We start from the raw sequence: 112,416 nt of genomic DNA, 5'->3' as shown, positions 1-112,416 counted from the left end.
GCGATTAAGCTGGAAGAAAACGCAGGAGTGATACAGATACAGGTGAGCACTTCTTGTGGCGCTCATAATATTGCGGATTGCAGAATTTATGCCTTGCTTTCCACTGAGACCGTTCTGAATACTGAATAAGGCAACATCGTGGCGAGGATATTATTTTTATAGCAAGCGAAAACTTGCAGTGTGTTAGGAATCCTGTCTGGTGCTGCAATGTGGATCGTGTGAGAGGCCACAGGCAGGGCAATGATCCTCTTCCTCTGCTGCCTTCCGCGACCGGCCCAACCCCCTTTGCCCAAGGCTATCCAAAGAAAGAGCGCCTTCTCGGGTGGCGCTCTAGGAGGGCCGCTTTCGCGACCGAGAGGGAGGACCGTGCCAGTCAGGCACCCATGAAGGCTGCGCCTGAAAAGTAAATCGTTGGTTACGATAGGGAAGGTTATTCGCCAAGTTTCCCGAATTGTCTGCTGTGACGGCATCTCACGTGGATTCGCACCCTCGATCGAAGCCTGCCCGCCCTTTGGCGTTCAGTGCCTCCGGCAGACAATGGAACAGCCGGTCAGCGCCGCTCGCGCCGATGTTGCCATAGCGCTCAACTCCGAGCAGGTCTGGGTAACAGGGCTGCTCGATTTGCAGCAGCCGATTGAGCTGACTCTGGCGTCGCGAGGGGACGTCATGGGACCGCCCCAGAGCATCGGACCCAAAAGTGGACCTGCACTTCGGGATCCGTCCGACGCTCAATCCATAACTTGCGCATCGTCAGGATCGGAAAACCGGATCCGCTTTTCCGCGAGATGCGCTAATGCAGCACAAGCAGCCAACTCACCAGAGCCAGGGGAGCGATGATGCCAAGGACGAATGAAACAGCACCATGAGCCATGAAAGCCTCCTGCCGATTGCTGACAAGGTAAGCTAAGACCCTTCAGGCGGCAGTGCGCTGCAACACGTTCAGGAACCGCGCTGTGGACGCGTTCAGGGGCTTCCGTCGAGGGACTGGTCCGTTGGGTGTGAGCTGGCGTCCGCCTGGGCCGGCGAAGCCGCCGCATTGCTGCGCGCCTTGCGCTTCCGGCCAAGCCATTTGTACATCATCCAACCCAGACCGGAGCTGATGGCGGCAATCACGACCAGACCAGAACTCGGGTAATCCCGAAAGTTGATGCGGCTTGAGGTGTCAAGCTCGTCCAATTCTTCGTCGTGCTGCTGGTCGGTCTCGGGCATGGATGCGCCTCGTCAGGAATGCTCCACATATAGGCCGTGCAGGCTGCCTGTCCAATGATGGCAGGACGTGATGTTGCGAGGGAAGGCTCGAGGCCATCCTGGGAAGCGGGCAGGAATGGCCCCAAGACCTGTCGTCCCGGTGCCATTCCATGCTCGATCGTCATCCTAGGTCGGGCAGGGATGTTCTCATCCCTGCCCGTGGCAGGAAGACATGGGAGGTTATCGCCTGACAGCGCCTTGCCGCGTCGCTTTCTCGGCGAGCTTTACGGCCAGGTCAGCCAGGCGGAAGCTGTTCTGCAGCGTCATTTCAAGATTGTCCTGCATGAGCGAAACCTGGGTCTTGGTGAGATCCTGAAGCGACCGGCATTGGGCGAGCTTGGTCCATCCATCCAAGTTCGTCTGAAGTCGCTTCTGGCTCATGCGCAGGTATTCTTGCGAGAGATCCTGAACACCAGACGCTACGGTCTGCGCGCTGTCTGTGCTCATGCGAACCACATCGTCGACGCCCTCCAAGCTGCTCCGGACCGCGGTGCTCATGTCAGCGGGTACGCGGGTCTCGGCTTGCTTCATGTCATTGATGTTCGCTAACTCATCTTCGACCTGGCTTGCGACCGCTTGAGCCTCCTCATCGCTGAGCACCTCGAGAACGGCCGGGAGAAGCTGCTTCCGGTCATCCCGGATATGCCGCTGGAAGGCCTTCCTGAGCTCGGCGACCTTGCCGAGAAACTCGCCGCTGCTCTTTTGCATGCGTTCAAGTTCTCCCAGCAATGAGGCCGTCTCTTCATTGTCGCTGATGGAGGCGGTGAGCAGTTCCTGCTTTCCATGCCTTTGCAGGATAGGGAAGAGATGCTGCTCCTGCAGACTGGCGAGAAGCTCCAATTCGTCCTTCAGGTCTGCGAAGAGGCGTTCACGTGTTTTGGTCGCGCTATCGGAGGTCGCAAGGATCTTGTCAAAAAGGTCGTTGGCCTTATCGGGCGGTGTCTGGCTGAAATGTTTTGCAGGCATTGTCTTTCCTCATTGTTGTATGAATGGATAAACTCAAACGCGCTCGGCTCATGCGTCACAGCCGGAATCATCCAGCGTCACGTTCATTTTTTGGGGCTGCGGACGCAGCCTTCCATCAATCGGCTCTGTGCGCAGAGACCTCATCAGCAAACCATGACCTGAATACGACAGGACCCATGATAATACTGCAACTCCTGCAGAACTGCGGCTGATAAAACGCATTCGGTGCAGAAAGCCGGTGAGTCCGCCGAGAAACGGCGGTCGTGTGCACCGCATATGGGTGGACTCAAGGAATCGATAAAGGCCGAATGCAACCTCATCATCCAAAATGAGGTTGCACTCGGCCTCTTCACCTGTCTCCGACGACAGGCAGAACAGGACGTCTCAGCAGAACGGCGAGCCTCGTTCTCTTCGTCTCGCGATCAACGATGATAGCGGCCGTACTCAGCGCGCAGCCGTCATTCCGGCGGCTTCCGGAACAGGGCTCTTGGTGAGGGTGATCTTGTTGGCGCTCCGATCGCACGTAACGGTCACGAAACCGTCCGAGGCGTGGATGCGAGCTGTCACGACATCGCTGGTGTTGACGAGCTTGACAGGCTCCTCGTCCATCTCCTGTGCGGCCTCGCCGATGATGGACAGGCATTCTCCGAACGGCATCGACGCAATCCGGGTGTCGGAGGACTGAGCTTGAGCGGCGCCGAGAACTGCCGAGCAGAAAGTGCCAACCAGGATTGCCGTCAAAAGGGAGCGCATCAACCTATTCTCCAACACTCGGAAGATCATCACATCCGAGGTTTGCCCGCTGTGCTCTATCGCACAGGGAGGGAACGTGCCGCGGCATGGGCCGTTCCTCGCTGTCAATGTCGCAGGGCGTGTCCGCCAGTTGCTGCGAATCCTATAATGCCGCGGTTAGCAGAGTTTGAATCCCGGTCCTGGAAAGCTGAGCCGCTTCCTCGTCGGCAATGCTTCAGCCGCTCGATTCCTTCTGATTTCCAAGGATTTGGCGTCCGCGCCGCTCCGCCTGCTCTAGGGCCTCGGCGAGGAGACGCCGACCCTGCACAAGGGCCTGCTCGTCAGGCATGCTCAGGCTCAAGGCAGAGAGAATCTTGTCCGCTTCTGTTTCGTGGCGAGTGTCTGGCATGGGGCATTCTCTTTACAAGCTCTGCCGGTGGAACTGCCGAACTTCCTCTCAGGTTCCAGGTCCATTCCAAATGACGCTTCTCCAGGTCGAATACCTAGCCCAAGTCGAATACCCTGGCCTCAAAAGGGCCTACCTTGACCCTTAGGCCCGGTGAAATGCACGGGACGATGCTTGCCAGCCTTCAGGGATTGTAAGACACCTGCATCCATCACAGCAGGGATCTCATGATGGCTGATGCACGGGCTTCATTCCGGGGCTGTGACAAGGATTGTTTGCGTATGCCGCCGCCTGCCAGGACGGTTCGCGGTTGGCCTATCCGATTGATGTTCATCCTATTGCGCGTTCAGACATGATTCATCGCGACATTGGCAGTCATGGTTCCATGACAGGCAGCAACCCAGATCCCTTGAAGGATGCTCTCGATCTCCAGAGCCGGGTGAGGGCTTTGAGGGCCTTGCTCGAGTTGCAGCGCTGGCAGATCGAAGTGCTCAACGACAGGCTCTATTCGTCCGATCCGGGCGGAGTCGCCGCCAAGCGGTTGCTGGCCCTCAAGCGGAGTGAGACAGAGAGCCTCCAGGCGCCCAAGGCCGTCAACGATCCCTGATGCAGCTGCCGCCAAAGGAGAACACGAAAGGCCCGGTGCTGCCACCGGGCCTTTCGTGTTTCGACGATTCTCTGGCGGTTAGTTGAACTTGTAGTTCACGCCCGCACGCAGCACGCCGAACTCCGCATCGCGGTTGATATTGACGCGACCGCCGCGGTCGAAATTGTCTTTGGTGTCGATATCCACATAGAGACCTTCGACCTTGGCGGTGAAGCTGTTGGTGATCGCGTATTCGACGCCACCACCGATGGTCCAGCCCCAGTTGACTTCATCGCCGGAGTGATGGCCGAGGAGCGGATCGCGGCTGTTGTTCCCGCCGATATCGCCATAGGCAAAGCCGCCTGTGCCGTAGACCAGAGCGCGGTCGAAGGCCACGCCGGCGCGGGCCCGGATGGTGCCGAAGAAGCCATCCGAATCGCCCGGATAGTAGGTCGTCCCGTAGGAGGCTCCCTTGTTGCCGACGGCGGCATATTGGAGATCCGTTTCTGCGCCCGCCACGAACATGCCGAACTGATAATTATAGCCGGCTTGGGCGCCGCCCACGAAACCGCCGTGCCGCCGGCCGGGAACGCTGCCGAAGGCCGGATCGTAGAAGCGGCTGTCACCCATGTTCCAGCCATAGCCCGCGTTCAAGCCCGCATAGAAGCCCGTCCATGTGAAGACAGGGAGCGCATTGTAGGCGGGGGCAGGGGAATAGCGGGACGGAAGATCGGCCGCATGGGCGTTCGAAACCGCAAGGCCGAGAGCCGATGTGGCAGCGAGCAGTCCAAGAGCGGATTTACGCATGATTGTATTCCGTACGTGTGAGCTAGGTATCGCTAGGCATGAATTGCCTGTCGCTGAGTTCATAAAGGGATGTGAGAGAATGTTGCAATATGATTGGATGTAACCGCTCTAAACATGATTGACGCTTTATGAAGATTTACTGTTCATCAACCATGATGCGGAGGTGCGGGTTGAGATCGGCTGTCGATTATGTGCAAATCGGAACGTGACGTCAGGCCTTCCAGCCTCAAGTTAAGAGACAACAACTTTGGCCTCATCCGCACAGGGATGAGGCCTTTTTCTTAAGGCGGGACGGCGTTGGTTCGAGGGTCGGAAAACGGTCAGGTTGGATTCGACGCGAGAGCCTGCGCACGCCGGGCGATCACGTCCACATCGGCGCTCATGGCGATCCTGTCGGGGTGAAGGTCGGCAACTGGAAACCAGTCGGCCTCGAGCGCATCGTCGGCCGCGGCAGGCTCTCCGGAGATCCACCGGCACCGGACGGCGATCAATACGTAATGCTGGTGAACCGCGCCGGAAGGATTCGGCACTAGGATGTCGAGCGTGGTGATGACGTCCTGGGCTTCCGCATGGATTCCTGTCTCTTCCAGGAGTTCCCGGGTGGCCGCCGCCTTGACCGTCTCGCCGAACTCTATCTTCCCGCCGGGAAAGCCCCACAGGCCCGCGTCGGGCGGATTGGCCCGGCGAACCAGCAAGGTCCGGTCTTCATGGATGACGACGGCGATGACGGCTGGAATGGGTGATGAAGACATGAAAAAGGCTCGGCCGATGAGGCCGAGCCTTAGCGCATGATCAAACGGTCGGGTAGCGCGATTAGCGCCCCGGCCGGTGAAATGCCGAGTGCAGGGGCTCCAGGCTCTTGGTGAGCCAGAGCGCCGTGGAATCCGCGATGTCCTTCCACTGGGCGGAAGCCGCCTCGTAGGCCAGGCGCGTCGCTTGGCTTTGCGCCTTGAGAGCCTCGGGGAGGGGAGCGGGGCTGATTGCCGAGCGCCAGAGGTCGAGAGCCGCGCTGCTCTGAACGTTCAGGGCATCGATGATCTTGCCGTTGACCTCGAGAGCACCTCTTGCCGATGCCGTCACAGCCTCGCCGACGGCTTGGCGGAAGGCATCGCTCTGCTTCTTCGCCGAGGAGAGGAGAGCCTCGGCTGCGACGGGCTTCGGCTCGGCGGCCTTGGGCTGCGTCGCAGTCTTGGCGGCCGTGACCTCTTCCAGGGCCGCAGCCGCCGGAGAAGCCGCCAACTCGATGAGATCGACTCTCGGCTCAGGACTGGTGGCCTTCGGTGCTCTCTTGGCTCTTGGCTTCTTCGCTACCGCCATCGTGAGGTCCTCGCGGGCTGTTGGAGAGTGTTTTACTTCTTGGAGCCCGGCTGCTTCATGGCCGACTGCGCCATGGAGCCGAATTCCTTCATCTGGGACTGCATCGCCTCGAACTGGCTGCGCACGAACTCGGCCTGGATCTGCATCGCTTCCTGCATGTCCTTGGCGCGAACCATCCTCTGAGCGAGGTCGAAGGCCGCGTTCAGGTTCTGCTCGGTGTAAGTGAAGGTCTTGCGGGCTGCATCGCGGGCGCTGGCCTGGACCGTGGTGGCCGAGCCTTCGAAGGTGTCGGCAGTCTTCTGAGCGGCGGTCATGAAGCCATCGATCGCCTTGCGGGCCTGCTCGACGCTCTTCTCAGCGAAGTCGCGCATCTCCGGGGGAATCTCATAACCTTGGGGCTGGTTCGTCGCCATAACATGCTCCTTGTTGAAGGCATTTGTGCAGTGCAATATCACATTGTGCGTTGCAAAATCAACTGCTTTGTGCCTCGCCTTATTAAGGTTACCTGAAAGTAAACGGAATCAAGTGTTCCGCCTTGCATGCTTGACCGCAGATATTAGTCTAGAAGCTCAGCCAGAAGAGTTTCTGCGATATCAGTGGCAAGGACCGTTGATGACGGGTGGCCCCAATCCCTTCGAACACTTGATCGAGCGGCTCGCCGCCGAGCCTGGCCTTGGCCTGCTCGCCGAGCCGGGGACGGTGGTGTTCATCTGGGACCGGACCGGGGAGCGGCTGCTCTGGACATCACCGGAGGCTGAAATTTCGGGGAGTGCCCCAGCCGAAGCCTCAGGGCGGGTGGCTCGCGAGTTCCGGACCCGCGAGCGCATCAAGGCGCTCGCCAGCGGCCTTGCGCCCCACGAGGGCGCCCGGGTGGAGCGTCTGAGGCTGGATCCAACTCGCCCCTGGCTACCCGTCCCCTGTGCCTGCCGCATGGCTGCCCTGGAGAATGGCGAAGCCGTGCTGGTGACCGCGTTCACCCGATCGGCACGCAGAACCGAGCGTCCACGCGCTTTTCACACCGCCAGCGTCAATTCGACGGCTCAAGCGCAGTCGCCTGAGGCCTCAGACGATCCCGATCCTCAACCACGCCAGCCCCGCGGCACGATCCGGTTTGTCTGGCAGGCGGATGCGCAGACCCGTTTCACGGAGGTCTCAGGGGAGCTGGCCCAGGCTGTCGGGCCCGTCGCGGCCAGTATCGTCGGCCAGACTTGGCAGGAGGTGTCCCGTTCGGTCGTGGAAGATCCGGATGGCGCCGTCGCGGCCCTGTTTGCACGCCTGGATACCTGGAGCGGGCGAACCGTCTTCTGGAAGATCGACAACACTCCTTTGAAGGTGCCCGTCGATTGGGCCGGCATGCCTGTCTTCAGCGCCGACCGGCAGCTGACCGGCTTCCGGGGCTTCGGCCTTCTGCGCATGGATGCGGCGCGCGAGCGGAACGACGTCGACCAGCTTCCAGCCCATGCGGAGGGCAGCCGGGACGATCTGATCGCCCAGAGCCTCGTCCCTGACGACACCTTCCCGTTCCGCCCACCGGAGGAGAAGCCTTCGCAGGAGCCGGAAGCCGAAGCGCCAGACGAGGAAAGCTGGTTCACCAATCTGCGGGAGCAGGTCGCGGAGGCTCTCTCCAGCACAGCTCCGCCGGAGCCAGCTCCGCAGCGCAAGCCCGTGGACAGGCAGCCCCCGGGATCGACTCTTTCCCACGCCGAGCGAAACGCCTTTCGGGAAATTGCGCGGGCGCTGGGAGCCCGCTTGGAGGATGTACCCTCTCAGGAAAAGGCCCCGGATCAGCCGGAGGGTTCTGAAGAGACCTCACCGGAGGTCGAGAAGAACGCTGCTCCCTCCAAGACAGCCGCTCCTCCGGCCAGCGGCGACCGTATCCTCGACCGGCTGCCGATCGGCATCCTGATCCATCGTGGGGAGCGCGTTCTCTTCGCCAATCGCTTCCTGCTCGATCTCACCAGTTATGAGACTGTGGAGCAGATCCGGGCCGATGGCGGCCTCGTGCACCTGTTCCGCGGCTCTCCTGCCCTGACAGGTGCAAGTGAGGATTCAGCCCTCGCTTTGACGACGCGCGGCAGCGAGAACATCGCCGTCACGGTACGCGCCTCGTCGGCCGAGTGGGACGGGGAGGAGGCGGACCTTCTGGTGATCCGCAGGGCCTCCAAGGTCGATGCACCGCCGAATCCGCCGCAGGACCGCCGGGTCCATGAGTTGGAGGCAATCCTCGATACGGCGACCGACGGCGTGATCGTGCTCAACGAGACGGGGCGCATTCTCTCCCTCAACCGCTCGGCGGAGGCGCTGTTCGGCTATGACGAGCGGGCGGTGGCAGGCGATGCCATCACGGTGCTGCTCGCGCCCGAGAGCCACATGGTTGCCCTCGATTATCTCGAACGCCTGCGCTTGCCTGGCGTCGGCAGTCTGCTCAACGACGGACGAGAGGTGCTCGGCCGGGAGCGCCAGGGCGGGTCCATCCCGCTCTTCATGACCATGGGCCGCCTCGGCGACGGTCCGGAGCGCCGGTTCTGCGCGGTGCTGCGCGACATCACCACCTTCAAGAAGGCCGAAGGCGAGCTGATCGGCGCCAAGCACGCCGCCGAGGAAGCAAGCGCCCAGAAATCCGATCTTCTGGCCAGGATCAGTCATGAGATCCGCACGCCTTTGAATGCCATCCTGGGGTTCGCCGAAGTCATGCTCGAGGAGCGCTTCGGGCCGATCGGCAACGACCGCTACAAGGAATACCTCAAGGACGTCCACGCCTCCGGCTCCCATGTCATCAGCCTCGTGAACGATCTTCTGGATCTCGCCAAGATCGAAGCGGGCCGCCTGGAGCTCTCCTTCACCGGCGTGAGCCTGAACGACCTCGTGTCCACCTGTGTGTCCCTGCTTCAGCCGCAGGCTGCCCGCGAACGCATCGTCATGCGCATGAGTTTCGCACCCAAGCTGCCGCCGGTGGTGGCTGACGAGCGTTCGGTGCGCCAGATCGTGCTCAACCTCGTGTCCAATGCCATCAAGTTCACCGATGCGGGCGGACAGGTGATCGTCTCCACGGCCATGACGGACCGGGGCGAAGTAGCCTTCCGGGTGCGCGATACGGGGATCGGCATGACACCGGAAGAGGTCGAGGCCGCCCTCGAGCCCTTCCGTCAGCTCGCCACCTCGCGCAAGCGCGGCGGCACGGGTCTCGGCCTGCCCCTCACCAAGGCTCTGGTCGAGGCAAACCGGGGAGCACTGCAGATCTCAAGCCAGCCGAGCGAGGGAACCCTCGTGGAGGTGATCTTTCCGCCGACGCGGGTTTGGGCGGAATAGTGCGCAGCATCGTTCTTCGGCGCGCCGCCCGTGAAGACATGAAGGCAGTCGCACGGCTGCACCGCCACGTGCGCAAAACATGCCTCCCTTACCTGCCCGAGCTTCACACGCCGCAGGAGGATCTGGCGTTCTTCGAGGAGCAGGTCTTTCCAGCCTCTTCGATCCGGCTCGCGGAGCATGAGGGCCGGTTGATCGGATTTGCAGCCTCGACCAAGGATTGGCTCGATCATCTCTATGTGGACCCGGCCTGGCATCGTCACGGGGTGGGGCAGGGCCTTCTGACGGCTGTCCGGGAGGATGCGGAGGAGCTGAACCTTTGGACCTTCCAGGCGAACGTGCAGGCGCGCCGTTTCTATGAGCGCCACGGCTTCAGGCTGGTCGAGCTGACCGACGGCTCCGGCAACGAGGAGCGCACCCCGGATGCGCATTATCGGTGGACGCGTACCCACCCCGGGGAGGGCAATGGCCGTCCCGTTCACGAGGCTGACACTCGCTCGTGATCCTGTGCGATAGATCAAAGCCGCCCGAGTGACTTGCGCTTACAGCCGGCCGCAATAGGTTCTGGTGGGCTGCTCCGCCCGGAATGTCCACGAGACGAAGGATCCCGATGTCCACCTATCGCCTCGACAAGATGCTCGCCCCCCGGTCCATCGCGGTCGTCGGCGCAAGCCCGCGTCCCGGCTCACTCGGGCTGACATTCCTGCGCAACCTCATCGCCGGTGGGTTCGAGGGAGACATCGTGTCCGTCAATCCCCACCATGTAGAGATCGAGGGAAGGCCGTGCTTCCCGTCCCTGGCCGAGCTACCGGAGGTGCCCGATCTCATCGTCGTCGCTGTGCCCCCGGAGAGGGTGCTCGGGGTGATCGAGGAGGCCGGGCGGGTCGGCGTCAGCGTCGCCATCATAGCGACGGCCGGGCTGGGCTATGGCAATGGCTCCCTGAGCGAGCAGGTTCGGCTCGCGGCGCGCGCCCACGGGCTGCGCGTCGTCGGACCCAACTGCATCGGCGTGCTCGCCCCCCGGGCCAAGATGAATGCGAGCTTTGCGGCCCACAGCGCCAAGCCGGGCGATCTGGCGCTTGTCTCCCAATCGGGCGCCATCGCGGCGGGCCTCGTCGAATGGGCCGCGCAGAGGAATGTGGGCTTCTCGGCCATCGTATCGCTTGGCGACAAGGTCGACGTCGACTTCAGCGACTGCCTCGATTTCTTTTCCGCCGACAGCGGCACGCGTGCGATCCTTCTCTACATCGAGTCCATCGACAACGCGAAGAAGTTCATGTCCGCGGCCCGCGCCGCGGCGCGCGTGAAGCCGGTGGTGGTGATCAAGGCCGGACGGCATGCGCAGGGAGCGAAGGCAGCCGCAACGCATACGGGTGCGCTGGCAGGCTCCGATGCGGTCTACGACGCGGCCTTCCGCCGGGCCGGCCTGTTGCGCGTGCTCGACCTCGACCAGCTCTTTGCGGCGGCGGAGACACTGGGACGCCAGAAGCCTTTCCCGGGCAATCGCCTCGCCCTTCTTACCAATGGCGGCGGGGTTGGCGTGCTGGCGGTGGACCGTCTTATCGATCTCGGCGGAACGCTGGCCGCCATCTCGGAGACAACCCGCAATGCGCTCGATGCCATCCTGCCCCCGACTTGGTCGAAGGCAAACCCGATCGACATCATCGGCGACGCGAAGCCGGAGCGTTATGCAGGAGCACTGGAGGCGCTGCTAACTGACCCGGAAAACGATGCCATTCTCATCCTCAACGTGCCGACAGCCGTGGCCGGAGCCTCGGAGGTGGCATCTTCCGTCGTGAATGTCGTAAGGAAGGACCGGGCGAAGGGCTATCGCCAGAAGCCTGTCTTCGCCGCCTGGATCGGCGAGGATCCGGACTCTGCCCGCATATTCGAGGAGGCCCGCATTCCGCATTTCGCCACGGAGGCCGATGCGGTGCGCGGTTTCATGCAGCTCGTGCGCTACCGCGACGCGCAGAACCAGCTGATGGAAACGCCCGACGACCTTCCGCACGATTTCAAGCCGGATACGGAAGCTGCCCGCGCCATCGTGGATCATGTGGTGGCTCAGAACCGCCGATGGCTCGATCCGCTCGAGGTGAATGCGCTACTCAAGGCCTACGACATTCCCACCGCGCCGGTCGTGCTCGCGACGACGCCGGAAGAGGCGGCGGAAGCGGCACGCCCGATCATCGCCGAGGAGGGAACGGTTGCGGTCAAAATTCTCTCGCCGGACATCGTGCATAAATCAGACATCGGTGGGGTGAAGCTCGATCTCACCACTGAGGAGGCGGTGCGAAGAGCGGCCACAGACATCTTCGAGCGCGCGGCTCGCTTGAAGCCGGAGGCGCATGTCACCGGCGTCACCGTGCAGCCGATGGTGCGCAGAACCAAGGCCCGCGAGCTGATCATGGGCATTGCCGACGATCCGTCCTTCGGCCCGGTCGTGCTGTTCGGGCGCGGTGGCACGGCCGTGGAGGTGATCAACGACAAGGCGCTGGCTCTGCCGCCCCTCGACCTGAAGCTCGCCCACGATCTCATTGCACGCACCCGCGTGTCGCGCCGTCTCAAGGCTTACCGCGATGTTCCGGCGGCCGATGAGGGAGCGATCGCCCTGACCCTCGTGAAGCTTGCCCAGATGGCCGCCGACCTGCCGGAAATCCGGGAGCTCGACATCAACCCGCTCCTCGCCGACGAGACCGGCGTAATCGCCGTCGACGCCCGTGTGGCGGTTGCGCCCGAGACCCGCAAGGGCAGCGGGCATCCGCGCTTTGCCGTTCGGCCGTATCCGAAGGAATGGGAACGCACCATCGGGTTGCGCAATGGCAAAAATACCTTCGTGCGGCCCGTGCGGCCGGAGGACGAGGATGAGTTCCGGCGCTTTTTCGAGAAGATCACCCCGGAGGACCTGCGCCTGCGCTTCTTCGCGCCCGTTCGCGATTTCAGCCACACCTTCCTGGCGCGCCTGACGCAGCTCGATTACGCCCGCGCCATCGCCTTTGTCGCCTTCGATGGTGAGACGGGCGAGATGATGGGAGCCGTCCGCCTCCATGCGGATGCGAACCATGAAACCGGGGAATACGGCATCCTGCTCCGCTCGGACCTGAAGGGCCTCGGCCTCGGATGGGAGCTGATGCGGCTGATGATCGAGTGGGCAAAGGCGGAAGGGCTGCGCGAGGTCGAGGGCCAGGTGCTACGCGAGAACTCCACCATGCTCGACATGTGCCGCAGCCTCGGCTTCTCGATCCGCATAGACCCGGATGATCCGGAACTGCGCCTCGTGACGCTTCCGATCGCTGCGATCGAGGAGCCAGGAAAGCTCGCGAAATCCACCTGACAAGCAAAAGGCCCGCCAGGGGCGGGCCTCATCCTGCATCGGAATGATACGAAGTCATCAGTGATCGTCGTCGAGCCCGCCGATATGCTTCTGGGCGTAGAGTTCGACGCCGATCTGCTCGATGAGGTTGAGCTGGGTTTCGAGGAAATCGATGTGGCCTTCCTCGTCCTTCATCAGCTCCTCGAACATGTTCTTTGAGACCCGGTCGCCGATGCTGTCGCAATAGGCGGCGGCCTCGCCGTAAAGGTTGCGGGCCTCGTATTCCGCCGCGAGGTCGGATTCGAGGATTTCCTGGATGTTCTGGCCGATGCGCAGGGGGTCGAGCACCTGCAGGTTGGCGAAACCCTCAAGGAAGATGATGCGTTCGATGAAGCGATCCGCGTGGTGCATCTCCTCGATGGATTCCTTGCGCCAGGTTTTCGCAAGTTCCTTGTAGCCCCAGTCGTCCAGGAGCCGGTAGTGCAGCCAGTACTGGTTGACCGCCGTCAGCTCGCTGCGCAGGCCGCGATTGAGATACTCGATTACCTTGGGATCACCCTTCATCCTAACCCTCTCATACAAACGGCGCCGATGCGCCGGACCATTCCTTAGAGGATTTATCAACTAGGGTGAAAGCCCCTTTTGTTCAAAGGGTGGGTTCGGCGGCGGCTTTTTCCAGTGTCGTCGGGCAGCAGCCGCGGTTGCAGGCGGCAATGCGCTCCACGCCCGCCGCGGTCAAGGCTTGGTCCATGATGGCACGGATCGTCCGGGCGCAGCGTCCGCAATTGGGGCTGCAGCCGAGACAGCGATAGACCTGCGCCGGGGTGCGGGGACAGTCCGGGCCCGGCTTGAGGCAGGCTTTGACGTCGCCATCAGAGAGGATGTTGCAGGAGCAGACGATCATGTGTTGTTCTAGTTTAGAATTACTAAAAACTACGTGGGAATTCAAATACTTAGATGAGAATGAGGCAGAGCGCCAGCACAATCGCCTGTGCCCAGATGTCACGGTGGAACCGTGATGCTCACCGCAGCCGCTTGAACAGTCCGGGATAGTCGAGCACGAAGCCGTCGTCGTCCACGGGCAGATCCGCAGTAAAGCCGTCCTCCAGGCTCTCGAAGCGATAGAGCGAGCCTGCCTCAATCGCGGTATAGCGCTGGTTCGAGGCAAAGACTGTCAGATCCGGCACGGTGATGTAGCACAGGCGGATCTCCGTGCTCTCGCCGGTGTCGAGATCAAGGCGCCGGATGGGGAGGGTGTTCGTGATTGGGGTCGCCTGAATATCGATATCGATGCAGCCCTGGAGCGCCGGCTGATCCTTGCCGTTCTCCCGCCAATGTCCCCGGCCGTCGCTTTCAAGATGCAGCACATGGCCTGAGGTGGTTCTTAACTGGACCTCCTTCGTGTGCCACAGGGCATCCAGTTTGAGACGGTAGAAAAGGCTGAACTGGGTCTCATCCTCCTGGGCGATCACCACGCCGGAAATGTCGAGCCCGCCATCGGCGGGCCGAATGTCCACATGCTCCAGCCCTGCCTCGCAGCCGTCCCAGGCCGACCAGCGGATGGTGCGGAAGATCAGGGTCGGGATGGGCATGCGCGGCTCCAAGCTTTGCAGCTGTCTTGCCAAGGGATTATGGCTCAGGCGGGAGACTTGTCGACTGCGGCGCTTCTCAGTGGCTGGGCCAAGAACGGTCTGCGCGGCTGCCTCTCCCATGGAGAAGAGCTAGTGTCATTCCCGTCCGGAGCGTAGCGAAGGGGAAGGGAATCCATAGCGTAACACGTGAGAGTGGATCCCCTTCCCGCACTTCGTGCGCCGGGGATGACACCCCACCACGTCATGGCCGGCCTTGTGCCGGCCATCCCGCTTTGAAGAGCACTGCGCCTCACAGACCGGGATCACCGGCACAAGGCCGGTGATGACGAGGGAGGGTTGTCATGGTGCCGTCGTGCGGTATGCAGCAGTGCCGTTTGAGTTTTGACGTTACTCCCGCACCACCACCAGATGCAGCCGCCGTGGGCCGTGGGCGCCGAGCAGAAGCGTCTGCTCGATATCGCCGGAGCGGGACGGGCCGGTGATCCAGTTCACCGTGCGCGGCATCGAGCCCTTGCCATAGGCGAAGCGCACCCGATTCCAGACGGATTCGTAGTCGCTGGCGATGTCCTTGGCCGAGACCACGATGATGTGGTTGTCGGGCAGGAAGTTGAGCGTGGAGGGATTGTCCGCGCTGGAGACCATAGCCAGCGTGCCGGATTCGGCGATGCCTCCGAAGGCATGGCTCACCGCGTTGAGGTCGCTGCCCTGGCTGGGGCCATGGGCGATTTCGAGAGTCGTGTCGGACCAGGGCATAGCCTTGAGGCGGGGATCGTCGCCCATGCGCAGGGTCGCGGGCAGGTTATGGTTGCGCAGGAACAGCGCAATGGATTGCGGCACGTCCGCCGTGGAGGCGACTTCCGTTACCGTCGCGAGAGAGGTCTCGACCATGGTCTTGAACAGGGCGATCCGCTCCTCGCCTGAGACCTGCCCGCGCTTGGGGATTACACCCTTGGGTGAGCGCTCCAGCCGGTCGGTCACAATCTGCTGCCGGATGGTCTCGCTGCCCTTCACGCCAAGCGAGCGGCGGATATTGCCGAAGATGTCGTCGCGGGCGCTCATGCGGAGGCTCCCTTGCGCTCGCGCTTCCAGCGCTGCTGGAACGTCTCGCCCTGCGGAGCCGGGAAGTCGCGGTACTTGGTCCAACCCTTCGCCATGGGCAGCCAGGCGAAGCGTCCGCGCTGACGACCGGCGAGGGCGAGAGCCCCCATCGCGGCGCGGGTGGCGAACCGGTAGAGGGCGGGGCGCTTGGCGAAGAAGCCCCAGAGCTGAAGGCCGGAGCGGACAGTCGCTGGCGTCAGGTGCCGCTCGAACTCCCGCTCGCGCCAATGGCGCATGAGCTTTGGCAAGGGAATGCGCACCGGGCACACACTCTCGCAGCGGCCGCAGAAGGTGGAGGCGTTGGGCAGGTGGCCTGCCTTGTCGACGCCGATCAGGGAGGGCGTGAGCACCGCGCCCATGGGGCCGGGATAGACCCAGCCATAAGCGTGTCCACCGACCGCGTGATAGACCGGGCAATGGTTCATGCACGCGCCGCAGCGGATGCAGCGCAGCATCTCCTCGAAGGCAGTGCCGAGCATGGAGGAGCGCCCGTTGTCGAGGATGACCACGTGGTAATTCTCCGGCCCGTCCGCATCCGTGCCGCGGCGGGGACCGGTGGAGAAGGTGGTGTAGACCGACAGCTCCTGGCCGGTGGCCGATCGGGCGAGCACCCGCAGCAGCTGACTCACATCCTCCAGGGTCGGCACGAGCTTCTCGATGGAGGCGAGCACGATGTGGGTCTTCGGCAGGATCTGGGTGAGATCGCCGTTGCCCTCGTTGGTGACGATGATCGAGGTGCCGGTTTCGGCCACCAGGAAGTTGGCGCCGGTGATGCCCACATCGGCTGCGAGGAACCGCTCGCGCAGCACGGCGCGGGCCTCAGTCAGCAACTGCACGGGCTCGGAGAGATCGCGTTTGGCATCGAGATGCGTATGAACGCGCCGGAAATCCTCTTCCACCTGGCTTGCGTTGAGGTGGACGGCGGGCGCGATGATGTGGCTCGGCAGCTCGTTGCGCAGCTGGATGATGTATTCGCCGAGATCGGTCTCGACGGGCGTGATGCCGTTCGCTTCGAGATGATGGTTGATCCCGATCTCCTCGGAGATCATGGACTTGCCCTTCGTCACCGTCTTCGCGCCCGTATCCCGGCAGATGCCGAGGATGATGTCGCGGGCTTCCTGCGCGTCGCGGGCGAAATGCACGTTCCCGCCGGACGCCTTCACCTTCTCCTCGTAGGCTTCGAGGTAGAGGTCGAGATGCTCCAGGGTGTGGTTCTTGATGTCGCGCGCCGAGTCCCGCAGCGCCTCGAATTCCGGCAGCTTGTCGGCGGCCATCTGACGTTTGTCGATGAAGCCCTGCTTCACGTTGCCGAGCGCCTTCTGCAGCTGATCGTCGTTCAGCGCCCGCGCGGCATTCTGCTTGAACTGAGGGGAGGTGGAATGAACGCTCATGAATAGCTTCTACTTGATTGCCGCGGCTTTTGCAGCACCGATCGGCGGCTCGTCGGTCATCCCGGCCAAAACCTCGGCAACATGACGCACTTGAATCGGCTTTCCGTCACGGCTGAGCTTGCCGGCCATGTTCATGAGGCAGCCGAGATCGCCCGCGAGCACGGTAGGGGCGTGAGCTTCCTCGATGTTCTTGGCCTTGGCATCGACGATGGCGCCGGAGATGTCGCTGTACTTGACCGCGAAGGTGCCACCGAAGCCGCAGCAGACGTCGCTGTCCTTCATCTCCACGAGGGTGAGGCCCTGAACGCTCGCCAGCAGCTTGCGCGGCTGGGTCTTCACCTTGAGTTCCCGGAGGCCCGAGCAGGAATCGTGGTAGGTCACGGCTCCATCGAACGAGACGTCAACCGACGTGACGCCGAGCACATCGACCAGGAAGCTCGTCAGTTCGTAGGTCTTCGCCGCCAGGGCATCGGCCTTGGCGCGCCAGTTCGGATCCTCCTCGAAGAGTTCCGGGTAATGCGCCTTGATCATGCCGGCGCAGGAGCCGGAGGGAACAACCACGTAGTCGTAGCCCTGGAATGCCTCGATCATCCGCATCGCCAGATCGCGGGTGGTGCCCCGGTCGCCCGAATTGTAGGCGGGCTGGCCACAGCAGGTCTGGACAGGAGCGTCCACCGCGCAGCCGGCATCCTCCAGGAGCTTGACTGCCGCGAAGCCCACGGAGGGGCGCATCAGGTCGACAAGGCAGGTGACGAAAAGGCCCACCCGTGGTTTCTGCGGGCGGGCGGTGGACGGCGTAGGATTCATTGGGTGGCCTTCTGGCCCTGAGCGTTGAACTGCTTCAGATAAGCCGTGAGGTCGTTGATGCGCTGCTCGTCCTTGAGGCCGGCATAGACCATCTTGGTGCCGGGGATCTTGGCGCGGGGATTCTGGATGTACTCCTTGAAGACCGCTTCGTCCCAGGTGATGCCCGAATTCTTGTTGGCCGGGGAATAGCTGTAGCCTTCCACCGTCCCGGCGGGGCGACCGAAGAGCCCATTCAGCACCGGGCCTACGGCGTTCTTGGCATTCTCACCGACTTGGTGGCAGGCACGGCATTGTGCGAACACCTTCTCGCCGGCGGCGACATCCTGGGCCTGGGCCTGACCGAGGCCTACGAAGACGAGGGCGGCGGATAGAACGAAGGAACGCATCAAAAACTCCTTTGCTGGACACCTGTCGCATCTTAGAGAGATTCTACATTATTAGAAAACGCCAGCCGCGAAAGCCGCCTTATTGTTAAGGTAGCCATGCCCCGGGCGCAGCCGGCGATTCCTTGAGGAGGCTTCCATGACCATTGCATTTCCCAAACCGGACCAGGCTGTTTTGGCGCGTCGAAGGGAAATCATCGAGGGGCTGGGGCGCCTTGTCGCGTCGGAGGCCCTGATCGTCTCGGAGGATGAGCGCCGGGCCTTCGAGACGGATGGCCTGACCGCCTATCGCCAGATGCCGCTCGCCGTCGTGCTGCCTTCCACGACGCAAGAGGTCTCGGCCATCATGCGCTTCTGCCACGATCATGGGGTCAAGGTCGTGCCGCGCGGAGCCGGAACTTCCCTCTGCGGCGGGGCCATCCCGCAGGAGGACGCCATCGTGCTCGGCGTCGCCAAGATGAACCGGGTGCTCGATGTCAGCTTCGAGGGGCGCACGGCGCGCGTGCAGGCCGGGATCACCAATCTCGGCATCAGCCAGGCCGTGGCCCATGAAGGCTTCTTCTACGCCCCCGATCCGTCGAGCCAGCTCGCCTGCACGATCGCCGGCAATATCGCCATGAATTCCGGTGGCGCCCATTGCCTGAGATATGGCGTGACCACCAACAACCTGCTCGGGGTCACCATGGTGCTCCTCGACGGGACGGTGGTGGAGATCGGCGGCGAGCATCTCGATGCCGCAGGCTACGACATTCTCGGCCTCGTCTGCGGCTCGGAAGGCCAGCTCGGCGTGGTCACGGAGGCCGTTGTTCGGATCCTGCGTGCGGCGGAAGGCGCACGGCCTGCGCTTTTCGGCTTCGAGAAAGCGGAGGATGCCGGCGCCTGCGTGGCGGCGATCATTGCTGCTGGAATCATTCCGGTGGCGCTCGAATACATGGACAGGCCAGCGATCCAGATCTGCGAGGCTTTCGCCCATGCAGGCTATCCCCTCGATGTGGAGGCCATGCTGATCGTCGAGGTCGAGGGCTCGGACCAGGAGATCGACGACATGCTCCGCCGCATCGTCGCCATCGCGGAGCCGTTCAAGCCGAAGACCATGAAGGTATCGCAATCGGAGGCCGAGAGCGCGGCGATCTGGAAGGGCCGCAAATCGGCCTTCGGGGCCACGGGCCGCGTCGCCGACTACATCTGCATGGACGGCACGATCCCGACAGGCCAGCTGCCCTTCGTGCTCAATCGCATCGACGAGATCGTGAAGTCCTACGGGCTCGGCGTTGCCAACGTCTTCCATGCGGGTGACGGTAACCTGCATCCGCTGGTCATGTTCAACACCAATGTGCCGGGCGAGATGGAGAAGGCCGAAAAGGCGGGGGAGGATATCCTCAAGCTCTGCGTCGAGGTCGGCGGCTGCCTCACCGGCGAGCATGGCGTCGGCATCGAGAAGCGCGACCTCATGACCTACCAGTTCAACCCCGTCGATCTGGAGCAGCAGATGCGCGTGCGCGGCGTGTTCGACCCGCGCTGGCTGCTCAACCCCGCAAAAGTGTTTCCGCTCGAAGGAAGATTCGCTGCTTGAGCTTCCCTCCCCCTGCGGGGAGGGGTGGTCGCGCAGCGACCGGGGTGGGGGTCGAAAAGTCAAAGCGCCAACATCATGAACCGAGGCACAAGGTTGATACCGGTGTTCAAAAAACAACATCTCTCACCCGGTCGTCCGACCCTCACCCCTTACCCCTCCCCGCAAGGGGGAGGGGAACGATGAGCGACATGTCAGTTCACACTCCCCGCGACGAGCAGGACGCTTCCGTCATCATCCGCGATGCCGCCGACAAGGGCACGCTTCTGAACGTCTCCGGCAACGGCACCAAGGCGCCCATGGGGCGGCCGAACCAGACCGATGCCTCGATTTCTTCCGCCGACATGGCGGGCATCACCCTCTACGAGCCGGCCGAACTCGTCATCTCCGCCCGCAGCGGAACGCCGGTCCTGGAGGTCCTGCGGGTCCTTGCTGCGAAGGGACAGGAATTGCCTTTCGAGCCGATGGACTATCGGTCGATCCTCGGCACCAGGGGGGATCCGACCATCGGGGCGATTGCGGCCATGAACATCTCCGGCCCGCGCCGGATCATGGCGGGGGCGGCCCGGGACAGCCTCATCGGCGTGCGCTTCGTCAACGGACGCGGCGAGGTGGTGAAGTCCGGCGGCCGCGTGATGAAGAACGTCACCGGCCTCGATCTCGTGAAGCTCATGGCAGGCTCCTGGGGCACCCTGGGTTTCCTCACCGAGGTCACCTTCAAGGTGCTCCCGAAGCCGGAGCGCATGGCGACTCTTGTCATACGGGGCCTCGACGACAAGCAGGCCATCGAGGCTCTGTCGATGGCCCTCGGCTCGCCCTTCGACGTGACGGGAGCGGCGCATCTTCCAGACCGGGACCGGCGCGGCGGCAGCACGCTGATCCGGCTCGAAGGATTCCGGGTCTCCGTCGATTATCGCATGAACGAGCTCAAGCGCCTTCTGAAGCGCTTCCGGTTCATGGATATTCTTGAAGGCGTGGGCGCCGAGGCGCTCTGGCAGTCGGTGCGGGACGCAACGATCCTGACCGATCAGGGGCAACGCGCGATCTGGCGCGTGTCCACCGCGCCGACGAAGGGCCCCGACCTCGTCGGCCAGGTTTCACAATCGCTCGATGCGCAGTGGTTCTACGACTGGGGTGGCGGGCTTCTCTGGATCTCGGCGGCGATCGACGGCGATGCGGGTGCCGCCGTCGTGCGCGAAGCCACCAGAACCTACGGCGGCCACGCTACCCTCGTGCGTGCGCCTGCCGAGGTGCGCTCGACCCTCGACGTGTTCGAGCCGCAATCCGAGTCGCTGATGGCTCTAACCCGCGGCATCAAGACCTCCTTCGATCCGGCCGGTATCCTCAATCCGGGCCGGATGTATGCGGGAATTTAATCAATGGGTGCCCGACCGTGTGCAAAGGGCGTAATCTGACAGCGGCACTTGGCAGAAAGTATTTTTGATCCGTCATGCAAACCAATTTCACGAACGATCAGTTGAAAGATCCCGCCATGGCGGCGTCGGAGAAGATTCTCCGCACCTGCGTCCATTGCGGATTCTGCACCGCCACCTGTCCGACCTACCTGCTCCTCGGGGATGAGCTCGACTCGCCACGCGGGCGCATCTACCTGATGAAGGACATGCTGGAGAGCGGAAAGCCCGCGTCTCCCGAGGTGGTCAAGCACATCGACCGCTGCCTCTCGTGCCTGTCCTGCATGACGACGTGTCCGTCCGGCGTGCATTACATGCATTTGGTCGATCATGCCCGCGCCTATATCGAGGCGACCTACACGCGGCCCTGGCACGACCGGCTCCTGCGGTGGGTTCTCGCCACCGTGCTGCCCTATCCGAACCGCTTCCGCTTCGCGCTGGGCGCCGCGATTCTGGCCAAGCCCCTCAAGGGCCTCATCGGTGCGCTGCCGCTGCTGGGCAACCGCCTGCAGGCCATGATCGAACTGGCGCCCGTGCGGGTGCCGCCCCGCGCACCTCTCGATCAGCCCGGCACCTACAAGGCCCATGGGGAGCGGCGGGGCCGGGTGGCCATCCTGTCCGGCTGCGCCCAGCCGGTGCTCAAGCCGGGCTTCAACGAGGCGGCCATCCGCCTTCTCAACCGCCATGGCGTCGACGTAGTCCAGCCGAAGGGGGAGGGGTGCTGCGGTGCGCTCGTCCACCACATGGGCCGGGACGAGCACAGCCATGCCTTCGCCAAGCGCAACATCGACGCCTGGATCGCCGAAATGGACGGAGAGGGGCTGGACGCCATCGTCATCACGGCTTCCGGCTGCGGCACCACGATCAAGGACTACGGCTTCATGTTCCGGGAAGACCCGGATTATGCCGAGAAGGCGGCCCGGGTCTCAGCCCTCGCCAAGGACGTCACCGAATATGTTACGTCCCTGACGCTCATGGAGCCGGTGCGGGAGTCGGATCTCGTGGTGGCCTACCACTCCGCCTGCTCCATGCAGCATGGACAGGCCATCCGCACCGAGCCGAAGACCCTGCTGAAGAAGGCGGGCTTTACCGTGAAGGATGTGCCCGAAGGGCATATCTGCTGCGGCTCGGCCGGCACCTACAACCTGCTCCAGCCGGAAATCGCCGCTCAGCTGCGTGCCCGCAAGGTCGCCAATATCGAGCGCACCAGGCCCGACCTCATCGCGACGGGCAATATCGGCTGTATGACCCAGATCGGGAAAGGCACCGAAATTCCTATCGTGCATACGGTCGAGCTTCTCGACTGGGCAACGGGAGGCCCGATGCCGGAAACCCTAGAGGCGGCAGGCTTCGGCAAGCGTTCCGGTCAGCCATTAACCATGGCGGCAGAGTGAGGCTGCTACACTCTTACGCAACGAAATTTTATTTCCAAACTGCACCCGTCTGGGTTAAAAGTTAGGAAAGTATGAATTTCAGGGCGCAAGGGCCGGCACCATGTCTTCGGGATGGACGTCTTTCAGAAACCGTTTCGGCAAGAAGCAGGACGAGGGCCATTCGGCTCACCTGCCTCAGGGTGAGGAGAGTGTTGAAACTCCCGCCGCCTCTCCAGCCGCTCCCCCGGCAAAGGGGGAGACCATCGTCGTTCGCCCAAACGGCTCGCTCGATTCGGTCGGGCAGAAGAACGAGCTGATCCGCGTCCGCTTCGCCAACATGATCGACCGGCTCGAGGAGATCCGCAGCCTCAAGGAGGATTTTGCCCTCCTGAACGAGCCGGTGACCGAACTCATCCGTAGCTATCCGCAGCTTCAGTCGCGGCTGCTCGAGACCGAGGCGGTGCTCAAGCAGGAAACCGAGACCGCTCAGAGCTTGCGCCGGGAGTTAGGGGATCTCGGCAGCCTCCATGCCCGCACGGTGGACGACCTGAATGCGGCGGTCTCCCAACTGCGGAAGGCGGAGTCCAAGCTCCGCGAGCAGGACAGCTTCATCGAGGACCTGCGCCTGAACGTGAAGGACAAGGAAGCCATCGTCGCCGACTTGGAGAACCAGCTCGCCATCGAGACTGAGCGGGCCCGCAACATCACGGAAGAGAACCAGGCCCTGCGCCTTGAAGCCCAGGAGGCCGACCAGACGGTCGCCCGCGCCGAACGGGAGCTCATCGAGACCCGCGAACGCAATGGCCTGCTTGACCAGAACACATCAAATTTGCGCTCGCAAATTGCGCGACTGGATGAGCGCAAATGCTTGCCGACCAACGGCACGGCATTCCCCAAAATAGTCATGCGAAACCGTGTTGATCGTCCGAGGTAGTCCTTTGACGAGGCCCACGCTTCCATTAGCTTGGCCCTCGCATAGACCTGTTTGCAAGTTACTTTGTTACTTTGGGGGCTAAATTGGCTAATATCACTGGTTCAGGGCAATTGCAGGGGACGAGCGGCGACGATCAAATTACTGGCTCTGCTGGGCGAGATACATTGATCGGCGGAGGCGGTATTGACACGTTGCGGGGTGGCGCGGGCGACGACACCTACCAAGTCCCGAACGGAAACTCCGTTATCATCGAGGAAGTGAACGGCGGCATCGACACCATCTCTATCAGTGAATACCTGCCGATTTTTGGCGAGACTGGCCCGGTAACGCCGCCCTCGAAAACCTACACGATCCCGGCCAATGTCGAGAATCTGAACGTCTACACAAATGCTTCCATGACGACCATCAACGGCAACGCCAGCGACAATACGGTCAGCGGAAACTATAGCGGCCCCAACGCGATCTATGGCTTTGGAGGTAACGATCAGTTGATGGGTTTCTCCGGTGAGGACTATCTCAACGGCGGCGACGGGAACGACACGCTGAATGGTGGAACCGGCGAGATAACCGACGTGGATGGGGTGCGGAACGACACCCTCGTCGGCGGAGCCGGTGACGACGTTTACATGAACGTTGTTTCGGCGGACGATGTGATCGAGGAAGAAAATGGGGGCACGGACACCATCGTCACGAGCGCCCATGAGTATAGCCTTGGGTCAAATATCGAGAACCTGCGGTACGATATGATCTCAGGCGAAAGCTTCGTTGGTATCGGCAATGGTCTCGATAACTCGATCACGGGCGGCTTTAAGAACGACACGCTAGTGGGTGCTGACGGTAACGACACGCTTAATGGCAATGGCGGCGCAGATAGCCTCGACGGTGGTGCCGGTAATGACCGCCTCATCGCTAATGGGGTTATGATGAATGGCACTTCCAGTGGGGACGGCTTCGTTGACACGCTGAATGGTGGGGCTGGCGACGACACGTATGTGGTTAGCGCTGGCGACATCATCATCGAAGGGATAGGGCAAGGCACGGATACGGTAGAAGTTCATGCATCCTTTACCCCGGACCAAGTGACGACGTATCAGCTATCTGAGAACGTGGAAAATCTGACATATGTTGGATACGGTGACTTCCATGCATTTGGGAACAGCCAAAACAATGTTTTGACTGTGACCACGGGGGCAGAGACCACGCTGGATGGCGGCGCGGGCGCGGATACTCTCATCGGAGGCACGGGCAGGGACACCTACATCGTTGATAACATCGGCGACAGGATCGTCGAAGCTAACGCAGACGATTACTGGAATTTAGATACGGTCAACACGTCTCTCAACGAATACACCCTCGGCGACAACGTCGAAGTGCTGGTCTACACCGGCCACGGAAACTTCTACGGCGTCGGAAACGGTGATCAGAATATGATCGTCGGCGGCGATGGCAGCGACACGCTTGTGGGTGGCCATGGCGAGTGGGACTTCGACATTCTCACGGGTGGCAAGGGTGACGACACCTATCGGGTCCGTCACACCAGTGGCGTCGACGAGCGGGAGAATGGCGGCAATGACACCATCATCCTGTTCGGTGAAGCCGAAGAAGGCATTGACCGCGTCTATGGAGGTTTGGACGAATATGGCTCAGGTAGTGGTCCGTACTCGTATTCATACGATCTCAAGTATGTCGAAAACCTCGTATACGACGGGCGCAGCAATTTCTCTGGATCGGGCAATGATCTCAACAACTTGATTCGTGGCAATGTCGGCAACGACACGCTATGGGGAGGCGCAGGCGCTGATACGCTCATTGGTGGTGCGGGCGACGACACATACATGATTGATGCCGGTGCGGTGGACGCCATCGTTGAACTGGCGGGCGAAGGCAGCGACACGGTCACCATCTACAGTGAGACCGGCGCGCGGATCGCTTACACTCTTGCCGACAATATCGAGAACCTGAACCATGGAGGCACTGGTGATTTTGTCGGGAATGGCAATGCTGCCGACAATGTGATCACAGGTAGTGTTGGCAACAACACAATCAACGGCGGGGCTGGAGTTGATACCGTCATCATCTTTGGTGATCGTGATAAATTCACTGCGACGAAGAATGCCGATGGATCAGCGCTGATCAAAAGCAACTGGATGCTTGCTTTGGTATCCAACGTTGAGAGCTTCAAATTTGACGATGGGACAGTCAGCTTTGATGACCTGTTCCACTCTGAACCGACCGATCCAGTGGTCACGCCTCCGGTGACACCTCCTGTTGTCACGCCACCACAAGTTAGTTTCACGGGCAGCAACGGCAGCAACACCATCAAGGCCAACGATGTCATCAACGTCATCAAGGGCCGGGGCGGCAACGATAAGCTCTATGGCTACGGCGGCAACGACAAGCTCTATGGCGATAGCGGCAACGACAAGCTCTATGGCGGGCTTGGTAACGACCAGCTTTGGGGTGGTTCCGGCAAGGACACATTTGTGCTCGACACCAAGGCGAATGCCCGCACCAACAAGGATGCCATCAAGGACTTCCGGGTCGTTGACGACACGATCTACTTGGAGAACAAATACTTCAAGGTGGGCTCCAACGGCACCTTGAAGTCTGGTGCCTTCTGGTCAAACAACACCGGCAAGGCCCACGACAAGGATGACCGGATCATCTACGACAAGAACAGCGGTGTTCTTTATTATGACGCTGACGGTTCAGGCAAAGGCGCTGGCGTGGCGTTCGCGACGATCTCGAAGAACCTGTCGCTGACCAACAAGGACTTCTACATTCTCTAAGGCGGAAGAGCCCCGGAGTGATCCGGGGCCTTTTCCTATATGGAGGCATGAGCAAGTTGCCCACGTGCTCTTCAGTGACGAAGGCGGCGACGGGGTGTTCTTGCTTATGAGCAACGGGGAGACTTGTTGCGACACAGGCCATCAATTGCGCGAATCCACGGGCGCAGACGTGCATGACCCCATGCGAAAATAAGGGTGTTCTCAGAAATCCCGTTTAACAGAAAAGTCGCACCGACAATTGCGACTATTACCCGCTAAATGAGCGACAGCTACACGGTCCTCTTCGGAGGGCTTTCCTTGACACCTATGGACTAGATACTTCCTCCTATTCCTGACTTATAAACCTCGCACGTCGAAAGGCGACATAAGGGGAAATAAATGGCGAGCATTAAGCCAGTGACGCTGGCGAACGGCGTTCTGACCTTCAACAACAGCGGCGACTACAGCTTTGAAACCCTTGCCAACGGCAGGGTTAAAATCTACTTCGCCGATGGGGCAACCACGGTCCTGACCAAAGACGAACGGGCGTCGGTCAAGACCTTCGACATCAAGGATGCCAACGCCAACGTGACGATGGCGGCCTCGTATCTCGACGGCAAATCCTATGCCTTCAAGGGCGCAGGCGACCTCGATGTGACTGGCGTCACGATCTCTGAGGCGGTACCGGGCACGGGCGTGAGCCAGAACGTCAACCTCGACGGAATCAACTTCGGCAGTGTGCTCGACACGGTCAATGGGTCGAAGGCCGACTACTTCAAGCTGATGTGGGACGCCTATGACGAAGTCTATTCGACCGGCTCCTACTACAACACGCAGATCAACGTCGCCTTCATCAAGCTTGGTGTCGAATATCTGGAGTACCTGAAGGCCGGTGGTGAGCCCCTGACGGAGTTCACCGGCAAATCGAACGCGACCCGTGATCAGTCGATTCACGACAACCTTCTCGGCAACTTCAATCCGGTTGATTTCGACAGCCGATTCCCTGTGGGCACACAGGAACGCGCGGACCTGCTCGCCCGCATCGAAGCCACGGGCAACAGCGACATCTTCCAGCGCGGCGTGTTCAGCGGCAACCAATCCGATGTCGGTGGCGCGGCGCACGATAAGGTGCGGGCGTACGACTACGATCAGGGTTGGGATCGCTCCGACTGGACCGACAGCTATTTCGGCATGGCCGACGAGCGGGCGCAGAAAGCTGGCACGGATGATCTGAAGATTGGCACCGCTAACAGCGCCGCCAAGATGGTGATCACTCGCCATGAAGGTGCAGGCGTGGAACTTGCCATTAAGGCCAAGGAGTTCGGCCCGAACGGCGGCGACACGCTGAATGCTCCGACCTTAGTTGACGGTGTGGCCCATTACGCCGTGAGCGCGGGCGCATCCCCGGACAACGCCAACCGCGCAGACTGGAGTGTTGATGTGGCGGCGACGATCCTTGCAGCAGGCGAGGACGATGCCTTCAACTTCAAGCTGCTGATCGACCTTGATGCCACCGCAGGCCGGAACATGGTTGAATACGCTACCCCGCTCGATGTGAACGGGCAGGCTTCGCTCAACTACGGCTTTGGCTTCATCAGGAACGCCATCGACATCGACCCGGTGACGGAAGGCGTTCAGGCTTACAGCTTCGGCGCAGGCCAGTTCGATTTCGAACTGCAAGCCTTCGACAAGGACACTGGCAGGTATCTTGCCAGCACCAAGATGGTCGTTGACGTGCTGGCCTAAAGCCAGTCAGGGGACAACAGACCATGAAGGCGGGCGTCACGGCCCGCCTTTTTTCTTCAACAGGCGATCCAGAGCGAGTCCTGCATCTCGCGGAGCTTGACCATCCGCTCGTCGATCTCCTGTTGGATGGACGCCATGCGATTATCGCGGGCGGCAATCGGCTCTTCCTTGCTGACCAACTGCCGCGACGCAGGTCGCTCACCTTCCCGAATCAACAGGCGCAGATCGGCTGACCTCATGCAGCCATAGGAAATCCTTTCGGGATTTTCTGTCTAACGGAAACGCCGCAACGGCCTTTGTGACCATGAAGTGAAGCGCCTGCAGAAGGTGGCCGAGGAACAAAACTACCGCCTCTCCAGCCTTGGCAACCGCTATGGCGAGCTGGAAACCCAGCTCGAATCCACGCGCCAGCGCGCCTCCGAGCTCGAGACCAAGCTCATGGCCGAGCAGGTGCTGCGCCAGCGTCTCGAAACGCAGATCGATTCCGAGCGCTCGGCCCACCAGACCGACCTCTCCTCGCTCGACATGAAGATCGAGGGCCTGACCTCGCGTCTTTCGGCCACCGACAAGATCCTGGCCCATACCCGCGACCAGCTGCGCGACAAGAACGAGGCCCTGCGCGGCGTCGAGCGTTCCCTGAAAGAGGCCACCATCGAGAAGAACACCCTCGACCGTCGCCTGGAGGCGACCCAGCAGGAGGTCGAGCGTCAGGTCGCCATGGTCAACGAGCTCCAGCGCTCGCGCATCGAGCTGCAGGAGCGGGTCGAGATGCTGGGCAAGGCCATTGCGGCCAAGGACTTCCAGATCGAAAGCTCCGACAACAAGGTGGCTAGCCTTTCCGAGCGGATCGACCAGATCACCAAGCGCTTCGAGCAGGATCGCAGCACCCTTGAGGCCGCCAACCGCCGCCTCACGGAAGAGTTGCAGAACGAGAAGGCCGAACGGTCCCTCATCCAGGGCGCCCTTGAGATCGCCCGCGAGAGCCGCACGAAGATTCAGAAGAAGTACGTGGCCCTGCGCAAGAAAACCCGCCTCGACACGCAGGAGGACGATCCCTCCCTCCTCGACGAGGAAGAGGTCGAGACCAACGTCCGGCCGCTCAAGTCGCCTGACGCTGAGTAACCAGCATACCTCCAAAGCCCCGCAGCAATGCGGGGCTTTTCTTTTTTCGCGGCCGCATGCCTCCTATGCGCGACGCGCCTTGGCGAATGGTCCCAGGTACCCCAGTTTGGGTCCGTCACGGAATCTCATCGGCTTCGAGGCCGAACCCAAGGATCGTAGCGATGGCCCAGCATCCAGCAATCACCCCCGGTCGCGTTGCCGTCATCACCGGAGCCGCCAGCGGCATCGGGCTTGCGGCTGCAAAGCGCTTCGCGAGTTTAGGAATGAGGATCTGTCTGGCGGATCTCGAAGGCGAGGCTCTTCGGCGAAGTGCCGAAGAGGTGGCAGGCGTTGCCGGCAATCCGGACAACGTTCTGGCCATCGCAGCCGACGTGAGCCGGCGCGAGGATGTCGAGCGCCTGAAGAGCACTGTCTATGCGGCTTTCGGCGAAGTCGGCGTGCTGATGAACAATGCCGGCACAGAGGGCGGCGGGCAGATCTTTGGTGATCCGCAGCGCTGGCGGGCCATTCTGGAAACGAACCTCTGGGGCGTGATCAACGGCGTTCAGGCTTTCGCTCATGCCATGATCGAGCAGGGGAGCCCTTGCGCCATTATCAACACCGGCTCGAAGCAGGGCATCACCACGCCGCCGGGCGATACGGCCTACAATATATCGAAGGCCGGCGTGAAGGTTATGACCGAGGCGCTGGCGCATGAGCTGCGCAACGCGCCCGATTGCCGGGTGACGGCGCACCTGCTCATCCCGGGCTTCGTCTATACGGGCTTCACCAAGGCCAGAGGCGTGACGGAGAAGCCCGCCGGTGCCTGGGCTCCCGAACAGGTCATCGATTTCCTGCTGTCGGCGTTGGAGCGGGGCGACTTCTATGTGCTGTGCCCGGACAACGAGACCACGCGGGAGATGGACGAGAAGCGCATCCGCTGGGCCGCCGAGGACATCATCGAGAATCGTCAGCCCCTGTCGCGCTGGCATCCCGATCACAAGGACGCCTTCGCCAAGCTCATGCAAGGTTAGTCGGCAGTGGTTGACTCGCCCCTGAGCTTCGATCCTGCCACCTTCCGAGTGCATATCGGGACGCTTCTGGATGGGCACGCAAGAGCCTTCGGCGTGCCTGAGGAAAGCCATGCTCTCCTGCGGCGGCAGATCGCGAGCGGCGATGACATCCATTCCCGCCGCACTTTTCCTGGCCATGTCACGACATCGGCCTTCATCCTTGATGGAACCGGAAGAAGGGTCCTGCTGATCCATCACCGCTCCCTTGGACGCTGGCTGCAGCCCGGCGGGCATTACGAGGCACCGGAAGATCTGGCGGTCTCGGCCCTGCGCGAGGCCGTGGAGGAGACTGGCATGGAGGGGCTCACGATCGATCCGTGGCATCGCGCATTCGGTCTTCCCGTCGACATCGACAGCCACCGCATTCCCGCCCGTTCGGAGCGAGGCGAGCCCGAGCATTGGCACCACGACATCCGCTATATGGTGAGAGCCGAGGATGGTGCTGCCATCCGGCCCGATCTGCGGGAGGTGCATGGGGCCGAGTGGCGCGACCTTCTGGAACTGGAAGCCATCGCGCCAGGGGCCCTGAGGAATATGCGCAGGATCGGCCTCGCGCACCCCTAACAAACCCGATGGCCATGCTTACATCTGTCTCCAACATTCCTTGCAGGAGGCTTGCCATGAACGATCAGGAACGCCAGGTCATCAGCGACATCTTCCGACGGCTCGAACAGGTGGCGAACCAGCCGCGTGATCCCGAGGCCGAGCGCCTCATCGCCGAGAAGCTGCGCGAGCAGCCTTACGCGCCCTACGCGATGGCCCAGGCGGTCTACGTACAGGAACAGGCGCTCGCCAATCTCCAAGCAGAAAACGAGCAATTGCGCGCCGAACTCGATCAGGCAAGCCGGCGGCCGCAGCAGGGCGGCTTTCTCTCCAGCATCTTCGGCGGTGGCTCCCGCCCGCCCGGACCAGCCTACAACACCCCGCCGGCCCGTCAGGCCTCGCCTTGGGGCCATACCCAGTCCCATCATCCCCACCAGCACCATGGCGGACATCACGGCAGCATGATGGGCGGCGCGCCCGGCCCGTGGGGCGGTGGCATGATGCAGCGCGGCGGCGGAGGCGGGTTCCTGGGAACGGCGCTCTCGACGGCGGCTGGCGTTGCCGGCGGCATGATGATCGCCAACGCCCTGACGAGCGCCTTCAGCGGCGACAACAATCCGGTGAGCGATGTGGCGTCTGCGGCCGGCCTCGGAGGCGCTGATCAGGCGACGGACGCCGGCAATGCGGGTATCACGGATTCGCTCTACCAGGATCAGGGCAGCCAGGATTCCGGTCAGGACTTCGCCGATTTCGGCGGCGATGGCGGTGACGCGGGCGATTGGGCTTAAAAGAGCTCCTCCGGTCGATCACAGCGCCCACCACATGGCGGGCGTTTTGCTTCAGTGATCGGCCCGGTTCGAGAACAGATCGATCATCAGCACGCCTGTTGGGTCCAGCGCCATCCCGGCGAGAGCGGTTGCATCCATGACCTGTCGGCAGAGCATCTGAAAAGAGAATGGCCGGGCTTGAGCCCGGCCATCGTAAGGAGCTGTGATCCCGCCTTTGTGCGATCAGATCACGATCACCTGCGTTCCGACCTTCACGCGGTTGTAGAGGTCGACCACGTCCTCGTTGAGCATGCGGATGCAGCCGGAGGAGACGGCCTGACCGATGGTGTGCGGCTCGTTGGTGCCGTGGATGCGGTAGAGCGAGGAGCCGAGATAAAGGGCGCGTGCGCCGAGCGGGTTGTCAGGGCCGCCTTCCATGAACCGGGGAAGGTCGGGGCGGCGGCGAATCATCTCTGCCGGCGGACGCCAGGACGGCCATTCGCGCTTCATGGAAACGGTCTGGCGTCCGCTCCACTCGAAGCCCTCGCGGCCGACACCGATGCCGTAGCGGATGGCGCGGCCGCCGTCCTGCACGAGGTAGAGGAACTTGTTGCTGGTATCGACCACGATCGTGCCCGGACGCTCGTTGCCCCGGTAGGACACGATCTGACGCTGGAATTCCGGAGAGATGGCATAATCGATGCTGTTGTCGTAGCCCGTGCCGTTCCCGTAGTCCTGCGGCAGGGAGGCGACGACGCTGCCGGTGGAGCGCACGTCATACGGATAGCCCGTGGTGCGCTCGCTGCGATAGACCTGGGACCTGGACGAAGGACGCGTGACGAGGGGATAATCCTCCACATATCCGTCCTGGGCCCGAGCGTAGGGGTAGTTGTCGTATTCCGAGGTGATGTAGGTGTTGCCGTAGAACTGTCCGGCGCGGCCCATCGGCTGGGCCGAGGCCGCAGCCGGCAGGAGGGCGGCCAAAAGCATTGCAGAGCAAGGGATCCAAGCACGCATTGAAGTGTCCTATAGCTGTGTTTTGCAGAGTAAACGGCAAGCGCGGCTTTTGTTTCCGCCAAGCTCGCATGAATTTAAGTGCGAGGCCCAGGATCGCTTTCCTGTCGATCTGATGAAAAGAAGGATGAAGCCTCAAGGAAAGTGCTGTAAGAGCCTTCGCTTCGACGGCGCTCATCCCGGACGCTGCTTTTCACATCGTCGTGACATCATGAAATTCGGTCCCGCCCTGCGGGCGGCCTCGGGCATCGCGGTTCTGTCCATCATGGATGCGGTCATCAAGGGAATGGCCGCCTTTTACCCGATCTTCCAGGTGGCTTTCCTGCGCTTCGCCTGCGGCTCTCTCATCGTGGCCGCTGTCGTCTCCGTCATGCGGCCCGGCTGGCCGAGCCGCGAGACGGTGATCGCCAACGCGTTCCGGTCCGTCATCGCCGTCGTCACGGCCGTCAGCTTCTTCTATGCGCTGGGCCAGCTGCCCTTGGCCGAGACCCTCGTCCTGTCCTTTCTCTCGCCTATGTTCATCGCCCTTTTCGGGCTCCTGATGCTGAAGGAGCGGGTGGATATCCGGATCATCGGGGCCATCGCCATCGGCTTCGCCGGAACGCTCATCGTCGTCTTAGGACAGACCGAGGAAGCGAATTCCGCACGGTCATGGACGGGTGTCGCCGCAGCGCTGACATCGGCGGTGACCTATGCGCTCAGCCTTGTCCTGCTGCGCCAGCGGGCCCAGCGCGACAAGTTCCTGCACATCGTGGTCTTTCAGAACATCGGTCCGGCGGTTCTGGTGGCACCCTTCGCGCTCTTCGTCTGGCAGCCGCTCGATTTCATGCACCTGGGCTGGTTCATGCTCATGGGGGCGCTGGGCTTCATGGGCCACATGCTCATGGTCACGGCCTATGCCAAGGCCGAGGCGGCGCGTCTGGCTCCGCTCGAATACACCGCTCTCATCTGGGCGGTGCTGATTGGCTACGGGGTATTCAGCGAAATTCCGACCTGGGCGACCCTTGGCGGCGGCCTGTTGATCGTTGCCGCAGCCATGCTGACATCCAAGCGCTAAGCAGCCTTGCTGGCCGCCGCGCTGAAGATCATGCAGGTCTCGGTGCCGTGGGCCAGAAGGCGGCCCTTGGCATCGAAGAGCTTGCCCTCCGAGGTGGCAAGTGTCCCTCCACGGTGAATCAGAACACCCTCGCAGGTAACCTTGCCGGTGCCCGGCAGGATCGGGCGCACGAAATTCAGCTTCATCTCGACCGTCGTATAGCCCTGGCCTGCCGCAAGGGTCGTGTGGACGGCGCAGGCCATGGCGCTGTCGAGAATGGCCGAGGTCCAGCCGCCATGAATGGTTCCGAGCGGGTTGAAGAAGCTTTCCGTCGGTTCACCCTCGAACGTGACGCGGCCTTCTTCCACATGGGTCATGTAGACGTTCGTCGAGCGCGAGAAGGGAGGTGCCGGATAGCGGCCCTCCAGCATCCCGCGCAGGAAGGCGAGGCCCGGCTCGCCCGTCAGAACATCCCGCGATACGATTCCATGAACCCGCTCAAGCATCGTGCTCTCCCATATGTGTAGATACACGGTATGGGAAGGAACAACATCCTGCAATGGCTTTTATGAGGAATGGGAGGCCTTTCTCAGGGCGCGCATGGCTTTGCGGGCTTCCTCTCCTTCAACATTCTCAAGCCGAGCCTCCACCTGGGACTGAGCCTGCTGCCAGAGGGGAATGGCGGCCTCCAGGATGGCCTCCCCTGCAGGGGTCAGCCTGTGCCGCAGGCCGCGTCCCTCACCGGGAACGGGCTCGATCCAGCCGTTCTGGATCAGAAGCTTCAGGTTGCGCACGAGGGTGGTGCGCTCCAGCCCCAACCGCTCGGCGAGCACGGTCTCGGATGCAGTGGTTCCGTGCCCGATGGCGCCCAGGATGCCGAATTGGGGCAGCTTGAGGCCCAAGGGGCGAAGAGCCGCCTCGTAGCAACGGCTCAGGAGACGCGCCGTCATGCGGGCGTGGAGGGCAAAGCAGCTCCTGCCAATGGCTTCAAGATCGGTCATGAAAAGATCATGACCTGCCTCTATAGGGCGTCAAGACCTCTTTCTGAGCCTTGCCTTGAGGCGGGCGTCTTGACTCCCTCTCGGCTTAAGCCTATCTCGCCGCCAGCGTTAGCACTCGTCAACGAACAGTGCTAACAGCCGAGAGACCAGGGTGCGGCCACAGGGGCTGCACCAACAGTCAAAGGGGAAGTTCCATGAAGTTCCGTCCGCTGCACGACCGCGTTGTCGTCCGCCGCATCGAAGCCGAAGAGAAGACGGCCGGCGGCATCATCATCCCGGACACCGCCAAGGAGAAGCCGCAAGAGGGCGAAGTGATCGCCGTCGGCCCCGGCGCCCGCGATGAGAACGGCAAGGTTGCTGCTCTCGATGTGAAGGCCGGCGACCGCGTCCTGTTCGGCAAGTGGTCCGGCACCGAGGTGCGTATCGACGGTCAGGATCTCCTGATCATGAAGGAATCCGACATCATGGGCATCGTCGGCTGATCAAGCCCACGGCCCATTACATATTTTCCAATTTAACTGGAGGCTAAGCCCATGGCTGCCAAAGACGTTAAGTTTTCTTCCGATGCTCGCGACAAGATGCTGCGCGGCGTCGACATCCTCGCCGACGCGGTGAAGGTCACGCTCGGTCCCAAGGGCCGCAACGTGGTGATCGAGAAGTCCTTCGGGGCTCCCCGCATCACCAAGGACGGCGTCACCGTCGCCAAGGAGATCGAGCTCGCCGACAAGTTCGAGAACATGGGCGCCCAGATGGTGCGCGAAGTGGCCTCGAAGACCAACGACATCGCCGGCGACGGCACCACGACGGCAACGGTTCTGGCCCAGTCCATCGTCCGCGAGGGCGCCAAGGCGGTTGCCGCCGGCATGAACCCCATGGACCTCAAGCGCGGCATCGATCTTGCCACCGCCGAGGCCGTGAAGGACATCCAGTCCCGCGCCAAGAAGGTGAAGTCCTCCGACGAGGTCGCCCAGGTCGGCACGATTTCCGCCAACGGCGACAAGGACATCGGCGAGATGATCGCCCATGCCATGCAGAAGGTCGGCAACGAGGGTGTCATCACCGTCGAGGAGGCCAAGACCGCCGAGACCGAGCTCGACGTTGTGGAAGGCATGCAGTTCGACCGCGGCTACCTCTCACCGTACTTCATCACCAACGCCGAGAAGATGGTGGCCGAGCTCGAGGATCCCTACATCCTCATCCACGAGAAGAAGCTCTCCTCGCTCCAGCCCATGCTGCCGATCCTCGAGGCTGTCGTTCAGACCGGCAAGCCGCTCCTCATCATCGCTGAGGACGTGGAAGGCGAGGCTCTGGCCACGCTGGTGGTCAACAAGCTGCGTGGCGGCCTCAAGATCGCGGCCGTCAAGGCGCCGGGCTTCGGCGACCGCCGCAAGGCCATGCTGGAGGACATCGCCGTCCTGACCGCCGGTCAGACGATTTCTGAGGACCTCGGCATCAAGCTCGAGACCGTGCAGCTCCCGATGCTCGGCCGCGCCAAGCGCGTCCGCATCGAGAAGGAGAACACCACGATCATCGACGGCGCCGGCCAGAAGGCCGACATCGAGGCTCGCGTTTCGCAGATCAAGGCGCAGATCGAGGAGACCACCTCGGACTACGACCGTGAAAAGCTGCAGGAGCGTCTCGCCAAGCTCGCAGGCGGCGTCGCGGTGATCCGCGTCGGCGGCGCGACCGAGGTCGAGGTGAAGGAGAAGAAGGACCGCGTCGACGACGCTCTGAACGCCACCCGCGCTGCGGTGGAAGAGGGCATCGTTCCCGGCGGCGGCACGGCTCTGCTGCGCGCCAAGGGTGCGGTTGCGAAGCTCAAGACCGACAACCCGGACGTCCAGGCCGGCATCAAGATCGTGCTGCGCGCCCTTGAGGCTCCGATCCGCCAGATCGCCGAGAACGCCGGCGTCGAAGGCTCCATCGTTGTCGGCAAGATCAACGACAACACCTCGTCGGACACCTTCGGCTTCAACGCTCAGACGGAAGAGTTCGTGGACATGCTCCAGGCCGGTATCGTCGATCCGGCGAAGGTGGTCCGCACCGCTCTGCAGGACGCGGCTTCGGTTGCCGGCCTGCTCGTGACGACCGAGGCCATGGTTGCCGAGGCTCCCAAGCGCGAAAGCGCCCCGGCGATGCCGGGCGGCGGCATGGGCGGCATGGGCGGCATGGACTTCTAAGTCCTCGCACAACCCGAAAAGAAGAAGCCCCGGATTTCTCCGGGGCTTTTTTGTTGTCTGCAGCAGCTTTAGATGAGGCTCACGCTGCCTTCTTCACCAAGCCCTCGGCCTCGAGCGCCTGCTGCACGGCCGGGCGGGAGGCGATGCGGGCCTGGAAGGCCTGCAGGTTCGGGAACGGCGAGATGTCGATGCCGTGGAAGTTGGTCCAGTTCACCACCGTGAAGAGATAGGCGTCAGCGATGGTGAACCTGTCACCTAGGAGGAAGGGTTGCTTGGCGAGCGCTTCGTCGAGATAGGCAAAGCGGCTGGCCAGACGCTCCTTCGTGGCGGCCTTCACGGCGTCCGGCGTGGCGGGATTCCACAGAGGGCCGAAGCCCTTGTGGATCTCGGTGCTGATGAAGCCGAGCCATTCCAGCAGGCGGTAACGGTCCATGCTGCCCGGGGCCGGGGCAAGGTTCTTCTCGGGCTGGCTGTCGGCCAGATACTGGATGATGGCGCTGGCCTCGGTGAGCACGGAATTGTCCTGCAGGCCGAGGGCCGGAACGTAGCCCTTCGGATTGACGGTGAGGAAATTCGCACCGGTTTCGGTGGTGCGGTTGGCAAGATCCACCTTCTCGAGCGCGATGGCGATGCCGGCCTCGCGGGCCACGATGTGAGGCGCGAGCGAGCAGGCGCCCGGATAGTAATAGAGCTTCATGGGTGTTCTCCAGGGTTGAAGAGGATCAGGCCGCAGCCTTGAGGGATGTGGTCGCGGGGGCGAGCGCCAGCGGACGAGAGGGCTTCAGGGCATAAGCCCCATCGCCGAGAAGGGCTTGTGCAACGGAGAGTACGATCAGGTAAAGCGGATATTCCCAGCCGCCGCCTTGGGCCGAGAAGACCCAGCCATTGCCGATATGGACCCAGGCTGCGCCGAACAGAACAGGCAGCAGTGCGAGCGCCACCCAGCGGCTTTGGACGCCGAGGACGAGCAGGATGCCGCCGATGAGCTCGGCCCAGAAGGTGGCATAGGCCAGGAAGGCCGGTAGGCCCAGAGACTCGAAGTACTGTGCCGTCCCGGCCAGAGTGAAAGTCATCCACTTCAGGATAAGGCTGTGGGCGATATACATGATCCCCAGAGAGACCCTGAGAAGCAACGCGGCATAGTCGGAATTGGTAGGCTGAGCGTGTGTCATTTGCAAATCTCCATGCAAGTGCATATATATCTGATGCAACTGCATAGACCTGTCAATCTCAATGCAGTTGCATTAAAAACAAGGAAGGTTTGCCGCGATGCAAGAATCACCCCCGGAGCCATCTGCTGCCGTCATCAAGGCCTGGGGACGTCTTATCCGGGCGGAGCGCACGGTGGTGGGGCGGATCGAGGCGGAGCTGAAGGCCGCCGGCTTCCCGTCCCTGCACTGGTACGATGTGCTGCTTGAACTCAAGCGAGGGCCGGAGGGACGGCTCACACCGCGCGAGATCGAGGAGGCTGGCCTTTTCGAGCAGTACAATCTGTCCAGGCTTCTCGACCGCATGGAGAACGAAGGTCTGGTGCGCCGCATCCCCTTTCCGGGCGACAAGCGGCGCCAGCTGATCGAGATCACCGAGGAGGGCAAGGCTCTTCAATGGCGGATGTGGAGTGTCTACGGCGCGGCGATCAACCGCTTCATCAGCGCGAAGCTCACCGATAAGGAAGCCGGACAATTATCCGCTCTGCTGCTCAAGCTCATCCAGGAATGACCTGGCTGCATGCCTCGACCAGCCCGCCCGTCGCAAAACGATCTGCCGCGCCGCGCGTTCATGTGTATACGGCTAAGCGATAGCTGGCTAAGCGAGGGCTGTGACGTGAGAGCAGGACAATCGATTCGTTTGAAGGGGCAGTGGAGCCTGCGGCAGGTTCTCCTTGCGGCACAGCTCATCATCACCTGCTTCGGCCTCTCGGCCGCGTCAGCGGCGGCGGCCGACACCGACCCTCGTCCGAGCTCGGCTTCGATCCGCACGCCAGATTTCGACGAGAGCGTCGGCTGGTACCAGGACAAGCTGGGTTTCAGGCTGCTCGGCAGCCAAAGCCTCGTGGCAGGACGCAAGGCGGTGCTGGAGCGCAGCGGCTTCCTTCTCGAGATTTCCGAGGCGGATCACATCCTCCAGCAGGAGCCCGAGGCGACGGCAGCGGTCCAGGCGACCAATGCGCCCGTCGTCAGCTTGCTCGTGCCGGATGTCGACCGCGAGGTGAGGCGCCTTGTCGAGGCCGACGTCGATATCATCCAGCCGCCGCAGGACGATCTGGACGGAACCTATCGGACGGCGCAGATCCGCGATAACGGACGCCACCGGATCGAACTGCGCGAACCCCTCGACGATCCGGCGCGGTTTCACCCCATGGGTCGATGAGATTGCGGACGAATCCGCAATCTTGCAGGAATAAGGAGCTCTGCTTCGTGTCCTAGAGGTTGTGGTCACACCTGACCTTGGAGGACACCCATGAGACACATTCTGCGCCCTGCCATCCTGGCCGGAGCCCTCGCTGCCGCATCCGTGGCTCTTGCCCAGACCAGCGCTCTCGCCCAGACCGCCGCTCCTGCGAAGATCGCAGACACGAGCAAGGGCAAGGCCCTCGTCGACGCCAAGGGCATGACCCTCTACACCTTCGATCGCGACACGGCCGGCAAGTCGGCCTGCAATGGACAATGCGCCCAGAACTGGCCCCCGCTCATGGCCGCGGGGAATGCATCCGCCTCCGGCGACTGGAGCGTGATAACCCGCGACGACGGAGCCAAGCAATGGGCCTACAAAGGCAAGCCGCTCTATCTCTGGGTGAAGGACACGAAGCCCGGAGAGGTCACGGGCGACGGAGTCAACAACGTCTGGCATGTTGCGATGCCTTGAGACTTGCCGAGATCGACGGTTCATCCTTGAATGATGCCCTAGCTTGAGAACCGACCTTGGACGAGATCGCCTCCCTTCTCGAACCGCAGATCCCAGCCCTGAGGCGTTATGCCTGGGCCCTGCTGCGCGATCACGAGGCTGCGGACGACCTCGTCCAGGACACCCTGGAGCGGGCAATCAGCCGGTGGAGCCAGCGCCGCCAGGAGGGCGACCTGAGAGCCTGGCTCTTCACCATCCAGCGCAACCTGTTCCTCAATGGCATCAGGAAGCGCAGGACGCGCGGAACTCAGGTGGGGGAGGAGGCTCTGAACGACGTTCAGGCGCCTGGGGCGAGCCCCGAGGGTCATGTGGGCCTGCGCGACGTTCTCACAGGGCTGGATGCGTTGTCCGAGGAGCAGCGTTCGCTTCTGCTGCTGGTGGGGGTCGAAGACCTGTCCTACGAGCAGGCCGCGAAGGTTCTAGGGATCCCGCTCGGAACGGTTATGTCGCGGTTGAGCCGGGCGCGGGCGCGACTAAGAGAATTCATGGAGAACGGGCGTAGCACCGCCTTAAGGAGAGTGAAGTGACGGGCGAGCGACCCATCGGAGAAGACGATCTGCAGGCTTTCGTGGACGGCAGGCTCGCCTCGTCGCGACGTGAGGCGATCAGAGCCTATCTGGAGGACCATCCCGCCCTGGCCGACCAGGTGAAGCACGAGATGGAATTGCGCGAGGCCATGCGGGCCCGATTGGCCTTCAAGGCCGCGGAGCCTATTCCCTCACGCCTTCGGATTGCCAATCTCATGGCCGCGCAATCGCGTCCGTCGCGAACCCGTCCTGCCGCCATTGCGGCCGCCATGGCTTGGCTCCTCATCGGCAGTGTCCTGGGAGCGGCGGGCGGGATCTGGTGGTCTTCTGGCCCAGGTCGCTTCGCGGGGACAAGCGTTGCGGGAAATGCCATGGCGGCCCACCGCATTTATGTGAGCGAGCGCCTGCACCCGGTCGAGGTGCCGGCGGACCAGGAGGCGCATCTGGTGCAATGGCTGTCGCGTCGCGTCGGCAAGCCTCTGGCCGCTCCAAACCTCACGGCCCAAGGCTATCGTCTCATCGGGGGGCGGCTTCTCCCGGACAACGGCGAGGCGGCCGCTCTCTTCATGTACGAGAATACGGGCGGCAACCGTCTCACGCTTTACGCGCGCTCCGGCGGGACCGAAGGGCAGACGTCATTCCGCTTCGAGTCCGAGGCCGAGGTGTCGGCGTTTTCCTGGATCGACAACGGCCTGTCCTATGTCGTCACGGCCAAGATAGACCGCGCGCAGCTTCTGCCGATCGCGGAAGCCATCTACAGGCAGTTCGATACGCCGGGCGACCCGGCGAAGAGCCGCCTGTAGCGCCTCTTCCTGTCGGTCAGGCGAACACCGCCGGGTCCGGACCGACGCGGCCTGATGGGCTGTCCAATCCTTCGATGGCGCGCATGTCGTCCGCATCGAGTTCGAAGTCGAACACGTCAATGTTCTCGCTGATGCGAGACGGCGTCACGGATTTCGGAATGACGATGAAGCCGTTGTCGAGATGCCAGCGCAGGATGACTTGGGCGGGTGTCTTGCCGTATTTGCGGCCGATGGCCGCGAAGGTTTCATCCGAAAGGATTTTGCCTTGGCCGAGCGGCCCCCAGCATTCCGTGGCAATGCCGTTCGCCTCGTGGAAGGCGCTCAGCGCCTTCTGCTGAAAGCGGGGATGCAGCTCGATCTGATTGACGGCAGGCGTCACGCCGGTCTCGTCGATCAGACGCTGGAGGTGCGGCACCATGAAGTTGGAGACGCCGATGGATTTTGCACGTCCATCCTGCTGCAGCTCGATCAGCGCGCGCCACGTATCGCGGTATGCCTCGCTTCCCACCAAAGGCCAGTGAATGAGGTAAAGGTCCACATAATCGAGCTTCAGGCGCGCCAGACTTTCATCGAATGCCCGAAGGGTGCTGTCATATCCCTGACGGTCGTTCCAGACCTTGGTCGTGATGAAGAGCTCTTCGCGCGCCACAGGGGTGGCGCGAATGGCTTCTCCCACACCCTCTTCGTTGCCGTAGATGGAAGCGGTATCGATCGAGCGGTAGCCTGCCTGGATGGCCCCTGCGACAGCGCTCTTGGCTTCCTCGTTGGTGACCCGCCAGACGCCGAAGCCTACTTGCGGCATCGCGCTTCCATCGTTCAGGCGGATCGTGGGTGTGGTCGACATCGGCTGCTCCGTTGATCGTGCGGCAGGGAGGTAGGGCTGAAAACCGATAAGCAAAGTGTGATGGCTCGAGTCGGGAGCCATTCCGGAACCGGCATGGATACCTTGTGTTCCAGGCTTGGCAACCACGCCGCCACGCAGGAGCTGCGCCTTGTCCACTCCAGAAGCACGGAAGGGCACGCCCGATCCGACCCTCGATGAAAGCGAGTTCCGCAGGAGATTTCTCGAGCAGTTTCAGGATCCAGCCTTCGAGCCCCTTTCGCCCGAATTGCAGCGGATCACCGATGCAGCCTGGGATGCCTACAGCCATCACCGCAAGAGCCCGAAGACCCGCAAGGCCGGCCCTGGCTTCGCCGATCCCGATTACGATCTCGCGGCCGACTGGATCGCCGCCAGGGGCGCCATCGACATGGCACAGAAGCGGCATGAGGACGCGAACGGTCCGTCTCGCTTCCTCCTGATCATAGCCTCCTCCCGCAGCGAACACACATGCCCGGGCGAGATGTCCAAGAGCTACCGTCTCGTGGACATCGCCCAACAGGTTCTTGCGAGCGCGGAGGACACCGAAGTCGAGGTGCTTGAACTCAGCCGGCTTACCTCGGAATACGGCCGCCACATTCACCCGTGCAAGGCCTGCTTCTCAACGGCGGCGGCTTTGTGCCATTGGCCGTGCTCCTGCTACCCCAATTACTCGCTGGGGCAGATCCATGACTGGATGAACGAGATCTATCCGAAATGGGTTGAGGCTCACGGGGTAATGATCGTCACGCCGGTCAACTGGTACCAGGTCTCCTCCCCTCTGAAGCTCATGATGGACCGGCTCGTCTGCGCCGATGGCGGCAATCCGGACCCGACCTCGACCCAGGGCAAGAAGACCGACATCGCCAAGGATATGGAGCTCAAGGGCTGGGACTATCCCAAGCACCTTGAGGGCCGGCTTTTCTCCGTCATCGTGCACGGCGACGCGGAGGGGGCCGGCGACGTTCGCCGCAGCCTGTCCGACTGGCTGCGCGCCATGGATCTCATACCGGCGGGAGGCGCAGCGGAACTCGACCGCTATATCGGCTACTGGAAGCCCTATGCCACGAGCCACGAGGAACTCGATCAGGATACGGCCGTACAGGACGAGGTGCGCAACGCCGCCTGGACGCTCCTCGAAGCCGTGAAGGCGAAAAGGGCAGGAAGCCTCGTGACGGCCGGGAAGAACCTGAAGGAGCCCAGGCAGAAGTGAAGCAGTAAGGACAATGGCCGGGCGAAAGGCCCGGCCTTGTTTTGAGACCTCATCCTTTCGATGCTATCTCGGCGCCGACTTGACCTCGGCGTCCCACTTCTTGAGCAGGCGCGTGCGCTCGGCCACCGAGCCGTATTTGGCCGTGTCGTAGTTGATCAGCTTCATCTCGGAGAGCTTCGGCGCGTCCGGCGATACGGGTGCGTTCTTGTTCGACGCGATGGAGTAGATCTTCATGTCGGCGCCAACGAGCTTCTGCGCCTCGGCCGAGAGCGCCCAGTCCACGAATTTCTGCGCCGTCTCCGTGTTCCTGCCGCCCTTCACGAGCGAGATGGAGCCGGTCTCGTAGCCCGTGCCTTCGCAGGGCGCGAGAGTTTTGACGGGAGCGCCGTCGGCGATCATCGTCACCATGTCATGCATGAAGGCGATGGCGATACCGGTCTCTCCCAAGGCCACGGCCTTCACGGGAGCGGCGCCCGACTTGGTGTATTGATTGACGTTCCTGTGCAGGCCTTTCATGTAGTCGAAGGCCTTGTCCTCACCCATGAGCTGCACGAGGGAGGCCAGAAAGACATAAGCCGTGCCCGAGGAATTCGGATCGGACACCTGCACCTCGTCGCGGTATTTGGGGTCGAGCAGGTCCGCCCAGCATTTCGGCTCCGGCAGACCGCGGCTTGCGAGCACCTTCGTGTTGTAGCCGATGCCGAGGGCGCCGAGATAGGTTCCCGTCGCGCGATACTTCGCCTGCTCTGCAAAGCGCTGGGCCCAGTCGTGCAGCTCGGAAATCTTCGGTGACTTGTACTCGACCGTCAGCCCTTCTTCCGCTGCCTGAATATGGGAATCGCCAGGTCCGCCCCACCACACGTCGGCGCGCGGGTTGGAGGCCTCGGCCCTGATCTGTGCCAGGGTCTCGCCGGTGCTCTTGCGCACCATCGTCGCCTTGGCGCCGGTCGCCTTCTCGAAGGCCGCAACGCCGACGCGGCATTGCTCCTCGAGAATGGAGCAGTAGATGGTGAGCGGTGCCTGAGCCTGCGCGGCACCGCTTGCCGCGCACAGCGCCGATGTGAACGCCAGGCCCATCAATGAAAGTCGCATGCGTTTCCTCCCGGGCACCGGCCATCCTGGACCGAGCCATTTTTGAAGACCATGCAGATGGGAAGCTTAGCCGACTTCTTTGTCAAGACGACGGTGCCTGGTCGTCAAAAACGAAAAGGCCGGGCCAATGGCCCGACCTTGTGGGAAGGCGTGAAGCGAATGGTGCTTACCAGGAAGTCAGAACCGAGCCCTTGAACTTCTCTTCGATGAACGCCTTCACCTCAGGGGTGTGATACGACTCGACCAGCGCCTTCACCCACGGCTTGGTCTTGTCCTCGCTGCGCACGGCGATGATGTTGACGTACGGACCCTTCGGGTTCTCACGGGCAATCGGATCCTTGACCGGGTCGAGCCCGCCTGAGGTCGCGTAGTTGGTGTTGATGACGGCGGCGTCCACATCGGCGAGCACCCGCGGACCCTGGGCGGCCTCGATCTCGACGAACTTCAGCTTCTTGGTGTTTTCCGTAATGTCGAGAGGCGTCGGCTTGTAGCCTGTGCCTTCCTTCAGCTTGATGAGGCCCTTGTCCTGCAGAAGGATGAGGGCTCGGCCGCCATTGGTCGGATCGTTCGGGATCGAGATCGTCGCGCCGTTCGGCAGGGTGTCGAGGCTCTTGTGCTTCTTCGAGTAGATGCCGATCGGGAAGTTCACGGTAAGCGCCACGCTCTCGATCTTGTAGCCGCGGTCGGCCACCTGGTTGTCGAGATAGGGCTGGTTCTGGAACGAGTTCGCCTCGATGTCGCCGCCGGCCAGAGCCGTGTTCGGCACCACGTAATCGGAGAACTCGACGATCTTGATGTCGATGCCCTTCTTGGCCGCGATCGGCTTCACGGCTTCCAGGATCTGCGCGTGCGGACCGGGTGTGGCGCCGATGCGCACGGTCTGCGTCTGCGCGAGAGCCGGCAGGGCAGCGAGAGAAAGGATGGCGGCAAGGCCGAGTTTCTTCAGAGGCATCTTTGGTACTCCTTGTGCGAACTTTTTGGAAGGTCAGGCGTGGCGGATGCGCTTGTTCAGGCGGCGGGCGAGGCGGTCGCCAATGCTCTGCACCGCTTGAACGAGGACGATGAGCACGACCACCACGGCGAGCATCATCTCGGGCATGAAGCGCTGGTAGCCGTAGCGGATGCCGAGATCGCCCAGGCCTCCGCCGCCGACCGCGCCCACCATGGCCGAGAATCCCAGCAGGGAGACGATGGCGAGCGTCAGGCCGAGCACGATGCCCGGAAGGGCCTCGGGGATCAGAACCTTCAGGACGATCTGCAGCGGAGACGCCCCGAAGGCGCGGGCTGCTTCGATGAGGCCTTGGTCCACCTCGCGGATCGCGCCCTCGATGAGGCGCGCGATGAACGGCGTTGCGGCAATGGTCAGCGGCACGATGGCGGCGTTGGTGCCGATGGACGTGCCGGCGATCAGGCGCGTGAAGGGAATGATCGCCACCACGAGAATGATGAAGGGCGTGGAGCGGGTGGCATTGACGATGACGCCGAGTACCCGGTTGACCCAAGGGGCCGCGAACAATTCGCCCTTGGCCGAAGTGGCGAGAAAGACGCCGAGCGGCAGTCCAAAGAGGGTCGCGATCAATGCTGAGACTGCAACCATGTAGAGGGTTTCGCCGGTGGAGGCGGCGATGAGGCGGATCATCTCAGGCGACATAACCGAGGACCTCCGTGTCGAGATCGTGTTTCTTCAGAAAGTCGAGGGTGGTGGAGACCGATGCTTCCGGCACGCCGACGACCAGGGTGCCGAAGGGGCGCCCTGCGATCTCGTCGACCGAGCCGGACAGGATGTTGGCTTCGATGTTGAGATCGCGGGCAAGTCGCGCGAGAACCGGATCGGTGGCATGGGGCCCGCGGAAGCCGATGCGGACCACCGCCTGGCTCCCGGGTGTCGCCTCAGCCCGCAGGCGGCTCGCCACATAGGGCGGAAGCGCGCGGCCGGACTCGTCGGCCAGGAAGGAGCGGGTGACTTCGTGCCGAGGCCGGGTGAAGACCTCGAACACGTCGCCCTGCTCGACGATGCGTCCGCCCTCGATCACCGCGACCTCGCGGGCGATGTTGCGGATTACCGCCATCTCATGCGTGATGAGCAGGATCGTCAGGCCGAGCTCGTCGTTGATGCGCGCGAGCAGGTCGAGGATCGATCGGGTCGTCTCCGGGTCGAGGGCCGAGGTCGCCTCGTCGGATAGGAGAACCTTGGGCTTGGTGGCCAGCGCGCGGGCGATGCCGACGCGCTGCTTCTGGCCGCCGGAGAGTTCGGACGGGTAGCGATTGCGCTTGTCGGTGAGGCCGACGAGGGCCAGAAGCTCCTCGACCCGCGTCCTGATCTCGGCCTTGTCGAAGCCTGCTACCTCAAGCGGTAAGGCGATGTTCTGGGCAGCGGTGCGCGAGGAGAGCAGGTTGAAGTGCTGGAAGATCATGCCGATGGAGCGGCGGGCATGGCGCAGAGCCGCCTCGGGCAGGGCCGCGATGTCGGCGCCGTCCACGATCACCTTGCCGGACGAGGGCTTCTCCAGGCCGTTTACCAGGCGGATGAGGGTCGACTTGCCGGCGCCGGAGCGACCGATCACGCCCAGGATGGAGCCCTGCGGCACCGCCAGGTCGGTCTCGCGCAGCGCCGTCACGGGTTGACCGTCCCGTCCGGGAAAAGTCTTCGAAACGTTTTCCAGGCGGACAATGGGCTGCGCCGGTATCAGGCGTTGGGTCGGCTTGTCGCCGATATAGCCGAGGGGAGCATTCATAAGCGCGTCTTCAGGATCTTTCGTCGCATGTTGATGTGACACATGGGACATCGTGTTCTCCATGTCAACGGTTTTGTTCTTTTAACAGGACAATCTGTTTTGAAGAACGATTCAGCGCTGTCGGGTACCCTGTCGTTCTTGTCACAAGGCTGCTATCGCTTGCCGCAAGAGGAAGTTCCTCCTTTCTTTCGCCACAAGCGCCATTGATCCGGCTGCCTTGAGTTTCTAAGAGCCGGGGCAGGGGTCCTGGCAGGAGATGCGTATGATCAAGGCGAGCCTCGTGCTGGCACTCATAGGGCTGGGCGTTTTCGCGGCTTCCGTGTCCGGAGCCGTCGCCGTACCGTTCTATCTGCCCCTCTCCACCCTGGCCTTGGCCGGGGTGATGTATGTCGGGCGCGATATCCCGAAATTCCTGCGCATCTTCCTCGTGATGCTCTCGGCCACGCATCTGGTGCTGGTCGCGCTGATCCTCGGCGCCCGGTCGGGTCTCATCACGGGCGACTACACAGGCTACGTGCCGCCCCCATCCGCGGCTCTCGGGGCAACGGCGTTCGGCGCCATCATCTACGGGCTCTCCTACATTCCCGTCGTCCGAACCATCTGCCGCATCACCGACCGGTACCTGGATTCCCAGGCCGACAGCATCATCCGCATCCCGTTCATCGGCCTCGTGCGGGCGCGGGAAGGCACCATCGGCACCTGGATGATCGGCTTCCTCATTGCGATCAACCTGGCCCAAGTCGCCCTCAACGTCCGCCTCAGCTTCTTCTCGCGCGACATGTTCAATGCGCTCGAGGCCAAGGATGCGGCGGCGTTCTGGTACCAGCTCTTCGTCATCTTCACGCCGCTCGCCGCCGTGTTCGTGGCTATCGCTCTCACCGAGGTGCTGCTGCAGAACGTGCTCACCATCCGCTGGCGTGCCTATCTCAACACCTATTACGTCGGCGAGTGGCTGGGCGACGGCGCCCACTACCGGATGCAGCTTCTCGGCCGCGGTGCGGACAACCCGGACCAGCGCATCTCGGAGGATCTGCGCAAGTTCGTCGAGAGCACCTATTCGCTCTCCGTGGGCCTCATGAACCAGGCCGCCACGCTGGTTTCCTTCGTGGCGATCCTCTGGACCATCTCGGCCGGCTTCACCTTCCCGGGCACGAGCGTGGAGGTGCCGGGCCTGCTGGTCTGGGTCTGCGCCGGCTACGCGATCCTCGGCACCTGGGTGACGCACCTGATCGGTCGGCCTCTCATTGGCCTCAACTTCGAGCAGGAGCGGGTGGAGGCGAACTACCGCTTCTCCCTGGCGCGCCTGCGCGAATACACCGAGCAGGTGGCGCTCCTGTCCGGCGAGCCGGCCGAGCGCGAAGGCATTGCCCGGCGCTTCGGCCAGATCGTCGACAACTACATGCGGATCGTGGTCCGCCTCATCAAGCTGAACACCTTCACCTCGGCCTATTTCCAGGCCAACGTGGTGGTGCCCTACATCCTCACGGCGCCTTATTATTTCGTCGGCAGGATCTCCCTGGGGCAGATGCAGCAGGTGGTCGGCGCCTTTTCGCGGGTGGAGTCCGCTCTCACCTATTTCATCACGATCTATACGACGCTTGCCGACTACAAGGCCGTGCTCGACCGTCTCACAACCTTCGAAGGCGCCATCGCGTCGGCCCAGCGGGTCGGGGGCGAGAGCAAGCTTGCGATCACCCAGGATTCCGGCCGCGAGCTGCGCCTGAAGGATCTGGACGTGCGCCTGCCTGACGGCAGCGCCCTCCTGCATGCGGACGGCCTCGCCTTCCGTCCGGGCGAACGCACACTGATGACCGGCCCGTCGGGCTCTGGCAAGTCCACCCTGTTCCGGGCCATTGCCGGAATCTGGCCCTTCGGCGAAGGCGAGGTTCTCGTGCCGGAGGGGCAGACCATGATGCTCCTGCCGCAGCGCCCCTACATTCCCATCGGTACCCTGCGCGATGCCGTGACCTATCCGGGCAAGGTCGACGCCTACACGGATGCCGAGATGGCTGAGGCGCTGCGGACAGCCAAACTGCCCCACATCGCGGAGCGCCTCGACGAGGAGCGTGCCTGGGCCCAGACCCTGTCGCTGGGCGAGCAGCAGCGCCTGGCGATCGCCCGTGCGCTCCTGACCAAGCCCGACTGGCTGTTCCTGGACGAGGCGACGGCTGCCCTCGACGAGCCCACGGAGGCGGAAGTCTATCGCATCATCCAGGAGAAGCTGCCGCAGACGACCGTCGTCTCCATCGGCCACCGCTCGACCCTGGCGGCCTACCACGACCGTCGGATCGACATGAAGAAAACCGAGAGCGGCCTGTCCACCCCCGTCGACCTGCGTCAGGCCGAGCCCGCGGAGTAATGGGGGTGCCGTTCCCAAACAAAAGGCCGGCGTAATGCCGGCCTTTTTCGTTCAAGCTTTAGTCAGCTTCAGAGAGAGCGTTCGAAGCGCAGCTCGCCGCCGTTCTGGGTGCGGATGATCAGATTGCGGCCGTCGATATCCCACTTGCCCGAGGAGCGGAGCGCCACCAGGAAGGACTGCTCGATCGCCATGGCGGTCTTGTCGCAGCTCTTCTTGGTCAGAGCGAAGGGGCCGACAGCCAAGACCTGCTCACGCAGCGGGTAGGCCGCCGTGGCATAGGTGTTGCAGCCGGAAAATCCGGTGGCGCGCATCTGGTCGTCGAGCCTGAAGCTCGGACGCTCGCCGGTGAAGGGCTTGCCGTTCAGGCTCACTGCCACCCAGGAAGAATTCAGCGGGAAGATCTTGCCCGTCTGGCCGGGCTGCGGGACCTTGGTGTCCACCTGACGGGTCGGGCCCACCGGGCGGCCAAGGGTTGCGGCTGCTGACTGGGCATGAGCTCCCGAGGCGGCGGTCAGAGCCACCAGGCATGTCGCAAGTCGAAGCGCGTTCATCGGAACCTCTACATCGGAAAAACGCCCGGACCATAAGGGTCCTTGGGCGCCGAGGCAACGCCCAAGGTGCTCCAGCGGCGATGTTGTCCTATCATCGCGTAAGGAAACGCACCTAGCCGATCCGCCGCAGCAGCCGCTCGGTGAGGGCGTTGGTGGGCCGGAACAGATAATCGAAGGCACGCACGGAGATGTCCTGGGCGCCGAGACCCTGCAGGGCCGTCACGATGTCGAACACGTTGGCGGTGCGGCAATGGAGCACGACCTCGCGCCCCAGGGCATTGCCGTAGGGAAGCGTTGCGCCATGCTCCTTCGCCAGCGGCGCCATTGCCGATGCTTTCGCCGGGTCGAGGCACGCCCGGACCTCGCGGCTGGTGCGCGCTTCCTCCTCGGCGGCGATGCGCGTCAGCACGGCCGTCGCGGCAGCCTTGGCCCGATCGGTCCAGGGCGCACGGGCGGAGGCGACGAGATTGGCCTCGGAGCGCAGCATCACGCCATCGTCGAGGATCTTCAGGGCATTGGCGGCAAGCGTGGCGCCGGTGGTGGTAATGTCCACGATCAGTTCCGCGGAACCCGCTCCCGGGGCGCCCTCGGTGGCACCCAGGCTCTCGACGATCCGGTAATCGGTCACGCCCTTATCGGCAAAGAAGTGCCGGGTGAGGTTCACGTATTTCGTTGCGACCCGCATCTTGGTGCCGTGCCGGGCGCGAAGATCCGCCGCCACCTCGTCGAGGTCGGCCATATTGCGCACGTCGATCCAGGCCTGCGGCACGGCGACCACCACGTTGGCGTGGCCGAAGCCGAGCGGGGTCAGCAACTCGACCGCCGTATCCGCATTTGGGATCTGCTCACGGATCAGGTCCTCGCCGGTGATGCCGAGATGGGCCGTGCCGGAGGCGAGCTGGCTGACGATCTCGGACGCCGACAGAAACGCGACCTCCACGTCGGGGACCCCCGCCAGTGTGCCGCGATAGTCGCGTGCTCCGCGGGACTGGGTGAACACGAGCCCGGCCCGGGCGAAGAAAGCGGCCGCGTTCTCCTGCAGGCGGCCCTTGGAAGGAACGGCCAGGATGAGAGGGGAATCGGTCATCAGGGCCTCCCCACGATGCGGTCGAGCCAGAAGGAGCAGCCGACCGCCGGGATTGGCGCCTCGGCGCCAAGGTGCTCCAGGAGCCGGTCGTAGCGTCCGCCGCCGACGACCGGCTTTCCGTCGCTGCGGCGCGGGTCCTGAACTTCGAAAATGAAGCCCGTGTAATAGTCGAGATTGCGGGCGAAGGTCGCGGCAAACGAGAAGCGGCCCACGTCGAGCCCCCGCACGGCCATGAAGCCGGTGCGCTCCTCGAACAAGGTCAGAGACGGGCCGATATCCAGGCCTGCGTCCCGGGCCAGGGCCCGGATCGCGTGGGCCGCCTGATCCGGATCGCCCGTGACGGCGAGGTAGCGTTCCAGTACCTGCCGCGCCTCGTCTGGCAGACCTGTGCGGTTGGCGGCGCGGGCCAGGAAGCGCTCGGCGATCTCGCCTGCGCTGCGCCCGCCGACCCGGGCGATGCCGGCGATCGACAGAATATCCTCGACGAAGGCCTTGGCGGCCTGCGGAGCCTGCCCCTCGATGGCGGCGAGCAGCCCGGCATGCTCCTGCTGGCCAGGACCGTCAGGCTCGACGAGGCTCGCCAAGCCTTTGCCCGACACGATGGCCCGGATCACGCGTCGCTTGGCGGCCGGTGCAATCCCGAGGGCGTCAATCAGGGCGTGGAGGAGGCCCATGTCGCCGAGTTTCACGATGGGCGAGGGGCCACCGATCCGGGCGAGACCCTCCAGGGCAAGGCTTAGGATCTCCGCATCGACGGCCGACACATCCGTCCTGCCGATGGATTCCAGCCCCGCCTGAAGGAACTCGCCGCTCTCCCCGGTGCGCATGCGGAAGACCGGTCCGCCATAGGAATAGCCGAGGGGCTCGGCGCCGCGCTGGGCGAGATGCTGGAGGCAGACCGGGATGGTGTATTCGGGCCGCAGGCACAGCTCCGTGCCGGCAGCGTCCTGCGTCACGAACATGCGGCGGCGGATATCCTCGCCCGACAGGTCGACGAACACGTCCGCGGGCTGGAGGACCGGCGGCTCGACACGCGCATAGCCCTCGCGCTCGAACAGCGCGATCAGCGCAACAATGGCATCCGTCTCCGTCACTGGCTTGGCTCAATCCCTTATGCTGGCATGCTCTCTAGCAATGCTCAGGCGTGAAGGCGATTGTTTTCCACCGGAAGGGTGAACGGGCCACATCGTTGGCATGCTTCATGAGCGCCATGCCGCTGGAATGACGCTTTCCGTTGATGGCATGTCTAACAGCCAGCGCCTTCGGGCCCGCAGCCTGAGCTGCGAGCCTGAAGGTTGATCGAGGGTGGCGCGTTGTGCAGCCCGGCTCGATGGTTGTGGTGGTAAGTGAGAGCCGAACTGCTCGTCACGCGCGGTTTGTTTCAGCGGACCTGGAGGCATGCCAGATCGGCCACCCGCGAGCACAGGCGTGCGAGACCTGCGGCAGGACCGCTCCCCGTCCCACTCTTGCGACGCCTCGCGAGCGCGCCCCTCGTCGGGCGAGGATGGGCAATGATATAGCTGAGCTTAGCAGAACTGTCAAGAACAAAGTGAGAACGTTACACCGCTCCCCTCTCTCCTCCGTCCTCATCCTGAGGAGGTCGCTTAAGCGACCGTCTCGAAGGATTGTCCAGAGAGCCCTGGAACCTCCTTCGAGACGCAGCCTCACGGCTGCTCCTCAGGATGAGGTCAGAGTGTGTGAAGACACAGATCCCCGGGACGCGCCCGGGGATGACAGGGCGGGAATACAGGGGTGGGCTCTTATGGTCTGACCGCCGGGGCTCCGGCGCTGGCCGCAGGCGGTTGGGCCGGAATGCCGGAATTGCCCATGCGGCGGCTGCGTTGTTCTTCCGCCTGCCGCTGGAGTTCCTCCTGGATCTTCTTCTGCTGCTCGGCGAGCGCCTGGGGATCGACCGGCGGCCCGTCGAAGGCCTTGCCGAAGCCCTCCGTGGGCACGGCGAAGGTCACCTCCTTGCCGGCCTGGTTCCGGGCGCTCAATGTCAGGGCCGATCCCTTCTTGAGGGCGGCGACGAAGTCGTCCTTCACGGCGGCCTCGGCAAAGCAGCCATGGGGGAGGCAGGTGGCGTAGCGGCCGGCCACGGGCTGGCTCTTGTCCGCCGCGATCCGGATGCCGGGCGGCACGAGCAGGCCGAGCGGCATCAGGATCCGCACGGTCTTCGGCGCGTTCTTGGCCTTCACGTCGTAGAGAGCCACGGCAACGATGCGCTGCCCCTTGTCGGTGACGAAATCGCGCGTGGTGTAGCAGGTCTCGACCTTCGCGCGCTCATCCTTGCCGCATACCTTTGTCCATTCCGGCTGGGATGGCGCCGCCTTGAGTTGGACCACCACGGGAGCGGCACCCGGAGGCTGGGCCTGCTGGGCTTTCGGCGCGGGCTGCGCCTTGGGTGCAGGCTGCTTCGGCTTCGGGGCCTGTCCTGAGGTCTGTGCCAGGCCCGGCAGGGGGCTGAGCGCCAGCATGGTGGCGATCAGGGTTCCGGGAAGGCGGGAAGTGATGGACATGTCGGGAGTTCTCCTCTCGTTGAAACGGATTGTCATCGGCCGGCTCTCCCAGGAGCCGCGTGGCCCTTGCCTGGGAACCCGCCTTGGGGATCGGCCGTCTATCAGGGAGGTTGATGTCATAATTTGGATGACGAGCCGCTAAGGCTCGTCGGCAGGAGCGTGCGCGGATGAACAAGGGATTTGGCGTGACCGTAACGGTGCCGCAGCCGGACGGCCAGGAACCCAAGATCGCCCCTTTGGTGGTTGTCGCCCGGGACGAGCGGGATGCCGAGCTGGTTGCCTCGCAGGCGGCGGGGCCGCATGCCTCCGCCGAGACCCTGCGCGAGCTCACGGACGAGGAGGTTGCGGCCTATGATCTCGATCTCCAGGCGCATGGCAGCGCGAAAGTGCTGCCCATCCTCAACCTGTAGCCCTGCTGGGACGAGGGCGAACGGCCGCAGCGACCGGAACCAACGGCTTATGTTCAAGTTCAGGCATTGCTGCTAGGGAGATTGCGAGTTCCCCTCAACCCCTCCCCAATGACCCTCCAGTGATCATCGCCGCTTCCCTGCCACCAGAATGGACACCCGTCGTCGCGGCTGGCTTGGGACAGGGCCAGGGCTTCCACACAAGCGACGGACAGGGCGCTCGCGACCCGATCGGGTCGCGAGGCGTCCGGCAGGAGAGCCGCCCCGACGGGGGAGATCATGTCACTGGTGAGCGCGATGCACGGTAAGCCCGAAGCTCCCATGCGTTCCCCAGGAGAGGTCCCGACTGACCGCCTGCAATTCTTCTTTCAGCAGGCGCCGGGGATGATCGCCATCCTCAGCGGGCCGGATCACGTGTTCGAGTTTGCCAACGCGGCCTATCTCGGTCTCGTCGGCAGGCAGGAGGTGACCGGCAAGCGGGTGCGCGACGTGCTGCCGGAACTGGAAGAGCAGGGCACCGTGGCGCTTCTCGACAAAGTGTATGCGACAGGGGAGCCGTTCATCGGGCGCAGGATGCCCGTCGCATTCCGACGACGGGCGGACGCTCCGGCGGAAACCCGGTACATGGACTTCGTCTATCAGCCGGTGGTGGACAGCCTGGGTCATGTGACAGGCATCTTCGCCCAGGGCTTCGATGTGACCCAGCAGGTTGAGACCGAAGCGGCCTTCAGCGAGAGCGAGGCCCGGTACCGGCTCTTCTCGGAGGAGACCCGGGAGGGCGTGGTTGTCCACAACGGCGAGGTCATTCTCGACTGCAACCCGGCCTATGCCCGCCTCTTCGGTTACGGCAGTGTCGCCGAGGTGATCGGGCTGCCCAGCACGGCTTTCGTGACGCCCAGGAGTGAAGCCCTCCTTCAGGAGAAGGGGGCCGTCGGCAATGAAGAGCCATACGAGATCGAGGCGATCCGCAAGGACGGGTCCATTTTTCCGGCCGAGTTCGTGGGCCGACCCAGCACGTGGCAGGGCCAGAAGGTGCGGATCGGACTGGCGCGCGATCTGACCGACCGCAAGCGGCGCGAGGCCGCGCTGCGGGACAGTGAAGCTCACTTCGCGGCGATCTTCCATCAATCGGCAGCTGGACTTTCGGAAGTCGATCTGACGGGGCGCTTTCTGCGCGTAAACGACCGCTTCTGCGAAATCTCCGGCTACACGCGAGAGAAGCTTCTGAGCGGCCGGCGCATGCAGGACATCACCCATCCTGACGACCTGCCCGAGAACATCCGCCTTTTCAAGCATGCCATCGCATCCGGCGAACCGTTCGAGATCGAAAAGCGCTACATCCGACCGGACGGCTCGGAGGTCTGGGTCAGCAACACCGTGACCTTGATCCACGACGTGGCGGGGCATCCGCAGACAATCGCATCGGTGAGCCTTGATCTCACGGCCCGCCGGGAGGCCGAGTCCGCCCTGCGCCAGAGCGAGTCCCGCCTTCGGCTGGCCCTCGATGCCGGCCGGATGGCCGTGTGGGAAAGCGATAACCGAACCGACACGGTCACGACCTCCCCGGAGCTCAACCGGCTTCTCGGCTTTCCCGAGGATGCGTCGCCGTCCATCGAGGAGATCAGGGCCCGCTATGCGCCGGGGGCTCAGGAGCGGCTTCGGGCAGCCGCTGCCGCTGCGCTCGGACGGGGTGAGCGCTATGCCGAGGAGGAGCTCGAGATCATCTGGCCGGACGGTTCCCGTCACTGGATGCTTCTCAGGGCGGACCTAGAGGTCACGCCGGGAGAGGAAGGGGCCGTTTACATCAAGGCGACGGGCGTGGCCTTCGAGATCACCGAACGCAAGCTGTGGGAGGAGCGCCAGCGCCTGCTGATCAACGAGCTGAACCACCGGGTCAAGAACACGCTCGCCACCGTCCAATCTCTGGCGGCTCAGAGTTTCCGCGATCTGGGGGGCACCAGCGGGCCGAACTTCACGGCCTTCCAGGAGCGCCTGTTCGCCCTGGCCCGCGCCCATGACATTCTCACCCGCGACAACTGGGAGGGGGCCGAGCTTCGCGACATCGTGGGCGAAGTGATCGAGCCCTATTGCCGCCAATCCAGCGGGCGCTGCGACATCGAGGGACCTCGTGTTCGATTGACGCCGAGCATGGCCCTGGCCCTGTCCATGGCCGTGCATGAGCTTGCGACCAATGCGGCGAAGTACGGGGCCCTGTCGGTCTCGACAGGGCAGGTTTCGATCTCGTGGTCGGTCATGCCCGGTGAGCCGAGACAGCTGACCCTGTGCTGGCAGGAGCGGGGAGGGCCGCCGGTCGCGCTGCCCGAGCGCAAGGGGTTCGGCACGAGGCTGATCGAACGGAGCCTGGCGCAGGAACTCGCCGGCGAGGTGAGCCTTGCCTACGTTCCCACGGGGGTTGTCTGCACGGTCAGGGCTCCGCTGCCTGACGGCATGGCTTAGCGCATCGCGCGGCGCTCCGGGTCGCGCCGAACGATGCGCTCGTGGAAGTCAGGATCGTGGCCTGGGGATCGGGGTTGAATGCCGTGGCTTGGGAGCCTCCACGAGCCGGAACCGTACAGGAGCCGATTTCCAGCTTGAAGGCAGTTGCAAGGAGACATCGCACGCCGTGAAGAGGCTTTGCCTCTCCGCGTTCCTCACCTCGAAGACGTAGCCGGGGCGCTCCAGCTGCGGGCAATCCTTCCACTGTTCGAAGTCAACCCACTCGCTCACGGCTCTCTCCCGTCAGAGATAAAAATCCGCCGACTTCAGTGACGGGACATCCGGAAGCCTGATCCGGAAATCAGCCAGTCTGTCGCCATCGACATCACCGGACAGCATACCGTCACGGAAGTTCAACTGCCTGGCCTCGCCCGTGAAGGCATTGCCGCCGATGAACGAAAACGCCTGGTTGCCCGACACCTTCGCATGGGCATCGATGTTCCGCAGATCGATCCTGTCCGTGCCGGATATGAAGTCCAGGATCGTGTCCGGTGCAGTCCTTGCGGTTTCGCCCGTAGACTTGAACACGAAGAGATCAGCCCCTGTTCCGCCGGTCAGGATGTCGCCCCCCGGGCCGCCATACAGGGTGTCGCGGCCGCTATGGCCGTAGAGCACATCGGCTCCAGAGCCGCCCTCGAGATGATCGTTGCCGCTGCCGCCTTCGAGCCGGTCGGCGCCGCCGCGTCCGTAGAGGGAATCCGACCCAGAGCCGCCGATGAGCACGTTTGCGGCGCCGTTGCCCTTCAGCACATCGGCATAGGCGCTCCCCGTCAGGTTCTCGATGCTCACATAGCGGTCCCCGGAGGCATCCCGCCTGTTCCCCGACGATCCCGCCAGGTCGGCCGCGACGCCAAGCCGGGCTGTGGCATAACTGGCCGTGTCCGTTCCTGCGCCGCCATCGAGAATGTCGCGACCCGCCCCGCCGATGAGGACGTCGTCGCCGTCCTGGGCGTAGATGGCGTCATTCCCGGCCAGGCCGTTGATCTGATCGTTTCCGGCCGCGCCATCGAGCCGGTCGGCCGCGCCGGTGCCGGTGAGCACGAGATCCTGCCTGGCCGAAGGATTCTCCGTAACCGGCGGTTCGTCCGTTACGGGCGGTTCGTCCGCTACGGGTGGCTCGGTCGTCATCGTCTGGCTGGCTGAGGTCAGCTCCGCGAGAGAGTAGATCCTGTCGCTGAACTGGACCGTCTCGATGTTCCGGAGGAGGTCCTTGCCGTCCGGCGCGCCTGTGCGCAGGTCCGCCACCTGCAGCGAGCCATCGGCCAGCAGGGTGACCCGGTAATCCGAGCGCCGGCTGCCCCAGACGGCAGTATCGCTGCCGGCGCCTCCGTCCAGCAGGTCGTCGCCCTCGGCGCCGGTGAGCCTGTCGTTCCCGGCATTGCCCCTCAGCGTGTTCGCAGCCTGGTTGCCAACAAGCGCATCCGCGCCCGTTCCGCCAACGGCATTCTCGATGAGCGCGCGCGTGTCGCCCTGGTGGAGCAGGGCGTTGGCGATGTTGCCGGCGGCAAGGCGCGTCCCGTCATAGCGCAGCTTGGCGAGTTGGCCCGGGGCCGTTGTGGACCAGCCTCCGGGCCGCAGATCGACCTTCAGGTTGGTGCCGTAGTTCGAAAAATCATAGGTGTCGTTGCCGCCGCCGTCCCAGATCGTCAGCAGGATCCTGTTGCCGCCGGGGGCTCCCTGGCCGACGCCATCGATGAACATCTCGCCGGTGGAGGTGCTCCAGGTATAGGTCGTGCCGGCGCCGTTGGTGGCATAGTTGGCGCCGTAGAGGTGCTGCAGGGCGGCGATGTCGAGCATCATCAGCGACTGGGCATACCCCCAGGTCTCGTTGACGTAGCCGCGCGTCGTCGAGGCGCCGATATGGGAGCGGTAGCTCATGACCGTGTACTCCATGGAGTCGCGGTCCGCCGGCAAGCCAGCCTCGTGGGGATGCTCCAGCCCGAGGGCATGCCCGATTTCATGAATGAAGGTCAGGAAGGCGTAGTTGCCCTTCACGGGCTTGCCGTACGCGCCGCTCGACTTGTTGAACCAGGCGTCGCCGCCCTCGGCTGCGGCGCTCGGATAATAGGCCCATGCGGTTTTCGGCAGGTCGGACAGGCCGAAACGCAGGTCGGCATGAGCGGCTGCCGTCTCGGCGATTTCAGTAAAGGTGAGGTTCGCCACGGAGGCGATCATCGACAGGGCGGTTCGGGTGATCGCCTGCTGAAGGGGGCTGAGAACGCCGAAGCTGGCGGTTTCTCCCTCTCCGTAGGACATGCCGTAGAGGGAGGCGTCCGTCGGAAAGCTGTAGGTGAAATCGTTGACCGCCCATTTCAGGTTTCCAAGAAGGCCGTCAATGTAAGCGTCGCCAGTCGACTTGATTGTTGTAACAGCGGGCATCGCCCCAAGCTCCAAAAGAACTTTGTTGTTGTTCTTGCAATGCCTTCAGGCTGGCACAGGGCTGTTAAGAATTCCGCACCGGTCGGATCGTCGACTTAGGTTTGCCAGGGAAGAAGAGGCCGCCTGTGGATTATGGGCAAAGAAAAGCTTGACCGTTCGCTTTCTTTCTTCCCCGCCACCGCCCTAGGTTATGAAACAGGTTTGGAGATTCACGCCTCGTGCGCTACCCGCCCCAGATCCTCGAAGAGATCCGCGCCCGCCTGCCGACCTCGGCCGTCGTGGGCAAGCGCGTGCGCCTCAAGAAGGCCGGGCGGGAATGGAAGGGGCTGTCGCCGTTCAACGCGGAGAAGACGCCGAGCTTCTACGTGAACGACCAGAAGCAGTTCTACCACTGCTTCTCCTCCGGCAAGCACGGAGACATCTTCACCTTCCTGATGGAAACGGAGGGGCTGTCCTTTCCCGAGGCCGTGGAGCGGCTGGCCGGCGAAGCGGGGGTGCCCCTGCCCAAGCTGTCCCAGGAGGATCGGCAGGAGGAGGTCAAGCGCAAGAGCCTCTACGACGTCATGGAGCTGGCGGCCGCGTTCTTCGAGACATCGCTGCAGGACCGGGGCGGGACCAAGGCGCGCGACTACCTTGCCGGCCGTGCCTTGAGCCGGGACACGCAGGCGCGCTTCCGCATCGGCTATGCCCCCCCTGAACGGTTTGCCCTGCGGGACCACCTCGCCGGCAAGGGCGTGTCCATCGACATGATGGCGGAGGCGGGGCTCCTGATCACGGGCGAGGACGTGAAGATCCCCTACGACCGCTTCCGCGACCGGGTGATGTTCCCGATCTGCGACCCGCGCGGCCGGGTCATCGCCTTCGGCGGGCGCGCCATGAGCGCCGACGTGCCGGCCAAGTACCTGAACTCCCCCGATACCCCGCTCTTCAACAAGGGGCGGCTCCTCTACAACTACCATCTCGCCCGCCAGCCGGCCCATGACCGGGGCACCGTGATCGCCGTGGAGGGCTACGTGGACGTGATCTCGCTCAGCGCCGCGGGCTTTCCCCATGCGGTGGCGCCGCTCGGCACGGCGCTCACGGAGGACCAGCTCACCCTGCTGTGGCGCCTGGCGGAGGAGCCGATCCTCTGCTTCGACGGCGACAAGGCCGGCCAGCGGGCGGCCTACCGGGCCCTTGATGTCGCCCTGCCGAACCTGATGCCGGGGAGATCCCTGCGCTTTGCCATGCTGCCCGAGGGGCAGGATCCGGACGACCTCGCCCGCGCCGGCGGGCCTGCCGCCGTCGAGCGGGTGCTCGGCGCGGCCCGTCCCCTGGTGGACGTGCTCTGGACCCGGGAGCTCGAGGCCGGGCCCCTCGATACGCCCGAACGGCGGGCGGCTCTGGAGCGGCGGTTGCGCGAATCACTGGCCCTGATTCGCGACGAGACCCTGAAGAAATACTACCGGGAGGAGGTGGAAAGCCGCTTGGCGGCTCTGAGTCCCGACACCCGGCCCAACCGTTTCAATCGCCAGGGCGGTGGCCCACGGCGGGATTTCCAAAAGCCTCAGCCGATGACGCCAAGCTCCCGCCTGAGCGTCTCGCCGATGCTTGCCCGCAGCGCGCTCTTTGCCGGGGGGACGGCCGAAAGCCCCCGGGAGGCGATGATCCTCTGCACCTTCCTGGCTCACCCGGAGCTTCTGCAAAATCATGCAGAAACCCTTGCAGACCTTGAACTTGAACGCCGCTCCACCCAAATGCTGCGTAGTCTCCTGCTCGATGGAGCGGCGAGCGGCGAACCGGCCGACCTGACGGTTATGAGGGCACGCCTCGAGCGGGCCGGTCTGACGGCCGAGGCCGACAGGCTGACGGCTCTGGTCCGTCCCGGCGACCGGTGGATGCTGGATCCTCATGCGGACCCCTTGCGTCTTGAGGACGCATTGAGGCAAGCCATCACCTTGCATCGCCGCGCCCGCACGTTACATAGCGAGCTTCGAGCAGCCGAGCGCGCACTCGCCGAAGATGATAATGAGGCCAATCTCGCCTGGCTGCGGGAGGTCCAGAACCAGCTGTCTTCCGTCGAGGGTGCCGAGGCCGACATGGACGATGCAGGGATCCCCGGGGGTCACTGATGGTCCGGATTTCAGAATGCGGCATGCAGGGCGGCTGCCACAGTTTGAGCAGGAGATGGTTAACGGTTAGTCAGCGACTCACTGTTTATAATCGGGAATGAATTTCGGGTGGCGGAGCCTTCAAGGCTGGCCGCCCTTTCGCGCAGCGCAGGTCCTGTAGGGGGGATAGGCGGGGCGCTGGAGTTGAGCAAAGCATGGCAACGAAGACAACCGGCGGCGACGAAGGCGATACCACGACCACCGAGCAGCAGACCGACGGGCCTCTGCTCGACCTGAGCGATGCCGCCGTCAAGCGGATGATCAAGCTCGCGAAGAAGCGCGGCTATGTCACCTATGACGAGCTGAACGAGGTCCTGCCTCCCGAGGAGTTCAACTCGGAGCAGATCGAGGACGTGCTCGGCCAGCTCTCCGAGATGGGCATCAACGTCGTCGAGTCCGAAGAGGCGGAAGAGGGCGAAAAGCCCGAAGCCGAGGAGGAGGAGGCCGAGGGCGGCGATCTCGTCGAGGCGTCGCAGACCCGCGCCGTTGCCGTCCGCGAGACCACGGCCAAGGAGCCGACCGACCGCACGGACGATCCGGTGCGCATGTACCTGCGCGAGATGGGCTCCGTGGAGCTTCTGTCCCGCGAGGGCGAGATCGCGATCGCCAAGCGCATCGAGGCCGGCCGCGAGGCCATGATCGCAGGCCTCTGCGAGAGCCCGCTGACCTTCCAGGCCATCATTATCTGGCGCGACGAGCTCGTCGAGGGCCGGGTGCTCCTGCGCGACATCATCGATCTCGAGGCCACCTATGCGGGGCCCGACGGCAAGGGTGCGCCCAAGGTCGACGCCCTGGGCGAGGGCGAGCCGGAGGAAGGGCCCCCCGAGACCGAGGAGGGCATGACCCCGCCCGAGGGCGATCTCGACGACGACGACATGGAGAACAACGTGTCGCTCTCGGCCATGGAGGCCGAGCTGAAGCCGCGCGTTCTCGAGACCTTCGACTCGATTGCCGACAACTACAAGAAGCTGCGCCGCCTGCAGGTCGAGCATGTGGAACAGCGCATGCAGAACAAGCAGCTGACCCCGGCCCAGGAGCGCAAGTACAAGGAGCTCAAGGCGGATATCGTTGCGTCGGTGAAGTCGCTGTCGCTGAACAACAACCGCATCGAGGCCCTGGTCGAGCAGCTCTACGACATCAACAAGCGCCTCATCTCCCATGAGGGCCGCCTGATGCGCCTGGCCGAGAGCCACGGCGTCGCCCGCGAGGAGTTCCTCAAGCACTACCAGGGCTGGGAACTCGACCCGAAATGGGTGCTGCGCGTGTCCAAGCTCGGCGGCAAGGGCTGGAAGGACTTCGTCGCCAAGGCGAAGGACGGCATCCACGACCTGCGCGAGAACATCCACAATCTGGCGAGCGAGACCGGCCTGGAAATCCAGGAATTCCGCCGCATCGTCATGATGGTGCAGAAGGGCGAGCGCGAGGCCCGTCAGGCGAAGAAGGAAATGATCGAGGCGAATCTCCGCCTCGTGATCTCGATTGCCAAGAAGTACACGAACCGCGGCCTGCAGTTCCTGGACCTGATCCAAGAGGGCAATATCGGCCTCATGAAGGCGGTCGACAAGTTCGAGTACCGGCGCGGCTACAAGTTCTCGACCTATGCCACCTGGTGGATCCGGCAGGCGATCACCCGCTCGATCGCCGACCAGGCCCGCACGATCCGCATCCCGGTGCACATGATCGAGACGATCAACAAGATCGTCCGCACCTCGCGCCAGATGCTGCACGAGATCGGCCGCGAGCCGACCCCGGAGGAGCTGGCCGAAAAGCTCGCCATGCCGCTGGAGAAGGTGCGCAAGGTCCTCAAGATCGCCAAGGAGCCGATCTCCCTTGAGACGCCGATCGGCGACGAGGAGGATTCGCACCTCGGCGACTTCATCGAGGACAAGAACGCGATCCTGCCCATCGACGCGGCGATCCAGAGCAATCTTCGTGAGACCACGACCCGTGTGCTCGCCTCGCTCACCCCGCGCGAGGAGCGCGTGTTGCGCATGCGCTTCGGCATCGGCATGAACACCGACCACACCCTCGAGGAGGTCGGCCAGCAGTTCTCGGTGACCCGCGAGCGCATCCGCCAGATCGAGGCGAAGGCCCTGCGCAAGCTCAAGCACCCCTCGCGGAGCCGGAAGCTCCGGAGCTTCCTGGACAATTAAGCGAATTCAAAAGGCGGCCTCCAGGCCGCCTTTTTTCTGATACGAAGCGCGTCCGCACGTCGCCACCGGGGTGAGCCAATGACAGACCCTGCGCTCAAAAGGCCGTCCAAGACACCGGCAAAGGTCACAAAGACGATCGAGGCGAAGCCGGTCCTTCTCTCGGGCGGCAATCCGCAGATCGCGAAAGGCTATGGCGACACCCCCGTGCAGGCCTATATCGACGCCATGCCGGGCTGGAAAAGCGATACCGGGCGCCGCATCGACACGCTCATCGTGCGCACCGTTCCCAACCTGAGCAAAGCCGTCAAATGGAACTCGCCGTTCTACGGTGTCGAAGGCCAGGGATGGTTCCTCAGCTTTCATTGCTTCACGAAATACATCAAGGTGGCTTTCTTCCGCGGCACGTCGCTGGATCCTGTCCCTCCCGGCGGGTCCAAGCAGAAGGAAGTGCGCTACCTCGACATCCATGAGGATGATCGGTTCGATGAAGCTCAGTTCGCCGCCTGGGTGACGCAGGCCAGCCGATTGCCCGGCGAGACGATGTAAGCAGTCAACGCACGCGAAAGCGACGGCAGCGAGCAGGGCACAGGCGATCTTTGGGCCAGAGTTCCGGGAGAGATCAGGCGCCTAAAGCGGTTTCTCGGACGGCTGCGGATCCTTCGGTTCCAGGCTGCCGGTGGTGTCCTCCCGTTTCGGCAGCAGAGCCGGCACGATGCCGTCCGCCACAAGCGCGTGGAGCTGGCCGATATAATTGTCCTCCCGCGACGGCTCCGTGGAACCGGAGGTCATGACGATGGTCAGGCCGAGGCTCGAGATCACGTAGAGCATCTGCCCGCCGAAGCCCCAGGCGTAATGAGCCGTGTGCCCGTGCATGTCGCGCATGAACCAGCCATAGCCGTAACGGTCGCCCGTGAAGGGCGAAGCCGTGCGCGGCGTCCAGGATTCCCTGATCCAGTTCTCCGGCACCACGCGCCTGCCGTCGATGGTGCCGCCCTGGCGGTACATCTCGCCGAAGCGGTGAAGCGCGCGCGGGGAGAGCGCCATCTCGTTGCCGCCGAGATAGATGCCCTGCGGGTCGCGGGTCCAGGGCGCGATGGTGATGTCCAGGGGCTCGCCCAGCCACTCGCGGGCAAGCTCCAGGGTGCTGCGCCTCGAGGCGCGCGTGAGCGCGGCGGAGAGCAGATGCGTGCTGCCCGTCGAATAGAGCATGCGTCCGCCCGGCTCATCGACGAAGGGGCGCCCGAGAGCGTCACGCACCCAGTTGCCGCTGCTGATCCAGGCGCCGTAATTGCGGCCAGAGGTGCGCTCCAGCCCGGCCCGCATGGAGAGCAGGTGCCCGATGGTGATCTGCCTCACGCGCGGGTCGGCATCAGGCGGGATGCTCCGGTCGAGGATCGACGCCACCGGCTGATCCACTCCCTGCAGGACTCCGCGCTCGATGGCGATGCCGACGAGAGCCGACATGACGGTCTTGGAGGCCGACTTGATGTTCGTCGGACGATCGAGCCTCGCGCCGCCGAACGCCTGCTCCGTCAGCACGGCTCCGTTATGGGAGACGATGAGCGAGCGCAGGTTCGGCAGGTCCCCGGCCCGCCGGACCGTCTCCTCGATCAGCCGGGCGTCAGGGGCAGCTGGCGGAGGGGAGGCGGGTTGAGCCCCCACGCCGACACTGCCGGCAACCAGAAGCAGGAGCGACAATCCAGCCTTTCGCAGGCCGAGATGCAGAAGAGGGGGCGTGGTCAATTCGGGTATCCTGCTGCTGTCCATCAAGACCCGAAATGGACCCGCGTTCCCCGGCCACAACCCGCCACACACCTTTGTGAGCCGCACTCATCCATGCGCTTGAGCAGCCTCAGCCCTGCGCCTGCGGCATTTGTGCTCCGCCTGACTAAAGATTATTTGCAATTATCTTCGTAAATATGAGGCAATTCACATGTTGCAATCGTGGTTTACCCGCCCGCTCTGGCAGCGGGTCGCGGTGGGCTTTGCCCTCGGCATTCTCGCGGGCGTCCTCGCCGGGGAGCAGGCGGCCGTCTGGTTCAAGCCACTCGGCGACATCTACCTGAACCTCGTGCGGATGATCGTCATCCCGCTCGTGTTCTTCACCATCACGTCCAGCGTGGCGAAGCTCGCAGAGGCCGGCAACGTGGCGCGTCTCGGCCTGCGGACCCTGTTCTGGTTCGTCGCCACCTCGGCGATCGCCGTTCTGGTGGGCATCGCGTTCGGCCACCTGATCGACCCAGGCCTTGGCCTGTCGAACCTGCCGCTCGGCGAGGTGAAGCCGCGCACCATTCCTACCCCGCTCGAGGTGCTGATCGGCATCGTGCCGACGAACCCGATCAAGGCCATGGCCGACACCAACGTGCTGCAGGTGCTGTTCTTCTCCGGCATCGTCGGCGCGGCTCTCGTGTCGCTGGGCGAAAGAACGGCAGGCGTTCGCAGCCTCGTCGACCAGGGCGCCGCGCTCGTGTTCCGCATCACCCGCTGGGTGCTGCAGCTCACGCCCATCGGCACCTTCGGGTTGATCGCCTGGGTGGTCGGGCGCTACGGCCTGTCCTCGCTGCTACCGCTCGGCAAGTTCATCGCCGCCATGTATCTCGCCTGCCTGTTCCACATCGTCGTGGTCTATGGCGGTCTGCTGAAGCTGCACGGCCTGAAGGCGGGCCGCTTCTTCCGCGAAGCGCTGCCGGCGATGCAGATGGCCTTCGCCACCTCGTCGAGCCTCGCCACGCTGCCGATGTCCCTGCGTGTCGCAGTGGAGAAGCTCGGCGTGCCGCAGAGCTATGCGAGCTTCGCGGTTCCGCTCGGCGCTAACGTGAAGATGGACGGCTGCGGGGCGATCTATCCGGCCATCGCGTCGATCTTCATCGCGCAGTATTTCGGGCTCGATCTCACGGTCACGCAGTATGTGCTCATCGGCCTCACGGCAGTTCTCGGTTCGCTCGGCACGGCCGGCGTGCCCGGCACCTCCATCGTGATGCTGACGCTCACCTTGAGCACCGCCGGCCTGCCGCTCGAGGGCATCGGCTACATCATCGCCATCGACCGCGTGGTCGACATGATGCGCACGATGACCAACGTCACCGGACAGGTTCTCGTGCCCGTGCTCGTGGCGAAGGAGGAGGGCATCCTCGATCAGGCCGTCTATGACGGCGCCATCGAGACGCGCGCTCCCGTGCGGGAGACGGTTCTCGTCGCGGCCGAGTAGGGATCGCAACGGCCGATCAGCAAAAAGGCGGGCTCACGGCCCGCCTTTTTCTTTGTCGAGGGGGGTGGACTCAGAACAGGAAGTCCGAGGCGCCGATCAGCGCGACCTTCACGTTGAGCAGCGCGATCGACTGGCCATCGGCCTTGATAATCACGTCATCGGCCACGCCGTCGCCGTCGCGGTTGCCTTGGGCGATGCTGAGTTCACCAAAGCTCAGGCCGTTGCCGCGCAGATCGATACGGTCGGTGCCGTTCGCGAAGTCGGTGATCTTGTCGGCGCCCCATTTGCCTTTGAAGCGGAAGCTGTCCGCATTGGACCCGCCGGTGAGGATGTCGTTGCCGCTGCTCCCGTTGAGCCTGTCCTTGCCGCTTGCGCCGGAGAGCCGGTCATTGCCGCTGTCGCCCACGAGCGTGTCGCTGCCGGTGCCGCCGTAGAGCTTGTCGTTGCCAGCCTTGCCGTAAAGCTTGTCGTTGCCGCCCAAGCCCTTGATCGTGTTGGCGCCCGCAGTGCCGGAGAGCGTGTTGGCCGCCGCCGTACCGTTGATCGGGCTGCTGGCGGTTGTGCCGCCTGTCGGATCGATGAGGTCGAGCTTCACGTTGGCGCTGCCGATGGTCACCTGCTTGGTGACGGAGGCATAGCCGCCGCCTGAGAACGTGACCGTATAGGTGCCGGCCCCCAGGGCCAAACCGTAGCCGCCCGAGCTCCCCGTCGTGGTCGTGTATTTGGCTCCGCCCGCCCCGACCGCCGTGACGGTGAGGCCGCCCAGCTCTTCACCGATGTCGTAGAACCGGTCGCCGTCCCTGTCGTCCATGGCAACCCCGGTCAGGAAGGCCTTGGTCCCCGAGCGGGCGAAGTTCTGGGTGACGAAGGCTGCGTCCCATGTCAGATAGCCGCCGGTCTGAAAACCGATGCCGATCTCCTGATATTTGCCGTTGAGGATGTTGGCCTTGTGGCCCGGGCTGTTCATCAGGTTGGTGTGCAGGAGCTCCACCTCGTCCTGCAGACCGGACGGTCCCCGGAGGCTGGCCCAGGCGATGTTCTCGCCCGATGTCCAGGATCCCGTGAAGCCATAGCCGGACGAGACCATCCGCTGGTGCGGGGACGAACCGCCGGATCCCGTGTGGTTGAAGACATCGGCCGAGATCATCCAGCTGCTGTGAGCGTCCGCCGATTCGTTGAGATTCCCGTTGAAGGCGAGCGGCTGGACACCGGACTTTGCACGCTCCCGGTTCACCAGTTCGAGCATCAACTGCTCATAGGACGTGGCTAAAGACATGAAGTACCCCTTGTTCCTTATGACTTGTCCCGGTTGCCGGACTTATTGCTTGGTTTCCCGGTCCTAGAGTTCAAATGGGAAAAAGTTGTGACATTGCGATATAATGTTGCACGAAATCATCTATTCGGCAGGAACAGGAATTTTGCCCCGCCTGGGCTGTAGCCCTGGATTGCAGCATCGGCAGGGGATCGGCATCCTGTTTTGGGCTATAGGAGGATCGGAAACGCTGCAGAAGGTCCGAGCCCTTGAGCTTGGCCGATAACAAAGAACGCCCGATGGACACCAAATCACCCGCCATGACAGCTGCGCCTATCCAATCCCCGGCGGAAAGGGTTGCGGTGCCCATCCTGGCTGCCATCAGCGTGTCCCACATGCTGAACGACCTGATCCAGTCGCTGCTTCCGGCGATCTACCCGATCCTGAAGGACAATTACCGCCTCGATTTCGGCCAGATCGGCCTGCTGACGCTCACCTTTCAGATGAGCGCATCACTGCTGCAGCCGCTGGTCGGCACGTTCACGGACCGCAGGCCGCAGCCCTTCTCCCTCGTGGTGGGCATGGGCTTTACCCTCATCGGCCTGCTGACGCTCTCCCAGGCGCATTCCTATTCGCTGCTGCTCTTAGGCGCGGCCCTCGTCGGGATGGGCTCGTCAGTCTTCCATCCGGAATCCTCCCGCGTCGCCCGCATGGCATCCGGCGGACGGCATGGGCTCGCGCAATCGGTGTTCCAGGTCGGCGGCAATGCGGGCACCGCCCTGGGGCCGCTGCTTGCGGCCTTCATTGTCGTGCCGTTCGGACAGGGCAGCATCGCCTGGTTCTCCGCGGTGGCGCTGCTCGCGATGCTGATCCTGTTCGCGGTCGGGCGCTGGTACCGGGACAGGCTGGTGGAGCTGAGGGCGAAGCCGAAAGCGGCGCCGAAGACGTCACCCGTGTCGCGCAGGCGCATCGCCGTGTCGATCACGATCCTGATGCTGCTGGTGTTCTCGAAGAACTTCTACATGGCAGGGCTCACCAGCTACTACACCTTCTACCTGATCGCGAAATTCCAGGTGTCGGTGCAGGATGCACAGGTCTACCTGTTCATCTTCCTCGGGGCCGTGGCGGCCGGCACGCTGCTCGGCGGCCCGGTCGGCGACAGGATCGGCCGACGTTACGTGATCTGGATTTCGATCCTCGGCGTCCTGCCCTTCACGCTCCTGCTGCCTTATGCGGGCCTGTTCGGGACGGCGGTGCTCAGCGTCATCATCGGTGTCGTGCTGGCCTCCGCGTTCTCGGCCATCCTTGTCTATGCGACGGAACTCGTGCCCGGCCGCGTCGGCATGATTGCCGGACTGTTCTTCGGCCTGTCCTTCGGCATGGGAGGTTTGGGCGCTGCGGCTCTGGGATATCTCGCGGACGCGACGAGCATCGAGACCGTCTATAAGGTCTGCTCGTTCCTGCCGGCCATCGGGCTGCTCGCCTACTTCCTGCCGAAGATCGAGAAAGCGCGTCTCTGAGAGGTTCCGCGGATCTTCCCTGCGTCCTCTTCCTGAGAGTTTGGCTCATCAAGGACATGGCAGATGCTTCCCCCCTTGCGGGGTGGGTTGGTCGCGCAGCGACCGGGTGGGGTTCGGAAAGTCAGAGTGCTGCGCCTGACGAAGATTGGCTATGCATTCCTGCCACGTCATCACCGGCCTTGTGCCGGTGATCCCGATTGGAGAAGCGCCGTGCTTTTCAGGATCGGGATGGCCGGGACAGGCCCGGCCATGACGGGAATGTTTCACCCGGCTGCACCACCCCCACCCCTGCCCGCAAGGGGGAGGGGAAAGCAGCACAAAGCGATCCCTCAGAGCAGGGCTGCCCTCGCGGCGCTCTCGAGCGCCTTCATCATCAGCCGATAGGGACCCGGCCCATGGCTGATGCGGGCGACGCCGAGTTCCGCGAGGCGCGCAGCCGAGGGCGCCGATGCGCTTGCCATGATGTTGACCGGCAGAGGCGAGCCTTCGACCACACGCGCAATCAACGCCTCATTGACGAGGCTCGGGACGAACAGCCCGTCGGCCCCGGCATCGGCATAGGCACGTCCGCGCTCGAGGGCCTCCGCCACGAGACCTTCATGCATATCTGCCGAAGCGATGAGGAACACGTCGGTGCGCGCATTGAGGAAGGCAGGAATGCCGAGCCTGTCGGCGGCGTTCCGAGCAGACTTGAGCCGCGCAGCCTGCTCCGCAACCTCGCGCAGGGGGGCGGTTTCCTGTGAACTGTCCTCCAGATTGCAGCCGATGGCGCCGGCCTGCAGAGCGCGGGCAACGCTTGCACCCACGTCCTCGGGACTGGCTCCATAGCCGCTCTCCAAGTCGATGGTCACCGGAAGATCAGTGGCCGCTGTGATGCGCTCCAGATTGTCTAGGGCGAGATCGAAGGGCATGTGCTCGCCATCCTCGAAGCCATGCGCGGCAGCAACGGACCAGCTTCCGGTCGCGAGCGCCTTCGCGCCGCTTGCCGCGACGGCTTTGGCGCTGCCTGCATCCCAGACATTGAACAGGATGATCGGATTGCCCGGAACGTGGAGCGCCTTGAACGTCTGGGCCTTCGTGACTTGATCGGACATTTCTAACCTCACGTCTGCGATTGTGCCGTTGTCATTCGCCGCTCGTGCTCGAGCAGCCATTGCTTGCGCCAGATCTTGCCGCCGTAGCCGGTCATGGATCCGTCGGCGCCGATCACGCGATGGCAGGGAACGATGATCGCCACCTGATTGGCGCCGTTTGCTCGTGCCACCGCCCGTACTGCACTGGGACGGTCCATCGCGCGGGCGAGCGCCCCATAGGTGCATGTCTGACCTGCCGGAATCTGCCTGAGAGCAGTCCAGACAGTCGCCTCGAAGGGCGTTCCCTTTTGAACGATGGGAACAGTGAATTCCGCCCGCTGTCCGGAGAAATAGTGCTCGACCTCACCGGCCAGCCTGTCGAGCATCGGGTGATGTCCGAAGCGGATCGGCCCGACACGCTCGCGCAGCTGCTTGATCTCATTGGGAAGCGCCTTCCGCTCGGCGAATTCGAGCAGGTGGATGCCTGCATCGTCCGCCACGGCGAGCATCGCGCCGATGGGGGTGTCGAGCCACTGAGCCGTGAGGATCTGGTGCACCGTCATGCGGATTGGGGCGTCGCCGATAAGCCTGCTGACGGCATCGCGAAAGCCGCTGCCGGATTCGTAGCCGGCATCGAGCTGGGCCTCCATCACCGAGCCTCCCTGCTGCAGGGTATCGACCGCAAGACCCAGCCGCTGCGACCGGGCATACTGCGCGAAGGTGACCCCGTATTCGCGCTTGAAGGCGCGGCGCACGGTCGAGGGATCGTAGCCCAGCGCCTTCAGGTCGCCCGCGCTCCAGCGCCTGTCGGGCTCGGCCTTGATCCGCTCCCTCAACGTGTGGAGAGCCTCGCTCACAGGCGGCTTGATGTCGAGAGGCCTGCAGCGCAGGCAGGGGCGAAAGCCCGCCTCCTGGGCCGTGTCCCTGCAGGCGAAGAACACCACGTTGGTGCGCTTCGGCTTGCGGGCCGGGCAGGTCAGCCGGCAGAAGATGCCGGTCGTCTTCACGCCCACATAGGCGAACCCTTCATAGGAAGGATCCCGGGCGATCAGCGCGGCAAAGAGGATGTCGTCGTCACGAAGCATGGGCATGACGATGTTCTAGCGCAGGAGCCGGACCCGTGTCGCCGGAAACGAGGCGTCTATTTTTCTTTCAACCCGCCTCTGGAGCGGCAACGTCCGCCCCGATGCTCCTATTGCCAGGAATAGTTGAAGCTGATGCTGATGCGCTCAGACTCGGCCTCGTTCAGGGGCACCTCGTGGCGCAGCCAGCTTTCCCACAGCAGCACAGTGCCGGGAACGGGCTTCATATAGGCGAACTGCCGGTTCTCCGGTTTGGCCTTGGCCTTGCGCGGCGGGGCCGCCATCATGAAGCCGAGGCGCGGGTCCTCGAGCTTGAGGGCGCTTGCCCCCTCCGGGATGGTCACGTAGTAGGTGCCGCTGATCACCGAATGCGGATGGATGTGCGAGGTATGGATGCCGCCCGGGGGCAGGATGTTGATCCAGAGGCTGTCCATGACGAGCTTGCGGCCCTGGAGATCGTATTCCAGCTCCTTGGCAAAGGCCGCCACGTGCTTGTCGATTTCCTTCAGAAGGTCGCCGAAGACCGGGACGCGCCAAGGCAGGTCGTTGAGGGAGGCGTAGGACGTATAGCCCGGATAGCCGTTCTTGGCGCACCAGCGCTGGCCGGCCTCGTCGTCCTCGGCAATGGATAGGCTGGCGGCCTCCAGCTCGGCATTGCGCTGTTCAGCTTTGGTGCCGGTCATCTCGGCCCGGTAGACTTTGGTGACGAAAAGGGTATCGATGCTTGCCATGGCTCGGCTCTGTACGGGGTCTGGCCCCTTGTCGAAATGATTGCCCGGTTGAGGCGCATATCAGCTTTCCCGGGCAAATGCCTCCCCTGACTTGAAGGTTTCCCGGGGACACCACACCTTGGCCCTATGACTCTGCCTTCCGCCACAGCCTTCCCGGATGACCTCTCGACCATGGCCAAGAGCCTGGACACGGAGAGCCTGTCGCGCGTCGTCGCCCTGCGCGACTGGCTCGTCACCATCGGGGCCCGGATGGAGGATTCGAACGAGGTCCTGACCGGGTTCCTCAACCGGCTGATCGATCTGGGCCTGCCCATCGACCGGGCCGTCTCGGCCATCGAAGCGCTCCATACGGAATATGCCGGCATCGGCCGGTTCTGGACCCGTGAGGAGGGCACGGTCGTGCGCTACCTGCCCCATGGCGACCGTCGCGAGTCCATCTACCAGGCCAGCCCATTCGCCTACGTGAACCGCACGGGCGAATGGCTCATCCTCGATCTGGACGAGGCTCCCGACGATCTCTTCCCGGTCGTTCCCGAGTTGAAGGAGGCCGGCTACCGGCAGTACGTCACGGTCCCGATCCTGTTCACCAACGGTGCCGAGAACGCGATCTCCTTCGCGACCCGGACGCCGGGCGGATTCGGCCGGCGCGAAGTGGCGATCCTGCGTATGGTGATGCCGTCCTTCGCGCTCGTCACCGAGCTGCGCGCGACCAGCAACCGCCTCGATCAGGTGCTGCGCATCTACGTCGGCGACGACCCTCACAAGGCAATCCTCTCCGGTGCGATCCAACGCGGACAGGTGACGCGCATCCGCTCGGCCATTCTGTTCGCCGACATGCGCGACTACACGCATATCTCCTCGACCCTGAGCCCCGAGAGCGCGGTCGAGCTGCTGAACACCTATTTCGACTGCCTCGTGCCGCCCATCGAGGACGAAGGCGGCGAGGTTCTGAAATATCTCGGCGACGGGGTTCTCGCCATCGTCCGCGACAAGGGCGACGACACGGGCGGCGCGGCGCAGGCGGCCCTGACCGCGGCCACGCATGCGCTTCGCCGCATCGAGGCGGCGAACAGCGAGGGGCGCTTTCCCGTGCCGATCAGCGTGGGCTTCGCCCTGCATCATGGCGATGCAGCCTATGGCAATGTGGGTTCCGGGCAGCGTCTCGATTTCACCGTGATCGGACGCGACGTGAATCTCGCAAGCCGCATCGCCGAACTGAACAAGCGTCTGGGCGAGCCGCTCCTCATGTCGAAGCCCTTCGTGGAGCACCTGTGGGGCAATCCTTCACCGCTCGGAGCCCATGCGGTGGAAGGGTTTGCTGAAGCGATCGAGGTCTACCGGCCCTGAAGCCGCTCGCGCCCGTGAGGCGCCGCGAGGTCCAGCACGGGCCCGGCCGGCACGATGCCGGTCGGGTTGATGTTCCTGTGGCTCTCGTAATAGTGCCCTTTGATATGAGCCATGTTCACGGTCTCGGCGATGCCGTCCGTCTGGTAGAGGTCGCGGAGGTAGCCGGACAGATGCGGATAATCCGCGATCCGGCGCAGGTTGCACTTGAAGTGGCCCACATAGACCGGGTCGAAACGCACCAGGGTGGTGAACAGCCGAATGTCGGCCTCGGTGAGTCTGTCGCCGCACAGATAGCGGCGTGAGGACAGGCGCTCGTCAAGGAAGTCGAGGGCCTCGAAGAGCGGCCGCACGGCTTCCTCGTAGGCCCGCTGCGTCGTCGCGAAGCCCGCCTTGTAGACCCCGTTGTTGATGCTGTCGTAGATGCGCGTGTTCAGGCTGTCGATCTCAGGGCGCAGATCCTCGGGATAGTAGTCGCTGGGCTTTGCTCCGATGCCGTCGAAGGCCGCGTTCATCATGCGGATGATCTCGGCGGATTCATTGTTGACGATGGTGCCCTTCGCCTTGTCCCAGAGCACCGGCACCGTCACGCGTCCCGAGTAGTCGGGCTTGGCGGCCGTATAGACCTGATGCAGATAGCGGGCGCCATGGACGGGGTCCGGGACGACGCCGGGCCCGTCCTCGAAGGTCCAGCCGTGCTCCAGCATGCGCCAATGCACGACGGAGACGCCGATCATCGCCTCCAATCCCTTGAGCTTGCGCACAATCAGGGTGCGGTGCGCCCACGGGCAGGCGAGGGACACGTAGAGGTGATAGCGCCCGCTCTCGGCCCCGAACCCCCCTTCGCCAGTGGAGCCGGGGGACCCGTCAGCGGTGACCCAGTTGCGGAACACCGCGTTCGTCCGCACGAAGCGCCCGCCCGTGCTCTTGGTGTCGTACCACCGGTCCTGCCAGACCCCGTCGACAAGCAGCCCCATCTCTTCCTCCACCGCCAGGAAACCAGACAGATGGTCGTTTCCGGTGAGGTTCAAGGGGAACGTCCGACACCTCAGGCATGCGACAGCCGCAACCGGAGGGGCAGGGCAAAACCGGCTTGACGGGGGACGCGATGTATTACAGGAACAGGGCAGGGGCCGGCCTCTTCCGACCCCACCCTCAGGGTGACGAAAGCTTTGCCTTCCCTTTAGGGCCTGTAGCTCAATGGTTAGAGCCGGCCGCTCATAACGGTCTGGTTGCAGGTTCGAGTCCTGCCGGGCCCACCAATTTCTATTCCGCAAGGCGTGCTCCCGCGACATCAAGCAAACTGCCGCAGCATCAATGCTCCGAACGGCTGTGTTGTGACCACCTTCGGATGAAAAGTGGTGCTGATCTGTGTGGAGCGACATGGCTGAAGTGTTCAGCCTTAGGAACCTTAAAAGCGAGCTCTTTCTACGCTTGCGCACCTGCTCAGTATTGGCTTCGTTCTGCCAAATTCGGGAAAGAGCCTGCTACCATCGTCGGTCGACACGGTGTTACAATATGCATAGTTGGTGGGCCTTTCCGGGTAATAGTCGGTCACATCCACGCTCTAGTAGGCGCTCTCCTGGTCCCCCGTTGGTTTACCCAAGGGAACTTAATTAACGCTATAACGTTTATTTGTCATGAGCAGGAGATTGCCATGACGAAATCATCACGGAAGCAGGGGCACAAGACGCCTGTCACTCCTCAAAATCAAGCAGCTCGTACCCAGATCCCAACGGTGGCTTCGCTTGGTGTGCAGGCGCGACTGGTGCCGACGAATCTGCAACGCGAGCACGAGATGGTCCGTCTCATCATCCGTTATCAGCGCGCGTGTCGTGAATGGGATCGTCTCGTACAACAAGCCATAGCGCTGCTCGGCTCCGACGTCAGCCCGGACCAACCTGGGGAGCCGTCTTCTCCCCGCAACCGTGCCGAGTGACAGGCGGATGCCGTTCGTCGACAGCACCGATGTGGGCACCACTGTGCGGCAGCGTTCTGGGCAACCGATGAGGAAGCCTGGTGGGTGTCCCATTGCAGATGGTATGCCAGCCGCACCGCATTGCACTCAAGACTGAATGATGGCAGTGATCGCCGGCGCAGACAGTTGTGGCGTGTCAATTGGCCGCCCACTTACTCCGCGGATCCTCTGGCGTCACCCGAGGAGTTCACACAGACTGGTGCACCTCGCAGACCCAAAAGCCACAGCCAGGTGCGGTTCTATTTCTCGCCTTTAGTGCTTACAAGAAATTAACCGTAGAACACCATAGTACCTCTAACAACATACCTTTGGGGCAGATTTCAATGAGTACTGGCAAGCGCGTAGGGCTCATTGCTGACAAGGACGCATATTTCCGTCTTGCTGCAGCTGCAATTCTCACCCGGCACTTCGGCTTCTCGGAGGTCTTGGAGGCATCGTCGCTTGACGAGGCTCTGGAGCGTCTCACTGACAATGCACCAGTAGAGATCGCTCTGTTGGACCTCTCGATGCCGGGAGCGCAAACGCCGACCAATCTGCGCTCCATACGAGAGTGTTTCCTCAACACACGTGTTGCTGCCATTTCGGCATCGACGCTACGGCGCGACATTCTCCTCGCCCTGGAGGCAGGCGTCCATGGGTATATCGTGAGAAGCCTCCCCGTTGCTGACCTCGTGAAGGCTCTGAGCACCATTTTTGAAGGCGGGGTCTACGTGCCGTCATGTCTCGCGGAGATCGCCCCCGGGCCGACCGGATTGAAAGAGCAAGCCGACGAACCGGCTCATGTTCAGCCAAGTGCTCCCCAAACCGCCTCAATGCACCTTTTGACCTCAAGACAGAGAGACGTACTCGACCTTCTCGTACAGGGTAAGTCTAACAAAGAAATAGCGCTTGCCCTCAAGCTCGGCGAAGGAACTGTGAAGATTCACATGGCGGCGATCTTTCGCTACTTTGGCGTCAGCAACCGGGCTGCGGCAGCCGTTGCAGGGGCGCGCCCTTATCCAAACCGCCCACGGGGCGTCCTGAACGAGGGGCCAGGCAAGGGGCACAGGGATGCTGTGAGACCCGCTGTCGCCGGGTTTCACCGAACGGGAGAAATTGAAGCGAGGCATGCCGCTGTCTAACCCCCAATGAGGACTTCGTCACGCAAAGGCTGGAGTTCAGGCGGTCACCCGATGTCCGACACCTCTCATCCTTGTACCTTCAGGGATAGCAGGCCTTGGCAGACAGCTGAATGGATTTCTGGATAAGCACGGCATTGAGATTGAAGGTGACCGTGGCGCTCAGCAAGGATCCGCATACTGTACTCGTTAGCGTGAAGACTGGAGCGGGACCTGGAGCGAAATAGCGACTTCTTGGCTCAGGGCAGATTTGTCTGACGGAAGCGCACCGCGCACCTTCTTCAACCGCATAGTGGAGACTGGCGGAGGTCATGCCAAGCAGAGACACATTGATGACCGCTACAATGAGGGTCAGAAGCGCTGGCACAACGAGAGCAAACTCAAGCGCCGCCGCGCCTCTTTCATCTTCTGCCGCATGCTTCCAGAACAACTCCTTCATCAGAGCAATCTCATGTAGGAGATGCTCTGGATTGGTGTTTCGAAGAAGCGCGTCACCGTAAGATCGGAAAACAGGGGCCTATACGCATAGGTCACCGTGATACGGATGTAGTTGCCCGGCTGGGCATTGGGATTGGACGTTGCAGAGCAGTCGACTGGACGGGCGTCAAGGGTTCCGACAGGCTGCAGGACGCCGGCTGGATCAAGACAGAAGTAGCCTTCCGAGAGAGCACCGGATGGGACTGAGACGCCGCTTCCGAGAGAGGTTCCTTGCACGGCTGCTGTAACGGCAGCTCCTAGCCCCGAGCAAAGCTTGGTTGCTGGAAGTTTGGTCGGATCGCATGCCTTCCAGGCTGCCTGAGCGCCCATCTGAGCCGCGTTCTCCACCTGCATTCTTCTATAGATGTAATCTGCGACATCGAGCGCGTTCAGCATGAGGAGGCACAGCGTGCCCGCCACAAGGGCGAACTCGATTCCTGCCGCGCCTGCGTGACATTGCATAAACCTTCGGAGAGAGGCGCGACGTGCAGGGATTCCGCAGACCCGAGACCCCGCAGTGCAGGCTGTCAAAAGAGTTGCAAATCTGCGCTTTACCATCCGACGTGTCCTACCCAACCAAGCGCCCTCGTCGATATGATGGCAAATCCAGGCCGGCATCTGCACAGTCAGACCCGTTGGTGAGGATCAATCCGGTTCCGTTGACAGTCAGATTGTCGACCACGAGGCCGAAGCAGGCATTACCAGTGCTGGACTTGTTGACTGCGCCACTAAAAGTGACGCTTGCATGGGGCAAGTAGACCATTCCTGTGATGTTCCAGGTCGGACCATTGCCTGCAGACGTGATGTCGACCCCGGTCGTCAGGTTCGGAGCCTGGTAGATTGCAATGCCTTTCCAGGGGCCAGACGTCGGAGCAGCGATGTCAATTCCTCCTTTGTTGCTGCCCGTCACGATATGACTGTAGGCAGGATCATTGCTCCCTGCGAAAACAAGGGTCAGATCGGACCCTTTGAAAGTGTAGCCTACCGTATCGAGTTTTCCATTGTAGATGACGATGACGGTGCCGCCCGGCCGGGAGCCGACCGTCACATTGGCGAGAAGCTTGAGATTTCCGCAGACAGTGTAAACTCCGCTGGGCGGAATTGCCGGAACGGAGCTCCACTGCTCTCCAGGATAACTGCTGCAGGGATCTGGAGGGATGTTGGAAGCGAGATGAGAATATGGATCGCCCAGCCTTGGAACAGGCCCTCGGTTCGCTGCACGGCCGCAGCCGGACGGATCTCCTGAGCTCGAATCGGCATAATCGGCGATCTGATTGCTGCCGTTGCAGGTCAGGTCATTGTTGGACATGATCCCGCAATTGGACAGGTTGGATTTCGATCCGCCGTTGACGACGATATCATCGAACTTTGCTCCGTCATTGCCCAGTGCAAGGACGCAGTAAGTTCGCGGCGTCGGTACTCTCGAGGCGACGGCCGTTGCGTGAAGCGATGTCTGGCGGGTGCTGGTGGCCTTTCCGTCCTTGATGACCTCAACGGTCACGTTGCCCCTGTAGCCGACGATATGAGAAAGAATGAGAGGCACTGAACGTGTGATGGTCGCGCTATAGCAATTGGAACCGCCAGCCGGGCAGGGCGCCTTGTCGGAGAGGGTGACCCATGTGTTGCTCTTGCCATTCACAAAGCCGTACGAGGAGACTACAGCAAGTCCCTCAGCCGCATAGTTGGAGCTGCCATTCGTCGCAGCAGCAATCGCCGCGGAGTCGGCCGCGTTCTGCAAGGCCCGCTGAACGCGGTACCAATGAGTGATCTCGACGCCGATGCCAACTGCTCCGAGCAGAGCGGGTAGCGCCAAAGCGGTAACGATCGCGACATTGCCTCTCGTGTCAGTTGCGAACGTCCGCGCTGCCTGTCCGACGGCCTGGGTCATCTGTTGAAGTCGGGCTTGCAGGAAAGTGACAGTTCGCCGGGACATCGGGCCGGGTCCTAATCTAAATTCATGACTTGGACGATCGCGGGCGTGAGGATCACGCCGAAAAGCACAGGCAGAAAGAACAGGATCATTGGCACTGTGAGCTTGGGAGGCAGCGATGCCGCCTTCTTTTCGGCTTCGCTCATGCGCATGTCGCGGTTCTCTTGCGCAAGAACGCGTAAGGAATGACTCAGCGGCGTACCATACTTTTCGGATTGAATGAGACTCGTGACGACACTCTTGACGCACTCAAGCCCTATCCGTTCGCCCAAGTTCTCAAACGCCTTGCGGCGATCCTGGAGATAGGACAGTTCGGCCGTGGTAAGGCTGGTCTCCTCCGCCAACTCCGGGCACTGGGAGCCGATTTCTTCTGATACCTTTCGGAGAGCACCTTCGACACCCATTCCGCATTCAACGCAGATGAGAAGAAGATCGAGCGTGTCTGGCCAAGCTCGGCGAATGGCCAGTTGGCGCTTCGCGATCTTGTTCTTGAGATAGAGCAGCGGCACGTAATGCCCTAAACAGCCAGCTGCCACTGCGAGGCCAAGCTTGACGATGAAGGGATGTTGAAGATCCAGAACCAGAAACAGGTAGGCAACTGCCAGAGCGAACATTACGCTCGGTGCAAGCAACCGGATGGCCAGGAAAGTGGTTACCGAGCCCTGACCCCGGTACCCAGCCATACGCAGAGTCCGCACCAGGTCCGAGGTTTCTGCCGCCTTGGCGAGGTTGAACCTCTCCACGATATTTTTGAACACCGCCCTCGGCTCCTGCCTGAGCCTGAGGGTTCTGGTTTGATTGTTGAGCTTGCTTCTTTCCTGCAGCCTGATCCGCCTGCGCTCGTTCTGGACCTGAGCCATACGAGCACCGAGCTGATCTTTCCCGAGGTATGGCCAAGCAACGAGTACAGTGGCCAGAAAGACGGAAACAGCCGCCGAGCCAGCAATGAGAACGTCGACATTCTTGATGAGGGCTGCTGTATACATGATCGAGGTCAGATTTCGAAATTGATCATTTTACGCATCACAAGGATCCCGATACCCATCCAGAATGCGCTTGCAGTCAGAACGACTTTCCCCAGGAAGGTCGTGAACAGGAGCACGATGTAGTCGGGTGATGTGAGGTACAGCAGACCAGCAACCACAACAGGCAGGGAGCCAATAATGGCTGCGGACACCTTAGCCTCAGAGCTCACAGCCTTGATCTTTGCCTGCATCTTCTTACGCTCGCGCAGGACCTTCGACAGATTTCCAAGCGTCTCCGCCAAACTGCCACCCGTTCGGCTTTGCAATGAAAGCACAATCGCAAAGAAGCTCGTTTCCGCTAGAGGAATGCGCTCCGGAAGGCGCTGCACTGCCTGGTCGATGGGCATGCCCATGGTTTGATCCTCAAGGATTGATCTGAACTCACTCCGTACGGGCTCCTGGGCTTCGGTGGCGATGGTCCTGAGGCAATCGACAAGAGGCAGACCTGCTCTAACACCGCGAACGATGACATCCACTGCGTTTGGAAACTCTTCGGCGAACGCCTTGAATCGCATCTTGCGCCGGGTGTCGACATAGAGGTGAGGAAATAGCAACCCACCGGCTGCGGCAAAGCCAAATGCTGGAAGGGGGCTCACGCCCAGGCCGCCTAGACAGGTCAAGAACAGGATCGCTCCTGCGGCTGCGCAGACACCATAATAGGTTTGTCTGCTCCAGTTCAGGCCAGCTTGGCGCATCCGCCCTGTCAGTGTCGGCTTCTCGCGGTGCCGGACATTTTGCTTCTCTTCCATCTCCCGCAATGTCGCTTCGATCAGGCGCCTGCGCTTGCTCTCGTCCTGATTGTCCCTCCGCTCCATCGAGGCTCTGGATGAGACGATCGCCTCAAGGCGCCTTGCACTCTCGGGCTTTCCGAAGATTTGAGACGGGAAGAAGCACAAGACCAGACCGCCAACGCTAAGGGTGACGAGGAGTGCTATGATGACCGGGAGGAGTTGAGGCGAGAGCATGGTAAGCTTCTTGGTGCTGAAAGCTAAGGAGTGGTCTGCTCTGCGGCATCGAGCGCTGCAGCGAGGCGTTTTTCCTCTCCGTAGTAACGAGCCCGGTCCCAGAACCGCGGCCGCCCGACACCTGTCGAGCGGTGCCTGCCTAAGATGTTCCCTTGAGCATCCTCACCCAGCATCTCGTAGACAAAGAGGTCCTGAGTGATGATGACGTCGCCCTCCATGCCCAGCACTTCGGTGATGTGCGTAATTCTGCGAGATCCATCCCGAAGGCGAACGGCCTGGATAATTACGTCGACCGAAGAGGCGATCATTTCCCTGATCGTCCGTGAGGGGAGAGCATAGCCTCCCATTGTGATCATGGATTCCATCCGGCTCAAGGCCTCGCGCGGAGAGTTGGCATGCAGGGTACCCATGGAGCCGTCGTGGCCTGTATTCATTGCCTGTAGCAGATCGAAGGCCTCAGGGCCGCGAACCTCTCCGACAATAATACGTTCAGGACGCATGCGGAGGCAGTTCTTGACGAGATCCCTCATCGTGATCTGGCCTTCGCCCTCGATGTTCGGGGGGCGGGTTTCGAGACGCACAACATGCGGCTGCTGCAATTGAAGCTCGGCCGCATCCTCGCAGGTCACGATACGCTCCCCCGGATCGATGTAGCGGGTAAGACAGTTCAGCAAGGTCGTCTTTCCCGAGCCGGTTCCTCCCGATACGATAGCGTTGCAGCGCACACGGCCGATGATCTGAAGAATCTCAGCCCCCTCCCGAGTGATAGAGCCGTACTTTACAAGCTGATCAAGGGTGAGCTTGTCCTTCCGGAATTTTCTGATTGTCAGGGTCGGTCCGTCGATTGCGAGCGGAGGCGCAATGACGTTGACACGTGATCCGTCGGCCAGGCGTGCGTCGCAGATGGGGCTGGATTCGTCGACGCGCCGGCCGACTTGGCTCACAATCCTCTGACAGAGATGAAGGAGCTGCGCATTATCGCGAAACCGGACATTGGTCTTCTGAACCTTGCCGCCAACTTCGATATAAACTGCATCCGCACCATTAACCATGATATCAGCGATATCATCGCGTGCCAGCAAGGGCTCGAGCGGACCATAGCCAAGAACGTCGTCGCAGATGTCCTGGAGCAAGTCGTCCTGCTCGCTGATAGACATCACCAACTTCTTGGCTGCTACAATCTCCACGACGATGTCGCTGATGGCTTCACGTGCCTCTTGAGCATCCATCTTCGCCAACTGCGAGACGTCGATCGACTCGATCAGCGCCGAGAAGACCTGGGTCTTCAACTCGTAATACTGCTCGTCCTTACGCGTTGCCGGCCGGTTGAGTGCAGTGGGTTGAGTGAGCGACGACCCAGAAGAGGGCCTATAGGGTTCCAGGCTGACGACCGAAGGCGATGCGGCTGCGGGAGGGGCTCTTTCCAGCTCGTCGGCCTGGCCTTTGATATGCGCGAAGGATGGGCTCTTGAGCTGCCTTTCCTGTGCTCCCCTCTTGCCGAACATGCCGCTTCTCCGGATCCTACGAACATCCCTGCGTCTGTTGCACAACTTGCAAAGTTCCAGTGGCCTGAGCCCAGACGACCTTTGCTCTCGATCGCATCTTACAGAGCCAAGTCAATCTCGCCATTCAGCCGTATGGTCTAGGTCAGTCCCTGATCTTGGCTCTCCCGAACAGCCTAGTTGCCACATCGACGAAACCAGTGGATTCAAGTGATCGGAAACCAATGCAGGAGCACACAATGCCGAGCGCCCTCCGAGCCATCGTAGTCCTGACTGCGGCGAGCCTGCTGGGGTGTTCAGCATTACAGGTTTCCGCCGATGAAATGCGTCTGAAGAATCTCCCCCAAGCCGATCATAAGCAGCTCGGAGAAAACGTCGCCGATGAGGTCGAAGTGAAGATCGACTTCGCCAAAGTTCTGGCATTTGCCGAGCCCGCGCGTACGATCATCATCGGCAATCCAGCGATTGTCGATGGGATCTTGAGCGATGATCATACTATAGTGTTGACCGGGAGGGCTGTGGGCGTGACCAACCTCATCGTCCTAGGGGAGGGAGGGCGTGAGGTTCTTAATACCATCGTCAACGTCACCCCAAACCGTTATCGGACGACGACCGTCTATTCGGGGACTACGCTCAACACGTTCACGTGCACAGGTTCATGCAAGCCCACGCTGTCTGTTGGGGACGAAGGCGCGTACTTTGCGAGGACCCGGGATCAAACCAAAGAGCGCCAAGATCTTCAGGGCGCAGGGGGAGCCCCCCGATAGCATCCAAGTTCGACTCCGGGCTCCTCCTGAACGATCCCTTAGCGCTTCAGCTTCCCAAGCAGTGAATTCAGGCTGAAGCCTGCCTTCTTGCTGCTCTTGGCGGAATGTCGGTCCGCCAGAATCCCCGCAACCCCGGCAAAGGCCTTCGCCGCCGGAGCTTTTGCGGACACCTCGGCTACCATTTGACCGTTATTGGCCGCCGTTCCGAACAGGTGGGCATCGAATGGAATGCAAGCTGCCGGTTCGACTTGCAACGCGTCAGCGAATGCCTGCGGCTTGATTTCGGGCCGTTTCGGTATTCCAACCTGATTGAGAATGACTTTCGGCGGCAGGTCGCTCGGGCGAGCCTGCCTGAGAAACTCTATGAGGCCCTTTGTGCTCTTCAGGCTGGCAAGATCGGGTGTTGCAGTGATGATGATCTCATCTGCCGTCTTCAATGTGCCCCTGGTCCATGCCGTCCATTGGTGTGGCATGTCCAGGATCAGGAACGGGACACTGGCCTGGGCAACTTCAAGCAGCCTTTCGACAGATGGTCCGTCGAGGTCATAGGATTGGTCGAGAACTGCTGGCGCGGCGAGCAGACTCATATGATCGCCGCATTTCGTCAGCAACCGATCCAGCAGAACCTCGTCCAGGCGCCCAGGATCCTGGAGGGCCTCGGCAATTCCCGTTGCCGGATCGAGATTGAAGTCGAGGGCCGCCGTTCCGAAGGGGAGATCCATATCGGCCACGATAACATCCATGTGGGACTGGCCGGCCATGAACCATGCGACATTATGGGCGACAGTAGACGATCCCGCTCCTCCCCTGGCGCCAATAAAGGCGCAGACCCGTCCGAGCTTGTTCGATGCTGTCTTGCCATAGATCTCGCCTATTGCCGCGATCAAGGCGATAGGCTGGACAGGAGCAAGAATGTACTCGCTGATACCGCGCCTCATTAGCTCCCGATAGAATGCGATGTCATTTGTGTGCCCGATGGCTATGACCTTGGTGCCCGCATCACAAACGGCCGCGAGGGTGTCGAGTTCGTTGACGAACGAGGCCTCAGCGGAGCGACTCTCCACGAGGATGAGGTTCGGCGTCGGAGCTTCACGATACAGCTCGATGGCTGCAGCGATACCGCCCATGTGGACGTCTGTTCGCGTACGCGACATCAGTCGGTCCGAGGCGACGTGCTCGACCGCGGCCGCAACATCTGCGCTGTCGCAGAAGGCATGGATCGTGAGGCGGGGAATATGGCCGATTTGGCGCAGGGCCGCGGGAGGGGGTGGGGCCGTTTCAGGCTGCAATGTCCTTGGCTCGACGTTTTCACGACCAAGGACGTCCGACGGCTCGTCCAGTGAGGTGTAGGGCTGCTCTTCCAGGAGGTCGAAAGTCATCTCGGTCATCTTGGGTCAGAACTCTCGTGGTGTTTCTCAATGAGCGGTGCAGGCTATTGCGTCCGAACAAGTTCGCTCCGCCCGGCGCGCAGAAAGCGTACAGTCGTACTAGCTTCATGTCTCACGGCGGAGGCCTCTTCAGCGTCTGCTACCGAGCGAAGCGCAAGGGATAGGGCGCCTGTGGCCTGGCCCGATGCAACGGTTTCCGCCTGTGCAGGGCTGAGTTCCAATGTGACGGTCTTGCCCACGACGGCTGCGTCGCTCTTCGTATCATCGGCCTTCTGGTCGACGGCCAGAACACGGATGTTGCTCAGCAGAGTGCGGGAGAGGTTGTCACTCTGGTTGCCGGCCTGCCGCGTCAGGGTCTGAAGCACGTCCACACGATCGTTGGGCAGAACAAAGCCGCCGGCCGTGCTTTCAGCCGATACGCGGATTGCGACTGCGCGCTTGCCCGCCGGCAGGAGAGCGGCCAAGAGGCCGGATGCCCCACGCACCAGCTTCTCTTCGCGTACAGGCTCGCCGGCCACGAGAAAGCTGCGTACGAGTGCTCCCTTGTAGTTCGCCAAAGAATCCGGCTTTGCCCGTCGGATGATATAACTGGGATGGATCAGATCCTTAGGCCAGCTTTGCCAGCGCAGTTCCCCATCATCGATAGTCTGGCCCTGGGAAAGATCGCTCGCGGCGACCAAGACGTCTTCCATGATGACTGCTGGAAGTGCGGTCTCCACCGGGGGGCTTGAGGCTTCTCCAGATTGCATTGAAAGAGCCAGCCATCCCGCAAGACCTCCAGCGCTGATGGCCGTCATAAGAATGATGATGCGGAGCATGTCACAGTCTCTCGTAGCAAATTCGAGACGATATGGTCTTAAAGAATGCGGAGTCCTTCAGATCTGGAACGTCAGCCAAGGCGTAGCCGGAAAGACGACGAGGGCTGCGGCGGCGATCGCCACCCCATATGGAATGCCGGTGTTTTTGTCGTGCAGGCGGGTGATCCAAGGTATGTCAAGACAGAAGGCTGGGAGGAGCAGCATCCGAAACTGGAGGAGAGCCAGGGTGAGGACTCCGCCGAAGATTGTCGAGTAAATCAAATAGATTGGAGCTTGTTCAGCACCCAACCATAGAGCGACAACGGGGGCCAGTTTGGCATCACCACCTCCGATCCAGCCGAACGCGAAGAAGACGAATGTGCAGACCAGCACTCCGACTGCGAGAACAGCGCTCATACCGATCTCTTCGATATTCCAGCCAGCCAGCGGAGCCAGAATGGCGTAAAGGGAGAGCAGGATGAGGATCAGACCGTTACGGATCTTCATGGTGACGAGATCCATCGCTCCTGCCCAAGTAACAGTGGCGATGAAGCTGGCGCTGGCGGCGAGTGCCGCGAATGTCGGGACCGTCACTGTTGCCTCTGCGCCATTGAAGAAAGCGGCTCGGCGAGCCTGGTATACGAACGAGGCGCGGAAGAGGGATCACCTCTCTTCCGCCCGCGAAAAGTCGTCTGATCAGCCGGATTGCGCAGGGGGATTGACTGCATTCGACACCTTATCGAACAGACCATTGAGGACAGTGTTAACTTTGCCGCCATTGCCGAACACCGCGATGACGACGACAGCCAATCCAGCTGCGATGAGACCATACTCAATAGCGGTGGCGCCGGACTCGTCTTTGAAGAAACGGGAAATAAGAGACTTCATGATGTTGTTCCTCGACCTGGTTGCCTGGTCCGCTGACCGAAGAGGGCAGCGTCCTCACAAGCTGTCGCCCGGACAATGTTAGTGTCGAAGCATTCGCTTGTGTCGGATCATTTAAGAATCTTTTCGGTCGCCCGGTCTATTCAGCTTGATAGCCTAGTGCTTTAACCAAGACTGCTTCGGCTGAATGGTCTAGTGGCATCGGTGCGAGGTATCCCTCACTGCCTCCAGGATGGGCCAGCCAGATCTCCCAGCATGAGACAGTAAAGTTGCGGTCGAACTACCGCTAGCCGGAGCTCGGGCGGCTGGCGCCGTCCCTTAAAAGCTCCAGGTTGTTGTTGATCGTCAAATTAGCCGGGTCGAGTTCATGCGCCTTCAGGAAGCTGCTGCGTGCTTTCGCGATATCACCCCGGAGCATATAAGAATAGCCTACATTGTTGTAGTATTCCGGACGGTCTGCCAGGAAACGCGAGGCTTCCGTGTAAGCGCGATCCGCTAGGTCGAAGCGGCGGACCCGATCATAAGATGCGGCAAGACCGAGCCATGCGTCCAGGTTGTTCGGCATGACCTCCACAGCCCGTTCGTAATAGCGCGCTGCGCTGCCATAATTGCGTTCAGCGAAATGCGCCTTGGCGACCGTCAGCACCTCGTCATCCGGGTACGGCTCGACGGACGCGGGAAGATCAGGGCCTGAAAAGTTGTTGCCGAAGCTCGAGAGGCTGCCGCCGTCAAGGCTGTTGCAGCCGCCCAGCAGCATGGCGACGACAACCAGCAAGCTGGCCCGCCATGCGGGTTTGGAATTCAGCATTTCGTGCCCCCGTCCCCAGTTCTTATGCATGTTCTTGTCCGCTTCGGCGAAATCGGGCCGCGACGGGCAGAATATCTAGGCTGGTCACATTAGAAGCTAAATTCTTTACGCGACGTTAACCATAACTCTTCAAATCTGAACCACCACGCCGCGCAGACCCAGGCCCGACGGGCCTGAACCTAAGTTCAAAGGCAATGAACCAGACCCTTTCCGTGATGAAGAAATACGGCCTTTCTCGCCTCTGGCGAGGAAGGGTGACCGGGTCTTGCTTTGCAGTCGGCTTGATTGTGGCTTTGACAGGTCTGCTGGCCATTGCGCCGGGGTTGGCGCAGGAGCGGCTCATTCGCTTCAGCAATGGTCGCGCAAGCGGCGGGATCAATGTTGCCAAGGGGCAATTCTTGACGGCGAAAACCGCTGCGGACGTGGATAAGGTGATCGTCGGCAACCCGGATATCGCAAACGCCGTCCCCCTCACTGGACGCAGCTTCTATGTGTTGGGAAAGGCGGAAGGCAGAACGAACATCGCCGTCTATGGGGCGGATGATACGCTCCTTGGTACAGTTAACGTTGAAGTGGGCGCCGATACGCCGGATCTCGAGGTCTCGCTCCAGCAGGCTATCCCCCGAGCGAATGTGAGGGTTGAGACGGTCAACGGGCGCTTGCGCCTGAGCGGCACCGTTCCCGATTCAATCTCTCTTCGCAAAGCCCTGGAGATTGCCGATCAGTATGGCGCCGATGGGGTCATCAATGCTCTGCGCGTCAGCGGCGGACAGCAGGTCATGCTGGAGGTTCGATTCATAGAGGCCAACCGCAATGCAGGGCGAGAATTCGGCGTGAGCTGGTATGCGAGGCGCGAGAACGGGTCGTCAGGACGCGGGTTTACCTCGGGGGCCGTCAGCTCTGATTCCCCTTCCGGGCTCGTCCGCTTCAATCCTTCACTCCCCAGCGGGAATCAGCCGTTTGGCACCTTGATTGCTCAAGTCTTGGGCGGGGGCATCAGCGCAGACATTCTCGTGCAGGCGCTTGAGGACAAAGGTCTGGCCCGTCGCCTTGCAGAGCCAAATCTGATCGCGCTTTCGGGTGAGAAGGCCAGCTTTCTGGCTGGAGGCGAGGTCCCGATTCCGATTGCCTCCGATAATAACAAGGTGACTGTCCAGTATAAGGAGTACGGCGTTCGTCTGAACTTTACTCCAACCGTTCTCGACAACGGTCTGATCAACTTGAAGCTTGAGCCGGAAGTCAGCCAAGTCGACGAATCCGTCCGGATTAGCACCGGCCTGATTTCCATTCCGTCCTTCATCACGCGCCGCGCCAGCACCATGATCGAGGTACGGGACGGCCAGAGCTTCGCGATGGCGGGATTGCTTCAGAGCACTCATACAAAGAACCAGGATCAAATTCCATGGCTTGGCCAAGTTCCCATTCTTGGCGCGCTTTTCCGATCATCGTCCTTCCAGGAGCAGGAGACAGACCTCGTCATCATCGTCACACCTCACCTAGTCAGACCATCCAAGCCGGGTCAGCCGCTCAAGACGCCTTTGGACTCGAGCAAACCCGGGAACGACGTGGATTTCTTTCTCTTCGGGAAGTTAGAGGTGGACAACGACACGAAGCGACGTTTTGCCGACGGAACCGGTATCATCGGCCCCTATGGGCACATCGTCGACGTACAGCCGGAAAAGCGTAATGCAAGAAAGAAAATCGTCAAATAGCCGTCGCTGGTTTGTCACGGCCGCTTTCGCCCTCGTTGCAACTGTCGTCAGCGGCTGTGTCGATTATACGAAGCGGCGGGACACCCTGACTTTGTCAGCCGGTGAGGCTCAGGCATGGAACCGGACCGTTCATGTGACGGATCCCTGGCCACCTTCGGCAGGGAACACTTCTATTGACGGGGACGGACAGCGCGTTTCACGCGTCGTCGATGTCTATCGAAAGGGAGGCGGAGGCGCTCCTGCTCCTCAAATAGAGATTTCTGCAGAAGCTACCCCTGACAAGACAGAGCCACGGGTTGGTGCGGCTGAGTAAGTCAGCGAAGCTAAGACCTTTCAGGCTACAGGCTCGACTGCATCATCCCTCGAGCCTGTCGCGCATTGTCGGGTCAACATCAAAGTTCAACCGGACTGCGTTCTCTGGAAGCCCCATGAGCTGTGCGATCTGGGCACCGGCATCCTTGAGAATGGTGTGAACACGGGAAATCGAGCTATCAGGGTGAGCCTGCTCGGAAAACGGCAATTCCCGGAGGAGCATGACCCCATGCCTCCTGTCGCGCGACCACATGATGCGGGCGCGGGAGGAGAGACCTCGTTTGGGAATGCTCAGCATGAACTCGGCCGGGAGCTCGAGAGGGTGGTGGAGAAAGATCTGGGCGCCAGCTTCTGAGATGTCTCGCACCGTGCATTCAATGTCAGACGCTCGACCCTCAATCTGAATGCGGCCTTCGAGAATTGTTGGCGCACGCCTGCGCAAACGACGGTCCTTCACAGATCCCCCCACCAGGTGACGCGCAGACTGCTTTGTATGCGCGGCCGAGAATCTATCATCTCAAACTAAATGAACACTTACCTTCGCAGCTGGGATGACACGGTTTTGAAATCCGCCTTTAAGGCGGTTCGCTCCTTACGACTCTTCCAAAGCGGCAAATCAATCTGGACAGTGACATGGTAGCGGTTGGTTAGCGGGTGCTGCCGCAGGATTGCCTTGCAGGATGCTCCGCATGATAAGCTGGCAGGCGACAAGGGAGCCTGTCATGACCGGACGAGCCGAAAAGACCAGCCGCCCCGTGCGCGGGCTGAGGAGCCCGAATGCCGAAAGGTCGATTTCGCTTGCGTTGCAGGGCGGTGGGGCTCATGGCGCCTTCACCTGGGGCGTTCTCGATCACCTGCTCGAGGATGGCCGCCTCGCGATCGAAGCCATCACGGGCGCAAGCGCCGGGTCCATGAACGCGGTGGTCCTCTTCGAGGGCTGGCTCGAAGGAGGGCGCGACGGCGCCCGCGAGCAGCTTCGCACATTCTGGAAACGCGTCAGCCTGGATGGCGTCCTGTCGCCTGTGCAGCGCTCCCTTTTCGACCGCATGCTGAACTTCTGGAGCGTCGGTGGGGCAACGACCCAGCTCTGGCTTGATGCCTGGTCGCGGGTGGCGAGCCCTTATGATCTGAACCCGCTCGACATCAATCCCCTGCGGGACGCCCTCAACGAGCTGATCGATTTCGACCGGGTGCGTGCCTGCACGGATGCAAAACTCTTCATAGCCGCGACGAATGTCTGGTCCGGCAAGATCCGGATCTTCACCGGTCCCGAGCTGACCGTCGATCATGTTCTCGCCTCGGCCTGCCTGCCGATGGTCTTCAAGGCCGTCGAGATCGACGGCGAGCCTTACTGGGATGGAGGCTATTCAGGCAATCCTGCGCTGTTCCCGCTCTTCTACGAGACGCAAGCGGACGACATCGTGCTGGTTCAGATCAACCCGATCGAGCGCCGGTCGACGCCGCAGACCGCCCGGGAAATCCAGAACCGTCTCACCGAGATCACGTTCAACGCCCATCTCCTTCAGGAACTCAGGGCGGTCGACTTCGTCACGCGGCTGATCGACGAAGGCAAGCTTTCGACGCGGGATTACAAGCGGGTTCTGATGCACCGGATCCATGGCGGCCAGGAGCTCGACGAGTTCACGGCCGCCTCGCGTCTCAGCGCCAAGTGGGAGTTCTTCAAGGAACTCAGGGACCTGGGTAGGGCAGCCGCCCGGACCTGGCTTGAGGACAACTACCAGAGCGTCGGCCGGGAAAGCACTCTTGACCTGCGCGGCGCCTATTCCTGACCTGGTGCCTTCGCCACCACGGCCGTTCTCATCACGGCGTCGTAATCGCGGCTCTGCCTCCGTGGCCGTTCGCAGCGCAGGAATGACTTGAGGCGCCCGCCGCATGTGAAAAGGCCCCGCCTTATAGGCGGGGCCTGTCGTGATCAGCTGCGCTTGGGCGGATTGGCCGGCCAGCTCTTGATGAGCGTGTCGTAATCCACCGTCTCGCCCTTCGGCTTCTCGTTCGCCAGCTTGCGCTGTGGCGCGATGGTGCCGGCGGCTTCGGCCTTCTTGAACCATTCCTCGGCCGAGGTCTTCGGGTTCATCTTCGGGCCGCACTCGCCCTGCACGTTGGCGCGCTCGAGACGGGTGAGCACGTCATCCTGTGCTGCGGCGAGCGAGTCCATCGCCTGCTGCGGGGTCTTGGCTCCGGACGCCGCATCGCCGATGTTCTGCCACCAGAGCTGCGCCAGCTTCGGATAGTCCGGGATGTTGTTGCCGGTCGGGGTCCACTGCACGCGGGCGGGCGAGCGGTAGAACTCGACGAGGCCGCCGAGCTTGGGTGCACGCTCCGTCATGGATTGATGCCAGATGTCGCTTTCGCGGATGAAGGTGAGGCCCACATGGCTCTTCTTCAGCGAAACCGTCTTGGAGGTAACGAACTGCGCATAGAGCCAAGCCGCCTTGCGGCGATCCACCGGCGTGGACTTCAGGAGCGTCCATGAACCGGCATCCTGGTAGCCGAGCTTCATGCCCTCCTTCCAGTATGCGCCTTTCGGCGAGGGGGCCATGCGCCATTTCGGGGTGTTGTCCGCATTCACCACGGGCAGACCCGGCTTCACCATGTCGGCGGTAAAGGCCGTGTACCAGAACATCTGCTGGGCGATGTTGCCCTGCGCCGGCACGGGACCGGACTCGGAGAAGGTCATGCCTGCCGCTTGCGGAGGAGCGTACTTCTTGAGCCAGTCAAGATACTTCGTGATCGAGTAGACGGCTGCAGGCCCGTTGGTGTCGCCGCCGCGCTCGACGGAGGAGCCGACCGGGCGGCAGCCTTCCATGCGGATGCCCCATTCGTCGACTGGCAGACCGTTCGGAATGCCCTTGTCGCCGTTGCCCGCCATGGAGAGCCATGCATCGGTGAAGCGCCAGCCGAGCGACGGGTCCTTCTTTCCGTAGTCCATGTGGCCATAGACCTTGACGCCGTCGACTTCCTTCACGTCATTTGTGAAGAACTCGGCGATGTCCTCATAGGCCGACCAGTTTACCGGCACGCCGAGATCGTAGCCGTATTTGGCCTTGAACTTCTCCCTGATGTCGGGGCGCTGGAACCAGTCATAGCGGAACCAGTAGACGTTGGCGAACTGCTGGTCCGGCAGCTGATACATCTTGCCGTCGGGCGCCGTGGTGAAGGACTTGCCGATGAAGTCGTTGATGTCCAGCGTTGGCGATGTCACGTCCTTGCCTTCGCCCGCCATCCAGTCGTCGAGCGCCACGGCCTGCTTGTAGCGGAAGTGGGTGCCGATGAGATCGGAATCGTTGACCCAGGCGTCGTAGATGTTGCGGCCCGACTGCATCTGGGTCTGGATCTTCTCCACCACGTCGCCTTCCTGAATCAGATCGTGGGTGAGCTTGATGCCGGTGATTTCAGAAAACGCCTTGGCCAGCGTGCGTGCCTCGTATTCATGGGTCGTAATGGTCTCGGAGACCACGTTGATCTCCTGGCCCACGAAAGGCTTCGCCGCATTCACGAACCATTCCATCTCCTTCAGCTGCTCGTCCTTCGAGAGCGTCGAGGGCTGGAATTCGCTATCGATCCAGCGCCGAGCTTCTTCCATGCCGGCCAGAGCGGCGCCGGTGCCGAGCGCCATGGCCAGCACGCTTGTCGAGACGAAGAGTTTCAGACGCGGGTGAGATTGGGTAAACTTCATTGTTGTCCTCCCAGATTAGCCCCTAGCCGGCTCTATTGCCGGTCTTCTCCCTTCTGTTCGGATGAACCGAAAGGGTTTTGAATGTCTGTGCCCTTACACGTAGCGGAACACCGCAGCCGCATAGAGGAGCGAAAGCGCAGACGCCCACCACAGATCCAGACCGACCAGGCCTAGCCAGGCGAGATGGATGAAGGCGGAGCCTAGAAGCGAGATGAACAGGCGATCACCGCGCGTCGTCGGGATGCGCAGGATGCCGACGCGCTCCGTCTCGGGCCGATACATCGCAAGCCACGTCATGATCAGCAGCAGGCTTGCAATGACGGCAAAGAAGAGGCCGGTCTGCCATGTCCAAGCCATCCAGGCGAAATCGGGCATGGTGCTCTCCTTCAGACCCGGCCCAGGGCAAAGCCCTTGGCGATGTAGTTGCGGACGAACCAGATCACCAGCGCGCCGGGCAGGATGGTGAGTACGCCGGCGGCGGCCAGGAGTCCCCAATCCATGCCGGCGGCCGAGACAGTGCGCGTCATGGTGGCGGCGATGGGCTTTGCTGTCACGGAGGTCAATGTGCGCGCCAGGAGCAATTCGACCCAGGAGAACATGAAGCAGAAGAAGGCCGCCACGCCGATGCCGGAGGCGATGAGCGGCATGAAGATCTTCACGAAGAAGCGCGGGAAGGAGTAGCCGTCGATGGCGGCCGTTTCATCGATCTCCCGCGGCACGCCGGACATGAAGCCTTCCAGAATCCAGACGGCGAGCGGCACGTTGAACAGGCAGTGGGCGAGGGCGACGGCCCAGGGGGTGTCGAAGAGGCCGATGGCCGAATAGAGATTGAAGAAAGGAAGCGCGAACACTGCCGGAGGCGCCATGCGGTTGGTGAGCAGCCAGAAGAACAGGTGCTTGTCGCCCAGGAACCTGTAGCGGGAGAAAGCGTAGGCTGCCGGTAGCGCGAACGAGATCGACAGCACCGTGTTGATGATCACATAGGTGAGCGAGTTGATGTAGCCCGAATACCAGCTATCGTCCGTGAAGATCTTGATGTAATTGTCGAAGGTGATGTCACGTGGCCAGAGGGTGAGGCCGGTGGTGATCTCCATGTTCGTTTTCAGGCTCATGTTCACGAGCCAGTAGATCGGCAGCATCAGGAACAGGAGGTAGAGGGTCATCACCACCACCCGGCCGGTCACCCGCGGGCCGGACAGGGCGCGGTTCGCGGCCAGCGGGGCCGCGACAGGCTTCACGTCCGAAGGACCGACGGCGATGGTTCCGCTCATGCTTCAGCTCTCTCGCGCTCGGCATCCACGTTGGTCATGACGGTGTAGAAAACCCAGCAGATGGCGAGGATGATCAGGTTGTAGACCAGCGACATGGCGGCCGCCTTGCCGAGGTCGAACTGGCCCAAGGCGAGCTTCACCAGGTCGATGGACAGGAAGGTGGTGGCGTTGCCCGGCCCGCCGCCGGTGAGCACGAAGGGCTCGGTGTAGATCATGAAGGAATCCATGAAGCGCAGCAGCACGGCGATCAGCAGCACGCGCCGCATCTTCGGCAGCTGGATCGTGCGGAACACGGCCCAGCGCGAGGCTCCGTCGATGCGGGCGGCCTGGTAATAGGCATCCGGAATAGATTTCAGGCCGGCATAGCAGAGGAGGGCGACGAGGCTCGTCCAGTGCCACACATCCATGACGATGATCGTCACCCAGGCATCGATGGGATCGCCCGTGTAGTTGTAGTCGATGCCGAGGCGGTTGACGATCCAGCCGAGAAGACCGATGTCGCCGCGGGCGAAGACCTGCCAGATGGTGCCGACCACGTTCCACGGAATGAGCAGCGGCAGCGCCATGAGCACGAGGCACAGAGCCACCGTCCAGCCCTGCCGCGGCATGGACAAAGCCACCGCGATGCCCAGCGGCACTTCGATCAGCAGGATGATCGCGGAGAACAGCAGCGTGCGCAGGAGCGAGGACAGGAACTGCTCGCCGAGCTGGCTCGAGGGATCGAGCAGTTCCTGGAACCAGCCGATGCCGTTCCAGAAGAACTGGTTGTTGCCGAACGTGTCCTGGACCGAATAGTTCACGACCGTCATCAGCGGCAGAACGGCCGAGAATGCCACGATCGCGAAGACGGGCAGGACGAAGAGCCAGGCTCTGTTGTTGAGGGTCTTCGTCATGCCGTGTGCCCTCCGGCGGCTTCGCCCGCAACCAGATGCCCATTGGAATAGATATGCACATGGTTCGGATCGAGCACGAGCGAGGCCTCACCTCCGTCGATGGAGATGTCGTCCGGAACGCTTGCGGCAAGAGGACGGCCGCTCATCTCCACCCGGGCGATGCGGGTGCGCCCGATATCGTCGATGCGGCGCACCTGGACGGGCAGGCCCGCCCCCTTCGGCTGGAGCCGCACGAATTCCGGCCGGATGCCGAGCTCGATGCGCTCGCCGTCGGACAGGGTGCGATAGGCGCGCGGGAGGGAGATCATGGTGCTGCCGATGAAGGCGGTGGCTCCCTCGACCCGGCAGGGCAGGATGTTCATGCCGGGCGAACCGATGAAGTGACCCACGAAGGTATGGGCAGGGCGCTCGAACAGCTCTTCCGGGGTGCCGGTCTGCACCACGGCGCCGTCATGCATGACCACGACCTTGTCGGCGAAGGTGAGCGCCTCGGTCTGGTCGTGCGTCACGTAGATCATCGTGATGTCGAGGGCGCTGTGGATTGCCTTCAGGGTGGAGCGCAACTGCCACTTCAGATGCGGATCGATGACCGTCAACGGCTCGTCGAACAGGATCGCCGCAACATCGGGGCGCACAAGGCCGCGCCCGAGGGAGATCTTCTGCTTCATGTCGGCGGTGAGATTGCTTGCCTTGCGGTCGAGCACGCGGGTGAGGTCGAGAAGGCCTGCGATCTCCTCCACCCGCCGGGCCGTCCTGTCGCGGGGCACGTTCCTGTTCTTGAGCGGGAAGGCGAGGTTCTCGCGTACGGTCATGGTGTCGTAGACCACGGGAAACTGGAACACCTGCGCGATGTTGCGGGCCTCCGTCGACAGGTCGGTCACGTCGAGATCGTCGAACAGCACGCGCCCGCGCGTCGGTCGCACGAGCCCGGAGATGATGTTGAGCAGGGTCGTCTTGCCGCAGCCCGAAGGCCCCAGGAGGGCATAGGCGCCGCCCAGGCTCCAGACATGGTTGATTTCCTTGAGGGCATAATCCTCCGCCGTGCGAGGATTGGCCTTGTAGGCATGGGCGAGATGATCGAGCGTGATGCGGGCCATGGGTCTTTCTCACGCTGCTTTCTGAGTGGCATCTGCCGCGGCGAGCCGGCCATCCGCGTCGAAGAGGAAGAGCCGGCGGGGATCCAGATAGGCCGTCACCGGAGATCTCGGCTCCAGTCGCCGCACGCCCGGCACGAGGGCCACGAAGCGATGGTCGCCCGCATCCAGATGAACGTAGCTTTCAGAGCCGGTGATCTCGGCGACGGACACGGTCGAGGCGATGGTGATCTCGTGGGTGCCGGTGGGCTCGAGGGTCAGGTGATGGGCACGAAAGCCGAGGGTGTATTCGCCGTCGGGGACGCTGGCGAGGGGCCCGATTGCAGGAACCTGCCCGCCGGTGCTCAAGGTGGCAGCGCCATCCGCCTTGCGGGCTTTCAGGGTGTTGAGCGGCGGATCCGAGAAGACCCGGGCCGTGACCAGATCATGAGGCTGGCGATAGACCTGCGGTGTGGGCCCGAACTGCGTTACCCGGCCCTGGAACAGGGTGGCCGTGTTGCCGCCGAGGAGCAGGGCCTCGGATGGCTCAGTCGTGGCATAGACGAAGATGGCGCCCGAGGCCGCGAAGACCCGCGGCAGCTCCTCGCGCAGCTCCTCGCGCAGCTTGTAGTCGAGGTTCGCCAGCGGCTCGTCGAGGAGCACGAGATCGGCACCCTTCACGAGCGCTCGTGCGATGGCGGTCCGCTGCTGCTGTCCGCCGGAGAGGTTGAGCGGCTTGCGGTCGAGATAGGGTTCAAGCTTCAGCAGTTTGGCTGCATCACGCACCCGCGCATCCACCTCGCTCCGGGCTGCCCCGGAGACGCGCAAAGGCGAGGCGATGTTCTCGTAGACGGTCAGCGAGGGATAGTTGATGAACTGCTGGTAGACCATCGCCACGCTGCGCCGCTGCACGGGCCAGCCCGTCACGTCCTTTCCATCTACCAGGACACGACCGCTCGTCGGCGCATCGAGTCCTGCCATGAGCCGCATGAGGGAGGTCTTGCCCGACAATGTGGCGCCGAGCAGCACGTTGAGCGAACCATGCTCCAGGGTGAGATCGACATCTTCTATGTGAGTGGCCGCTCCGACCTTCTTCGAGACGCCTTCAAGGACGAGAGTCATCAGCACTTCCCTGGAGGTCGAGCAGCATTGGAACAATCAATGATGAGAAGAACGATGCCGATCTGCTGGGGTCAGGCCGTGGAGTTGTAGGCCTCCAAGTTCGACTACCTCGGCGCGTTGCCCGCCACGAAGGTGGTGGCCTCAAGACCGCTCCACGTTCGGCAAAATCCGTCCCAGCAGCGCGTACCGCCGCGTTTCGGGCCCTGCCGAGCCCGTATGCGCCATCGCTCACCGCGACGCTGAACGTCGCCGTTGATTGCGGATTCAAGAGCGCTTCTCCCGACTGCCGACCCTCCGGGCCTGATCTGTCGTTATTATTACGGTGAAGGTATCTTGCCCTCGGGGCGAAAGCAACCGGGTGGTATTCGATCCGGAACCGGTCTTCGACAGGGCCTAACTCGCTGCGCGGATGCGTTGCCTGCCGCAAAGCCTGGCAAGTCATTGAACTCTCGCCTCCTTCAGGAGTTCACGCCCATGCGCCGGGCTCACTCGTCTCCAGCAGTGGCCGGTTGAATGCCGTCACACCTGCCGAAAGAGAGTGCCATGCCTGACAGATCCAGACCGCTCGCCATCGTCACCGGAGCTTCGACCGGAATCGGATACGAACTCGCCAAGCTCTGTGCCCAGAACGGCTATGATCTGCTGGTTGCGGCAGACCAGGCCGCCATCCAGGATGCGGCGAGGGACTTCCGGACCTTGGGCGTCGCCGTTGATGCCGTCGAGGCCGATCTTGCCGCGCTTGAAGGCGTCGACAGGCTCTACGCTGCGGTCGAGGGTCGGCCGGTCGGCGCCCTGCTGGCCAATGCGGGTCATGGCCTCGGGGATGCCTTCCTGGATCAGGACTTCACCCAGGCGCGCCATGTGATCGACACCAACATCACCGGCACGATCTATCTCATCCAGAAGGTCGGGCGTGACATGCGCACGCGAGGCGAGGGGCGCATTCTGATCACCGGTTCCATCGCCGGCTTCATGCCCGGCTCGTTCCAAGCGGTCTACAACGGCACCAAGGCCTTCATCGATTCCTTCTCGTTCGCGCTCCGGAACGAACTGAAGGATACGGGCGTGACGGTGACATGCCTGATGCCCGGCGCCACCGAAACCGAGTTCTTCGAGCGGGCCGGCATGACCGACACGCAGATCGGACAGAGCAAGAAGGACGATCCGGCCGATGTCGCGAAGATCGGATTCGAGGCCATGATGCGCGGCGACGGCGACGTGGTGAGCGGGTGGAAGAACAAGGTTACGACCGCTCTGGCCTCCGTGACGCCGGCAGGCATTCTGGCGGAGCAGCACCGCAAGATGGCTGAGCCCGGATCGGGTGAGAAGTGACCGCGACCCTGCCGCGTTCAGCCCGCCTTTCGTGGATGTCACGTTGACGTCGGCGCCTTGATCCGTCAGGAGCCTTTCAGTGCCGCGAACCGGCCCGGCCAAGAGGGTTTTGCGATGACGATGCCGACGGATCTCCTGCAGCGCCTGACGAGCCTTGTCGGACCGGCGGGCGTCATCACGGATGGCTCCGACGTCGAGCCCTATGCGGTCGACTGGCGGCGGCTCTTTCCCGGGAAACCGGCCTGCGTCGTGCGCCCGGCCTCGACCGAGCAGGTGGCCGGGATCGTGCAGATCTGCCGCGAGGCGGGAGCCGCCATCGTGCCCCAGGGCGGCAATACGGGGCTCGCCGGCGGCGCGGTGCCGGATGCGTCCGGCACCCAGGTCGTTCTGTCCCTCAACCGCATGGCGGCCATCCGCCATGTGGATCCCGTCGGTCTGACCATCGAGGCGGAGGCCGGCTGCATTCTCAAGGTGGCGCAGGACGCCGCCGCCGCTGTCGGCCGGCTCCTGCCGATCAGCCTGGCGGCGGAAGGCTCGGCCACCATCGGCGGGGTGGTGGCGGCCAATGCGGGCGGCGTGAACGTGCTGCGCTACGGCATGACCCGCAGTCTCGTGCTGGGACTTGAAGTGGTTCTGCCGGACGGCACGGTCGCCAACGGTCTCCGCCGCCTGCGCAAGGACAATGCGGGCTATGACTGGAAGCAGCTTTTCATCGGCAGCGAGGGCACGCTCGGGATCGTCACGGCGGCGGTCCTGAGGCTCCTGCCGCGGCCGAAGCACGCCGTGACGGCGCTGCTCTCGGTTGCCGACCCTGCGGCGGCCCTGCGGCTCCTGGCGCTGGCCCAGGACGAACTGGGCGACCAGATCTCGGCCTTCGAGCTGATCTCCGCCACCTCCATGCAGCTCGTGGCCAAGCATGCGGGGCTGAAGGCGCCGATTAAAGAGGGCGAATGGTTCGTGCTGATCGAGGCGGCCTCCAGTCTTGCAGGTGTGCGGGAGGCCGCCGAGACCATGCTCGGCGCAGCCTTCGAGCAGGAGATCGCGATGGACGGGGTCATTGCCGAGTCAGGCGCCCAGGCGGCGCAGCTCTGGGCCCTGCGCGAGCATGTGACGGAGTCGGAGGCGCGAGAAGGCAAGAGCGTCAAGCACGATGTCTCGGTGCCGCTCACGGAGGTGCCCCGCTTCCTTTCCGAGGCGGGAAATGCGCTGGCTGCCGGTGCGCCTGGAACGCGCGTGAACGCCTTCGGACACCTCGGCGACGGCAATATCCACTACAACGTGCTCGTCGATCCCGCTCACGATGCAAGTGCCGTGAACCGCATCGTGCATGACGTGGTGGCGGCCTTCGGCGGCAGCATCTCGGCTGAGCACGGCATCGGCCAGTATCGGGTGGGCGAGCTCGCCCGCTATCGCGCCTCCGCCGAGATGGAGCTTGCCCGCACGATCAAGCGGGCGCTCGATCCTGGCAACGGGCTCAACCCGGGCAAGGTGATTTCGGTCTGAGAAAATGGTTCGGAATCGCTGATTTTTCCCAACCCTCATCCTGAGGAGGTCGCGAAGCGGCCGTCTCGAAGGAGGATCCAGTGCTCTCTGGAGCCTCCTTCGGGACGCAGACTGCGCCTGCTCCTCAGGATGAGGGTAGAGTTTTATGAGCGAGTCCCTGACGACGTCAGCCCCGACCCAGCATGTAGAACTCGTCGTTCGGCCGCATGCTGCTGACATTGGCGAGGCGGTTCGACATGGCGAAGAAGGCCGCGATCGCCGCCATGTCCCACACGTCTTCCTCGCTGAAGCCGTGGGCGTTGAGGGATGCGACGTCCGCGTCGCCGACGGTGTGAGCCTCAAGCGCTACCTTCATGGCAAAATCCAGCATCGCCGTCTGCCGGGGCGTGATGTCGGCCTTGCGGTAGTTGATGGCGACCTGATCGGCAATGAGCGGGTTCTTGGCCCGGATGCGCAGGATCGCCCCGTGGGCAACGACGCAATACTGGCACTGGTTGGCGTTGCTGGTCGCCACCACGATCATCTCCCGCTCGGCCTTGGTGAGATTGCCGGCCTTGTCCATGAGCGCGTCGTGATAGGCGAAGAAGGCGCGGAACTCGTCGGGCCGCCGGGCAAGGACCAGAAAGACGTTCGGCACGAAGCCGGACTTCTCCTGTACGGTCAGGATGCGCGAGCGGATATCCTCCGGCAGATCGGCGATCTCGGGAACAGGGAAACGGCTGATGGGGGGCTTGCTCACGGGGACACCTCTTCTCGATGGGCTTCTCCGGAGGGCGCTTTCCAGAGGCTTCTTGCCAGATCGAGCTTATTCGGGTTGGATTCCGCAGACAACGTGTCCCGATCCTTAAGGAGAGCATCCATGAGCGCCCAGCAGGCCTTGAGCGACGAGAGCATCCTGCTGCGCAAGGAGCAGGGCGGGGTCGTGACGCTCACCCTCAACCGTCCGGCCCAGTTCAATGCCCTGTCCGAGGAGATGCTGTCGGCGCTCCAGGAGGCGCTCGACGACCTGAAGCAGGACGAGGCGGTCCGCTGCGTCGTCATCGCGGCATCGGGCAAGGCCTTCTGCGCCGGCCACGACCTGAAGCAGATGCGCGCCAATCCGCGCCAGGACTACTACGATGCTCTCTTCGCCAAATGCGGCCGGGTGATGCAGGCCATCGTGAATCTGCCCGTCCCGGTGATCGCGCGGGTGCATGGCATGGCCACCGCCGCAGGCTGCCAGCTGGTGGCCTCCTGCGACCTGGCCGTTGCCGCCGAGAGCGCAACCTTCGCGGTCTCGGGCATTAATGTGGGGCTCTTCTGCTCCACGCCCGCGGTGGCGCTTTCGCGCAACGTCTCGCCGAAGCACGCCTTCGACATGCTGGTGACGGGCCGCTTCATCTCATCCGCCGAGGCCTTGTCCTTCGGGCTCGTCAGCCGCGTGGCGCCGGACGCATCCCTCGATGAAGCTGTCACCTCCTTGACGGCGAGCATCTGCGCGAAGAGCCCGGTCGCCATCCGTGCCGGCAAGGCCATGTTCGGTCGCCAGCGTTCCATGAGCCTGGAGGAGGCTTATGCTTACGCCGGCAACATCATGGCCTGCAACATGATGGCCGAGGATGCCGCAGAGGGCATCGATGCCTTCATCGAGAAGCGCAAGCCGGTATGGAAGGGGCGCTAATAAGCCGCTCCGTCAGCCAGCGTCCTTGTAGGCCCGCGCCATCTCGCGCAGCTGGAACTTCTGGATCTTGCCCGTGGACGTCTTGGGCAGCTCCGTGAAGATCACCGTGCGCGGGCACTTGTAGGACGCGAGGTTCTGGCGGCACCAGGCGACGATGTCCTCGGCCGGAACGGATTGGTCGGGCTTCAGCTCCACGAAGGCGCAGGGCGTCTCGCCCCACTTCTCGTCAGGCATGGCAACGACAGCGGCAGCCTGAATGGACGGGTGCTTGTAGAGGACATCCTCGACCTCGATGGAGGAGATGTTCTCTCCGCCGGAGATGATGATGTCCTTCGAGCGGTCCTTCAGCTGCACGTAGCCGTCCGGGTACTTCACGCCGAGATCGCCGGAATGGAACCAGCCGCCTTCGAACGCCTTGGCGGTGCCGGCCGGATTCTTGAGGTAGCCTTTCATGACCACATTGCCGCGGAACATCACCTCGCCCAGCGTCTGGCCGTCCGCAGGCACCGACTGCATGGTCTCGGGATCAAGCACGTCGAGGGCTTCCAGCACCGGATAGCGCACACCCTGACGCGCCTTCTTCGCTGCATAGTCGCTCGAGTCGAGCTCGTCCCACTCCTGGTGCCACTCGTTGACGACCGCAGGGCCGTAGACTTCGGTCAGCCCATAGAGATGGGTGACGTCGAAGCCTGCGGTCTTCATGGCCGCGAGCACGGCCTCCGGCGGCGGGGCCGCGGCCGTCATGAACTTCACCGTGTGCGGCACGGGCCGCTTCTCGGCGGCGGAAGCGTTGAGCAGCGTCGACATGACGATGGGCGCACCGCAAAGATGCGTGACCTTGTGGTCGGCCAGCGCATCGTACATGGGCTTGGCCCGCACGGCGCGCAGGCAGACATGGGTTCCCGCCACGATGGAGAGCGACCAGGGAAAGCACCAGCCGTTGCAGTGGAACATGGGCAGGGTCCACAGATAGACCGGGTGCTGGCCCATGCCGCTGGTGATGATGTTGCCCATGGCGAGCAGGTAGGCGCCGCGATGGTGATAGACGACGCCCTTCGGGTCGCCCGTGGTGCCGGAGGTGTAGTTCAGGGTGATGGCGTCCCATTCGTTCTGCGGCAGGCTCCAGGCGAAGCTCGGATCGCCCTCGCTCAGGAGCTCCTCGTACTCCATGGCGCCGAGACGCTCGCCCGCGCCGGTGAATTCCGGATCGTCGTAGTCGATCACCAGAGGCTTGACCGAACTCATCTCGAGGGCCGCCTTGACGGTGGCCGAGAACTCCCGATCCGTGATCAGAACCTTGGCTTCGCTGTGCTCCAGGGAGAAGGCGATGATCTTCGCATCGAGGCGGGTGTTGAGGGTGTTGAGCACGGCGCCTGCCATCGGCACGCCATAGTGGCATTCGAGCATGGCCGGCGTATTCGGCAGCATCACCGACACCGTGTCGCCCCGCCCGATGCCGCGCTGGGCCAAGGCTGAGGCGAGGCGCCGCGCCCGCGCATAGAGATCGCGATAGGTGCGCTTCAAGGGGCCGTGGACGACCGCAATCCGATCCGGATGCACGCCCGCCGCCCGCTCCAGGAAGCTGAGGGGCGTCAGCGGCTGATAATTCGCCGGGTTCTTGTCGAGATGGGTGTCGTAGATGCTCGGAGCCACGTCTGATCCTCCCCTTGACGGCGAGTATCGCCATGGGGGAGGGGCCTGACAATCCTACAAAATGTCAGGAACGGGGGCTCACGCGTTTGCTGAGGTCACCGCCTTTTTCGCTTTCGCGGTGATCTCATCCCAGGCCTGAGCCCGGATATCCGACGGCGGGCAGATCCAGGAGCCGCCGATGGCAACGACATTCGGCAGAGCAAGCCAGTCCTTGACGTTCTTCTCATCGATGCCGCCCGTGGGGCAGAAGCGCGCCTGCGGGAAGGGACCGGCGAGTGCCTTCAGGGCGGGAATGCCGCCTGCTGCAACGGCGGGAAAGAATTTGACCGTCTGAAAGCCATGGGACAGTGCCGCCATGAGTTCGGACGCGGTGGCAATGCCGGGGATGAACGGCATCTCGCTCCGCGACGCTGCATCGAGCAGCTCCGGCGTGGCACCGGGGCTCAGGGCATAGCGGGCGCCGAGCGCCTGGGCCCGCTCCAGATCCTTCGGCGTCAGGACCGTGCCGATGCCGACGATGGCGTCCGGCACATCTCGGATGATGGCTGCCGCCGCATCGGCCGCAGCCGGCGTGCGCAGGGTGATCTCGAGGAGGCGCAGCCCGCCCGCCACGAGGGCGCGCGCGAGAGGAACCGCATCCTCGACCCGCTCGAGGGTGATGACCGGGACCACGGGGCCGGAGCGGAGCAGGTCGGCAAGCTGCCGATCGCGGGTGTCGGCAAGAGCTGACAGATCTTGGGTCATCCGAGGAACTCCTTGAGCGATGTGTTCATGCAGGGTGTCTTACTGTTGAGACATCGCGTCGCGAGGAATGATCGCGCCGCGATACCGCACCACCTGGCCGGCAAGGCGATGCCCAGCCTTTGCTGCCGCTTCAGGGCTTTCCCCGAGGAGGCGGGCGTGGAGATAGGCAGCCGCGAAGCTGTCGCCGGCTGCGGTGGTGTCGACCACGTGGTCAGCAGGTGTGCCCGGAACGACGATCTCCTTGCCCTCCGACGCAACCCGGCACGTCAGGTCCGGATATTTGAGCACGATCTCCGCACGATCCGAGAAGGCCAGCACTTCATCGGCCCCGGCGCTTCCAAACAGCAGCTCCAGGTCTTCCGTTGAAGCAAGAACGATATCGGCCCATTCGAAGGCCTGCCGGAAGGCTTTTCGGGCCATCTCCCCATCATGCCATCCGCGCGGGCGGAAGTTGGTGTCGAAGGCCACGCGCTTTCCAGCCGAGCGCACCTCGCGCAGGACGTCGAACAGGCGCCCGCGTCCTTCATCCCCATAAAGCGACAGGGAGATGCCCGAGAAATAGACGAGGTCGTAAGTGGCCAGGGAGGCAATGATCGTGTGGGCTTCCGGAACCTGGAAGAGCAGGCGAGCGGCCGCGGTCTCGCGCCAGTAGGAGAAGCGGCGCTCGCCTTTGGGATCGGTTTGAATGATGTAGAGGCCGGGCAGACGACCGGTCAGGCGCAGCACGCGGCCCGTGCCGACGCCCTCCGCCTTCCACGCGGCGATGAGCTCATCACTCCAGCTGTCGTCTCCAAGGGCGGTGATGTAATCCGCCTGCGAGCCGAGGCGGGCGAGATAGACGGCCGTGTTGAGGGTGTCGCCGCCGAAGCTGCGCGACAGCCTCCCGTCAGCCTCCTCCCGAAGCTCGATCATGCATTCTCCGATGCAGGCGACCCTTGTCATGCTTTCACCGTGGCGTTTCTCTGTCCCGCTAGGGAATATGATGGGACGATGCGCTTTGTCGATCCGAATGTTGCAGTCATTCGCGCGGCGCGCCGAACAAGCGGGATCGAGGTGCTCGTCAATGCCTGGAGTCATCGTGGGGATCGTTCAACCTCGTTTTCATGCTCAGGACAGGTTGCAGACTGATTCTCCCCTGGCCTGATCCCTGCCGGCACTCATCCGCAGTCGAACGGCATCAGCCGTGCAAGAAAGCTGTTCCCGTCAATGAAGGGCAGCATTCAGGCAGTCGGTGACGAGATATGGGCAAGTATCCCTCGACTATTGTGCGTAAAACGTACTTTGCCACTTTAATTCCTGGCTGAACGCGCTAATGAGGATCTGCTGTCTTATGCATTCACCGTCGAAAACAAGGAGTTCCTGATGGCCAAGACTGCAACCAAGGTTTCCTCCAAGAAGGCCCCGGCCAAGAAGGCTGCGGCGCCGAAGGCTGCAGCAAAGGCAACGTCGAAGACCGCAAAGGCACCCGCCAAGGCTGCCGGCAAGGCGGCTGCGACCAAGGCTGCGAGCAAGACTTCGAAGGCATCCGTGAAGAAGACCGCGAAGGCTTCTGCCGCATCGGCTTCCCCGATCCTGACGCTGCGCAACATCGCCGACCGTCTGTCCGAGATGCACGAGCTTCCCAAGCGCCAGGCCAACGAGATGTTGAACCAGGTGGTCGAGATGATCGCCAAGAGCCTGAAGAAGGGCGACAAGATCCGCCTGTCCGGCCTCGGAATCCTGCAGGTGCGCAAGCGCGCCGCCCGCATGGGCCGCAATCCCCAGACCGGCGAGCCCGTGAAGATCAAGGCTTCGAAGAAGATCGCCTTCCGCGCGGCCAAGGATCTGAAGGACGCCATCTGAGCGAGCGCGATGGGTCGGAGGAGAGCTCCTTCGGCCGCAGCAGACGCCAACCGTCTACCGAAGCAAGGCAGGAAACTGCCTTGCTTTTTTCTTATCTCGTCCGGGAGCCCATGTCCTGCCTGCTCCGGGCGTTGTTCAGGGCAGCGTCACACGGAGTGTACGGGTGGACCCGGAGCGCGATAGCCCTAGAACAGGAGGGTGCATGATGATCGCCCTCAACAGCAGCGCCGCTCCAGTGTCGTGCGGATCATCCTCGTCCGTCTGGCCATTGCTCTCGTGCTCGGGCTTGCCGTCGCGTCGGGATTGGCCTGGGGTGGTTTTCTCAGCATTCCGAGCAGGCTCAATCCGTTCACGCCTTTGAAGATCGCGGACGACGTCAATTGGCTGACCCGATTGAAACTCTCCCGTCTCGAGCGCGATGGCAGGCAGTGTCTGGCTGTGCTGGACGAGTCGCCGGTTACGCACAGATCCGTGCCGGATCGTGCATCGGAGGCGGGCTGCGGGCTGTCGAACGCCGTTGAGGTGTCCCGGTCCGCCGTCGGATTGAGCGAGCGTTTCACGGCCACCTGTGCGCTTGCAGTGGCTTGGGCCCTGTTCGAACAGCATGTTCTGCTGCCGGCCGCCCGCGAGCACCTCGGACAGGAGATTGCGAGGGTCACGCATTTCGGCACCTATGCCTGCCGGAACATCAATCACCGGGCCGGCGGGCGACGCAGTGAACATGCTACTGCCAATGCCATCGATATCGCCGGCTTTGTTCTTGCGAACGGACAGCAGATCACGGTGAAGGGCGACTGGACTGGAGGCGATCCACGTCAGGAGGCATTCTTGCGCGCGCTGAGGGATGGTGCTTGCCGCTTCTTCGATGTGGTGCTCAGTCCCGATTACAACGAGGCTCACCACGATCACTTCCACTTCGATATGGGGTCTTATCGAGCCTGCCGGTGAAGAACCACTTGGCCAGGAGCCAAGCGGATCAGTTCATCGCGTAGCTGGGAGCTTCACCCATCTGAGCCGCCTTGGCAGCCAGGAGAAGGGCTTCGCCGAGTTCGCGGGCATGCTCAGGGGTCATGGCCACCGGCATCTGACGGCGGATGCCCTGCTCGTATTCCTCAGGCGTTGCGGCAAGCTCAATCACCATCATCGCGTCGCGGCCGTCGAGCGTGCCGACGGAGAAGCTGGTGAGTGCGCCGATCAGGTCCATATCCGGCTTCATTTCTAGCCCCTTGCGTAACGTGATCGAACCTTACCGAACTACCCGATCCCTGTCTGCTCTGCGTATAGAGAGTGGATTTTGTTACGTTTGGGCCGTCCTGGGCGATCTCTTTGAATCTGTGTCTTTTTCAGCCTGCCACGGTCCTTTTCGCGCCTGCGATGGCCGCAGAGCCAGTATCGTCTGCCCGCCTGTTTTATGGCCGCTCCGCGTATCAAATGCCCGGTTTGCGCGTTGACAGGCGCAGCCTTGGCAGCGGTCGACGGATCGAGAGCCGGGAGCGGAGGTGGTCATGGCGAACAGGCTCCTGAGTACTCTCGCGTTTTTCCTCCTGGCTGGTGAAGTTCTTGCGGCCGGACCCACAACTGCCGAAGCAGAGCTCGATGTTGCTCTCGTCATTGCGGTTGATGTCTCCTCGTCCATGGAGGGTGAGGAGCAGGGCCTGCAGCGCGAGGGTTTCGTGGAGGCGTTCCGGTCCTCGCTCGTGCACGAGGCCATCGCAAACGGCCTGCATGGCCGCATCGCCGTCACATATGTGGAATGGTCGGGCGTGAAGGATCAGCGCGTTCTCGTGCCGTGGACCATCATCGACAGTCCCGAGAAGGCGACTTCATTCGCCAACCATCTCTCCTACCAGCCCATTCGCCAGGCCGGAATGACATCGATCTCCGGCATCATCGATCACAGCCACACGCTCTTCGAGCAGCTGGGCGGGGCTCCGATCCGCCGTGTCGTCGACGTGTCCGGGGATGGTCCCAACAACGATGGCCGCCACGTCACCTATGCACGGGACGAGGCCGTCGCGGACGGCATCGTGATCAATGGTCTGCCGATCATGTTCAGGCGAGCGTCAGGCAGCACGGAACTGCAGGATCTCGATCTCTACTTCAAGGAATGCGTGATCGGCGGCGTCGGCTCATTCGTTCTGCCGCTGCACGACCCCGAACAATTCGCCATGGTCATCCGCACGAAGATCATGCGTGAGATTGCAGGGAAAGATGATGCCGCCCCCCGCATCATCCCGGCGCAGGCCGGCATGCCGAGCATGAACTGCGTGACTGGCGAGAGGCGCAAGAAGGAAGACCTCCTGAGTCAGGAGAGGAAGCCATACAGGAAGTGAAAAGGGCCAGGCATCGGGTGATGATGCCTGGCCCCTCGCGCATTCGCCGCAGCAAGGCGGCCTACTTCATGAGACCTGCCGCCCTGAGAGCCTTCGTGATCACCGAGCCCACATCCATATGCGGCGCGCTCGAGCCTGGCCCGTCCTGTCGCGGCCTGCGTGTGTCGCTTCGTGCTGCCCATTCATCCGCTGTGGGGCGCTCGTCGGCCACCATCGCGGGTGCGTTGCGTCGAACGGGTTCCGGTGTGGTGCGGATCCGCGAGACGTCATCAGCCTGTTCGGTCAGCCCCCAGAACTCTGCGATTCGGTAGCTCGATGAAATGCCCACATCGAGAAGGAACGGACCGGCTGCTCCATAGCTGTTCTCATCGTCGCCTGTAGCGAGCGGCGTGCCATGCGCCATGCCGGTGATGACATATTCCTCGATCACGTCGTCACCGGATGGGCTCGTCCAGACGCGGTGCGGATAGCCGTCGACGGTTTCACTGAAGCTGGGGCTCGACTTGAGGCCGTGGACATCCGTCCATTGCTTGATGATCTCGCCTGCGTTCGTCGGCTTCACGGTGGTATCGGCGCTGCCGTGCCACACGGAGACCTTGGGCCACGGTCCCCTGTGGGATGAGGCGCCGCGGACGAGGTCGCCCCATTCCTGAGCCGATCGGGTCTGGCCCTGGAACATGCATTCGAAAGCCTCGGGAACGCTGGTGGCGCAGCGATAGGGAAGACCGGCGATGATCGCGCCGGCCGCGAACACGTCCGGATAGGTGGCGAGCATGGTCGCCGTCATGGCTCCGCCGGCCGAAAGCCCGGTGACGAAGACACGGCTGCGGTCCACATCGTGCTGCTTGATCGCATGCTCCACCATCTGGCGGATCGAATGGGCTTCGCCCTTGTCGCGGTCGATGTCTTGCGCCTGAAACCAGTTGAAGCAGCGCTTCGGATTATTCGCGTCCTGCTGCTCGGCATAGAGAACGACGAAGCCGTAGCGATCCGCCAGGGCCGACCAGCCGGAGCCATGGTCATAGCCGGCTGCCGTCTGCGTGCAGCCATGCAGGACGACCACGAGGGCCGGAGTGGCAGAGACGCCCTCCGGCACATGGGTCAACATGCGCAGATTGCCCGGATTCGAGCCGAAACCGACGATCTCGGTCAGGCGGCTCGTCATGGTCGAGCTTTCGAAGGAAGCCGCCGCTGCCTTGGAGGCATTCATATTGGTTTCCCACTGGCGCCGGTGACGCGCCAGTTGCTGAATCATCTGACCTAAGCGTTGCATTATCGTTTGGCCCTTCCGGGTAAGACAGGATCTGAAGCTAACGCTGATATGGTGGTTATGTTGCAATGCACAATAGATATGGTGCAACGCAAAAACCTAATCCGTCAGCCTCCTGCCGTTGCCGTCCAGCCTAACCCGGAGACGCAGAGTTCAATCCTGGGCCAGAAGCAGTTCAGGCCGCGACATGATCATGTCCCGGCCTGTCGCTTTGATCAGGAGCGCTTCTCGGACGAGCGCTTCTTCTCCTTAGGCTTCTTGAAATCCTTCGGACCTTTGCTGGCCGGTGGTCCCTTGCGTGCGGGTTGAGCGTCTCGCTCCTTGGGGCCATGGCTCTTCGGCCCATTGCCCTTCGGTCCGCTCCAGGGCTTCGCCTCGCGCGGCTTGCCGGGTCCTGCCTTACCGAGGCTCGGCTTGCCGGGCCCGGCATCGGCCGGTTCGATGCGGATGTCCTCGTCGTTGGTCTTGCGGACGGCAGAGGCGAATTTCGAAGCCTGGGATTTCACGATCTCGAATTTCGTCTCCCGGTCGAAGATCTTGATCGAGCCGATCTCCTTCTTGGTCACGTGGCCGAGGCGGCAGATGATCGGCAGCAGCCAGCGGGGATCCGCGTTGTTGCGGCGGCCGACGCTCATGCGGAACCACACCATGTCCTCGGATGACCGCTCGAAGCCGCCCTCGGACGAATCCCTGCCTCGTTCCCTCGGGCCGCGGCTGCGCTCGTCGGTCCGCTCGCGCTTGTCCTTGCGCTGGCGCGGCTCGCGGTCGGAGCCCGCGTCGACGATCTCCTCAGGCGCCGGCAGGCGGGCGCGGTGGAACTTCACCAGGGCATTGGCGATCTCCTCGGCCGAGCGCTCGGCGAGAAGCGCCCTGGCCATGCCGAGGTCCTCGTCCGTCGCCTCCTCGGCGAAGATCGGGTCCTGCATCAGGCGCTCGCGATCCTTCAGGCGGATCTCGTCGGCCGAGGGCGCGCCGGCCCAGGTGACATCGACGCGAGCCATGTCGATCAGCCGCTCGGCCTTGCGGCGGCGGGTATAGGGCACGAGCATCACGCAAGTACCCTTGCGGCCGGCGCGGCCCGTGCGGCCGCTGCGGTGAAGAAGGGTCTCGTGGTCGTTCGGCAGGTCGAAATGGATCACGAGGCCCAGGTCCGGCAAGTCGATGCCGCGGGCCGCCACGTCGGTGGCCACGCAGACGCGGGCACGCCCGTCCCGCAGGGACTGCAGGGCATTGCTGCGCTCGTTCTGGGTCAGCTCGCCCGAAATGGCGACGGCCGCGAAGCCGCGCTCGATCAGGCTCGCATGGAGGTGCCGCACGGCCTCGCGGGTATGGCAGAACACCATGGCGCCGCGGCTCTCGTAGAAGCGCAGCACGTTGACGACCGCATGCTCGACCTCGTTGGGCGCGATCCTGAGGGCGCGATACTCGATGTCCCCATGGGGTTCGTTCTCGACCAGGGTGTCGATGCGGTGCGCCTCGCGCTGGTAGCGCCGCGCAAGGGCCACGATGTTCTTCGGCAGGGTGGCCGAGAACAGGAGCGTGCGGCGCTCCTCCGGCGTGGCGTCGAGGATGAACTCCAGATCCTCCCGGAAGCCGAGATCCAGCATCTCGTCGGCCTCGTCGAGCACGACGACGCGCATCTTGGAGGTGTCGAGGCGCCCGCGCTCCAGGTGGTCGCGCAGGCGGCCCGGGGTGCCGACCACGATATGGCAGCCGTCGGCGAGCGCCCGCTGCTCCCGGCGCACATCCATGCCGCCGACGCAGGAGACGACCCGCGCACCGGCCGGACCGTAGAGCCAGATGAGTTCCCGGTTCACCTGGAGCGCGAGCTCACGGGTGGGGGCGATGATCAGGGCGAGGGGCTCGCGCGGGGCTTCGAAGCGCTCGGCGTCGCCCAGCAGGGTGGAAGCCATCGCGAGCCCATAGGCGACCGTCTTGCCGGAGCCCGTCTGGGCGGAGACGAGGAGATCCCGATCGACAGCCTCCGGCTGCAGCACGGCGGCCTGGACGGGGGTCGGGTCGTTGTAGCCTTTGTCGGCCAGGGCACGGTCGAGGCTGGGATTGGACTTGGGGAAAGGCATGGAATGGGCTGAACCGTTTCAAGAGGAGCCCTCAAGGCTCCGGTAAGGATGATCAGCCGGAGGCAGCGGCGTCGTCTATTTCGTCGATGGACACCAGGAACACGACATCGATATCGAGGTCGTCATCATCGTCTTCGTCGCCCTCGTCCTCTTCGTCCAAGGCCTCATAGAAGGCATCGATCTCGTCTTCCGATGCGGGCCGTGTCGTCAAGGCAGCTGAGCCGTCCCAGAGGGAGCGGCCCTCGCTCTTAAACGACTTCAGGTCATCTTTAAAGCTCTCGCTGAGAAAGAGTTCGCGGGCTTGGCTCTCGTCCGCGTTCGTCACGGCAACCGCCTTGCCGGCTATTTCCAGGGTGACCATGGCTCATCCTTTGCCGCTGCAATGGGATCCACGTCACTAACGCTCAAGCCACGGATTCGATCAAACCGATCCTGCGTAAGCCTTTCCGGCTCTTCAGGAAGGGTGTGAACAGCCCTTGAGACCAGTATGGACATGGGGCAACCAATATGAGACCAGTTAGGCCGTGAACGTGACTGGCTCCACCCCCTGCTTCCGGTCCTTGGACCGGCTTTCCCTGACCGGCACCCGCTTCAACGAGGACGGGGCCGGTCTGCGCGGCCGTTTCGCCTGGATCATCGATGGAGCCACTGGTCTCTCCGCTGACCAACTGACCTCCGGGGGCAGCGATGCCGCCTGGCTCGCCACCCTGATCGACAGGCGCTTGACTGCCCTGTCCGGAGCGGAAGCCGCCGATAGGCTGCTGCGGCGGCTGGAGGACGATGTGCGATCGGCCTTCGGGGAAGAGACCGCGCATGTTTCGGAAGTCGTCGACCATCATACGCCCTCTGCGTGCCTCGGCCTGGTCGAGGTGATCCCAGAGGAGGGTGGGGTCCTCACGCTCCAGGGACGGTTCCTCGGTGATGTGATCGCTCTCGTGCCGTCAGAGCATGGGATCATCCGCTGGAGCGACGAGCGGGCAAAGCCTTTCGAGGGGAAGACCCTGGCGGCCCTCGGTGCCCAGGAGCATGAGCCGGGGCAGATTCCCGAAGCCGTGCGGCGCCAGATTGTGGAGAACCGCACCCGGCTGAACCAACAGGATGGCTATTGGGTGGTGAACCCGCGGCGGCCCTGGGCCGGCCAGGAGCTGCGGTTCGAGACGAAGGTGAGACTGGGCGCGCCTATCGTGCTCGCCACCGACGGCTTCATGCGCCTCGTGGATGTGTTCGGGATCTACTCCGACGGCGAGCTCCATGACCAGCTCGCCGCGGGGAGAGGGCGGGATCTGATGGAGGAATTGCGGGACAGGGAGCAGAGCGACCGCATGGCAGGCGCTTATCCCCGTGTTAAAACCCACGATGACGCA

General features: G+C 62.8%; 106 protein-coding genes, 1 tRNA gene and 1 pseudogene (1 of these 108 cut by a window edge). 46 read left to right on the top strand and 62 right to left on the bottom strand.

All coding sequences use genetic code 11. The annotated features are described in order from the left end of the window. Positions 1–963: 963 nt before the first annotated feature. The 4 genes from AC0QTX_RS01310 to AC0QTX_RS01295 form a co-directional block, all read right to left on the bottom strand. A complete protein-coding gene (locus AC0QTX_RS01310) occupies positions 964–1,209 on the bottom strand; it encodes a hypothetical protein (protein ID WP_474602004.1) in 246 nt (81 codons plus the stop codon). A 219-nt stretch (positions 1,210–1,428) separates the two neighbouring features. Further along, positions 1,429–2,214 carry a phasin family protein gene (locus tag AC0QTX_RS01305; RefSeq protein WP_474602003.1) on the bottom strand — a complete coding sequence of 262 codons (786 nt, stop codon included), beginning with the start codon at positions 2,212–2,214 and terminating at the stop codon, positions 1,429–1,431. Between the two features lie 444 nt (positions 2,215–2,658). Continuing rightward, complete coding sequence (locus AC0QTX_RS01300) at positions 2,659–2,967, bottom strand: hypothetical protein (RefSeq protein WP_474602002.1); 309 nt, start codon at positions 2,965–2,967, stop codon at positions 2,659–2,661. A 214-nt stretch (positions 2,968–3,181) separates the two neighbouring features. Continuing rightward, complete coding sequence (locus tag AC0QTX_RS01295) at positions 3,182–3,355, bottom strand: hypothetical protein (protein WP_474602001.1); 174 nt, start codon at positions 3,353–3,355, stop codon at positions 3,182–3,184. A 382-nt stretch (positions 3,356–3,737) separates the two neighbouring features. On the opposite strand from AC0QTX_RS01295, the gene AC0QTX_RS01290 reads away from it, so the two are divergent. Next, positions 3,738–3,959 carry a hypothetical protein gene (locus AC0QTX_RS01290; protein ID WP_474602000.1) on the top strand — a complete coding sequence of 74 codons (222 nt, stop codon included), beginning with the start codon at positions 3,738–3,740 and terminating at the stop codon, positions 3,957–3,959. A 78-nt stretch (positions 3,960–4,037) separates the two neighbouring features. On the opposite strand, the gene AC0QTX_RS01285 is transcribed toward AC0QTX_RS01290, so the two are convergent. From AC0QTX_RS01285 to AC0QTX_RS01270, 4 genes are all read right to left on the bottom strand, one after another. Beyond that, the gene (locus tag AC0QTX_RS01285; protein ID WP_474601999.1) at positions 4,038–4,745 is read right to left on the bottom strand and encodes an outer membrane protein; all 708 of its coding nucleotides are present in this window, start codon (positions 4,743–4,745) and stop codon (positions 4,038–4,040) included. A 320-nt stretch (positions 4,746–5,065) separates the two neighbouring features. Next, a complete protein-coding gene (locus AC0QTX_RS01280; RefSeq protein ID WP_474601998.1) occupies positions 5,066–5,497 on the bottom strand; it encodes an NUDIX hydrolase in 432 nt (143 codons plus the stop codon). A 61-nt stretch (positions 5,498–5,558) separates the two neighbouring features. Continuing rightward, the gene (locus AC0QTX_RS01275) at positions 5,559–6,062 is read right to left on the bottom strand and encodes a hypothetical protein (protein WP_474601997.1); all 504 of its coding nucleotides are present in this window, start codon (positions 6,060–6,062) and stop codon (positions 5,559–5,561) included. A 32-nt stretch (positions 6,063–6,094) separates the two neighbouring features. Further along, complete coding sequence (locus tag AC0QTX_RS01270; RefSeq protein ID WP_474601996.1) at positions 6,095–6,475, bottom strand: phasin; 381 nt, start codon at positions 6,473–6,475, stop codon at positions 6,095–6,097. A gap of 199 nt (positions 6,476–6,674) precedes the next feature. On the opposite strand from AC0QTX_RS01270, the gene AC0QTX_RS01265 reads away from it, so the two are divergent. The 3 genes from AC0QTX_RS01265 to AC0QTX_RS01255 all read left to right on the top strand — a co-directional run bounded on the left by AC0QTX_RS01265 (position 6,675) and on the right by AC0QTX_RS01255 (position 12,702). Continuing rightward, entirely contained in the window at positions 6,675–9,371 is a 2,697-nt protein-coding gene (locus AC0QTX_RS01265; protein ID WP_474601995.1) for a PAS domain-containing sensor histidine kinase, read from the top strand. Further along, positions 9,371–9,871 carry an N-acetyltransferase family protein gene (locus AC0QTX_RS01260; protein WP_474601994.1) on the top strand — a complete coding sequence of 167 codons (501 nt, stop codon included), beginning with the start codon at positions 9,371–9,373 and terminating at the stop codon, positions 9,869–9,871. The genes AC0QTX_RS01265 and AC0QTX_RS01260 overlap by 1 nt, the downstream gene beginning before the upstream one ends. A gap of 107 nt (positions 9,872–9,978) precedes the next feature. Further along, positions 9,979–12,702, top strand: coding sequence for a bifunctional acetate--CoA ligase family protein/GNAT family N-acetyltransferase (locus AC0QTX_RS01255; RefSeq protein ID WP_474601993.1), 2,724 nt, complete (start codon positions 9,979–9,981; stop codon positions 12,700–12,702). A gap of 57 nt (positions 12,703–12,759) precedes the next feature. Here AC0QTX_RS01255 and bfr read toward each other — a convergent pair whose 3' ends face one another. The 7 genes from bfr to AC0QTX_RS01220 all read right to left on the bottom strand — a co-directional run bounded on the left by bfr (position 12,760) and on the right by AC0QTX_RS01220 (position 17,955). Then, positions 12,760–13,245, bottom strand: coding sequence for a bacterioferritin (gene bfr, locus AC0QTX_RS01250; protein WP_474601992.1), 486 nt, complete (start codon positions 13,243–13,245; stop codon positions 12,760–12,762). An 82-nt stretch (positions 13,246–13,327) separates the two neighbouring features. Continuing rightward, positions 13,328–13,585, bottom strand: a complete 258-nt coding sequence (locus AC0QTX_RS01245) for a (2Fe-2S)-binding protein (protein WP_474601991.1) — start codon at positions 13,583–13,585, stop codon at positions 13,328–13,330. A gap of 118 nt (positions 13,586–13,703) precedes the next feature. Next, positions 13,704–14,273, bottom strand: a complete 570-nt coding sequence (locus AC0QTX_RS01240) for a putative glycolipid-binding domain-containing protein (RefSeq protein ID WP_474601990.1) — start codon at positions 14,271–14,273, stop codon at positions 13,704–13,706. 387 nt (positions 14,274–14,660) lie between these two features. After that, positions 14,661–15,332 carry a LutC/YkgG family protein gene (locus AC0QTX_RS01235; RefSeq protein ID WP_474601989.1) on the bottom strand — a complete coding sequence of 224 codons (672 nt, stop codon included), beginning with the start codon at positions 15,330–15,332 and terminating at the stop codon, positions 14,661–14,663. Further along, entirely contained in the window at positions 15,329–16,762 is a 1,434-nt protein-coding gene (locus AC0QTX_RS01230; protein WP_474601988.1) for a LutB/LldF family L-lactate oxidation iron-sulfur protein, read from the bottom strand. The genes AC0QTX_RS01235 and AC0QTX_RS01230 overlap by 4 nt, the downstream gene beginning before the upstream one ends. Positions 16,763–16,771: 9 nt before the next feature. Continuing rightward, positions 16,772–17,569: a (Fe-S)-binding protein gene (locus AC0QTX_RS01225; protein ID WP_474601987.1), complete on the bottom strand. Its 798-nt coding sequence runs from the start codon at positions 17,567–17,569 to the stop codon at positions 16,772–16,774. Beyond that, the gene (locus tag AC0QTX_RS01220) at positions 17,566–17,955 is read right to left on the bottom strand and encodes a c-type cytochrome (protein ID WP_474601986.1); all 390 of its coding nucleotides are present in this window, start codon (positions 17,953–17,955) and stop codon (positions 17,566–17,568) included. The genes AC0QTX_RS01225 and AC0QTX_RS01220 overlap by 4 nt, the downstream gene beginning before the upstream one ends. Positions 17,956–18,091: 136 nt before the next feature. On the opposite strand from AC0QTX_RS01220, the gene AC0QTX_RS01215 reads away from it, so the two are divergent. From AC0QTX_RS01215 to AC0QTX_RS01165, 11 genes and pseudogenes are all read left to right on the top strand, one after another. Then, positions 18,092–19,525: an FAD-linked oxidase C-terminal domain-containing protein gene (locus tag AC0QTX_RS01215; RefSeq protein WP_474601985.1), complete on the top strand. Its 1,434-nt coding sequence runs from the start codon at positions 18,092–18,094 to the stop codon at positions 19,523–19,525. A gap of 188 nt (positions 19,526–19,713) precedes the next feature. Further along, on the top strand, positions 19,714–20,898 hold the full coding sequence (gene glcE, locus AC0QTX_RS01210; protein ID WP_474602083.1) for a glycolate oxidase subunit GlcE: 1,185 nt from the start codon (positions 19,714–19,716) through the stop codon (positions 20,896–20,898). Positions 20,899–20,972: 74 nt separating this feature from the next. Further along, complete coding sequence (gene glcF, locus AC0QTX_RS01205) at positions 20,973–22,328, top strand: glycolate oxidase subunit GlcF (protein ID WP_474601984.1); 1,356 nt, start codon at positions 20,973–20,975, stop codon at positions 22,326–22,328. 100 nt (positions 22,329–22,428) lie between these two features. Beyond that, positions 22,429–23,241 (top strand): hypothetical protein, encoded by an 813-nt coding sequence (locus tag AC0QTX_RS01200; protein ID WP_474601983.1) that lies wholly within the window; start codon positions 22,429–22,431, stop codon positions 23,239–23,241. 83 nt (positions 23,242–23,324) lie between these two features. Then, on the top strand, positions 23,325–26,030 hold the full coding sequence (locus tag AC0QTX_RS01195; protein ID WP_474601982.1) for a hypothetical protein: 2,706 nt from the start codon (positions 23,325–23,327) through the stop codon (positions 26,028–26,030). Between the two features lie 378 nt (positions 26,031–26,408). Then, positions 26,409–27,755, top strand: a complete 1,347-nt coding sequence (locus tag AC0QTX_RS01190; RefSeq protein WP_474601981.1) for a hypothetical protein — start codon at positions 26,409–26,411, stop codon at positions 27,753–27,755. A 23-nt stretch (positions 27,756–27,778) separates the two neighbouring features. Then, a complete protein-coding gene (locus tag AC0QTX_RS01185; RefSeq protein WP_474601980.1) occupies positions 27,779–27,988 on the top strand; it encodes a hypothetical protein in 210 nt (69 codons plus the stop codon). A 58-nt stretch (positions 27,989–28,046) separates the two neighbouring features. Then, positions 28,047–28,877, top strand: a pseudogene (locus tag AC0QTX_RS01180) (chromosome partitioning protein ParA); the annotation flags it as partial. Between the two features lie 161 nt (positions 28,878–29,038). Continuing rightward, positions 29,039–29,890: an SDR family NAD(P)-dependent oxidoreductase gene (locus AC0QTX_RS01175; RefSeq protein WP_474601979.1), complete on the top strand. Its 852-nt coding sequence runs from the start codon at positions 29,039–29,041 to the stop codon at positions 29,888–29,890. A 6-nt stretch (positions 29,891–29,896) separates the two neighbouring features. Then, on the top strand, positions 29,897–30,493 hold the full coding sequence (locus AC0QTX_RS01170; protein ID WP_474601978.1) for an NUDIX hydrolase: 597 nt from the start codon (positions 29,897–29,899) through the stop codon (positions 30,491–30,493). 56 nt (positions 30,494–30,549) lie between these two features. Further along, positions 30,550–31,260, top strand: a complete 711-nt coding sequence (locus AC0QTX_RS01165; protein WP_474601977.1) for a DUF2076 domain-containing protein — start codon at positions 30,550–30,552, stop codon at positions 31,258–31,260. Between the two features lie 222 nt (positions 31,261–31,482). On the opposite strand, the gene AC0QTX_RS01160 is transcribed toward AC0QTX_RS01165, so the two are convergent. Next, complete coding sequence (locus AC0QTX_RS01160; protein ID WP_474601976.1) at positions 31,483–32,229, bottom strand: L,D-transpeptidase; 747 nt, start codon at positions 32,227–32,229, stop codon at positions 31,483–31,485. A 235-nt stretch (positions 32,230–32,464) separates the two neighbouring features. Between AC0QTX_RS01160 and AC0QTX_RS01155 the strand changes: the two genes are divergently transcribed. After that, entirely contained in the window at positions 32,465–33,310 is an 846-nt protein-coding gene (locus tag AC0QTX_RS01155) for a DMT family transporter (protein ID WP_474601975.1), read from the top strand. Here the strand turns inward: AC0QTX_RS01155 and AC0QTX_RS01150 are convergent. Beyond that, on the bottom strand, positions 33,307–33,795 hold the full coding sequence (locus AC0QTX_RS01150) for a PaaI family thioesterase (RefSeq protein WP_474601974.1): 489 nt from the start codon (positions 33,793–33,795) through the stop codon (positions 33,307–33,309). The two genes, AC0QTX_RS01155 and AC0QTX_RS01150, sit on opposite strands and share 4 nt — an antisense overlap. A 60-nt stretch (positions 33,796–33,855) precedes the next feature. Then, positions 33,856–34,290, bottom strand: a complete 435-nt coding sequence (locus AC0QTX_RS01145) for a MarR family winged helix-turn-helix transcriptional regulator (RefSeq protein WP_474601973.1) — start codon at positions 34,288–34,290, stop codon at positions 33,856–33,858. Between the two features lie 194 nt (positions 34,291–34,484). On the opposite strand from AC0QTX_RS01145, the gene groES reads away from it, so the two are divergent. Beyond that, positions 34,485–34,772: a co-chaperone GroES gene (groES, locus tag AC0QTX_RS01140; RefSeq protein WP_474601972.1), complete on the top strand. Its 288-nt coding sequence runs from the start codon at positions 34,485–34,487 to the stop codon at positions 34,770–34,772. Positions 34,773–34,823: 51 nt separating this feature from the next. Beyond that, positions 34,824–36,470 carry a chaperonin GroEL gene (groL, locus tag AC0QTX_RS01135; RefSeq protein ID WP_474601971.1) on the top strand — a complete coding sequence of 549 codons (1,647 nt, stop codon included), beginning with the start codon at positions 34,824–34,826 and terminating at the stop codon, positions 36,468–36,470. 79 nt (positions 36,471–36,549) lie between these two features. Here groL and gstA read toward each other — a convergent pair whose 3' ends face one another. Together gstA and AC0QTX_RS01125 are read right to left on the bottom strand one after the other, a co-directional pair. Next, positions 36,550–37,167, bottom strand: a complete 618-nt coding sequence (gstA, locus tag AC0QTX_RS01130) for a glutathione transferase GstA (protein ID WP_474601970.1) — start codon at positions 37,165–37,167, stop codon at positions 36,550–36,552. 25 nt (positions 37,168–37,192) lie between these two features. Beyond that, positions 37,193–37,642: a DoxX family protein gene (locus tag AC0QTX_RS01125; protein WP_474601969.1), complete on the bottom strand. Its 450-nt coding sequence runs from the start codon at positions 37,640–37,642 to the stop codon at positions 37,193–37,195. A gap of 97 nt (positions 37,643–37,739) precedes the next feature. On the opposite strand from AC0QTX_RS01125, the gene AC0QTX_RS01120 reads away from it, so the two are divergent. The 5 genes from AC0QTX_RS01120 to AC0QTX_RS01100 all read left to right on the top strand — a co-directional run bounded on the left by AC0QTX_RS01120 (position 37,740) and on the right by AC0QTX_RS01100 (position 40,704). Beyond that, complete coding sequence (locus AC0QTX_RS01120) at positions 37,740–38,189, top strand: MarR family winged helix-turn-helix transcriptional regulator (RefSeq protein ID WP_474601968.1); 450 nt, start codon at positions 37,740–37,742, stop codon at positions 38,187–38,189. A 129-nt stretch (positions 38,190–38,318) separates the two neighbouring features. After that, positions 38,319–38,840, top strand: a complete 522-nt coding sequence (locus AC0QTX_RS01115) for a VOC family protein (RefSeq protein WP_474601967.1) — start codon at positions 38,319–38,321, stop codon at positions 38,838–38,840. Positions 38,841–38,930: 90 nt separating this feature from the next. After that, complete coding sequence (locus AC0QTX_RS01110; protein WP_474601966.1) at positions 38,931–39,335, top strand: COG4315 family predicted lipoprotein; 405 nt, start codon at positions 38,931–38,933, stop codon at positions 39,333–39,335. A 56-nt stretch (positions 39,336–39,391) separates the two neighbouring features. Continuing rightward, positions 39,392–39,901, top strand: coding sequence for an RNA polymerase sigma factor (locus AC0QTX_RS01105; protein ID WP_474601965.1), 510 nt, complete (start codon positions 39,392–39,394; stop codon positions 39,899–39,901). After that, positions 39,898–40,704, top strand: a complete 807-nt coding sequence (locus tag AC0QTX_RS01100) for an anti-sigma factor family protein (protein ID WP_474601964.1) — start codon at positions 39,898–39,900, stop codon at positions 40,702–40,704. The genes AC0QTX_RS01105 and AC0QTX_RS01100 overlap by 4 nt, the downstream gene beginning before the upstream one ends. Positions 40,705–40,720: 16 nt before the next feature. On the opposite strand, the gene AC0QTX_RS01095 is transcribed toward AC0QTX_RS01100, so the two are convergent. Continuing rightward, entirely contained in the window at positions 40,721–41,548 is an 828-nt protein-coding gene (locus tag AC0QTX_RS01095) for an aldo/keto reductase (protein WP_474601963.1), read from the bottom strand. Positions 41,549–41,696: 148 nt separating this feature from the next. Between AC0QTX_RS01095 and AC0QTX_RS01090 the strand changes: the two genes are divergently transcribed. Continuing rightward, a complete protein-coding gene (locus AC0QTX_RS01090) occupies positions 41,697–42,776 on the top strand; it encodes a flavodoxin family protein (protein WP_474601962.1) in 1,080 nt (359 codons plus the stop codon). 63 nt (positions 42,777–42,839) lie between these two features. Here AC0QTX_RS01090 and AC0QTX_RS01085 read toward each other — a convergent pair whose 3' ends face one another. The 4 genes from AC0QTX_RS01085 to AC0QTX_RS01070 all read right to left on the bottom strand — a co-directional run bounded on the left by AC0QTX_RS01085 (position 42,840) and on the right by AC0QTX_RS01070 (position 46,603). Next, positions 42,840–43,868 carry an ABC transporter substrate-binding protein gene (locus tag AC0QTX_RS01085; RefSeq protein ID WP_474601961.1) on the bottom strand — a complete coding sequence of 343 codons (1,029 nt, stop codon included), beginning with the start codon at positions 43,866–43,868 and terminating at the stop codon, positions 42,840–42,842. A gap of 166 nt (positions 43,869–44,034) precedes the next feature. Continuing rightward, the gene (locus AC0QTX_RS01080) at positions 44,035–44,820 is read right to left on the bottom strand and encodes a MetQ/NlpA family ABC transporter substrate-binding protein (RefSeq protein ID WP_474601960.1); all 786 of its coding nucleotides are present in this window, start codon (positions 44,818–44,820) and stop codon (positions 44,035–44,037) included. 33 nt (positions 44,821–44,853) lie between these two features. Continuing rightward, on the bottom strand, positions 44,854–45,519 hold the full coding sequence (locus AC0QTX_RS01075) for a methionine ABC transporter permease (protein WP_474601959.1): 666 nt from the start codon (positions 45,517–45,519) through the stop codon (positions 44,854–44,856). Then, positions 45,509–46,603, bottom strand: a complete 1,095-nt coding sequence (locus AC0QTX_RS01070; protein ID WP_474601958.1) for a methionine ABC transporter ATP-binding protein — start codon at positions 46,601–46,603, stop codon at positions 45,509–45,511. The genes AC0QTX_RS01075 and AC0QTX_RS01070 overlap by 11 nt, the downstream gene beginning before the upstream one ends. A gap of 262 nt (positions 46,604–46,865) precedes the next feature. On the opposite strand from AC0QTX_RS01070, the gene AC0QTX_RS01065 reads away from it, so the two are divergent. Beyond that, entirely contained in the window at positions 46,866–48,962 is a 2,097-nt protein-coding gene (locus AC0QTX_RS01065; protein ID WP_474601957.1) for an ABC transporter ATP-binding protein/permease, read from the top strand. 68 nt (positions 48,963–49,030) lie between these two features. Here the strand turns inward: AC0QTX_RS01065 and AC0QTX_RS01060 are convergent, their stop codons facing one another. From AC0QTX_RS01060 to AC0QTX_RS01045, 4 genes are all read right to left on the bottom strand, one after another. Next, the gene (locus tag AC0QTX_RS01060; protein ID WP_474601956.1) at positions 49,031–49,513 is read right to left on the bottom strand and encodes an META domain-containing protein; all 483 of its coding nucleotides are present in this window, start codon (positions 49,511–49,513) and stop codon (positions 49,031–49,033) included. Between the two features lie 112 nt (positions 49,514–49,625). Further along, on the bottom strand, positions 49,626–50,600 hold the full coding sequence (gene hisG, locus AC0QTX_RS01055; RefSeq protein WP_474601955.1) for an ATP phosphoribosyltransferase: 975 nt from the start codon (positions 50,598–50,600) through the stop codon (positions 49,626–49,628). Next, complete coding sequence (locus tag AC0QTX_RS01050; RefSeq protein WP_474601954.1) at positions 50,600–51,694, bottom strand: ATP phosphoribosyltransferase regulatory subunit; 1,095 nt, start codon at positions 51,692–51,694, stop codon at positions 50,600–50,602. The genes hisG and AC0QTX_RS01050 overlap by 1 nt, the downstream gene beginning before the upstream one ends. A 666-nt stretch (positions 51,695–52,360) precedes the next feature. Further along, positions 52,361–53,119: an invasion associated locus B family protein gene (locus AC0QTX_RS01045; protein WP_474601953.1), complete on the bottom strand. Its 759-nt coding sequence runs from the start codon at positions 53,117–53,119 to the stop codon at positions 52,361–52,363. 167 nt (positions 53,120–53,286) lie between these two features. On the opposite strand from AC0QTX_RS01045, the gene AC0QTX_RS01040 reads away from it, so the two are divergent. Together AC0QTX_RS01040 and AC0QTX_RS01035 are read left to right on the top strand one after the other, a co-directional pair. Beyond that, the gene (locus AC0QTX_RS01040; RefSeq protein WP_474601952.1) at positions 53,287–53,529 is read left to right on the top strand and encodes a hypothetical protein; all 243 of its coding nucleotides are present in this window, start codon (positions 53,287–53,289) and stop codon (positions 53,527–53,529) included. Between the two features lie 318 nt (positions 53,530–53,847). After that, positions 53,848–55,983, top strand: a complete 2,136-nt coding sequence (locus AC0QTX_RS01035; protein WP_474601951.1) for a PAS domain-containing sensor histidine kinase — start codon at positions 53,848–53,850, stop codon at positions 55,981–55,983. A gap of 282 nt (positions 55,984–56,265) precedes the next feature. Here AC0QTX_RS01035 and AC0QTX_RS01030 read toward each other — a convergent pair whose 3' ends face one another. Continuing rightward, positions 56,266–58,401, bottom strand: a complete 2,136-nt coding sequence (locus tag AC0QTX_RS01030) for a M10 family metallopeptidase C-terminal domain-containing protein (protein ID WP_474601950.1) — start codon at positions 58,399–58,401, stop codon at positions 56,266–56,268. Between the two features lie 218 nt (positions 58,402–58,619). Here AC0QTX_RS01030 and dnaG point away from each other — a divergent pair, with 218 nt between their 5' ends. From dnaG to AC0QTX_RS01015, 3 genes are all read left to right on the top strand, one after another. Further along, complete coding sequence (dnaG, locus tag AC0QTX_RS01025; protein WP_474601949.1) at positions 58,620–60,512, top strand: DNA primase; 1,893 nt, start codon at positions 58,620–58,622, stop codon at positions 60,510–60,512. 194 nt (positions 60,513–60,706) lie between these two features. Continuing rightward, entirely contained in the window at positions 60,707–62,704 is a 1,998-nt protein-coding gene (rpoD, locus tag AC0QTX_RS01020) for an RNA polymerase sigma factor RpoD (protein WP_474601948.1), read from the top strand. A 78-nt stretch (positions 62,705–62,782) separates the two neighbouring features. Then, positions 62,783–63,250 carry a DUF1801 domain-containing protein gene (locus tag AC0QTX_RS01015; protein ID WP_474601947.1) on the top strand — a complete coding sequence of 156 codons (468 nt, stop codon included), beginning with the start codon at positions 62,783–62,785 and terminating at the stop codon, positions 63,248–63,250. A gap of 81 nt (positions 63,251–63,331) precedes the next feature. Here the strand turns inward: AC0QTX_RS01015 and AC0QTX_RS01010 are convergent, their stop codons facing one another. Further along, positions 63,332–64,447 (bottom strand): serine hydrolase domain-containing protein, encoded by a 1,116-nt coding sequence (locus AC0QTX_RS01010; protein WP_474601946.1) that lies wholly within the window; start codon positions 64,445–64,447, stop codon positions 63,332–63,334. 190 nt (positions 64,448–64,637) lie between these two features. Between AC0QTX_RS01010 and AC0QTX_RS01005 the strand changes: the two genes are divergently transcribed. Next, complete coding sequence (locus tag AC0QTX_RS01005; RefSeq protein WP_474601945.1) at positions 64,638–65,912, top strand: dicarboxylate/amino acid:cation symporter; 1,275 nt, start codon at positions 64,638–64,640, stop codon at positions 65,910–65,912. Between the two features lie 70 nt (positions 65,913–65,982). Here AC0QTX_RS01005 and AC0QTX_RS01000 read toward each other — a convergent pair whose 3' ends face one another. Further along, on the bottom strand, positions 65,983–67,188 hold the full coding sequence (locus AC0QTX_RS01000) for a CAP domain-containing protein (protein WP_474601944.1): 1,206 nt from the start codon (positions 67,186–67,188) through the stop codon (positions 65,983–65,985). Positions 67,189–67,484: 296 nt separating this feature from the next. Between AC0QTX_RS01000 and AC0QTX_RS00995 the strand changes: the two genes are divergently transcribed. Next, positions 67,485–68,684: an MFS transporter gene (locus AC0QTX_RS00995; RefSeq protein WP_474602082.1), complete on the top strand. Its 1,200-nt coding sequence runs from the start codon at positions 67,485–67,487 to the stop codon at positions 68,682–68,684. 329 nt (positions 68,685–69,013) lie between these two features. Here the strand turns inward: AC0QTX_RS00995 and AC0QTX_RS00990 are convergent, their stop codons facing one another. The 3 genes from AC0QTX_RS00990 to AC0QTX_RS00980 all read right to left on the bottom strand — a co-directional run bounded on the left by AC0QTX_RS00990 (position 69,014) and on the right by AC0QTX_RS00980 (position 71,570). Continuing rightward, positions 69,014–69,778 carry an isocitrate lyase/PEP mutase family protein gene (locus tag AC0QTX_RS00990; RefSeq protein WP_474601943.1) on the bottom strand — a complete coding sequence of 255 codons (765 nt, stop codon included), beginning with the start codon at positions 69,776–69,778 and terminating at the stop codon, positions 69,014–69,016. 8 nt (positions 69,779–69,786) lie between these two features. After that, a complete protein-coding gene (locus AC0QTX_RS00985) occupies positions 69,787–70,842 on the bottom strand; it encodes a bifunctional transcriptional activator/DNA repair enzyme AdaA (RefSeq protein ID WP_474602081.1) in 1,056 nt (351 codons plus the stop codon). 107 nt (positions 70,843–70,949) lie between these two features. Further along, entirely contained in the window at positions 70,950–71,570 is a 621-nt protein-coding gene (locus tag AC0QTX_RS00980; RefSeq protein WP_474601942.1) for a TIGR02466 family protein, read from the bottom strand. Between the two features lie 171 nt (positions 71,571–71,741). Here AC0QTX_RS00980 and AC0QTX_RS00975 point away from each other — a divergent pair, with 171 nt between their 5' ends. Beyond that, the gene (locus tag AC0QTX_RS00975; protein ID WP_474601941.1) at positions 71,742–72,917 is read left to right on the top strand and encodes an adenylate/guanylate cyclase domain-containing protein; all 1,176 of its coding nucleotides are present in this window, start codon (positions 71,742–71,744) and stop codon (positions 72,915–72,917) included. On the opposite strand, the gene AC0QTX_RS00970 is transcribed toward AC0QTX_RS00975, so the two are convergent. Next, positions 72,905–73,945, bottom strand: a complete 1,041-nt coding sequence (locus AC0QTX_RS00970) for a glutathione S-transferase family protein (RefSeq protein WP_474601940.1) — start codon at positions 73,943–73,945, stop codon at positions 72,905–72,907. The genes AC0QTX_RS00975 and AC0QTX_RS00970 overlap by 13 nt on opposite strands. Before the next feature lie 155 nt (positions 73,946–74,100). On the opposite strand from AC0QTX_RS00970, the gene AC0QTX_RS00965 reads away from it, so the two are divergent. From AC0QTX_RS00965 to AC0QTX_RS00955, 3 genes are all read left to right on the top strand, one after another. Then, positions 74,101–74,176: transfer RNA gene (locus tag AC0QTX_RS00965), tRNA-Ile, on the top strand. Between the two features lie 395 nt (positions 74,177–74,571). Beyond that, positions 74,572–74,853, top strand: a complete 282-nt coding sequence (locus AC0QTX_RS00960; protein ID WP_474601939.1) for a hypothetical protein — start codon at positions 74,572–74,574, stop codon at positions 74,851–74,853. Positions 74,854–75,215: 362 nt separating this feature from the next. Beyond that, positions 75,216–76,013, top strand: coding sequence for a LuxR C-terminal-related transcriptional regulator (locus AC0QTX_RS00955; RefSeq protein WP_474601938.1), 798 nt, complete (start codon positions 75,216–75,218; stop codon positions 76,011–76,013). Between the two features lie 79 nt (positions 76,014–76,092). Here AC0QTX_RS00955 and AC0QTX_RS00950 read toward each other — a convergent pair whose 3' ends face one another. The 6 genes from AC0QTX_RS00950 to AC0QTX_RS00925 form a co-directional block, all read right to left on the bottom strand. After that, positions 76,093–76,449: a TadE/TadG family type IV pilus assembly protein gene (locus AC0QTX_RS00950; protein WP_474601937.1), complete on the bottom strand. Its 357-nt coding sequence runs from the start codon at positions 76,447–76,449 to the stop codon at positions 76,093–76,095. After that, entirely contained in the window at positions 76,449–76,949 is a 501-nt protein-coding gene (locus AC0QTX_RS00945) for a TadE/TadG family type IV pilus assembly protein (RefSeq protein ID WP_474601936.1), read from the bottom strand. Before AC0QTX_RS00945 ends, AC0QTX_RS00950 begins: the two co-directional genes overlap by 1 nt. A gap of 106 nt (positions 76,950–77,055) precedes the next feature. Then, complete coding sequence (locus AC0QTX_RS00940) at positions 77,056–78,375, bottom strand: pilus assembly protein TadG-related protein (protein WP_474601935.1); 1,320 nt, start codon at positions 78,373–78,375, stop codon at positions 77,056–77,058. Between the two features lie 56 nt (positions 78,376–78,431). Further along, on the bottom strand, positions 78,432–79,403 hold the full coding sequence (locus tag AC0QTX_RS00935; RefSeq protein WP_474601934.1) for a type II secretion system F family protein: 972 nt from the start codon (positions 79,401–79,403) through the stop codon (positions 78,432–78,434). An 8-nt stretch (positions 79,404–79,411) separates the two neighbouring features. Further along, the gene (locus AC0QTX_RS00930) at positions 79,412–80,407 is read right to left on the bottom strand and encodes a type II secretion system F family protein (protein ID WP_474601933.1); all 996 of its coding nucleotides are present in this window, start codon (positions 80,405–80,407) and stop codon (positions 79,412–79,414) included. 23 nt (positions 80,408–80,430) lie between these two features. Beyond that, positions 80,431–81,912: a CpaF family protein gene (locus AC0QTX_RS00925; RefSeq protein ID WP_474601932.1), complete on the bottom strand. Its 1,482-nt coding sequence runs from the start codon at positions 81,910–81,912 to the stop codon at positions 80,431–80,433. Positions 81,913–82,148: 236 nt separating this feature from the next. On the opposite strand from AC0QTX_RS00925, the gene AC0QTX_RS00920 reads away from it, so the two are divergent. After that, positions 82,149–82,676, top strand: a complete 528-nt coding sequence (locus tag AC0QTX_RS00920) for a pilus assembly protein N-terminal domain-containing protein (protein ID WP_474601931.1) — start codon at positions 82,149–82,151, stop codon at positions 82,674–82,676. A gap of 38 nt (positions 82,677–82,714) precedes the next feature. On the opposite strand, the gene AC0QTX_RS00915 is transcribed toward AC0QTX_RS00920, so the two are convergent. The 5 genes from AC0QTX_RS00915 to AC0QTX_RS00895 form a co-directional block, all read right to left on the bottom strand. Continuing rightward, positions 82,715–84,055 (bottom strand): CpaE/TadZ family protein, encoded by a 1,341-nt coding sequence (locus AC0QTX_RS00915; protein WP_474601930.1) that lies wholly within the window; start codon positions 84,053–84,055, stop codon positions 82,715–82,717. A gap of 53 nt (positions 84,056–84,108) precedes the next feature. Then, a complete protein-coding gene (gene cpaB, locus AC0QTX_RS00910; RefSeq protein ID WP_474602080.1) occupies positions 84,109–84,861 on the bottom strand; it encodes a Flp pilus assembly protein CpaB in 753 nt (250 codons plus the stop codon). Positions 84,862–84,939: 78 nt separating this feature from the next. Further along, on the bottom strand, positions 84,940–85,455 hold the full coding sequence (locus AC0QTX_RS00905) for an A24 family peptidase (RefSeq protein ID WP_474601929.1): 516 nt from the start codon (positions 85,453–85,455) through the stop codon (positions 84,940–84,942). Between the two features lie 102 nt (positions 85,456–85,557). Further along, positions 85,558–85,749 (bottom strand): Flp family type IVb pilin, encoded by a 192-nt coding sequence (locus AC0QTX_RS00900; RefSeq protein WP_474601928.1) that lies wholly within the window; start codon positions 85,747–85,749, stop codon positions 85,558–85,560. Positions 85,750–86,032: 283 nt separating this feature from the next. Then, positions 86,033–86,554, bottom strand: a complete 522-nt coding sequence (locus AC0QTX_RS00895) for a tetratricopeptide repeat protein (protein ID WP_474601927.1) — start codon at positions 86,552–86,554, stop codon at positions 86,033–86,035. A gap of 194 nt (positions 86,555–86,748) precedes the next feature. Between AC0QTX_RS00895 and AC0QTX_RS00890 the strand changes: the two genes are divergently transcribed. Next, entirely contained in the window at positions 86,749–88,266 is a 1,518-nt protein-coding gene (locus AC0QTX_RS00890; protein ID WP_474601926.1) for a type II and III secretion system protein family protein, read from the top strand. Between the two features lie 355 nt (positions 88,267–88,621). Here AC0QTX_RS00890 and AC0QTX_RS00885 read toward each other — a convergent pair whose 3' ends face one another. Beyond that, the gene (locus tag AC0QTX_RS00885) at positions 88,622–89,035 is read right to left on the bottom strand and encodes a PilZ domain-containing protein (protein WP_474601925.1); all 414 of its coding nucleotides are present in this window, start codon (positions 89,033–89,035) and stop codon (positions 88,622–88,624) included. A gap of 265 nt (positions 89,036–89,300) precedes the next feature. Here AC0QTX_RS00885 and AC0QTX_RS00880 point away from each other — a divergent pair, with 265 nt between their 5' ends. Next, a complete protein-coding gene (locus AC0QTX_RS00880; protein ID WP_474601924.1) occupies positions 89,301–90,368 on the top strand; it encodes a patatin-like phospholipase family protein in 1,068 nt (355 codons plus the stop codon). A gap of 143 nt (positions 90,369–90,511) precedes the next feature. On the opposite strand, the gene AC0QTX_RS00875 is transcribed toward AC0QTX_RS00880, so the two are convergent. The 6 genes from AC0QTX_RS00875 to AC0QTX_RS00850 all read right to left on the bottom strand — a co-directional run bounded on the left by AC0QTX_RS00875 (position 90,512) and on the right by AC0QTX_RS00850 (position 96,634). After that, entirely contained in the window at positions 90,512–92,215 is a 1,704-nt protein-coding gene (locus tag AC0QTX_RS00875) for an ABC transporter substrate-binding protein (protein WP_474602079.1), read from the bottom strand. Between the two features lie 153 nt (positions 92,216–92,368). Further along, on the bottom strand, positions 92,369–92,650 hold the full coding sequence (locus AC0QTX_RS00870; protein ID WP_474601923.1) for a DUF2160 domain-containing protein: 282 nt from the start codon (positions 92,648–92,650) through the stop codon (positions 92,369–92,371). An 11-nt stretch (positions 92,651–92,661) separates the two neighbouring features. Beyond that, positions 92,662–93,438: a carbohydrate ABC transporter permease gene (locus tag AC0QTX_RS00865; RefSeq protein WP_474602078.1), complete on the bottom strand. Its 777-nt coding sequence runs from the start codon at positions 93,436–93,438 to the stop codon at positions 92,662–92,664. Between the two features lie 104 nt (positions 93,439–93,542). Then, entirely contained in the window at positions 93,543–94,439 is an 897-nt protein-coding gene (locus AC0QTX_RS00860; RefSeq protein ID WP_474601922.1) for a carbohydrate ABC transporter permease, read from the bottom strand. Further along, the gene (locus AC0QTX_RS00855) at positions 94,436–95,536 is read right to left on the bottom strand and encodes an ABC transporter ATP-binding protein (RefSeq protein WP_474601921.1); all 1,101 of its coding nucleotides are present in this window, start codon (positions 95,534–95,536) and stop codon (positions 94,436–94,438) included. Before AC0QTX_RS00855 ends, AC0QTX_RS00860 begins: the two co-directional genes overlap by 4 nt. Before the next feature lie 9 nt (positions 95,537–95,545). Next, positions 95,546–96,634, bottom strand: coding sequence for an ABC transporter ATP-binding protein (locus tag AC0QTX_RS00850; protein ID WP_474601920.1), 1,089 nt, complete (start codon positions 96,632–96,634; stop codon positions 95,546–95,548). Positions 96,635–97,177: 543 nt separating this feature from the next. On the opposite strand from AC0QTX_RS00850, the gene AC0QTX_RS00845 reads away from it, so the two are divergent. Next, positions 97,178–97,966 carry an SDR family NAD(P)-dependent oxidoreductase gene (locus AC0QTX_RS00845; RefSeq protein WP_474601919.1) on the top strand — a complete coding sequence of 263 codons (789 nt, stop codon included), beginning with the start codon at positions 97,178–97,180 and terminating at the stop codon, positions 97,964–97,966. Between the two features lie 114 nt (positions 97,967–98,080). Beyond that, complete coding sequence (locus AC0QTX_RS00840) at positions 98,081–99,469, top strand: FAD-binding oxidoreductase (RefSeq protein ID WP_474601918.1); 1,389 nt, start codon at positions 98,081–98,083, stop codon at positions 99,467–99,469. 166 nt (positions 99,470–99,635) lie between these two features. Here the strand turns inward: AC0QTX_RS00840 and AC0QTX_RS00835 are convergent, their stop codons facing one another. After that, the gene (locus tag AC0QTX_RS00835; protein ID WP_474601917.1) at positions 99,636–100,208 is read right to left on the bottom strand and encodes a peroxidase-related enzyme; all 573 of its coding nucleotides are present in this window, start codon (positions 100,206–100,208) and stop codon (positions 99,636–99,638) included. Positions 100,209–100,328: 120 nt separating this feature from the next. Between AC0QTX_RS00835 and AC0QTX_RS00830 the strand changes: the two genes are divergently transcribed. Further along, positions 100,329–101,129, top strand: a complete 801-nt coding sequence (locus AC0QTX_RS00830) for an enoyl-CoA hydratase (protein WP_474601916.1) — start codon at positions 100,329–100,331, stop codon at positions 101,127–101,129. Positions 101,130–101,141: 12 nt separating this feature from the next. Here the strand turns inward: AC0QTX_RS00830 and AC0QTX_RS00825 are convergent, their stop codons facing one another. The 3 genes from AC0QTX_RS00825 to AC0QTX_RS00815 all read right to left on the bottom strand — a co-directional run bounded on the left by AC0QTX_RS00825 (position 101,142) and on the right by AC0QTX_RS00815 (position 104,468). After that, a complete protein-coding gene (locus AC0QTX_RS00825) occupies positions 101,142–102,782 on the bottom strand; it encodes an acyl-CoA synthetase (RefSeq protein ID WP_474601915.1) in 1,641 nt (546 codons plus the stop codon). A 78-nt stretch (positions 102,783–102,860) separates the two neighbouring features. After that, a complete protein-coding gene (gene eda, locus AC0QTX_RS00820; RefSeq protein WP_474601914.1) occupies positions 102,861–103,526 on the bottom strand; it encodes a bifunctional 4-hydroxy-2-oxoglutarate aldolase/2-dehydro-3-deoxy-phosphogluconate aldolase in 666 nt (221 codons plus the stop codon). A 39-nt stretch (positions 103,527–103,565) separates the two neighbouring features. Beyond that, positions 103,566–104,468, bottom strand: coding sequence for a sugar kinase (locus AC0QTX_RS00815; protein ID WP_474601913.1), 903 nt, complete (start codon positions 104,466–104,468; stop codon positions 103,566–103,568). Positions 104,469–104,888: 420 nt separating this feature from the next. Here AC0QTX_RS00815 and AC0QTX_RS00810 point away from each other — a divergent pair, with 420 nt between their 5' ends. Next, positions 104,889–105,368, top strand: coding sequence for an HU family DNA-binding protein (locus AC0QTX_RS00810; protein ID WP_474601912.1), 480 nt, complete (start codon positions 104,889–104,891; stop codon positions 105,366–105,368). Positions 105,369–105,566: 198 nt separating this feature from the next. Continuing rightward, entirely contained in the window at positions 105,567–106,316 is a 750-nt protein-coding gene (locus AC0QTX_RS00805; RefSeq protein WP_474601911.1) for an extensin-like domain-containing protein, read from the top strand. Between the two features lie 28 nt (positions 106,317–106,344). On the opposite strand, the gene AC0QTX_RS00800 is transcribed toward AC0QTX_RS00805, so the two are convergent. Continuing rightward, positions 106,345–106,584 carry a hypothetical protein gene (locus AC0QTX_RS00800; protein WP_474601910.1) on the bottom strand — a complete coding sequence of 80 codons (240 nt, stop codon included), beginning with the start codon at positions 106,582–106,584 and terminating at the stop codon, positions 106,345–106,347. Positions 106,585–106,873: 289 nt separating this feature from the next. Here AC0QTX_RS00800 and AC0QTX_RS00795 point away from each other — a divergent pair, with 289 nt between their 5' ends. Next, positions 106,874–107,701 carry a DUF1194 domain-containing protein gene (locus AC0QTX_RS00795; protein WP_474601909.1) on the top strand — a complete coding sequence of 276 codons (828 nt, stop codon included), beginning with the start codon at positions 106,874–106,876 and terminating at the stop codon, positions 107,699–107,701. A gap of 61 nt (positions 107,702–107,762) precedes the next feature. Here the strand turns inward: AC0QTX_RS00795 and AC0QTX_RS00790 are convergent, their stop codons facing one another. From AC0QTX_RS00790 to AC0QTX_RS00780, 3 genes are all read right to left on the bottom strand, one after another. Next, a complete protein-coding gene (locus tag AC0QTX_RS00790; protein ID WP_474601908.1) occupies positions 107,763–108,974 on the bottom strand; it encodes an extracellular catalytic domain type 1 short-chain-length polyhydroxyalkanoate depolymerase in 1,212 nt (403 codons plus the stop codon). A 212-nt stretch (positions 108,975–109,186) separates the two neighbouring features. Beyond that, positions 109,187–111,052: a DEAD/DEAH box helicase gene (locus AC0QTX_RS00785; protein ID WP_474601907.1), complete on the bottom strand. Its 1,866-nt coding sequence runs from the start codon at positions 111,050–111,052 to the stop codon at positions 109,187–109,189. Positions 111,053–111,104: 52 nt separating this feature from the next. Further along, positions 111,105–111,413, bottom strand: coding sequence for a hypothetical protein (locus AC0QTX_RS00780; protein ID WP_474601906.1), 309 nt, complete (start codon positions 111,411–111,413; stop codon positions 111,105–111,107). A 163-nt stretch (positions 111,414–111,576) separates the two neighbouring features. On the opposite strand from AC0QTX_RS00780, the gene AC0QTX_RS00775 reads away from it, so the two are divergent. Then, on the top strand, positions 111,577–112,416 hold the 5' portion of the coding sequence (locus AC0QTX_RS00775) for a hypothetical protein (protein ID WP_474601905.1). 36 nt of this gene lie beyond the right edge of the window; 840 of the gene's 876 nt are visible here — the first part of the coding sequence; the start codon lies at positions 111,577–111,579; its stop codon lies beyond the right edge, outside the window.

The sequence above is a fragment of the Microvirga sp. jy35 genome (assembly GCF_056148915.1).
Note: the sequence above shows the minus strand (reverse complement) of the source record. Positions and strands in the feature narration are given on the sequence as shown.

Bases quoted from the DNA above. Each gene is read 5' to 3' on its own strand.
- AC0QTX_RS00865 (WP_474602078.1), bottom strand. From the start codon at position 93,438: ATGACCCTCTACCTCCTGTTCCTGATGCTGCCGATCTACTGGCTCGTG.
- AC0QTX_RS00880 (WP_474601924.1), top strand. From the start codon at position 89,301: ATGACCGGACGAGCCGAAAAGACCAGCCGCCCCGTGCGCGGGCTGAGG.
- AC0QTX_RS00925 (WP_474601932.1), bottom strand. From the start codon at position 81,912: ATGTTCGGCAAGAGGGGAGCACAGGAAAGGCAGCTCAAGAGCCCATCC.
- AC0QTX_RS01240 (WP_474601990.1), bottom strand. From the start codon at position 14,273: ATGCCCATCCCGACCCTGATCTTCCGCACCATCCGCTGGTCGGCCTGG.
- AC0QTX_RS00950 (WP_474601937.1), bottom strand. From the start codon at position 76,449: ATGAAGGAGTTGTTCTGGAAGCATGCGGCAGAAGATGAAAGAGGCGCG.
- AC0QTX_RS01080 (WP_474601960.1), bottom strand. From the start codon at position 44,820: ATGCCTCTGAAGAAACTCGGCCTTGCCGCCATCCTTTCTCTCGCTGCC.
- AC0QTX_RS01060 (WP_474601956.1), bottom strand. From the start codon at position 49,513: ATGAACGCGCTTCGACTTGCGACATGCCTGGTGGCTCTGACCGCCGCC.
- AC0QTX_RS01185 (WP_474601980.1), top strand. From the start codon at position 27,779: ATGAAGGCGGGCGTCACGGCCCGCCTTTTTTCTTCAACAGGCGATCCA.
- cpaB (WP_474602080.1), bottom strand. From the start codon at position 84,861: ATGACGGCCATCAGCGCTGGAGGTCTTGCGGGATGGCTGGCTCTTTCA.
- AC0QTX_RS01275 (WP_474601997.1), bottom strand. From the start codon at position 6,062: ATGGCGGTAGCGAAGAAGCCAAGAGCCAAGAGAGCACCGAAGGCCACC.
- AC0QTX_RS01165 (WP_474601977.1), top strand. From the start codon at position 30,550: ATGAACGATCAGGAACGCCAGGTCATCAGCGACATCTTCCGACGGCTC.
- AC0QTX_RS01155 (WP_474601975.1), top strand. From the start codon at position 32,465: ATGAAATTCGGTCCCGCCCTGCGGGCGGCCTCGGGCATCGCGGTTCTG.
- AC0QTX_RS00810 (WP_474601912.1), top strand. From the start codon at position 104,889: ATGGCCAAGACTGCAACCAAGGTTTCCTCCAAGAAGGCCCCGGCCAAG.
- glcF (WP_474601984.1), top strand. From the start codon at position 20,973: ATGCAAACCAATTTCACGAACGATCAGTTGAAAGATCCCGCCATGGCG.
- AC0QTX_RS01230 (WP_474601988.1), bottom strand. From the start codon at position 16,762: ATGAGCGTTCATTCCACCTCCCCTCAGTTCAAGCAGAATGCCGCGCGG.
- AC0QTX_RS00900 (WP_474601928.1), bottom strand. From the start codon at position 85,749: ATGAAGTCTCTTATTTCCCGTTTCTTCAAAGACGAGTCCGGCGCCACC.
- AC0QTX_RS00800 (WP_474601910.1), bottom strand. From the start codon at position 106,584: ATGAAGCCGGATATGGACCTGATCGGCGCACTCACCAGCTTCTCCGTC.
- gstA (WP_474601970.1), bottom strand. From the start codon at position 37,167: ATGAAGCTCTATTACTATCCGGGCGCCTGCTCGCTCGCGCCTCACATC.
- AC0QTX_RS00870 (WP_474601923.1), bottom strand. From the start codon at position 92,650: ATGCCCGATTTCGCCTGGATGGCTTGGACATGGCAGACCGGCCTCTTC.
- AC0QTX_RS01110 (WP_474601966.1), top strand. From the start codon at position 38,931: ATGAGACACATTCTGCGCCCTGCCATCCTGGCCGGAGCCCTCGCTGCC.
- AC0QTX_RS00960 (WP_474601939.1), top strand. From the start codon at position 74,572: ATGACGAAATCATCACGGAAGCAGGGGCACAAGACGCCTGTCACTCCT.
- AC0QTX_RS00990 (WP_474601943.1), bottom strand. From the start codon at position 69,778: ATGTCCGATCAAGTCACGAAGGCCCAGACGTTCAAGGCGCTCCACGTT.
- AC0QTX_RS00920 (WP_474601931.1), top strand. From the start codon at position 82,149: ATGCCGAGCGCCCTCCGAGCCATCGTAGTCCTGACTGCGGCGAGCCTG.
- groL (WP_474601971.1), top strand. From the start codon at position 34,824: ATGGCTGCCAAAGACGTTAAGTTTTCTTCCGATGCTCGCGACAAGATG.
- AC0QTX_RS01175 (WP_474601979.1), top strand. From the start codon at position 29,039: ATGGCCCAGCATCCAGCAATCACCCCCGGTCGCGTTGCCGTCATCACC.
- AC0QTX_RS01290 (WP_474602000.1), top strand. From the start codon at position 3,738: ATGACAGGCAGCAACCCAGATCCCTTGAAGGATGCTCTCGATCTCCAG.
- AC0QTX_RS01085 (WP_474601961.1), bottom strand. From the start codon at position 43,868: ATGCGACTTTCATTGATGGGCCTGGCGTTCACATCGGCGCTGTGCGCG.
- AC0QTX_RS01145 (WP_474601973.1), bottom strand. From the start codon at position 34,290: ATGACCGATCTTGAAGCCATTGGCAGGAGCTGCTTTGCCCTCCACGCC.
- AC0QTX_RS01000 (WP_474601944.1), bottom strand. From the start codon at position 67,188: ATGTCTTTAGCCACGTCCTATGAGCAGTTGATGCTCGAACTGGTGAAC.
- AC0QTX_RS00915 (WP_474601930.1), bottom strand. From the start codon at position 84,055: ATGACTTTCGACCTCCTGGAAGAGCAGCCCTACACCTCACTGGACGAG.
- AC0QTX_RS01295 (WP_474602001.1), bottom strand. From the start codon at position 3,355: ATGCCAGACACTCGCCACGAAACAGAAGCGGACAAGATTCTCTCTGCC.
- AC0QTX_RS01015 (WP_474601947.1), top strand. From the start codon at position 62,783: ATGACAGACCCTGCGCTCAAAAGGCCGTCCAAGACACCGGCAAAGGTC.
- AC0QTX_RS00850 (WP_474601920.1), bottom strand. From the start codon at position 96,634: ATGACTCTCGTCCTTGAAGGCGTCTCGAAGAAGGTCGGAGCGGCCACT.
- AC0QTX_RS00935 (WP_474601934.1), bottom strand. From the start codon at position 79,403: ATGTATACAGCAGCCCTCATCAAGAATGTCGACGTTCTCATTGCTGGC.
- AC0QTX_RS00980 (WP_474601942.1), bottom strand. From the start codon at position 71,570: ATGGCAAGCATCGATACCCTTTTCGTCACCAAAGTCTACCGGGCCGAG.
- AC0QTX_RS01280 (WP_474601998.1), bottom strand. From the start codon at position 5,497: ATGTCTTCATCACCCATTCCAGCCGTCATCGCCGTCGTCATCCATGAA.
- AC0QTX_RS01215 (WP_474601985.1), top strand. From the start codon at position 18,092: ATGACCATTGCATTTCCCAAACCGGACCAGGCTGTTTTGGCGCGTCGA.
- AC0QTX_RS01120 (WP_474601968.1), top strand. From the start codon at position 37,740: ATGCAAGAATCACCCCCGGAGCCATCTGCTGCCGTCATCAAGGCCTGG.
- AC0QTX_RS01045 (WP_474601953.1), bottom strand. From the start codon at position 53,119: ATGTCCATCACTTCCCGCCTTCCCGGAACCCTGATCGCCACCATGCTG.
- AC0QTX_RS01220 (WP_474601986.1), bottom strand. From the start codon at position 17,955: ATGCGTTCCTTCGTTCTATCCGCCGCCCTCGTCTTCGTAGGCCTCGGT.
- AC0QTX_RS01245 (WP_474601991.1), bottom strand. From the start codon at position 13,585: ATGATCGTCTGCTCCTGCAACATCCTCTCTGATGGCGACGTCAAAGCC.
- AC0QTX_RS01075 (WP_474601959.1), bottom strand. From the start codon at position 45,519: ATGTCGCCTGAGATGATCCGCCTCATCGCCGCCTCCACCGGCGAAACC.
- AC0QTX_RS00845 (WP_474601919.1), top strand. From the start codon at position 97,178: ATGCCTGACAGATCCAGACCGCTCGCCATCGTCACCGGAGCTTCGACC.
- AC0QTX_RS00785 (WP_474601907.1), bottom strand. From the start codon at position 111,052: ATGCCTTTCCCCAAGTCCAATCCCAGCCTCGACCGTGCCCTGGCCGAC.
- AC0QTX_RS01065 (WP_474601957.1), top strand. From the start codon at position 46,866: ATGATCAAGGCGAGCCTCGTGCTGGCACTCATAGGGCTGGGCGTTTTC.
- AC0QTX_RS00840 (WP_474601918.1), top strand. From the start codon at position 98,081: ATGACGATGCCGACGGATCTCCTGCAGCGCCTGACGAGCCTTGTCGGA.
- AC0QTX_RS01150 (WP_474601974.1), bottom strand. From the start codon at position 33,795: ATGCTTGAGCGGGTTCATGGAATCGTATCGCGGGATGTTCTGACGGGC.
- AC0QTX_RS01030 (WP_474601950.1), bottom strand. From the start codon at position 58,401: ATGCCCGCTGTTACAACAATCAAGTCGACTGGCGACGCTTACATTGAC.
- AC0QTX_RS00995 (WP_474602082.1), top strand. From the start codon at position 67,485: ATGACAGCTGCGCCTATCCAATCCCCGGCGGAAAGGGTTGCGGTGCCC.
- AC0QTX_RS01225 (WP_474601987.1), bottom strand. From the start codon at position 17,569: ATGAATCCTACGCCGTCCACCGCCCGCCCGCAGAAACCACGGGTGGGC.
- AC0QTX_RS00955 (WP_474601938.1), top strand. From the start codon at position 75,216: ATGAGTACTGGCAAGCGCGTAGGGCTCATTGCTGACAAGGACGCATAT.
- AC0QTX_RS01270 (WP_474601996.1), bottom strand. From the start codon at position 6,475: ATGGCGACGAACCAGCCCCAAGGTTATGAGATTCCCCCGGAGATGCGC.
- AC0QTX_RS00895 (WP_474601927.1), bottom strand. From the start codon at position 86,554: ATGCTGAATTCCAAACCCGCATGGCGGGCCAGCTTGCTGGTTGTCGTC.
- rpoD (WP_474601948.1), top strand. From the start codon at position 60,707: ATGGCAACGAAGACAACCGGCGGCGACGAAGGCGATACCACGACCACC.
- AC0QTX_RS01035 (WP_474601951.1), top strand. From the start codon at position 53,848: ATGCGTTCCCCAGGAGAGGTCCCGACTGACCGCCTGCAATTCTTCTTT.
- AC0QTX_RS01190 (WP_474601981.1), top strand. From the start codon at position 26,409: ATGGCGAGCATTAAGCCAGTGACGCTGGCGAACGGCGTTCTGACCTTC.
- AC0QTX_RS00890 (WP_474601926.1), top strand. From the start codon at position 86,749: ATGAACCAGACCCTTTCCGTGATGAAGAAATACGGCCTTTCTCGCCTC.
- AC0QTX_RS01125 (WP_474601969.1), bottom strand. From the start codon at position 37,642: ATGACACACGCTCAGCCTACCAATTCCGACTATGCCGCGTTGCTTCTC.
- bfr (WP_474601992.1), bottom strand. From the start codon at position 13,245: ATGAAGGGTGATCCCAAGGTAATCGAGTATCTCAATCGCGGCCTGCGC.
- AC0QTX_RS00790 (WP_474601908.1), bottom strand. From the start codon at position 108,974: ATGCAACGCTTAGGTCAGATGATTCAGCAACTGGCGCGTCACCGGCGC.
- glcE (WP_474602083.1), top strand. From the start codon at position 19,714: ATGTCAGTTCACACTCCCCGCGACGAGCAGGACGCTTCCGTCATCATC.
- AC0QTX_RS00830 (WP_474601916.1), top strand. From the start codon at position 100,329: ATGAGCGCCCAGCAGGCCTTGAGCGACGAGAGCATCCTGCTGCGCAAG.
- AC0QTX_RS00855 (WP_474601921.1), bottom strand. From the start codon at position 95,536: ATGGCCCGCATCACGCTCGATCATCTCGCCCATGCCTACAAGGCCAAT.
- AC0QTX_RS01200 (WP_474601983.1), top strand. From the start codon at position 22,429: ATGTCTTCGGGATGGACGTCTTTCAGAAACCGTTTCGGCAAGAAGCAG.
- AC0QTX_RS00945 (WP_474601936.1), bottom strand. From the start codon at position 76,949: ATGCAATGTCACGCAGGCGCGGCAGGAATCGAGTTCGCCCTTGTGGCG.
- AC0QTX_RS01040 (WP_474601952.1), top strand. From the start codon at position 53,287: ATGAACAAGGGATTTGGCGTGACCGTAACGGTGCCGCAGCCGGACGGC.
- AC0QTX_RS00875 (WP_474602079.1), bottom strand. From the start codon at position 92,215: ATGGCGCTCGGCACCGGCGCCGCTCTGGCCGGCATGGAAGAAGCTCGG.
- AC0QTX_RS01235 (WP_474601989.1), bottom strand. From the start codon at position 15,332: ATGAGCGCCCGCGACGACATCTTCGGCAATATCCGCCGCTCGCTTGGC.
- AC0QTX_RS00780 (WP_474601906.1), bottom strand. From the start codon at position 111,413: ATGGTCACCCTGGAAATAGCCGGCAAGGCGGTTGCCGTGACGAACGCG.
- AC0QTX_RS01255 (WP_474601993.1), top strand. From the start codon at position 9,979: ATGTCCACCTATCGCCTCGACAAGATGCTCGCCCCCCGGTCCATCGCG.
- AC0QTX_RS00940 (WP_474601935.1), bottom strand. From the start codon at position 78,375: ATGACCCAGGCCGTCGGACAGGCAGCGCGGACGTTCGCAACTGACACG.
- AC0QTX_RS01005 (WP_474601945.1), top strand. From the start codon at position 64,638: ATGTTGCAATCGTGGTTTACCCGCCCGCTCTGGCAGCGGGTCGCGGTG.
- AC0QTX_RS01300 (WP_474602002.1), bottom strand. From the start codon at position 2,967: ATGCGCTCCCTTTTGACGGCAATCCTGGTTGGCACTTTCTGCTCGGCA.
- AC0QTX_RS01265 (WP_474601995.1), top strand. From the start codon at position 6,675: ATGACGGGTGGCCCCAATCCCTTCGAACACTTGATCGAGCGGCTCGCC.
- AC0QTX_RS01305 (WP_474602003.1), bottom strand. From the start codon at position 2,214: ATGCCTGCAAAACATTTCAGCCAGACACCGCCCGATAAGGCCAACGAC.
- AC0QTX_RS01070 (WP_474601958.1), bottom strand. From the start codon at position 46,603: ATGAATGCTCCCCTCGGCTATATCGGCGACAAGCCGACCCAACGCCTG.
- AC0QTX_RS00975 (WP_474601941.1), top strand. From the start codon at position 71,742: ATGGCCAAGAGCCTGGACACGGAGAGCCTGTCGCGCGTCGTCGCCCTG.
- AC0QTX_RS00795 (WP_474601909.1), top strand. From the start codon at position 106,874: ATGGCGAACAGGCTCCTGAGTACTCTCGCGTTTTTCCTCCTGGCTGGT.
- eda (WP_474601914.1), bottom strand. From the start codon at position 103,526: ATGACCCAAGATCTGTCAGCTCTTGCCGACACCCGCGATCGGCAGCTT.
- groES (WP_474601972.1), top strand. From the start codon at position 34,485: ATGAAGTTCCGTCCGCTGCACGACCGCGTTGTCGTCCGCCGCATCGAA.
- AC0QTX_RS00930 (WP_474601933.1), bottom strand. From the start codon at position 80,407: ATGCTCTCGCCTCAACTCCTCCCGGTCATCATAGCACTCCTCGTCACC.
- AC0QTX_RS00815 (WP_474601913.1), bottom strand. From the start codon at position 104,468: ATGACAAGGGTCGCCTGCATCGGAGAATGCATGATCGAGCTTCGGGAG.
- AC0QTX_RS01160 (WP_474601976.1), bottom strand. From the start codon at position 32,229: ATGCTTTTGGCCGCCCTCCTGCCGGCTGCGGCCTCGGCCCAGCCGATG.
- AC0QTX_RS00985 (WP_474602081.1), bottom strand. From the start codon at position 70,842: ATGCTTCGTGACGACGACATCCTCTTTGCCGCGCTGATCGCCCGGGAT.
- hisG (WP_474601955.1), bottom strand. From the start codon at position 50,600: ATGACCGATTCCCCTCTCATCCTGGCCGTTCCTTCCAAGGGCCGCCTG.
- AC0QTX_RS01095 (WP_474601963.1), bottom strand. From the start codon at position 41,548: ATGTCGACCACACCCACGATCCGCCTGAACGATGGAAGCGCGATGCCG.
- AC0QTX_RS01285 (WP_474601999.1), bottom strand. From the start codon at position 4,745: ATGCGTAAATCCGCTCTTGGACTGCTCGCTGCCACATCGGCTCTCGGC.
- AC0QTX_RS01310 (WP_474602004.1), bottom strand. From the start codon at position 1,209: ATGCCCGAGACCGACCAGCAGCACGACGAAGAATTGGACGAGCTTGAC.
- AC0QTX_RS00860 (WP_474601922.1), bottom strand. From the start codon at position 94,439: ATGACGAAGACCCTCAACAACAGAGCCTGGCTCTTCGTCCTGCCCGTC.